Source organism: Bacillus sp. IT-79MI2 (assembly GCF_949768135.1).
Classification (GTDB): domain Bacteria; phylum Bacillota; class Bacilli; order Bacillales; family Bacillaceae_G; genus Bacillus_A; species Bacillus_A pseudomycoides.
Map to the genome: position 1 here is coordinate 570,161 of NZ_CATKPV010000051.1, position 86,100 is coordinate 656,260.

General features: G+C 34.7%; 92 protein-coding genes and 4 pseudogenes (1 of these 96 running past the window's edge). 64 read left to right on the plus strand and 32 right to left on the minus strand.

Annotated elements, in window-relative coordinates:
* The 6 genes from miaB to ACM6HU_RS09775 all read left to right on the plus strand — a co-directional run.
* Positions 1-478: the end of a tRNA (N6-isopentenyl adenosine(37)-C2)-methylthiotransferase MiaB gene (gene miaB, locus ACM6HU_RS09750; protein WP_098116730.1), read on the plus strand. 1,052 nt of this gene lie to the left of the window's left edge; 478 of the gene's 1,530 nt are visible here — the last part of the coding sequence; its start codon lies off the left edge, out of view; the stop codon is at positions 476-478.
* A gap of 3 nt (positions 479-481) precedes the next feature.
* Positions 482-913, plus strand: coding sequence for a RicAFT regulatory complex protein RicA family protein (locus ACM6HU_RS09755; RefSeq protein ID WP_016115911.1), 432 nt, complete (start codon positions 482-484; stop codon positions 911-913).
* Between the two features lie 129 nt (positions 914-1,042).
* A complete protein-coding gene (gene cotE / locus ACM6HU_RS09760; RefSeq protein WP_016115910.1) occupies positions 1,043-1,585 on the plus strand; it encodes an outer spore coat protein CotE in 543 nt (180 codons plus the stop codon).
* Between the two features lie 178 nt (positions 1,586-1,763).
* Positions 1,764-4,436 carry a DNA mismatch repair protein MutS gene (gene mutS, locus ACM6HU_RS09765; protein ID WP_016115909.1) on the plus strand — a complete coding sequence of 891 codons (2,673 nt, stop codon included), beginning with the start codon at positions 1,764-1,766 and terminating at the stop codon, positions 4,434-4,436.
* Between the two features lie 8 nt (positions 4,437-4,444).
* On the plus strand, positions 4,445-6,376 hold the full coding sequence (mutL, locus tag ACM6HU_RS09770) for a DNA mismatch repair endonuclease MutL (RefSeq protein ID WP_016115908.1): 1,932 nt from the start codon (positions 4,445-4,447) through the stop codon (positions 6,374-6,376).
* Positions 6,377-7,696: 1,320 nt separating this feature from the next.
* Entirely contained in the window at positions 7,697-8,215 is a 519-nt protein-coding gene (locus ACM6HU_RS09775; protein WP_016115907.1) for a GNAT family N-acetyltransferase, read from the plus strand.
* 135 nt (positions 8,216-8,350) lie between these two features.
* Here ACM6HU_RS09775 and ACM6HU_RS09780 read toward each other — a convergent pair.
* From ACM6HU_RS09780 to ACM6HU_RS09795, 4 genes are all read right to left on the minus strand, one after another.
* Positions 8,351-9,684 (minus strand): IS3 family transposase gene (locus ACM6HU_RS09780; protein ID WP_154214600.1). Its coding sequence is split into 2 segments (ribosomal slippage): positions 8,351-9,300 and positions 9,300-9,684, totalling 1,335 coding nucleotides; the frame shifts between segments, so codons are not numbered across the junction.
* Positions 9,685-9,818: 134 nt separating this feature from the next.
* Positions 9,819-12,047, minus strand: coding sequence for a DUF3488 and DUF4129 domain-containing transglutaminase family protein (locus ACM6HU_RS09785; RefSeq protein WP_016115884.1), 2,229 nt, complete (start codon positions 12,045-12,047; stop codon positions 9,819-9,821).
* Positions 12,044-13,258, minus strand: a complete 1,215-nt coding sequence (locus ACM6HU_RS09790; RefSeq protein WP_275857866.1) for a DUF58 domain-containing protein — start codon at positions 13,256-13,258, stop codon at positions 12,044-12,046. The genes ACM6HU_RS09785 and ACM6HU_RS09790 overlap by 4 nt, the downstream gene beginning before the upstream one ends.
* A complete protein-coding gene (locus ACM6HU_RS09795) occupies positions 13,258-14,220 on the minus strand; it encodes an AAA family ATPase (protein WP_016115882.1) in 963 nt (320 codons plus the stop codon). Before ACM6HU_RS09795 ends, ACM6HU_RS09790 begins: the two co-directional genes overlap by 1 nt.
* 460 nt (positions 14,221-14,680) lie before the next feature.
* Between ACM6HU_RS09795 and ACM6HU_RS09800 the strand changes: the two genes are divergently transcribed.
* Positions 14,681-14,845: a hypothetical protein gene (locus tag ACM6HU_RS09800; RefSeq protein WP_229161835.1), complete on the plus strand. Its 165-nt coding sequence runs from the start codon at positions 14,681-14,683 to the stop codon at positions 14,843-14,845.
* Positions 14,846-15,346: 501 nt separating this feature from the next.
* Here the strand turns inward: ACM6HU_RS09800 and ACM6HU_RS09805 are convergent.
* The gene (locus tag ACM6HU_RS09805) at positions 15,347-16,120 is read right to left on the minus strand and encodes a Cof-type HAD-IIB family hydrolase (RefSeq protein WP_016115880.1); all 774 of its coding nucleotides are present in this window, start codon (positions 16,118-16,120) and stop codon (positions 15,347-15,349) included.
* Between the two features lie 199 nt (positions 16,121-16,319).
* Between ACM6HU_RS09805 and ACM6HU_RS09810 the strand changes: the two genes are divergently transcribed.
* The 11 genes from ACM6HU_RS09810 to ACM6HU_RS09860 all read left to right on the plus strand — a co-directional run bounded on the left by ACM6HU_RS09810 (position 16,320) and on the right by ACM6HU_RS09860 (position 28,835).
* Positions 16,320-16,496, plus strand: coding sequence for a hypothetical protein (locus ACM6HU_RS09810; protein WP_016115879.1), 177 nt, complete (start codon positions 16,320-16,322; stop codon positions 16,494-16,496).
* 527 nt (positions 16,497-17,023) lie between these two features.
* A complete protein-coding gene (locus ACM6HU_RS09815; protein ID WP_016115878.1) occupies positions 17,024-17,224 on the plus strand; it encodes a hypothetical protein in 201 nt (66 codons plus the stop codon).
* A 358-nt stretch (positions 17,225-17,582) separates the two neighbouring features.
* The gene (locus ACM6HU_RS09820) at positions 17,583-18,215 is read left to right on the plus strand and encodes a type 1 glutamine amidotransferase family protein (RefSeq protein ID WP_016115877.1); all 633 of its coding nucleotides are present in this window, start codon (positions 17,583-17,585) and stop codon (positions 18,213-18,215) included.
* Positions 18,216-19,110: 895 nt separating this feature from the next.
* The gene (locus tag ACM6HU_RS09825) at positions 19,111-21,894 is read left to right on the plus strand and encodes a dynamin family protein (RefSeq protein WP_016115876.1); all 2,784 of its coding nucleotides are present in this window, start codon (positions 19,111-19,113) and stop codon (positions 21,892-21,894) included.
* A 263-nt stretch (positions 21,895-22,157) separates the two neighbouring features.
* A complete protein-coding gene (locus tag ACM6HU_RS09830) occupies positions 22,158-22,991 on the plus strand; it encodes a GNAT family N-acetyltransferase (RefSeq protein WP_414848121.1) in 834 nt (277 codons plus the stop codon).
* A gap of 302 nt (positions 22,992-23,293) precedes the next feature.
* On the plus strand, positions 23,294-24,205 hold the full coding sequence (locus ACM6HU_RS09835; RefSeq protein WP_016133212.1) for an ATP-binding cassette domain-containing protein: 912 nt from the start codon (positions 23,294-23,296) through the stop codon (positions 24,203-24,205).
* A complete protein-coding gene (locus ACM6HU_RS09840) occupies positions 24,202-24,936 on the plus strand; it encodes an ABC transporter permease (RefSeq protein ID WP_016115873.1) in 735 nt (244 codons plus the stop codon). The genes ACM6HU_RS09835 and ACM6HU_RS09840 overlap by 4 nt, the downstream gene beginning before the upstream one ends.
* Before the next feature lie 269 nt (positions 24,937-25,205).
* Entirely contained in the window at positions 25,206-25,814 is a 609-nt protein-coding gene (locus ACM6HU_RS09845) for a TetR/AcrR family transcriptional regulator (protein ID WP_016115872.1), read from the plus strand.
* A 12-nt stretch (positions 25,815-25,826) separates the two neighbouring features.
* The gene (locus tag ACM6HU_RS09850; RefSeq protein ID WP_016115871.1) at positions 25,827-27,113 is read left to right on the plus strand and encodes an MFS transporter; all 1,287 of its coding nucleotides are present in this window, start codon (positions 25,827-25,829) and stop codon (positions 27,111-27,113) included.
* A 196-nt stretch (positions 27,114-27,309) separates the two neighbouring features.
* Positions 27,310-27,729 (plus strand): VOC family protein, encoded by a 420-nt coding sequence (locus ACM6HU_RS09855; RefSeq protein WP_016115870.1) that lies wholly within the window; start codon positions 27,310-27,312, stop codon positions 27,727-27,729.
* A 281-nt stretch (positions 27,730-28,010) separates the two neighbouring features.
* Complete coding sequence (locus ACM6HU_RS09860; RefSeq protein ID WP_016115869.1) at positions 28,011-28,835, plus strand: VanW family protein; 825 nt, start codon at positions 28,011-28,013, stop codon at positions 28,833-28,835.
* Between the two features lie 160 nt (positions 28,836-28,995).
* Here ACM6HU_RS09860 and ACM6HU_RS09865 read toward each other — a convergent pair whose 3' ends face one another.
* A complete protein-coding gene (locus ACM6HU_RS09865) occupies positions 28,996-29,853 on the minus strand; it encodes a hypothetical protein (protein WP_016115868.1) in 858 nt (285 codons plus the stop codon).
* Positions 29,854-29,998: 145 nt separating this feature from the next.
* On the opposite strand from ACM6HU_RS09865, the gene ACM6HU_RS09870 reads away from it, so the two are divergent.
* Both ACM6HU_RS09870 and ACM6HU_RS09875 read left to right on the plus strand, forming a co-directional pair.
* Positions 29,999-30,280, plus strand: a complete 282-nt coding sequence (locus ACM6HU_RS09870) for a hypothetical protein (protein WP_016115867.1) — start codon at positions 29,999-30,001, stop codon at positions 30,278-30,280.
* Positions 30,277-30,687, plus strand: coding sequence for a hypothetical protein (locus ACM6HU_RS09875; protein ID WP_088094492.1), 411 nt, complete (start codon positions 30,277-30,279; stop codon positions 30,685-30,687). Before ACM6HU_RS09870 ends, ACM6HU_RS09875 begins: the two co-directional genes overlap by 4 nt.
* Before the next feature lie 243 nt (positions 30,688-30,930).
* On the opposite strand, the gene ACM6HU_RS09880 is transcribed toward ACM6HU_RS09875, so the two are convergent.
* The 6 genes from ACM6HU_RS09880 to ACM6HU_RS09905 all read right to left on the minus strand — a co-directional run bounded on the left by ACM6HU_RS09880 (position 30,931) and on the right by ACM6HU_RS09905 (position 34,734).
* Complete coding sequence (locus tag ACM6HU_RS09880; protein WP_016115865.1) at positions 30,931-31,413, minus strand: CcdC family protein; 483 nt, start codon at positions 31,411-31,413, stop codon at positions 30,931-30,933.
* Between the two features lie 13 nt (positions 31,414-31,426).
* Positions 31,427-31,825 carry a DUF2871 domain-containing protein gene (locus ACM6HU_RS09885; RefSeq protein ID WP_016115864.1) on the minus strand — a complete coding sequence of 133 codons (399 nt, stop codon included), beginning with the start codon at positions 31,823-31,825 and terminating at the stop codon, positions 31,427-31,429.
* A gap of 57 nt (positions 31,826-31,882) precedes the next feature.
* On the minus strand, positions 31,883-32,254 hold the full coding sequence (locus tag ACM6HU_RS09890) for an HsmA family protein (RefSeq protein ID WP_016115863.1): 372 nt from the start codon (positions 32,252-32,254) through the stop codon (positions 31,883-31,885).
* Positions 32,255-32,477: 223 nt separating this feature from the next.
* A complete protein-coding gene (locus ACM6HU_RS09895) occupies positions 32,478-33,191 on the minus strand; it encodes an ABC transporter ATP-binding protein (RefSeq protein ID WP_016115862.1) in 714 nt (237 codons plus the stop codon).
* A complete protein-coding gene (locus ACM6HU_RS09900) occupies positions 33,191-34,255 on the minus strand; it encodes an ABC transporter permease (protein WP_414848122.1) in 1,065 nt (354 codons plus the stop codon). Before ACM6HU_RS09900 ends, ACM6HU_RS09895 begins: the two co-directional genes overlap by 1 nt.
* 239 nt (positions 34,256-34,494) lie before the next feature.
* Positions 34,495-34,734: an ATP-binding protein gene (locus ACM6HU_RS09905; RefSeq protein WP_016115860.1), complete on the minus strand. Its 240-nt coding sequence runs from the start codon at positions 34,732-34,734 to the stop codon at positions 34,495-34,497.
* A gap of 62 nt (positions 34,735-34,796) precedes the next feature.
* Between ACM6HU_RS09905 and ACM6HU_RS09910 the strand changes: the two genes are divergently transcribed.
* Together ACM6HU_RS09910 and ACM6HU_RS09915 are read left to right on the plus strand one after the other, a co-directional pair.
* Positions 34,797-35,168: an HAD hydrolase family protein gene (locus ACM6HU_RS09910; RefSeq protein ID WP_016133211.1), complete on the plus strand. Its 372-nt coding sequence runs from the start codon at positions 34,797-34,799 to the stop codon at positions 35,166-35,168.
* A 64-nt stretch (positions 35,169-35,232) separates the two neighbouring features.
* The gene (locus ACM6HU_RS09915) at positions 35,233-35,451 is read left to right on the plus strand and encodes a hypothetical protein (RefSeq protein ID WP_016115858.1); all 219 of its coding nucleotides are present in this window, start codon (positions 35,233-35,235) and stop codon (positions 35,449-35,451) included.
* Here ACM6HU_RS09915 and ACM6HU_RS09920 read toward each other — a convergent pair.
* Both ACM6HU_RS09920 and ACM6HU_RS09925 read right to left on the minus strand, forming a co-directional pair.
* Positions 35,445-35,879 carry a CBO0543 family protein gene (locus ACM6HU_RS09920; RefSeq protein WP_016115857.1) on the minus strand — a complete coding sequence of 145 codons (435 nt, stop codon included), beginning with the start codon at positions 35,877-35,879 and terminating at the stop codon, positions 35,445-35,447. The two genes, ACM6HU_RS09915 and ACM6HU_RS09920, sit on opposite strands and share 7 nt — an antisense overlap.
* Positions 35,818-37,029: a DUF2515 domain-containing protein gene (locus ACM6HU_RS09925; RefSeq protein WP_414848130.1), complete on the minus strand. Its 1,212-nt coding sequence runs from the start codon at positions 37,027-37,029 to the stop codon at positions 35,818-35,820. Before ACM6HU_RS09925 ends, ACM6HU_RS09920 begins: the two co-directional genes overlap by 62 nt.
* Before the next feature lie 224 nt (positions 37,030-37,253).
* Here ACM6HU_RS09925 and ACM6HU_RS09930 point away from each other — a divergent pair, with 224 nt between their 5' ends.
* A complete protein-coding gene (locus ACM6HU_RS09930) occupies positions 37,254-37,643 on the plus strand; it encodes a VOC family protein (protein ID WP_016115855.1) in 390 nt (129 codons plus the stop codon).
* A 140-nt stretch (positions 37,644-37,783) separates the two neighbouring features.
* On the opposite strand, the gene ACM6HU_RS09935 is transcribed toward ACM6HU_RS09930, so the two are convergent.
* Complete coding sequence (locus ACM6HU_RS09935) at positions 37,784-38,428, minus strand: YczE/YyaS/YitT family protein (protein ID WP_016115854.1); 645 nt, start codon at positions 38,426-38,428, stop codon at positions 37,784-37,786.
* Positions 38,429-38,569: 141 nt separating this feature from the next.
* Between ACM6HU_RS09935 and ACM6HU_RS09940 the strand changes: the two genes are divergently transcribed.
* Positions 38,570-38,743: a hypothetical protein gene (locus ACM6HU_RS09940; RefSeq protein WP_016131861.1), complete on the plus strand. Its 174-nt coding sequence runs from the start codon at positions 38,570-38,572 to the stop codon at positions 38,741-38,743.
* Here the strand turns inward: ACM6HU_RS09940 and ACM6HU_RS09945 are convergent.
* Positions 38,733-38,960: pseudogene (locus ACM6HU_RS09945) on the minus strand (PhzF family phenazine biosynthesis protein); the annotation flags it as partial. The gene ACM6HU_RS09940 and the pseudogene ACM6HU_RS09945 overlap by 11 nt on opposite strands.
* Before the next feature lie 106 nt (positions 38,961-39,066).
* On the opposite strand from ACM6HU_RS09945, the gene pepT reads away from it, so the two are divergent.
* Together pepT and ACM6HU_RS09955 are read left to right on the plus strand one after the other, a co-directional pair.
* A complete protein-coding gene (gene pepT / locus ACM6HU_RS09950) occupies positions 39,067-40,299 on the plus strand; it encodes a peptidase T (RefSeq protein ID WP_016131860.1) in 1,233 nt (410 codons plus the stop codon).
* A 212-nt stretch (positions 40,300-40,511) separates the two neighbouring features.
* Positions 40,512-40,778 (plus strand): annotated as a pseudogene (locus tag ACM6HU_RS09955) (lactonase family protein); the annotation flags it as partial.
* A gap of 78 nt (positions 40,779-40,856) precedes the next feature.
* Here the strand turns inward: ACM6HU_RS09955 and ACM6HU_RS09960 are convergent.
* Positions 40,857-41,603, minus strand: a pseudogene (locus ACM6HU_RS09960) (DNA-3-methyladenine glycosylase family protein); the annotation flags it as partial.
* Positions 41,604-41,804: 201 nt separating this feature from the next.
* Here ACM6HU_RS09960 and ACM6HU_RS09965 point away from each other — a divergent pair.
* The 7 genes from ACM6HU_RS09965 to ACM6HU_RS09995 all read left to right on the plus strand — a co-directional run bounded on the left by ACM6HU_RS09965 (position 41,805) and on the right by ACM6HU_RS09995 (position 48,068).
* Positions 41,805-42,563 carry an exodeoxyribonuclease III gene (locus ACM6HU_RS09965; protein ID WP_016131858.1) on the plus strand — a complete coding sequence of 253 codons (759 nt, stop codon included), beginning with the start codon at positions 41,805-41,807 and terminating at the stop codon, positions 42,561-42,563.
* Between the two features lie 288 nt (positions 42,564-42,851).
* Entirely contained in the window at positions 42,852-43,817 is a 966-nt protein-coding gene (locus ACM6HU_RS09970; RefSeq protein ID WP_016115848.1) for an iron-hydroxamate ABC transporter substrate-binding protein, read from the plus strand.
* A 27-nt stretch (positions 43,818-43,844) separates the two neighbouring features.
* On the plus strand, positions 43,845-44,852 hold the full coding sequence (locus ACM6HU_RS09975) for a FecCD family ABC transporter permease (protein WP_033671417.1): 1,008 nt from the start codon (positions 43,845-43,847) through the stop codon (positions 44,850-44,852).
* A complete protein-coding gene (locus tag ACM6HU_RS09980; protein WP_016131856.1) occupies positions 44,845-45,867 on the plus strand; it encodes a FecCD family ABC transporter permease in 1,023 nt (340 codons plus the stop codon). Before ACM6HU_RS09975 ends, ACM6HU_RS09980 begins: the two co-directional genes overlap by 8 nt.
* A gap of 24 nt (positions 45,868-45,891) precedes the next feature.
* Positions 45,892-46,710 carry an ABC transporter ATP-binding protein gene (locus tag ACM6HU_RS09985; RefSeq protein ID WP_016131855.1) on the plus strand — a complete coding sequence of 273 codons (819 nt, stop codon included), beginning with the start codon at positions 45,892-45,894 and terminating at the stop codon, positions 46,708-46,710.
* 24 nt (positions 46,711-46,734) lie between these two features.
* A complete protein-coding gene (locus tag ACM6HU_RS09990) occupies positions 46,735-47,556 on the plus strand; it encodes an alpha/beta hydrolase (RefSeq protein WP_016115844.1) in 822 nt (273 codons plus the stop codon).
* Positions 47,557-47,762: 206 nt separating this feature from the next.
* A complete protein-coding gene (locus tag ACM6HU_RS09995) occupies positions 47,763-48,068 on the plus strand; it encodes a metal-sensing transcriptional repressor (protein ID WP_016115843.1) in 306 nt (101 codons plus the stop codon).
* A gap of 319 nt (positions 48,069-48,387) precedes the next feature.
* On the opposite strand, the gene ACM6HU_RS10000 is transcribed toward ACM6HU_RS09995, so the two are convergent.
* The gene (locus tag ACM6HU_RS10000; RefSeq protein WP_003199316.1) at positions 48,388-48,660 is read right to left on the minus strand and encodes an HU family DNA-binding protein; all 273 of its coding nucleotides are present in this window, start codon (positions 48,658-48,660) and stop codon (positions 48,388-48,390) included.
* 101 nt (positions 48,661-48,761) lie between these two features.
* Positions 48,762-49,577: a formate/nitrite transporter family protein gene (locus ACM6HU_RS10005; protein WP_016115842.1), complete on the minus strand. Its 816-nt coding sequence runs from the start codon at positions 49,575-49,577 to the stop codon at positions 48,762-48,764.
* A gap of 442 nt (positions 49,578-50,019) precedes the next feature.
* On the opposite strand from ACM6HU_RS10005, the gene ACM6HU_RS10010 reads away from it, so the two are divergent.
* The 10 genes from ACM6HU_RS10010 (at position 50,020) to ACM6HU_RS10055 (ending at position 60,234) form a co-directional block, all read left to right on the plus strand.
* Positions 50,020-50,202 (plus strand): hypothetical protein, encoded by a 183-nt coding sequence (locus ACM6HU_RS10010; protein ID WP_088094649.1) that lies wholly within the window; start codon positions 50,020-50,022, stop codon positions 50,200-50,202.
* Between the two features lie 485 nt (positions 50,203-50,687).
* The gene (locus ACM6HU_RS10015) at positions 50,688-51,332 is read left to right on the plus strand and encodes a CsxC family protein (protein WP_229161852.1); all 645 of its coding nucleotides are present in this window, start codon (positions 50,688-50,690) and stop codon (positions 51,330-51,332) included.
* A 140-nt stretch (positions 51,333-51,472) separates the two neighbouring features.
* The gene (locus ACM6HU_RS10020; protein ID WP_016131851.1) at positions 51,473-52,471 is read left to right on the plus strand and encodes a BC_2427 family protein; all 999 of its coding nucleotides are present in this window, start codon (positions 51,473-51,475) and stop codon (positions 52,469-52,471) included.
* An 88-nt stretch (positions 52,472-52,559) separates the two neighbouring features.
* Entirely contained in the window at positions 52,560-52,871 is a 312-nt protein-coding gene (locus ACM6HU_RS10025) for a hypothetical protein (RefSeq protein WP_016115838.1), read from the plus strand.
* A gap of 320 nt (positions 52,872-53,191) precedes the next feature.
* On the plus strand, positions 53,192-53,734 hold the full coding sequence (locus ACM6HU_RS10030) for a DUF420 domain-containing protein (RefSeq protein ID WP_033671477.1): 543 nt from the start codon (positions 53,192-53,194) through the stop codon (positions 53,732-53,734).
* Between the two features lie 236 nt (positions 53,735-53,970).
* Positions 53,971-55,134 (plus strand): iron-containing alcohol dehydrogenase, encoded by a 1,164-nt coding sequence (locus ACM6HU_RS10035; RefSeq protein WP_077295783.1) that lies wholly within the window; start codon positions 53,971-53,973, stop codon positions 55,132-55,134.
* Positions 55,135-55,293: 159 nt separating this feature from the next.
* Complete coding sequence (locus tag ACM6HU_RS10040; RefSeq protein WP_016115835.1) at positions 55,294-56,046, plus strand: DeoR/GlpR family DNA-binding transcription regulator; 753 nt, start codon at positions 55,294-55,296, stop codon at positions 56,044-56,046.
* Complete coding sequence (gene pfkB, locus ACM6HU_RS10045) at positions 56,043-56,954, plus strand: 1-phosphofructokinase (RefSeq protein WP_016131849.1); 912 nt, start codon at positions 56,043-56,045, stop codon at positions 56,952-56,954. The genes ACM6HU_RS10040 and pfkB overlap by 4 nt, the downstream gene beginning before the upstream one ends.
* A gap of 12 nt (positions 56,955-56,966) precedes the next feature.
* Positions 56,967-58,820 (plus strand): fructose-specific PTS transporter subunit EIIC, encoded by a 1,854-nt coding sequence (locus tag ACM6HU_RS10050; RefSeq protein WP_016115833.1) that lies wholly within the window; start codon positions 56,967-56,969, stop codon positions 58,818-58,820.
* Between the two features lie 529 nt (positions 58,821-59,349).
* Positions 59,350-60,234, plus strand: coding sequence for a cell wall-binding protein EntA (locus tag ACM6HU_RS10055; RefSeq protein WP_353778885.1), 885 nt, complete (start codon positions 59,350-59,352; stop codon positions 60,232-60,234).
* 93 nt (positions 60,235-60,327) lie between these two features.
* Here ACM6HU_RS10055 and ACM6HU_RS10060 read toward each other — a convergent pair whose 3' ends face one another.
* Complete coding sequence (locus ACM6HU_RS10060) at positions 60,328-60,564, minus strand: hypothetical protein (RefSeq protein WP_170927990.1); 237 nt, start codon at positions 60,562-60,564, stop codon at positions 60,328-60,330.
* Positions 60,565-60,889: 325 nt separating this feature from the next.
* Between ACM6HU_RS10060 and miaA the strand changes: the two genes are divergently transcribed.
* Together miaA and hfq are read left to right on the plus strand one after the other, a co-directional pair.
* On the plus strand, positions 60,890-61,840 hold the full coding sequence (gene miaA / locus ACM6HU_RS10065; RefSeq protein WP_016115830.1) for a tRNA (adenosine(37)-N6)-dimethylallyltransferase MiaA: 951 nt from the start codon (positions 60,890-60,892) through the stop codon (positions 61,838-61,840).
* A 25-nt stretch (positions 61,841-61,865) separates the two neighbouring features.
* The gene (gene hfq, locus ACM6HU_RS10070; RefSeq protein ID WP_000813896.1) at positions 61,866-62,090 is read left to right on the plus strand and encodes an RNA chaperone Hfq; all 225 of its coding nucleotides are present in this window, start codon (positions 61,866-61,868) and stop codon (positions 62,088-62,090) included.
* Positions 62,091-62,160: 70 nt separating this feature from the next.
* Here hfq and ACM6HU_RS10075 read toward each other — a convergent pair whose 3' ends face one another.
* Positions 62,161-64,431 (minus strand): Gly-Xaa-Xaa repeat protein, encoded by a 2,271-nt coding sequence (locus ACM6HU_RS10075; RefSeq protein WP_414848123.1) that lies wholly within the window; start codon positions 64,429-64,431, stop codon positions 62,161-62,163.
* Between the two features lie 115 nt (positions 64,432-64,546).
* On the minus strand, positions 64,547-65,509 hold the full coding sequence (locus ACM6HU_RS10080) for a tyrosine-type recombinase/integrase (protein ID WP_016115826.1): 963 nt from the start codon (positions 65,507-65,509) through the stop codon (positions 64,547-64,549).
* 119 nt (positions 65,510-65,628) lie between these two features.
* Between ACM6HU_RS10080 and spoVK the strand changes: the two genes are divergently transcribed.
* A complete protein-coding gene (spoVK, locus tag ACM6HU_RS10085; RefSeq protein ID WP_016115825.1) occupies positions 65,629-66,585 on the plus strand; it encodes a stage V sporulation protein K in 957 nt (318 codons plus the stop codon).
* A gap of 47 nt (positions 66,586-66,632) precedes the next feature.
* Here spoVK and ACM6HU_RS10090 read toward each other — a convergent pair whose 3' ends face one another.
* Both ACM6HU_RS10090 and ACM6HU_RS10095 read right to left on the minus strand, forming a co-directional pair.
* A complete protein-coding gene (locus ACM6HU_RS10090; RefSeq protein WP_001051869.1) occupies positions 66,633-66,767 on the minus strand; it encodes a hypothetical protein in 135 nt (44 codons plus the stop codon).
* Positions 66,768-67,015: 248 nt separating this feature from the next.
* Entirely contained in the window at positions 67,016-67,639 is a 624-nt protein-coding gene (locus ACM6HU_RS10095; protein WP_016115823.1) for a trimeric intracellular cation channel family protein, read from the minus strand.
* A 92-nt stretch (positions 67,640-67,731) separates the two neighbouring features.
* Here ACM6HU_RS10095 and hflX point away from each other — a divergent pair, with 92 nt between their 5' ends.
* From hflX to glnA, 4 genes are all read left to right on the plus strand, one after another.
* Positions 67,732-69,009, plus strand: coding sequence for a GTPase HflX (hflX, locus tag ACM6HU_RS10100; protein WP_016115822.1), 1,278 nt, complete (start codon positions 67,732-67,734; stop codon positions 69,007-69,009).
* Positions 69,002-70,273, plus strand: a complete 1,272-nt coding sequence (locus ACM6HU_RS10105; RefSeq protein WP_414848124.1) for an aminotransferase class I/II-fold pyridoxal phosphate-dependent enzyme — start codon at positions 69,002-69,004, stop codon at positions 70,271-70,273. Before hflX ends, ACM6HU_RS10105 begins: the two co-directional genes overlap by 8 nt.
* A 174-nt stretch (positions 70,274-70,447) precedes the next feature.
* Complete coding sequence (gene glnR, locus ACM6HU_RS10110; protein ID WP_002014475.1) at positions 70,448-70,837, plus strand: transcriptional repressor GlnR; 390 nt, start codon at positions 70,448-70,450, stop codon at positions 70,835-70,837.
* A gap of 48 nt (positions 70,838-70,885) precedes the next feature.
* Positions 70,886-72,220 carry a type I glutamate--ammonia ligase gene (glnA, locus tag ACM6HU_RS10115; RefSeq protein ID WP_016115819.1) on the plus strand — a complete coding sequence of 445 codons (1,335 nt, stop codon included), beginning with the start codon at positions 70,886-70,888 and terminating at the stop codon, positions 72,218-72,220.
* 131 nt (positions 72,221-72,351) lie between these two features.
* On the opposite strand, the gene ACM6HU_RS10120 is transcribed toward glnA, so the two are convergent.
* Together ACM6HU_RS10120 and ACM6HU_RS10125 are read right to left on the minus strand one after the other, a co-directional pair.
* Positions 72,352-73,506 carry a tyrosine-type recombinase/integrase gene (locus ACM6HU_RS10120; RefSeq protein WP_016115818.1) on the minus strand — a complete coding sequence of 385 codons (1,155 nt, stop codon included), beginning with the start codon at positions 73,504-73,506 and terminating at the stop codon, positions 72,352-72,354.
* 192 nt (positions 73,507-73,698) lie between these two features.
* Positions 73,699-74,091, minus strand: coding sequence for an ImmA/IrrE family metallo-endopeptidase (locus ACM6HU_RS10125; protein ID WP_044880869.1), 393 nt, complete (start codon positions 74,089-74,091; stop codon positions 73,699-73,701).
* Between ACM6HU_RS10125 and ACM6HU_RS10130 the strand changes: the two genes are divergently transcribed.
* Both ACM6HU_RS10130 and ACM6HU_RS10135 read left to right on the plus strand, forming a co-directional pair.
* Positions 74,086-74,235, plus strand: a complete 150-nt coding sequence (locus ACM6HU_RS10130; protein WP_414848125.1) for a hypothetical protein — start codon at positions 74,086-74,088, stop codon at positions 74,233-74,235. The two genes, ACM6HU_RS10125 and ACM6HU_RS10130, sit on opposite strands and share 6 nt — an antisense overlap.
* 202 nt (positions 74,236-74,437) lie before the next feature.
* Positions 74,438-74,650 carry a hypothetical protein gene (locus ACM6HU_RS10135; protein WP_033671414.1) on the plus strand — a complete coding sequence of 71 codons (213 nt, stop codon included), beginning with the start codon at positions 74,438-74,440 and terminating at the stop codon, positions 74,648-74,650.
* 62 nt (positions 74,651-74,712) lie between these two features.
* On the opposite strand, the gene ACM6HU_RS10140 is transcribed toward ACM6HU_RS10135, so the two are convergent.
* A complete protein-coding gene (locus tag ACM6HU_RS10140) occupies positions 74,713-74,964 on the minus strand; it encodes a hypothetical protein (RefSeq protein WP_016115816.1) in 252 nt (83 codons plus the stop codon).
* Positions 74,965-75,747: 783 nt separating this feature from the next.
* On the opposite strand from ACM6HU_RS10140, the gene ltrA reads away from it, so the two are divergent.
* From ltrA to ACM6HU_RS10160, 4 genes are read left to right on the plus strand one after another with little or no spacing between them, the layout of a single operon-like run.
* Positions 75,748-77,547 carry a group II intron reverse transcriptase/maturase gene (gene ltrA, locus ACM6HU_RS10145; RefSeq protein WP_016115815.1) on the plus strand — a complete coding sequence of 600 codons (1,800 nt, stop codon included), beginning with the start codon at positions 75,748-75,750 and terminating at the stop codon, positions 77,545-77,547.
* 26 nt (positions 77,548-77,573) lie between these two features.
* Positions 77,574-77,696, plus strand: coding sequence for a hypothetical protein (locus ACM6HU_RS10150; RefSeq protein ID WP_016115814.1), 123 nt, complete (start codon positions 77,574-77,576; stop codon positions 77,694-77,696).
* Positions 77,668-77,862 carry a hypothetical protein gene (locus ACM6HU_RS10155; RefSeq protein WP_016133205.1) on the plus strand — a complete coding sequence of 65 codons (195 nt, stop codon included), beginning with the start codon at positions 77,668-77,670 and terminating at the stop codon, positions 77,860-77,862. The genes ACM6HU_RS10150 and ACM6HU_RS10155 overlap by 29 nt, the downstream gene beginning before the upstream one ends.
* Positions 77,863-77,864: 2 nt before the next feature.
* Positions 77,865-78,026: a DUF3797 domain-containing protein gene (locus ACM6HU_RS10160; RefSeq protein WP_016115812.1), complete on the plus strand. Its 162-nt coding sequence runs from the start codon at positions 77,865-77,867 to the stop codon at positions 78,024-78,026.
* A gap of 106 nt (positions 78,027-78,132) precedes the next feature.
* Here ACM6HU_RS10160 and ACM6HU_RS10165 read toward each other — a convergent pair whose 3' ends face one another.
* The gene (locus tag ACM6HU_RS10165) at positions 78,133-78,570 is read right to left on the minus strand and encodes a hypothetical protein (RefSeq protein ID WP_414848126.1); all 438 of its coding nucleotides are present in this window, start codon (positions 78,568-78,570) and stop codon (positions 78,133-78,135) included.
* A 188-nt stretch (positions 78,571-78,758) separates the two neighbouring features.
* Here ACM6HU_RS10165 and ACM6HU_RS10170 point away from each other — a divergent pair, with 188 nt between their 5' ends.
* The gene (locus tag ACM6HU_RS10170; protein WP_016115810.1) at positions 78,759-78,953 is read left to right on the plus strand and encodes a hypothetical protein; all 195 of its coding nucleotides are present in this window, start codon (positions 78,759-78,761) and stop codon (positions 78,951-78,953) included.
* Positions 78,954-79,069: 116 nt separating this feature from the next.
* Here ACM6HU_RS10170 and ACM6HU_RS10175 read toward each other — a convergent pair whose 3' ends face one another.
* Positions 79,070-79,366, minus strand: coding sequence for a hypothetical protein (locus tag ACM6HU_RS10175; RefSeq protein ID WP_016131846.1), 297 nt, complete (start codon positions 79,364-79,366; stop codon positions 79,070-79,072).
* A 130-nt stretch (positions 79,367-79,496) separates the two neighbouring features.
* Here ACM6HU_RS10175 and ACM6HU_RS10180 point away from each other — a divergent pair, with 130 nt between their 5' ends.
* The 5 genes from ACM6HU_RS10180 (at position 79,497) to ACM6HU_RS10200 (ending at position 81,817) form a co-directional block, all read left to right on the plus strand.
* Positions 79,497-79,619: a DUF3983 domain-containing protein gene (locus ACM6HU_RS10180; RefSeq protein ID WP_016115808.1), complete on the plus strand. Its 123-nt coding sequence runs from the start codon at positions 79,497-79,499 to the stop codon at positions 79,617-79,619.
* 117 nt (positions 79,620-79,736) lie between these two features.
* A complete protein-coding gene (locus ACM6HU_RS10185; protein WP_016115807.1) occupies positions 79,737-79,907 on the plus strand; it encodes a hypothetical protein in 171 nt (56 codons plus the stop codon).
* 26 nt (positions 79,908-79,933) lie between these two features.
* Positions 79,934-80,416 carry an ArpU family phage packaging/lysis transcriptional regulator gene (locus tag ACM6HU_RS10190; protein WP_016115806.1) on the plus strand — a complete coding sequence of 161 codons (483 nt, stop codon included), beginning with the start codon at positions 79,934-79,936 and terminating at the stop codon, positions 80,414-80,416.
* Positions 80,416-80,958 (plus strand): site-specific integrase, encoded by a 543-nt coding sequence (locus tag ACM6HU_RS10195; RefSeq protein ID WP_016115805.1) that lies wholly within the window; start codon positions 80,416-80,418, stop codon positions 80,956-80,958. Before ACM6HU_RS10190 ends, ACM6HU_RS10195 begins: the two co-directional genes overlap by 1 nt.
* A 364-nt stretch (positions 80,959-81,322) precedes the next feature.
* Positions 81,323-81,817, plus strand: a complete 495-nt coding sequence (locus ACM6HU_RS10200; RefSeq protein WP_016115804.1) for a hypothetical protein — start codon at positions 81,323-81,325, stop codon at positions 81,815-81,817.
* A 288-nt stretch (positions 81,818-82,105) separates the two neighbouring features.
* Here the strand turns inward: ACM6HU_RS10200 and ACM6HU_RS10205 are convergent, their stop codons facing one another.
* Positions 82,106-82,408 carry a WGxxGxxG family protein gene (locus ACM6HU_RS10205; RefSeq protein ID WP_016115803.1) on the minus strand — a complete coding sequence of 101 codons (303 nt, stop codon included), beginning with the start codon at positions 82,406-82,408 and terminating at the stop codon, positions 82,106-82,108.
* 338 nt (positions 82,409-82,746) lie between these two features.
* Between ACM6HU_RS10205 and ACM6HU_RS10210 the strand changes: the two genes are divergently transcribed.
* A complete protein-coding gene (locus ACM6HU_RS10210) occupies positions 82,747-83,262 on the plus strand; it encodes a DUF3231 family protein (protein WP_033671413.1) in 516 nt (171 codons plus the stop codon).
* A gap of 607 nt (positions 83,263-83,869) precedes the next feature.
* Here ACM6HU_RS10210 and ACM6HU_RS10215 read toward each other — a convergent pair.
* Positions 83,870-84,475 (minus strand): annotated as a pseudogene (locus tag ACM6HU_RS10215) (transposase); the annotation flags it as partial.
* A gap of 2 nt (positions 84,476-84,477) precedes the next feature.
* Here ACM6HU_RS10215 and ACM6HU_RS10220 point away from each other — a divergent pair.
* Positions 84,478-85,509: an N-acetylmuramoyl-L-alanine amidase gene (locus ACM6HU_RS10220; RefSeq protein WP_414848127.1), complete on the plus strand. Its 1,032-nt coding sequence runs from the start codon at positions 84,478-84,480 to the stop codon at positions 85,507-85,509.
* A gap of 68 nt (positions 85,510-85,577) precedes the next feature.
* Here the strand turns inward: ACM6HU_RS10220 and ACM6HU_RS10225 are convergent, their stop codons facing one another.
* On the minus strand, positions 85,578-86,045 hold the full coding sequence (locus tag ACM6HU_RS10225) for a DUF2691 family protein (RefSeq protein ID WP_016115799.1): 468 nt from the start codon (positions 86,043-86,045) through the stop codon (positions 85,578-85,580).
* Positions 86,046-86,100 lie beyond the last annotated feature (55 nt).

An 86,100-nucleotide genomic window follows, 5' to 3' on the forward strand; every position in this document is an offset into this window, starting at 1 on the left:
TGTACGTAAAATTAAAGAAGCGATTCCGAATGCAGTATTAACAACTGATATTATCGTTGGTTTCCCAAATGAAACAGACGAGCAGTTTGAAGAAACGATGTCGTTATATCACGAAGTAGGGTTTGATAGTGCATTTACATTTATTTATTCTCCACGTGAAGGTACACCTGCTGCAAAAATGAAGGATAATGTACCGATGGAAGTGAAAAAAGAGCGTTTACAACGTTTAAATGCATTGGTTAATGAATATTCTATGGAAAAGAATAAACGATATAAAGGCCAAATCGTTGAAGTACTAGTTGATGGAGAAAGTAAGAATAATTCCGATGTGCTTGCAGGCTATACGCGTACCAATAAACTTGTAAACTTCGTAGCTCCAAAATCTGCAATCGGTCAGCTTGTAAAAGTAAAAGTAACGGAAGCAAAAACTTGGTCTCTAAACGGGGAATTGGTTGAGGAGCCAATCGAGGTGAAATAATAGATGAAAGTTTATACAAAAGATGAAATTGTTGAGCAAGCGAAAGAATTAGCGAAAATGATTTCTGAAACAGAAGAAGTGGATTTCTTTAAACGTGCGGAAGCGCAAATTCATAAAAATGAAAATGTAAAACGTGCAATTGATGAAATTAAAACGCTGCAAAAACAAGCCGTAAACTTACAGCATTATGGAAAATGGGAAGCATTGAAAAAAGTAGAAGCGGAAATAGATGCTCTGCAAGATAAACTTGATAGCATTCCGGTTGTACAGGAATTTAAATCTTCACAAACATATGTAAATGATTTACTGCAGCTTGTAGCAAGTACCATTTCTAATAACGTAACGGATGAAATTTTAATTTCGACTGGTGGCAATGTGTTGAAAGGTGAAACGGGTGCTGAAGTAGAGAGTAAAAAAGGGAATTGTGATTGTTAAGGGAGATGTCTTATGGACATCTCTTTTTTGTTTTTATTTTGCTCTATAGTCTTTTGTCAAAAAAAGAATGACACATTCCGCTATTGTCACGCATATGATTAAGTGAATATTGATTGAGGAGGGTTCCGAATGTCCGAATTTAGAGAGATTATTACAAAGGCAGTAGTGGGCAAAGGACGTAAGTATACAAAGTCAACGCATACATGTGAATCAAATCATGAGCCGACAAGTATTCTCGGATGTTGGGTAATTAATCACACATATGAAGCAAGAAAGAGTGGGAAGGCTGTAGAAATTGAAGGATACTACGATGTGAATACGTGGTACTCATTTGATGAAAACACAAAAACAGAAGTTGTAACAGAACGTGTTAGTTACACGGATGAAATCAATATTGGATATCGTGACAAAAATTTTTCAGGTGAAGATTTAGAAATTATTGCCCGCGTTATTCAACATCCAAATTGTTTAGAAGCAATTGTTTCACCAAATGATAACAAAATTGTTGTAACGGTAGAGCGTGAATTTGTAACAGAAGTTGTCGGTGAAACAAAAATTTGTGTAAATGTAAATCCAGATGGATGTCCAGAGGATGAGGATAACTTTGAAGTAGATGATGATGAATTTGAAGAGTTAGATCCAAACTTTATTGTAGATGCAGAAGAAGAATAATAGAAAGCTAGGGAGAATTTCTTCCTAGCTTTTTACATAGTATTAGTGATACTGGATGGAACTATTTTGTATTGAAAATGTGCTATAATGAAGAGAGACTCCTATAAGTGGAGAGAAAATTGTCCGTGAAGTGCGGCATATAAATATAGCACATTTTTATGAAGTATGGAGGAAACAAATGGCACAGTACACCCCGATGATACAACAATATTTAAAGGTCAAGGCAGATTATCAAGATGCCTTTTTATTTTTCCGTTTAGGAGATTTTTATGAAATGTTCTTTGAGGATGCTATAAAGGCAGCACATGAGCTTGAAATTACATTGACAAGCCGAGATGGTGGGAGTAGTGATCGCATACCGATGTGTGGTGTCCCATATCATGCAGCAAAAAACTATATTGAACAGCTCGTTGAAAAAGGATATAAGGTTGCGGTTTGTGAACAAGTAGAAGATCCAAAAACAGCAAAAGGTGTTGTAAGACGTGAAGTTGTTCAATTGATTACGCCAGGAACGATGATGGAAGGGCGCACAATTGATGAGAAAGAAAACAACTTCTTAGCGGCGTTAACTCATTTTGAAGATGGTTCTTATGCACTGGCTTGTAATGATTTAACAACAGGACAAAGTACAGTGACACTATTAACGGGTACGGTAGAAGATGTTTTATTAGAGGTGTATGCAACAGGTTCAAAAGAAATTGTTGTAGATTCTACATTTTCAAAAGATGAGCTAAACAAGCTAACAGAAACATTGAAAATGACAATTTCATATGAAGATGAAACGAAGATTCCTGAAGGGTTGGAACATCTTGTTAAAAATGTGACGCAAACGAAATTAGTTACAGCAGTAGGACGCTTATTGAATTATGTATTAAGAACGCAAAAACGTTCATTGGATCACTTGCAGCCGGTGGATATTTATTATACAAATCAATTTATGAAAATTGATGTACATTCAAAGCGTAATTTAGAGTTAACAGAAACACTTAGAACAAAAGAGAAAACAGGCTCTTTATTATGGCTATTAGATAAAACAAAAACAGCTATGGGCGGCCGTATGTTAAAACAGTGGATGGAACGTCCACTTATACAAAAAGACAACATTGAAGAACGTTTAGAAATGGTTGAAACGTTTGTGAATGACTATTTCTTACGTGAAGATTTAAAAGAAAAACTAAAAGAAGTGTATGATTTAGAGCGTTTAGCAGGAAAAGTCGCATATGGTAACGTAAATGCGCGTGATTTACTGCAATTAAGACGTTCACTTCTGCAAGTGCCAGCTATTTTAGAGGCCATTAGTTTATTAGACAATTCTTATGCAGCAAGGTTAATTCAAGGCGCTGATCCATGTGAAAGTTTAACAGAGTTACTAGGAAGAAGTATTCAAGAAAACCCACCGCTTTCTATAAAAGATGGGGATATTATAAAAGATGGCTATAATGACAAATTAGATCAATATCGCTATGTTAGTAAGAACGGAAAAACGTGGATTGCAGAGCTTGAAAAACGTGAGCGTGATATTACAGGGATTAAATCATTAAAGATTGGTTACAACCGTATTTTTGGCTACTATATTGAAGTGACAAAGGCAAATCTTTCTGCTCTTCCAGAGGGGCGCTATGAGCGTAAGCAGACACTTGCAAACGCAGAACGTTTCATCACAGATGAATTAAAAGAAAAAGAAACATTGATTTTAGAGGCAGAAGAAAAAATTGTACAGCTAGAATATGATTTATTCACTGCACTTCGTGAAGAAGTAAAGGTGTTTATTCCTAAATTACAGCATTTAGCGAAAGTTATTAGTGAACTAGATGTACTGCAAAGCTTTGCAACAGTAAGTGAAGAAGAGCAATTTGTAAAACCAGTTTTAACAGATAAACGTGAAATCTTTATAAAAGATGGTCGCCATCCTGTTGTAGAAAAAGTATTGAACGGCAAATTGTATGTTCCAAATGACTGCATGATGCCTGAAAATATGGATGTCTTTTTAATTACGGGTCCAAACATGTCTGGTAAGAGTACGTATATGCGTCAATTAGCACTTGTTACTGTTATGTCGCAAATCGGTTGTTTTGTACCAGCAACAGAAGCGGTGTTACCTGTCTTTGACCAAATCTTTACGAGAATCGGTGCAGCAGATGATTTAATTTCAGGTCAAAGTACATTTATGGTCGAAATGTTAGAAGCGAAAAATGCAATTGCGAATGCATCGGAAAGAAGTCTAATTCTATTTGATGAAATTGGACGCGGTACATCTACGTATGACGGTATGGCACTCGCACAAGCAATCATAGAACATATTCATGATCAAATTGGAGCGAAAACATTATTCTCAACACATTATCACGAACTAACTGTATTAGAAGAAAGCTTAGAGCAACTGAAAAATGTACACGTTTCAGCTATTGAAGAAAACGGAAAAGTTGTTTTCTTGCATAAGATTCAAGATGGTGCAGCGGATAAAAGTTATGGTATTCACGTTGCCCAGCTTGCTGAACTGCCAGATAGCTTAATTGCTCGTGCGAAAGAAGTGTTAGCACAGCTAGAAGGACAAGAGGAAATCATCATTCCAAAACGAGTGGAAGTGAAAGTACAAGAAGAAATTGTCCAAGAACCAGTCGTTGAAAAAGAAAAATCAGAACCGCAGCTAGAAGAGAAAGAAGAATCTGCAGAATCACAGCTATCTTTCTTTACTACAGAACAGCCTGTGAAAAAAGAAGACAAGCCTATGTTTGATCAAAAAGAAACAGCTGTATTAACACAAATTAAAAAAATCGATTTACTTGATATGACTCCTCTAGAAGCTTTAAATGAATTGTATCGTTTGCAGAAAAAGTTAAAGAAAGGATGAGTAAGTAGATGGGGAAAATTCGCAAACTCGATGATCAACTCTCTAACTTAATTGCCGCAGGGGAAGTAGTCGAACGACCTGCTTCAGTTGTAAAAGAACTTGTCGAAAATTCCATCGATGCGAATAGTACATCTATTGAAATCCACTTAGAAGAAGCTGGATTATCAAAAATTCGCATCATTGATAATGGAGATGGCATTGCTGAAGAAGATTGTATTGTTGCTTTTGAGCGACATGCAACAAGTAAAATTAAAGATGAAAATGATTTATTTCGCATCCGCACGCTCGGTTTCCGTGGTGAGGCATTGCCAAGTATCGCATCTGTTAGTGAATTAGAGTTAGTCACAAGTACAGGAGATGCACCAGGTACACATCTTATTATTAAGGGCGGAGACATTATAATGCAGGAAAAAACAGCGAGCCGTAAAGGGACAGATATTACGGTTCAAAATCTGTTTTTTAACACGCCAGCACGCCTTAAATATATGAAAACAATTCATACAGAGCTTGGGAATATTACAGACATTGTATATCGCATTGCTATGTCCCATCCAGAAGTATCTTTGAAATTGTTTCATAATGAGAAAAAAATGCTACACACTTCAGGGAATGGTGATGTGAGGCAAGTACTTGCCGCAATTTACAGCATTCAAGTTGCGAAAAAACTCATTCCGATTGAAGCGGAATCATTGGACTTTACCATTCGTGGATATGTGACGTTACCTGAAGTAACGAGAGCATCTCGTAATTACATATCTACGATTGTAAATGGCCGTTACGTTCGAAACTATGTCTTAATGAAAGCAATTCAGCAAGGGTACCACACATTACTTCCAGTGGGACGTTATCCAATCGGTTTTTTATCAATCGAGATGGATCCAATGTTAGTTGACGTGAACGTTCATCCAGCGAAATTAGAAGTGCGTTTTAGTAAAGAGCAGGAATTACTGCAATTGATTGAAAAAACATTGCAGGACGCGTTTAAAAAAATACAGCTCATTCCAGATGCTGGTGTTACAACAAAGAAAAAAGAAAAAGATGAAAGTGTACAAGAGCAATTTCATTTTGAACATACAAAACCGAAAGAAGCACCACTGCCAAACATCGTCTTACCGACTGGAATGGATGAGAAACAAGAAGAAATCCAAGCCAAACCACAAAACAAAAATTTACTTTGGCAACCACCAAAGCAGGAATGGCAGCCGCCAGAATCTTTAGTAAAAGAAGAAAATAGTTGGCAACTTTCTAAATCAATGATTGGAGAATCTGTCCAAGACGGGAATGAATGGGATAACAGCGAGGAAGATTTTGAATTAGAAGAAGTAGCAGAAATCCAAGAAATCGAAATGAATGGAAACGACTTACCACCGCTTTATCCAATTGGGCAAATGCATGGAACCTATATTTTTGCCCAAAATGATAAAGGTTTATATATGATTGACCAGCATGCAGCGCAAGAGCGAATCAATTATGAATATTTCCGTGATAAAGTAGGACAAGTAACGAAAGAAGTACAAGAATTGCTCGTACCATATCGTATTGATTTATCTCTCACTGAATTCTTACGTGTCGAAGAGCAATTAGAGGAATTGAAAAAGGTAGGGTTATTCTTAGAACAATTTGGTCATCAATCCTTTATCGTTCGTTCGCATCCAACGTGGTTCCCAAAAGGACAGGAAATAGAAATCATCGATGAAATGATGCAGCAAGTTGTCAAACTAAAAAAAGTCGATATAAAAAAACTGCGTGAAGAAGCAGCCATTATGATGAGCTGTAAAGCATCGATCAAAGCAAATCAATATTTAACGAACGATCAAATATTTGCTTTGCTAGAAGAACTACGTACAACGACAAATCCTTACACATGTCCGCATGGTAGACCTATACTTGTGCATCATTCGACGTATGAACTGGAGAAGATGTTTAAGCGGGTGATGTAGGAGAGTTGTCCAAAGAGAAAGAAGTCCGCTACTGCGTATAAAAAAACGTCTTTATATTCTTATATTAAAAAAATAATGGTGTTAGAGAGTAACTCATTGTTAGAAATAAGGCTATATAGTGCATTGAAGTGAGGTAGCTAATTGTCGATTTAAAACAAAGTTGTACCGTTTATAAAAAAGTCATACCGTTTTGAAGAAAGTTTAACCGTTTATAAAAAAGATGTACCAAAATTAACTACACTCTGTTATTTCACTAAAGGTGCAGGATAGTTGTGCGAAATAAATGGAGAATGGTCACATTACTCTGGTAAAGGCTAGACCGTTTCATCTTGATGAAACGGAAGGATTATATCGAAGAGTCGAATGATAGGGTAACGCCTTGAAAGGCTCTTTCTGCGTCGAATAGCCACGACATTGAGTAAGAAGTTTCGTGTTATAAGCTCGGCAAATAGGCGTGAGAATTTACCGTAACAGTATCGGCTGACGAAAACCTTACCCGAGGGGGCGGTGTAAATCCTGATGCTTGAGTTGAACAAATATGGTGAGAATGCAATGCATCTTACAATAAGAAATGGGGTTGCTGACGAACTTTCGAATGTACGGGTCTAGACCTGCAATACATAGAAATGTGTATCTCACCTTGTGTGAAGTTAGTAGTGGATGAGTAAAACTAGCTAATATGAAAATCCATGATACGTTACAGGCGTATGAAGATTAACAGGCTCACAGGAAATACCTACGTTTGTTCTATAATAGATATAATTCAACGTTGTAAGCTGATAACGTGGAGGGCTTACTCCCTTTGAAGCGTTGAGTTGGAAAGTATTTGTGAGATTAGCGAATGTATAACTTCTCTTTATATCAGTGAAAGTGGTAGCACAGTATCGATGAAATGTCTAATCCACATGGAGGGATAGCCACTAGACTAATGAAGGATTATTTGTTCATGCAAGGCAAATCTTTATCAATTAATAAGGTTTTTGTGAGACTAATAGAGGTTCACCTTTTGCGAAAGGCACCGACTTATTAATACGGAAGAATTGAGGCTCTGAAGATACACAGTATCAGAAGTGTCAATGAGCAAATAAATTTGGATTAGTTGGGGCGCCGTATGCGATGAAAGTTGCACGTACGGTGCTAACGAGGGGAAAAGGGAGCGATAACTTCAAACCCTTACCTATTCGTATGAATAAAAAAATAATATTGAAAATTGGTTATAGGGAGGAGAAATATCCGAATGGTTATTTTATGAAATTAGATAGGCAACACAGATACACCTGATTTTTATTAAGCTGCTAATTTAAAATAGAGGTGATTGTCTTGGATATTGATGTAAAAATTGAACAATTATTTTTAATTGAAGAACATCTTAATGAGCTTTCAGAACTTTTAATAAAGGTCGTAGAAGATGGGGCTTCGATTGGATTTTTACCACCAATGGGAAAAGTAGATGCAGAGAAGTACTGGGAAACCGTTCTTAGCCCCGAAGTGATTTTATTTGTTGCTAAATCAAACAATCAAATTGTTGGAAGTGTACAGTTACAATTATCGACGAAGCAGAATGGAAGCCATAGAGCTGAAATCGCAAAATTAATGACACACCCCAATTATCGACGTAACGGTATTGGTCGTTTACTTATGCAAAGGGCTGAAGAAATAGCAAAACAGAAGGATAGGTCATTATTAGTTCTTGATACAAGAGAAGGAGACCCTTCCAATAAACTATATACTTCATTAGGCTATATTCAAGCTGGGCGGATTCCTAACTATGCGAAATCTGAGAATGGTGAATTAGCTGCTACCATCTTCTACTATAAAAATAACAATCAATCTTCTTGAACTAACAGGTGCTTTCGTATTATAGAGTTCAGCCAGATATTACTGGTTGAACTTTTTTATAAAAAACAGCTCTTAAAAATAAAAGTAAGCTATCGTTTTAATCTGTACCCTTTGTAAAGGACATTTTAAAAAAAGTTAGGCAACATCAAGAAGATGATTTCTGTATTCAACAGGAGTCATCTTTTTTAAATTCCATTGATATCTATAGTGATTATAGTACGTCATATATTTCTTAATCTCTTGTTTCAACTCAGTAAAAGACTCGCGAGTTTCTATATGTGCCTCATCTTTCAGATGACCAAAAAACGATTCTTGTGGGGCGTTATCCCAACAGTTTCCTCTTCTTGACATGGATTGTCCGAGCTTTAGCTTTTTGACTAATTTTTGATAGGTAGGGCTTGTATAGTGGGCTCCTTGATCTGAATGAATATATGCACCTTCAGTCAATCGAATCCTCTTATTCCTTTTTAGTTTATGAAGAGTTGTCGTTACGAGGTCTAATGTCATCTGTTCTGAAACATGGTAAGCTAAAATCTCATTGGTTGAGCCATCTAAAATTGTAGACAAATAAGCCCTTTTATTCTTACCGTAAACTAAATAAGTGATATCTGTAAGAAGCGTTTTTCCTGGGATATTTTGTTTAAATTCTCGATTTAATCGATTTGGTACTACTCGATGTTCTTTTGTCTTTTTCAGCATTCTTTTATAAGGGTTCGCTTTACGAATCGGACAGACAATCTCATATTTCTTCATGATTCTACGGATACGCTTTAAATTGTAGACAACTTGAAAATGACCCGCCAATGTCATCTTTATTTGACGAGCCCCTTTCTTTCGATTTCTAAATCGAAGTGCTTTCAGTATGATTTCTTTCACGATTTCATCTTGATCACTCTTTTGTTTCCGCTGTTCTTGAGATGAAACGGAAAAATAATTATAGTATCCCGAACGGGATACACCAGTTACTTTACACAAGTGACTCACCATATTTCTTAAGTTGTATTTTATGATGACAGAACGAATCAAGATATATTTCTGACTAGGTGGTAACGTTATTTCTTTCCCATCCTCCCTTCCATAAGTTTGATCTTTTTTAACAGCTCATTTTCGGCCTTTAGTAAGTTTCGTTCAGCTTCCAAGCGTGCATACTTTTCTTCTAATGTAAGTTCTCTTTCTAACTTTCTTCCAGAGTTTTCTTTACGTGTATCCCTTAAACCAAATACGCCATTTTCTTTATACGAGGCACGCCATCTATTTCCTGATGACACAACACGCTGTATTCCAATTACATCTATATCAAACCCACATTCTTCAAAAATAACTCGGGGTAGTTTTCCTTTTTCATTTTCCTCAATAAAAATACGTTTAAATTCATCTGTATAGGTGAGCCCTTTCTCACTTACAGATTTCACATATGGGTTACTTGATAGAACTTGCATTTCTTTTTCTGTAAATAACTTTTTTGTCATTTTGAATTTTCTCCGATTCTATTTTTTTCTTATTATACAAGAAATACCCTATGGAATAGACTTTTTTTAAGTGTCTATTCCATAGGGTACATTTTAGTCTTTGAGGTATTTTCTTTAAACTCACATTATCAAAATTAAATCACTGCATCGAAGTCATTTGATTTAGGCAGAGAAGCTGCTTTTTTCATAAGCACTTCCCATAAGTGTACGGATTTCTTCCATTCGGCTGCGGCCTGTCCCTTTTGATACATAGCGTTCTCATAACTGAAAGTAAGTTGTTGCATATCAGTCGAGTTGTAAAGTGTATCGATGCGGAGAGCGTATTCTCGGAATGTTTGACTTTCACCTCGTGGTATGCCGATTCTCGCAAATTGTTTTAGAAGTGCACCGTAAGCTTTTAGATAAACAGCATCATCTTTTCGGTATTTATAGAAAAGAATAATAAAAAATGTAATCCATTTCATTCTAGTGGTGAAGAGAATGTATCCCATGATACTAATCGGTATCGTAGAGAGGAATACGTACCACCAAGAAAACCCATTTTTAGAATTTGTGATCTTTTTAGTAGAGGCTTCTTCTGTATTTTCTATTAAACTTTTGAGCTTTGCTTCATTGTTCCGTTGGTGTATTTGCTCGTTTTTAGAATTATTTTCTTCGCTATTTTGTGAAGTAGAAGCAGGAGTATTATTTATAAAATTATAGGGATTGGTAAATCCTTTTGTTGGTTCGAATGGAATCCATCCGTATCCTGGAAAATATACTTCGACCCAAGAGTGTGCGTTATTGTTCGCGATTTTATAAACATTCTCACCTTCTGTACCAGCAAATGTATTCTCAAGAGTTCCTTCTGTATAGCCTTTTACCCAGCGAGCGGGAATCCCGACAGAACGAAGTAACACGATCATAGACGCCGAAAAATTATTACAGTAGCCGCTTTTTGTATCAAAAAGGAATTGATCTACATAATCTTGGTTTTTGGCAGGAATCCTGACATTCATTGTTTCGTATACAAAAGAATTGTCTGTGAAGTAATTTTCAATAGCTAATACTTTATCATATCGGTTGTCTTTATCATTTGTAAGATTGACAGCCAAGTCTTTTACTCGCTGCGGTAATGATTCGGGAAGTTGTGTGTACTTTGTCATGAAATAAGAACTTGTTTCATGACCTTCATTCGTTTTTACAGCTTTCAAATTTTCTATGGAAAACCTCGGGATCTCATATGTCACTTTATACGAATTTAAAGTAGTAGAAGAGTCTCCGTGCATCGTATAGATTTTTTCTGAAAATGGGTCAACACTGTATGATACATCAGAAGAAGCCTCAACTGATACTAATCCTGCTGGATAGGTAAGGTGAGGATAACTTTTTTGCATGGTGATTGTTGCTTCGGTTGTCTCCGTTTTTGTATTTTGTTCGTACCACCTCACGACGTCGTTTTTATTTTTAAAAGAAACCTTTTTCGGCTTTTCAGAAACCTCCCAGCCTTTTCCTGTATAAAAATCTTTTGTTTCTACTCTCCAATATTGTTTGTTTTGCGTTTGTGCTGTAAAAACAATTGTATTATCCGCCTTAAAAGGACCGCCTAATTGCGAGTCATCTAAACCATACCCAATTTTAGAAACTTCTTGTTTTTTACTTGCTTCGGATGTGTTGAATTTTAAAAAATCCATTGGGTTTGGCCATTGAGGGCCAAATTTTGGAGCAAAGTATGCGATGGTTGCTGACAATACAATAAATATTGTAAGAGGCCTAAGTAATTTTGAGATTTCTCTAGCATAATTTTGTAAGTTTTCAATCTCTTTTATTCGTTCTATTTGAAGAAGACTAAGCATAAAAAAGCCGATGACAACAGTACGAATAATAGCGTAGTTTGCATTGTATAAATGTAAGTTATGAAAAGTTGTGATATAAATAATAGTCAATACAAGAAATAACAATCCACGTTTTTTATGAATCATCCAAAAAGAGATGAAAGAACTCAAAAACCAAAATGATAGAAAAAATAAAAATGTCGGAAAAACTGGAGAAATATCTAGCAAATTCCCCTGGAAAAACAGGGAGGAATTTCGAGAAATATCAGAAAAAAACGTTGTTAGCCAAGATGGATTTATAAAAGCATTTTTATAATACAGGGAATGAATGATGAATAAGATCGTGACGATCTTTATTGCAATCTGCCACCTTGTTTGAAAAAAAGAGAGAGTGAAGCAAATTCCTATAAATATTACAAAAATATCTAAGCTACCTACGTTTGTAATACCTATAAGGGGTCTTAGCCATTCTAGTAAAAGAAGAAGTCCACATACATGCATGAAGAATCTGCTCATATCCCATTGGTTTTTTGTTTGTAATGTTATCATTTGCTCACCTCAAAAAACACGTTTGTATACCGGTTTTCATAAACCGCTTTTACAAATATTTTTCGTTTTTGTAGAGTTTCTAGTATACTTAGTTCTCGATGTGAGAGTTGGTTCGCTTTTTCTTTCACGACAAACACCATTAATTTTCTATTTTTTATAGCAGCACAATCAGCTGCCTTTTGAATATCGGGAGAAAGATCGCTTGTCACGAGTATAATCGTTGCGGACTGATAAATTTTTCTTAATTCCATTTCTACACTTCGAGAGAGCGGGAATACACTGTCTGCTTGTACTTTCGCTAAATGACAAAAGACTTGTTGCAACTGAGTATCTCCATTGTCTAAAGGGAAAATAGTTCGTTCTTTTCCGACAGACACGAATGACGCTGGTGAATTTTGCTTCAAGACAGCCCTCACAATAGAGGCAGTAAACGTTACGACTGATTCGAATAGAGGGGATTGGGTTCTGTCCATGAATATCATGATATTATGGCTGCGCTGTTGTTCAAACTCTTTCGTCATAATATTGTTTGTTCGTGCAGTTGCTTTCCAATCAATCCATGAAAAGCGGTCACCAGGTTTATATTCTCTGACACCGACAGAGACCGTAGAGTCTTTTGCTAAATTTATATTTGCTGAAAGCGCTCCTTGTTCGAAATGATTTTCCAATTGTCGATACGTTATATCTACATACTGGGGATAGACTAAAAATGTATCTGGAACTGAAAAAGTTACTTCTTTCTCCATCATACCGAATAGATCGCCAGTTTTGACACGTACGCTTGAAAAAGTGTGCTCTCCTCTAGGGGTTGTGTCAATAACATATTGAAACGAAATATTTCGTTTTAATCCTGGAAAGAGTATTACCTTATTCGTCTTTGTTTGTCTACAACTTGTAAATTGTGGTGGCAGTTCATCTTCTACAACTAAATAAAGTAAGGGAAAAGGAAATTTTCTTTTTATTGTAATAGTGCTTAAAAATTGTTCTCCTGCTACATATTCGTTTTGGTTTGTTATTCGTTTTACTTCAGCATCAAGTAAAACGTAGAAGGGGAGTAGTAGTGAATAAAGGCCAATAGGAATCGTACTGTAAAACAAAAACCAACTTACAAATCCTCCTTGAAGCATAGCGTACATAAATGTTAAGACTAGGCATAAAGGGATTAGCAATAACTTGGTAACGTGATATAGTGCTCGTAGTAGTCGTTTCATCAAAGGTTCATCGTCCTTTGAGTCGGCACGGTAGTTCGTGCAACGATTTTGGCGATAACTTTTTCTCCTGTTATTCCTTCAAATTTTGCTTCCATTTTTAGAATAAGTCTGTGAGCTAAAACGTAAGGAGCTAAAAATTTAACATCGTCTGGAATAACATAATTTCTGCCATGGATGAATGCATAAGCCTGTGAAGCTTTCATTAAAGCAATTGAGCCGCGTGGACTTGCACCTAGCTGTATAGAACTATAAGAACGAGTCTGATTAACAAGCTTTACAATGTAATGCTTGATTGCTTTGTCCATGCTTACTTCCCGGACGCTTTGTTGTAAATAAAGTAATTCTTCTATTGTAGTAATAGCTTGTAAACGGGAGAGTGGATTTATTTTTTCCATCCGGTTTAAAATTTCAAATTCTTCTTCTGGTGTAGGATATCCCATTTTTAGCTTCAACAAGAAACGATCGAGCTGAGCTTCTGGTAAAGGGTATGTTCCCTCATATTCGACCGGATTTTGAGTAGCCATTACAAAGAACGGTTTTGGTAACGGTCTTGTAATGCCATCTATTGTGATATTGCCTTCTTCCATACTTTCAAGTAAGGCAGATTGTGTCTTTGGAGATGTACGATTAATTTCATCAGCAAGTACAAAATTCCCCATAATTGGTCCAGGCTTGAACTCAAATTGGAGCTCTTTTGGATTATAAATAGAAACACCTGTTACATCTGACGGCAGTAAATCAGGTGTGAATTGAATTCGCTTGTAATCGGCATCAATTGATTTAGAAAGAGCACGTACTAGCATTGTTTTCCCGACACCGGGAACATCTTCTAATAGTACATGACCTTCAGCTAAGAGGACTGTCAAGGCTAAGATCGTTTCTTTTCGTTTTCCGACCATTAATTTTTCAATATTGTTGATTATTTTTTCTACAATGGGATGTAATGAATCAAGCTGGGTCATCGTAATCCTCCTAATTTTATTATCGTTTTCTAATTCATTTAGTGGAAAATAGAACTTATGTTAAAGAAAAGGAGTTCCTTCATTTTATTGCAGTATGATAGTAATCTAAGAGGTAATTAGTAATGGTATTATATAAGTTCATATTGAGAACTTATATAAATAGGAAGAAACTTACATGTTAAAAAATCATGGTGATATACTTTATAATTTCTATGTCCTCAAAGGAAATCCTACTCTTAATTTCAAAAATATTCAGATTATAAATTCGGATTACATCTAGTATAATTGTTGCCGTAACCAAGGGCAAAACAGTAAATAATGATTTCTAGTTTTATGTATAATAGTATCGTTGAAGAAAAATAAATTCCTTACATACAATAAAACAATAGGATAATCCGTGTCGGAAGGTGACGAATATATAATGCTTGATCTGTCATGTATTCTATTGGAAGGGACTATTTTGTCTGTCGTTATGCTTGTTACGTTGTATTACAATCCACGAATCTGGCTTCATGATTATCCAAAAGATATTCAGCACATTGCAAAAGGTAGAACAAAAAAGGAAACTAGACAATTTTACTACATTACAATATTTATTAAGGAAGAGATAAAAATTTTCGAGTAAAGCGTTCGTTTTAAACAAAAGGCTGTAAAGTGACGGAACACCATACAGCCTTAATGGGGTTCTCGCCACATCGCCACATCGCCATCAAGCTAAGAAAAGCGAATACCCCGAAACAAGAAAATTGGCATCTCCAGGTGAAAATGTACAATTTTTTGTTTTGGGGGCGTTATAAAATTCTTAAGTTGATGGGCATGGGGTTCGACCGAGATACATGTAATTTTGGGTCATAGCCTGTATTTTATTTCCAATACCATATTTTGTTGTAACAAAAAGGTTTGAATTCAATTATGTTACGAATTATTTTTGATACAGTATTTTGTTACAGCTAATTCAATAACTAAGACATCTCATATTTTCAGATGTTCCATTAAAAAAATGTTTTAGGCTATAGAAAAAAGTATTAGACTGTTAAAAAATAGTTGTAGACTGAAAAAGTGTTTTCTGTACATGAAAGCACCTTTTTAGTATGATCACCTAGAAATTAGGAAACTAACTAGATTCTTAAATAATCCCACATTTTCTCAGTGCATAGTCGATTCCGTCTTCACTGGACTTTTTCGTGACGAAATCTGCAACTGCTTTTAATTGTTCATTGCCATTTCCCATAGCAATCCCTAGTCCTACTAATTCCAACATGTCTATATCATTTCCACCATCTCCAAACGCAATAGCTTCTGATTTATCAATTTCAAAATACTGTAAGACTTTTTTTATTGCTAAAGATTTGGATACTTCTTCTTGTAATACATTTAAAATAAAAGGGTGCCATCTGCTAAATGTTAAATGTGGGAACTTGTGAATGTATTTCTTCACCGTTTCATCGGTAGCATACAAACACATCAAATAAACCTCTTGATTATAAATATGTTTATTTATAGTTGGATAATCATTTAATGACAACGTTTCACTCAATGCTGCTAGTATTTTTTTATCTTTTATACCATTCATACTAAAATCTTCTGTAAAGAACGATAGCCCGTTATTTTCAACATATGCAAATTCAACCACTTCACGAATAATGCTTTTATCCATTGGTACTTTATGAAGAACTTCTTGAGTATGCTTCACATAAGCTCCATTCGCTGTGATAAACGTATCTACTCCTAATTTTCTTATTTCATTGCACATGGATAACGGTCTTCCTGTTGCTGCAACTACCCTTAACCCTTTATTTTTCAGTGCTTTTATAGCTTCTTTAGTATTATCTGAAATACGACCATTCTCATGGTGTGTAAGGGTTCCATCAACATCAAAAAATACAATTCTATAATCCATAAGATAGCTCCTTTAATAATTAATAAATAAGTTAGAAGGTAAGTGCCTGAAATTAAAAATAATCAGAAAATTATACATTCTAATAATATAATAAGTATAAATATGTTAATAAGCAACATTTCTAACGAGAGTATAGTTTAATAAATAATTACGCTATACTTATGCTTAAATAAATATATATTATTGGAGATGTTGAAGGATGGGAATTATTAATAAACATATCACTCTCGATGAAATAGAGATAATAAGAAACTCATTAGATAAATTGCATGAATACCATAACAGTAAATCAAAATTTTTTTCTGGTGATTATCCAAGAATTACATTTGAGGAACGTATTGAAGAATATAAAAAAAATTCAAATAATCACCTATAATATGTATCACCCTTTTACTTCTTGTTCAACAATTGCGCCCGGTTGTTGGATAACAAATCTATGTTAAAGTTTAGATGAGATTGTGAAGGATTCTCTTAAACTAACGTGTAGTTTAGTTTAAGAAGGAGTAATACATAGAAGGGGCATTTTGTTACTACAAACGAATTATTTATACATATGCTATACAGTAAAGGAAATGTAGGGAGTGTCTTTATGCCATTAGTAAAAATTTATTTTAAAAAAAGAAATGGAATAGATAAAAAATTGATTGCTTTTACTGTAAGAGAGATACTTAAGGATGTTTTTTAATGAACATATTGATAAGGACAAGCATATATTGTAATAGGACGAGTTCTTCGTGTCCTATTCAATGCTCAGGGTAAACCCCTAATCACATTGAGAGCATCCAATAGCGAGGATGCTCTCTTTTTGTTGGATAAAATTAACATTCAAATTAAAGGATATTTATAAAAATAGGTAGAATCTAATTATATGGTTTATATTTTAATCCAAGGGGTACAAATTCGATGCGACGTGAAAAGGATTTGTTGAAACAATGGAAGGCGGATTTGCAAGCTGTTCAAGAAGAGAAAAGGCTGAAGAAGAAGGCTAAGAAAAAGAATAAGAAATATAGCATTCCTGGTAATACAGCTGGCTTCATGAATGGCAAGAACACCTATCGTAAAGAGAATGGGGTATGGAAGCAATCTAATAGGAAAGGTGTCTAGTAATGGATTTAACACTTAAAAATTTAATGGATGGTTTATTTTAGGTTCTATTATAGGAATGGTTACTCTTAGTCTTCTGTACCTATGGATATCTCCATATTACAATGCAACGGTATCTCGTTTTTACTTAAATTTAGTGAATAGAAACCATACTGTGGGAGAAAAAACAGTTATCTAGAAGAGGTAATATTAGCTTCTTATGAATTGTTCTATATGGGGTGCCGTCAGGAAAATGCGGATTTACAACGGTAAGCCCATTTTCAAGGCAATTCCCCCGTTAATATAACTTCCCTGACGTTAGCTGTCAGGGAAGTTATATTATAATAGGCTATATCAATTGTGATTGGAGTGTTATTGTATGCAAACAAAAAAAGTGTATCTTTATGTATTTAATACAATGTCAGACTGGGAATATGGATATTTAATTGCTGAACTAAACTCGGGAAGATATTTCAAAAAAGATTTAGCACCTTTAAAAGTAGTTACAGTAGGAGCTAATAAAGAAATGATTACTACGATGGGAGGACTGAGCATAAAACCAGATATTTCCCTTGATGAATGTACTCTTGAGAGTAAAGATCTTTTAGTTTTACCTGGAGGGAATACTTGGAGAGAAGATATTCATCAACCTATCTTGAAAAAAATTGGCGAAGCTTTAAATCTTGGCACTATTGTTGCTGCAATTTGTGGTGCAACTGAGGCCCTCGCAAATATGGGATGCCTAGATTCTAGAAAGCATACAAGCAATAACTTAGAGTATATTAAAATGGTCTGCCCTAATTATAAAGGGGAAAAATTTTATGAGATGGGACCTGCGGTATCTTGTGAGAATTTGGTTACTGCATCAGGAGTAGCTCCTCTGGAATTTGCGATGGAAGTACTGAAAAAATTAGATGTATTTGCACCAGATACATTACATTCATGGTATAACCTAAATAAGACTCATAAACCTGAATACTTCTTCCAGTTAATGAATTCAATAAATAGATGAGCTAAAAAAATCAACTTAGCAGTTTTATATTAGTTTAAATAATTACCATGCTTTAGACGATATCAAAGCATGTTTTTTGTATATAACTTAAAAATGTCTATGGGGGGGGACCGCCACATCACAATCAAGCTAAGAAAAGCAAATACCCCAAAACGAGAAATTTGGCATCTCCAGGTGAAAATGTACAATTTTTTGTTTTGGGAGCGTTATAAAATTCTTAAGTTGATAGGCATGAGAGGTAAAGTATCGCAACTTTTTATGAACATCGTGACTTTATTTCAAATCCACAGTAATATCTTTAACATGGAGTTATTTTGCCAAAATACAGGATTATATACAAGTAAAGTAAACTATTATAGTGAGAGAGGAATAATTCAGTTTTCCTTTTTAACGGGTACGCATAAGTTATTCATATTCTAGTTTTTTAAATGACTTTATTGTTACTGATTATGAGTAAAATGAGTACAGGTCTTAAAAGAATAAACAACTATTTTGAACACCGTTCGAATTATTTGGACGGTGTTATCAGTGTTTATAAGGGCAAAAGTAAACAACTTTATTATGATAAAATACGAAAAACGATTATTGGTAAATAATGTATCGTCGTGACCTAGTTTTACACGTATCTCGGCTGAACCCCTACATGGAATGTTACAACTTAATATGGAATATTATATTCGTATTAAGTTATTAGGAACATCTAATGTTGTTTCACAACTGAAAGGAAATTGAAAAAAAACTGAAACTTTTCTCATTAAAATTCAATCTTACTTAAAAAATGAAAGGAAATTGAAATTTACCAAAAGAAATTCTTTGTTAAAATAAAAAGCATAAATACAAAAAAGTATTGACAAATGGAGAAAAATGTATTTTTCGAGATATAGTGGGGGAAAAAATGAGATTAGAAAAACAATTAATAAAAAAGATATATTATGAAACATTCCTAATGGAGAATGAAACACATCCACCTCTTCAAGTACTTGGAGGAGCTTATTTAAACGAACAAAAAAATGAGATTTCCGATGGATCTTATATTCGTTTTGCACAAGGTGAATTTTATTATCACCATCAAGATTTTGAAACAGCTATTTTTAAATGGGAGAAAGTCAGTAATGAATTAGCACCATGGGCACAAAAAAATATTGCGGATGCTTACTTCGAACTTAACCAATTATCAGTTGCTGAAAATGTTTATACCTCCATTACTACTGATAACAAAATACTTATGACCGAAATTGTACTGCAATTACTGTCTCTTTACATCGAGCAAAATAATCTTGATTCAGCTTTCGCTGTTATTAAAGAAGCGGTTTCTTTAAATCCCGATTATCCAAACGTCACAACAATTGCACGTTCCTTTTATGAAGAACAGCAAGATTTTGACAGTGCAGTAGAGCTTGCTGTGAATGAGTTAATTCGAACAGAATCTTTTCCATGGTTTGAGGTTCTAAAAGAATATATCGATAAAGGATTTACTAAAAATATTTCACCAGACTATTTTTATAAAGTATTAGTTACATTAAATAATGTAGATCAAGTACAATTTACGCAAATTGTTTCATCACTTTGGCACAGCTATAAAAATGAACAAAATTACTTATTATGGCTTAAAACAATAAATGAATTTTTCTTACATATCGAAATACATTCGTCCGATATATGGGACAAAATTTCTTCTCTTTACGAAGAAACGTACTTTGAATTAATTCAAGGTCAATATATGCTAAGACAATTACACGATATCATTCCAAACTTTTTAGCAAATTGGTTAAAGGTAGCCAATCCGTCTCATGCTGTATTTCCATCTGCAGCAGTATTGGCATGGGATGAGATTTTCCCTTCCAAAATAGATTCAGCAAATATAAAACATGCGGAAAACCTACTGTCATATTCTATTAATCATGTGAATGGCTTAGAGTATAGTTTACATCTTTTTGAATCTATTACACAGTGGGCACAAAAAAATAATTTAGAAATTGGTCATCGATTTAGATGGTTAGTTGGCGAGCTTGCAGATTTAAGAACAAATCGCCTTTTAGTAACTGGAACTTCAGGAAACGGAAAAGCTTCATTTATTAACTCTATACTAGGAGAAAATATATTAGAAAACTCAATCTCAAATGTAGTTGTCTTTAAAAATGATGCTCATACAGAAATTAACGATATAACAGATTCAGCAATTACAACAACTGAGAATTTCTCTGATTTCCATAACATGATGTCTCTACACCGCCAAACATATAGAGATAGAGCATGTGTTGAATTTAAATTACCATGCAGATTTTTAAGTAAAAATAAACTTGCATTCGTTGTTACACCTAGCTTTAATAGGAACAACGACACTAGAGATGAGACATTCGAATATTTAAATTCTGTAGACGAATTATTATTCGTATTGAATGCGGATTCACCTTTTACTGACAAAGAACGTGACATTCTATTAAGTATTCAAGAACATACACCAAATCTACAAATTCATTTCTTATTAAATAAAATCGATAACATTTACAGTGAAGCAGAAGCAAAAAGAGTTATACATGATACGCAAGCGAGAATAAACGCATATTTCCCGCATGCGAGAATTTTCCCTTACTCTTCGTTATATACAAATAGTCAACAACTAAACGATTTAACTGAGTTTATTCATTTTAACTTTAACCATAAAAATATCGATGCAGAACGTACTGAAAAGCTATTGTTTTTCATTCGAAAAACAATTACATATCTTTTGGATAAACGCGTCGAGATGGAAAACAACCTAGTGGATTCTATTAATTGGAATGAAGATATGTTAGTTAAACTAAATGGTTTTATTAATAACCTTACAGCTTTTGAGAAGGAAAAAATTCATTTAATTACAGAATCATATCGTACAATGAAAAACGAAATTACCAATGATCTTACAGAGCATATTCCGAAACTATTGCAGAGTTGTTCTGATTTAATTAGTGAAGAAAGCGATTTTGGACACATTGATATTGAACTAAATACAGCGATGAACGAAAGAGTTCAAAAATATCTAGAACAAACTGTGTTACCTAATCTTGCTCGCTCTATGCAAAATTGGATTGCAACTTCTAATAACGAGTTCCTTCAAAGTCAATCGTACTTAGAAGAAATCAGTGAAGGACTTAATTCTTTATGTGGAGAAAATCGAATACGGTTAGAATGTGACTTTAAAGTGCTTGATGACTGGCGCAGAGATACTGATAGAATGACAACTAGAATACAAATGGAAGAAGTAAATATCTTACGCCGATTTACACCAGCACAATTTTTACTGAAAAGTGCCGGTAAATTATTTGGAGTTCTTCCTAAAAATAAAGCTATGCTATATAACAAATACAAACAGTATTTAGAAAATGAAGATTATACCGATGTAACGGCTTCTATTATGAACAAATTTTTCTTGCAATTTGAGCTATTTGAAAACGCACTAGAGCGGGATATTCATATGTTCTTTAGAAATCCATTTGGCGCGTTGAAACAAGCTGTAGCAAACACTCATTTAGAAATACAAGAAAAACAAGATACACTGCATAAAATGAAATCAAATCCTGAAGTTTATCATGATTCTATAACGCTCTTTGAATTGAGATTACGTCAATGTGAAGTAATCTTAAATATAGGTGAGGATAATTCCTATACAGATTTAACTTTAGAAACAAACATAGAGTAAACAAAAAATAACTCCAAAATCAACTTTTAATATATATTTTGGAGTTACTTTACGTTTACGTAGAGAAAATGCACAAAAAAATCATCAGACGTTGACCTGATGATTTTTTTCTTATGAAGCGGCCTCCACCTTGTTAAGGTTTGTTTGTGTTAGAACGGATGTTCTGAGTGCATTTTCATGTCTTTTGTAGGAAATTAAAGTATTCTAGAGAATACTTTAATGTTGGGGAGTAAGACGAAATTTCAATTTGAGGAGAATTTTATATGATAAGGGAATGTAAGTTTGAAGATTTAGAGCAGCTTATAAAAATGAGTAGTATGGAAGTAATAGATCATGATTTGAATAATATGATGAAAATTTTTAGGGACTCTAAAAATTTTTTAGTGTGGGATGAATTAGGAGTAAAAGGCTTTGCTTATGTGATTATAAGAAATGAAGAGAAAAGAGAGTGGGATATTCAAGTTTATGTAGATCCAAGAGAAAGAAGAAAAGGAATCGGTACGTTACTTCATCAAGAAATTTATAAGATTGTAGAAAGTGAAAATCCGAGTATTTTAGTAACCGGAGTGAGGGTAGATAAAGAAAATCCAGCTGCTTTTTACGAAAGGTACGGGTATAAAAAGTGGTTTGGATCACCAAGTATGTGTTATACGGGAGGAGTTCAACCAGAGGTAGATATTGAATTCATTCCCTATGAAGATAAGTTTTACGAACAATATGCCGAGTGTAGGACAGAATGTTTTTATGAAATAGCTGTGAAAAATGATTTTAAGCCCTATGTAATCCCGCTAAATGAAAAAGACAAAAAGACGTTATCTAACAAGCCGATATATGTAACGTTACATAATGACCAACTTATAGGAGCAGTTACTGTTGAAGATGGATATTTAGATCATATTATGGTTTCACCGGCATATCAGGGGAAGGGATATGGCAAAAAAATTACGCAGTTTGGGATAAATAAAGCATTAAGTAAAGGGGCTACTTCTATTCAACTTTGTTATATAGAAGGGAATAGTAAGGCAGAGAATCTGTATAAATTGTTAGGGTTTGAAACTTTTCAAATTATGCATGTGTATAGGGAATTCATGGATTAATAATGTTTTAGATAGCAAATGTCTACCAAATAGAAAAATGAAGTGCACCCCAATAGTTAGAGTGAGTTTAACAATTGAGATGCACTTCATTTTGCATAGGTGGGGGTTATTTGGCTTATCTTGATAGTCAATGGCAGTAAGTCCTAACACTTTCCTTGCGACGGTTAAACATAGATATGCATTTATTTGTAGTCTACTTGACCTTAATTTTTTTGTCTAGTTCAGTGTAGCCTATCTATTTGTTTTGTATTTATTTGGTAAATTAGTGTTGTATACTTAATTAAAAAAAGTGGGGCGTGTATATGGAATATGTATTAGAAACATCTCATCTTACAAAAATTTATGATTCCAAAACAGTAGTCGACAACATATCATTACATATTAAAAAAGGTGAAATATATGGTCTGTTAGGAGAAAATGGTGCAGGGAAAACCACAACGATAAGGATGATAATGGGGTTATTAAAACCAACTAAAGGTAATATATACCTTTTTGGAAAAGAATTCGATTTCAATAATCGGGAGGTTCTTAAAAAAATTGGTGTTATTATAGAATATCCAGGTTTTTATGGTAATTTAAATGCAATTGATAACTTGCGTATTAGTAGTAATTATATGGATATACATGAATCGAAAGCAATTGAACGAGTTTTAGATATTGTTAATTTACAACATGCTAGAGATAAAAAAGTAAAAAACTATTCTTTAGGTATGAAGCAACGTTTGGGTATTGCTCGTTCTTTACTACATAATCCTGACTTATTATTATTGGATGAACCAACAAATGGATTAGACCCAGCTGGAATTAGAGAAATACGCAAATTACTTATTCATTTGGCTGCAGAACATCAAAAGACAATATTAATATCTAGCCATATTCTTAGTGAAGTACAGCAGTTAGCAAATAGAATTGGAATCATTCATGAAGGTAAATTACTAAAGGAAAGTAGTATGCGAGAATTAGAGGGGAATTTCAAAAAACATTTGAGTCTAAAGGTTGATAAGATCGATGAAAGTATTAATATTCTTAAAGGTATGATAAATAAATTAGATTATCAACTAACTCCTGAACGCATTTTGATAAATAACCACGTAGAAAATACAGCACACTTAAATACAGCATTAGTCAATTCTGGGATTGGTGTTTTTGAAATTGTAACACTAAAACAATCACTGGAAGATTATTATATGAATATAACAGGTGGTGAAAAATGATGCAAGCTGTACTAAAATCAGAACTGATTAAACTCAAAGGTTCCAAACTATTATATTTGACTACTTCACTACAATTGATCACCGTATTACTTGTATTTTTTATATACGCTTCAAACCCTAAATATTCTATAGCTCAAACTGGGTGGGATGAATATTATCAAACAATCTATATATTCTTTAACCTTATGACTGGTACTGCTACTTTCTATATTGTAACTGGATATATATTTTCTAGAGAATACCAAGAAGGCACCAATCTCATTTTATTTACAAGTCCTATTTCTAAGTTGAAATTTTATTTTGGTAAATTATTAATTATATTTAGTTTTATTGTATTTACAATGCTTATAATACTTGTTCTACCTTTCTGTTTAGGTATGTTAATTACAGATTTACCTTTTACATTTAAATTATTCATGAGGCAACTTAAAGTAGTATCATTAATGGCAATCATGCATTTTTGTTTAATACCAATAGCTTCTTTGATCGCTATAAAATGGAAGAGTTTTCTTTATGTAGTAACATTGATGTGTTTAGTTTTATTTTTCAACATTATGTTAGTAAATTCACCCGGAAATTTTTTGTATCCTTGGATAGTACCACTTATATTTAGCCCTCATGAAGGTATGGGACGAACATTCATTAGCTATCCAATTGGAACTTGCAGTATTCTCTTTATTTTGATATTAGGTCTCACTTTGTCAATCTATGAATATAGAAAAATTAGATAATAAGCCTCTGATACAAGAACTTCATGCTGAAAGAAGACTTGATATTTATGTTAATATCGATTATTGAACTACCCCCACCTACCTCTACAAGAGCTTTGAGGTGGGGGATTCTCGGTTAAAATGATAAATAAATTTATTCGTTTACGAAGTTCGAATATAACTAAATGTAAAAATATGAAAATAAATTCCTTCATTATATTGACAATGGAAACAAATTACAATAAAATTTGATTGATTAATCAATCATTTATTATGAAAGGAGTATCTGAATGGAACCTAGACTTACTAATGATGAAAAAAAGAAAAGAAAAAGATCTACTATCCTAAACGCCGCAATTAAATTATATAGTGAGAATGGTTTTGCAGAGACAAAAGTTGCCGAAATAGCAAAAGAAGCAGGAGTTAGCTTTGGTACCGTATTTACGTATTTTGATTCAAAAGAAGCACTATATGAATCAGCGATTTTGGAGCCATTGGAGGAAATCAAACCATATTTTATTGAGATAGAAGAACACTTTAAAGGTGAGCCTCTTGAAGTTGTGAAGGAAATGATAGATTGCCATGTACAACTCTTTTCAATGAAAAGTGAATACCTACGCCTAATTCAGCAGGTTCTTGCGAGACCTGATCGATTTCCAAAGCTTTTTAAAGAACTAAACGATTTCGTAAATGTATTTATAGACTGTATTCATCCGGTTATTGAAGCAGGGCAAAGGCTGGGTTACTTTTATGAAGAATCACCTTCATTAGTTGCTGGGTCGTACTTATCCATCTTAAACGGAATGCGTTTAACGTTTATTGATGAATATACAAACTTGATGTGGAAGGATATAACGATACAAGCCCTGAGATTATTTGGACCTATCTCTAATAAATAAGGAGTGATTTATATGAAATTGAGAGATATACATCCCAACATCAAACTTCGCCTGGCCATGCAATTTCTAGGCAGCCTTATTTCCATGGCTGTTATACCTTTTCTGGCAATCTATTTTGCTCAGAAAATCGGAGCTACTGAAACGGGTATTATTCTTATAATAATTGTGATTAGTGGGATCATTGGAGGTTTTATCGGGGGGCATGTCTCAGACAAAATAGGTCGGAGAAAAATAATGATTTATTCTGAGCTTGGTATATTGCTTTCGTATCTGTTTATAGCACTTTGTAATTCCCCTTGGTTTAACCTTCCTTATATTTCCGCAGCATTCTTTATCATCAATATGTTTTGTGGAGGAATGTTTCAGCCAGCAGCACAAGCTATGATCATTGATGTTACTAATTCTGAATCGAGAAAGCTCGTATTTACAATTAGCTACTGGTTGGGTAATTTATCAACTGCTATTGGAGGAATCATTGGAGCATTTCTTTTTAAAAACCACTTGTTCGAGTTATTTATTGGGATTTCACTAATCTCTTTGTTATCTGTATTCATGACCGTATTCTTCATCACAGAAACCTATACACCTGAACCTTCATCTACGTCTTCTAATTATAAGAAAAAATTTTCATCAATAGAGATGTTTCAAACCTATTCGACCGTTTTAAAAGATAAGCTGTTTATGTTTTATATTTTCGGAGCGATCTTGATCTTTTCCTTGGAACAGTCTTTAACAAACTATATTGGGATTCGTCTTGAAAAAGATATACCCCATCATTCAGCTTCATTGTTTGGAATAGATTTCATGCTTGATGGCACAAAGATGCTGGGTTTTCTCCGAACGGAGAATACAATTCTTGTAGTTCTCCTATCAAGTGTTGTATTATTCTTATTTAAAAAGTGGAGTGATCGCTGGACTCTAGTTACAGGGATGTTGATCTTTTCTATATGCTTTAGTGTTTTTGCTTTTACAAATAGCGTGTTGTTTCTTTTTATTGCCATGTTTATTGGAACCATTGGTGAACTGATGTATGTTCCTATTAAACAGGCGATGATAGGGGAACTCGCACCACCTAACGCTCGTAGCACCTATATGGCTTTTAATAGCTTGACTTTCTACGGAGCAATGATTGTATCTTCGTTGTTGATCATCGTTGGAGAGTGGATTCGTCCCATATATATGGGGGGATTGCTTCTTATTCTAGGATTAACTGGTACATTTTTGTACTACATAATAACAAAAACGCTAGACTCTAAAGTTAGTGAAAAGAATGAAAGAAAAGTACCTGTTTCTTATTAAAGGGTTGTTTTTCCACTAATGCATGAAAAGAAACTAACTGGAAAACGATCTTCCTCAATCGGAGCATTTAATGGAGCATGTTTGTTGAACTAACGAAACATCATAAGGAAAATTATAGAATTTACAAAGGCAATAGGTACATAAAAAGAGAACATATTTATTAATGTTATTTAAGTTACTGAAAGGAGAAAATAGAATGAAAGATAAATTATTGAGGGTTGGAACTATTTATATTCCTGTTACCAATGTAGAACCTTCTTCAAAATGGTATGTAAACAAACTAGGTGCAGAGTTAAGCTATAAAGACGAAGACAAGGCTATTCTTAACTTTGCAAACCAAAGTTTTTTCCTGGTTAAATCCCAAGAAAATCAAAGCTTAAATTTTCACGATTTTTGCGGTGAAGAGCGCTTCTCTTTAACATTTGAAGTTAATGGTTTAAATGCACTTGAATCAATCCATAGTGATTTTATTAAAAAAGAAATAAAAGTTGGAGAGATTGAAAACAGAGGACATACTGGAAAGAATTTTGTTTTTTATGATTTAGATGGTAATAAATTTGATGTTTGGAGTGAATTAAGTTCCATCTTCAGAGAAAAATACCTAACATTGCAATAAGAGATTTTAATTATTCAATAAACAGTAGATTTACAGAATCAGTCTGGCCAAAATTAAAAAGAGTTCATCCACCAAGTGTTTGAACTTATAGCATAAAATACGATCTCGCTAGAAATATATGCGCTATATTCTCTTTTAGTTTATCCTTGCACCAGAACCTTTATATGTACTATAAGGTAATACAGTAAGAAATACATATCAATTTGCTTAGTGATGATGAATAAGGTGTAAATTTGAATACAATATATAGATGAATAATATATAAAGGAGCTCAACTCTCAATGGCAAGAAAATTATTAACACAAAGGTTTCCTCTTTTAATTCCTATTAGAATCAGACAACGTAGGCTGTTTAAAAAAATAAGCGATCGTCTTGAAGGTCATAAATTTTCAAAAACATTTGAGCAAAATCCATTACCTTACAGAATTTATAAACATAAATCTTTGCTTATTAGAAAGTTAGGTGATACGGATATACAGCTACAATATAACAAAATCACCAATCTAAAGCTAGCCGTCTGCAAAATAAACCAGGTTGTAATTAAACCGGGAGAAACATTTTCATTTTGGCATCTTGTTGGTAATTCCAGTGAAAAGGCTGGATATAAAGAAGGAATTATTCTAATGAATGGCGAAGCGATAAAGGGAATAGGCGGTGGTCTCTGTCAGTTAGGGAATCTTCTCTACTGGATGTTTCTTCATTCAGAGTTGGAAACAGTAGAAAGATATCGTCATAGTTTCGATCCATTCCCTGACTATGGACGTGTGATTCCATTTGGAACAGGCGCCACTTTGATGAATGGTATTATTGATCTCAAATTGAGAAACAATTCAAATATTTCCTATCAAGTCAATCTACATCTTGACGAAGAATACATCTATGGTGAAATTAGGGCATCCCAGTATCCTCCATATACGTATTCTATCGTTGAAGAAGATCATCGTTTTGCAAAAAAAGTAGATGGTCAAGTATACAGACAAAATAAAGTTTATAAAAAAATAGTTGATCGTGTCACAGGTAACTTAGTTGACAAAGAACTAGTCATGGAAAATGATTGCTTAGTAAAATATGAAGTAGATGATGAGAAAATTGTGGGTTCTTTATAGACAAGGATCTTCACTCATCTAAAGATATTTGAAAAAACTGCGTAGATAATTTTAAAATAAAATCTTTCAAGGCAAAAAAATATGGTTGAAGTGGATTTTTTTGATTTATTATAAAATGCTGGATTGTGGGTTTTAATCAAGCCTTATTTCAAAGTAACATTTAAGAATGTACGGATGGGGATAGACTCTTTGTTTTATTTTCAACATACATATCATAATTGACAATAAAGCAATCGTATGTTCTATATAGTAAATTATGTTCCTCACTGTATTTACATAGTTCTGTAATAAATTCTTTTTTATCTCTAGATGCTTTAATCGATGTTAACATACCTGAAAACAGTTTCTTGGTTGCTGCTGGTTTTACCGGGATTTTAGTATACAAATATAAGAAATCACTCAGATCCTTTAAAGTTCCGAATTCTTCAAAACTCTGTTGGAAAATTGGTTTTTCGTTAAAATCAAATAATCGTGTTAGATATACATATGTCTTCTCTGGTTTATCAGGAAAATTCTCCAGGTGTAGTCCTAATTCTTTTGCTGCTTCAAATAATGTAACACGTTCCGGAACGTGTTTGTATACCGTAACAGTTGCGTAGACAGGGGAATTAATAACTTTAGCAAATAGGACCCTATTATTTCCATTTATTACATAAAAATGACCTTTATACTCTGTTAAAAAGATGCTATCTCGCTCGTACCCACTGCGCCCCTTTAATTTAGCACGTATAGCTGGAGGACTTTGTAGGTATTTTTTGTAATACTCAGGGTTCTTTAGGTATTCTTTCCATTCATCAAAATGTTTCGTTTTTTCAAACGCATCTAATACGCTAAAGTCTTCATAACTACCGTGAAATATACTTGTAATTTTTGTGCAGTCTACTACTTTTTCTTCAGTATTTTCTTCACAACAGAATGTATGAAGGGTAGGAAAGATATTCATCTTATGATTTATACGTTCTGGGGGATTTTTTCTATCAATTCCAAGTTTATTATAAAAGTCTTCTAGATTTACCATTATTATTTCTCACTCCCAATAGAAATTTATAATAAATATATCCATTATATGGTAGTACACTTTGTATCTTAACCTTAACTGTTTTCTTATTAAGAAGACGAGATAGAGAGATGTTAGCACTTCTTGTTTTCATTGTATTGTACTCATGGTTTCTTTATTTCCTTTTATATGGGTACTAAATAGGGACGAACAGCAACTATTAGAAAAAGGAAAACCAGTTGAAATTGTAGTTGTAAGTAAAAAAGAACTGCCTGCAAGAGGAGGTACCGATTATACGGTAGAGTATGACTTAGATAATAAACTATACAGTATTCACGTAAATAAACCTTTCTATGATGGCGTAAAGAAAGGTGACACATTCGAAGCGATTCAGTACAAAGGTAGAATTAAGATTGACCCAAAATACCATATAGGAGTATACGAATGAGCAAAAAGAAACAGATAAACTTAGGAAAAGAGTCAGATGATTTTGAAGAGTTAGATAAGAAACCCGAATCAGAAAAGAAAAAGAAGACTTGGATTTACATTAGTCTTTTCGTTTTACTCTTTGTTGTACTTTCTGTAATTGAGGGGTTTCAAGATAGAGAACTAATTCGTAATGGTAAGCCTATGGAGGTGACTGTTATAGACAGACAAATCGAAAAAGAGCATATCATATTTAAACACCCTACATTGACATTATACGTAGATAATGAACTTCAAAAGGTATGGGTAAAGCAAGAAACATATGATAAGGCATTATTAGGCAATAAGATTCATGTAATTAAGTATAAAGGTGAGGTTAAACTAGACCCTAGATATGATTATGAGGATTTAGTAATAGAACGCTATTAACCAAGTAAGTTAAACAATTTAGGAGTAAGAATTAACGTATGGAACATGATATTAAAAGTATTGTTGATTATACCTATTACAGTTGCCTTTACTTTGTATCCTTTCATGACTGAACATACTGTATCAGCAAACAATGGTGATTATAAGACTTGGAAACAGTATGAAGGTAAACGTCAAGTAACTTCAAAATATACAATAAAGATTGATTTTAGAGTTGCTTGACGTTTACTTCACTTTTTTCGATTAAAGACTTTTGCCTACAAACTGCATTTCCCGCTGCAATTTCATAAACGAACGGTACATGCCAATTCTCCAAGAGACGATCATCGCAAAAGCAAGTAAGAAGAACATACCGCTTAATTGTCCTAAATCAATTGATTGACTTAAATATTCTTTCATACCGAGGCGGACAGCTAGTAAACCGACTAAAATAAAGATGAATGCTTTAGAAGGTATTAAAAAGATGTCTTTTCCACGTATTTCAAATTTTGACGTTTTAATAAGAAAAATAGAGAAAAATAAACCAACGATAACTGCTTCGAGAATTTCAGATGATGTTAAGCGAAATTCTGGTAAGAAGTACATGCATGCTCCCGTACTCATAAAAATTGGCGGGAGTATAATTTTTTTAAGTGTTACAGGTTTCTTTGCTGATTTTAAGCGAAGAAACATCATTCCAACAGCCATACAAAGAGCAATAATACTTGATAAAACAGCTAAGCTCATGTTTGACCTCCTTTTATCCTTTGAATGATTTTTTTAATAGAATCATAAACCAAACGAGAGCGATACCAATGATCGTATGAGACATTCCTGTAATATGACTTAATCCTTTAAAATCAGCTCCATTGATTTGCAGAAGTCCGCGCGCTGCCAATGAAGATACTGTTAAAACTAATCCTACATTATAGACGATGAACCACATGTTAAAACTTTTTGCCTCATGGAATGCAAATGATTTTGATAGGGCTAAGGCAATTAAGAAGAATAAAAATCCAAGAACTAACACATGTGTGTGTAATAGGTTTAGTAAAGTCGTACCTTGAATTCCTTGCGCTTTTGCATATTCTCTCGCGAATATACCTGATAATAAACCGATAATTAAATAAGTGAATGCTGCATTATATAACTTTTTCATCATATACCTCCTAGGTAGCATTAGCAATGTTTATTTTTGGATAGTAGGCTGCGATTATTAGTGGTTTGTCATTCCGTATATAAGGCCAGAAATATATGGGATCAGCCAAATGAACCAGACGATAATACTTAGCTTGTGGAATGTTGTCATCATTTTTGTATCTTTTTTGATTAACACAATTGTTGCCCAAACAGCATGGAATAACATCAGTAAAATGGCGGCTAAGCCTGTGATTCCGTGGAAACTGAATAGGGATCCTGCTCCTGCCATCTTTTCCATTAATGTAGTTCCGAGTGTATCACATACGAGTCCGAGCCAAAAAATAACGACATGCCAAGGTTTTAATGTCTTTTGGAATTTTTCACTCCATACGCCAATTGTATAAAAAATGAGTGCAGCTGTAATACATGTAATAGCAGATGCCAACACGTTCATCATTCCTTTCTAACAGTCATGTTCCTTATATAAATCATGTTACATGAGAATTATGAATAGAATATGAACGCAATATTACATATGAAATTGGCGTAATTATTATATTTAAATTGTATTATGTTGTAAACAAAAAATGAAGAGGTACTTGTGAATAAAGAAAAAACTTTCTTATTCCCTATGGAAATAGGTATAAGAAAGTTTTTTTATTTATTGTGATTTACACTTCGTTTTCTCGTAATAATTTTCCATCGCGAAGTGTTAAAATTCGATCGCATACATCAAGCATTTTTTCATCGTGTGTAATCATAATCGCTGATTTTTTATTTTTCTTCACTTCTTGCTTCATTAATTCAACGACTTCTCTTGCACGTTTTGAATCAAGACTAGCAGTCGGTTCGTCAGCTAAAATTAAGTCTGGGTCATTCATGAACGCACGAGCAATCGCTACACGTTGTTTTTCACCGCCTGAAAGTTGATTTGGATGATGATTCATGCGATGTCCTAATCCAAATGTTTTCAGTAATTGTTCTGCAAACTTACCAGCTTCTTTTTTATCTTCTCCTTTTAACTTAGCGATATACAGAAGTTGTTCTTTTACCGTTAAGAAAGGTACGAGGTTTGCGAATTGGAATATAAATCCGATTTTTCTTAAGCGAATATCGGTCATTTCCTTTTCTGATAAGCTTGTTATATTTTGACCAGAAACATAAATGTTCCCTTTTGAAGGAGAGAGCAGTGCACCTGCAATGGAAAGTAATGTACTTTTCCCAGAGCCAGATGGACCAACAATACCGATAAATTCGCCTTCTTTTACATCTAACGTAATTGGGTGCAAGGCAGTTACCTCTGTTTCACCTTGGCCGTATACTTTGCTTACTTGATCAAGCTTTAATAATGACGCTGGGTTATCCCATTTTACTTCAGTTACCATTACATGCCACCTCCGATTGCTTCTAATGCATCTACTTTTAATACTTGATATAGAGAAATTAATGTACCCAGTATACTAATTAAGATAAAGGCACCTGTATATTGCAAGATTGTTGTTGTTGTTAATAAGAACGGCATACTAGCTGGTAGAACAGTTTCTACAGCAAAGATTAAGCCAATGCCGATGATAAGAGCAACGCCAGTTAAGACTATAGATTGTACAACTAAAGTATTTGCTAAATATGAGTTTTTTGTTCCGATTGCCTTTAATACACCTAATTGATGTGTTTTTTGTAATGTAATGACATAGAAGAAAACGCCAATTAACAATGCTGAAATTACAAGTAAGAACGCAATAATCATTGTTAATGTTCCTTGTTCTTCTTTATAACCTGGAATACTTTGCAGTACTTCTTTTTTATCAACAACTGTTGCATTATCGATTTTTTTATCAGTATTTAGGGCGATTACACTGTAATTTTTTTGATGTGGCAGTGCAATGCTGTCCCATTCATTTTCATTCATGTGAACAACAGGTGAATGACTAAACATTTGATTTTGTGTAAATCCGACAACTTTGAAAGCCTTTTTAGAAATAGGATCTACTAGCTTATCTCCAAGCTTGATTCCTTTTTCCTTAATAGATTCATCAGCAACGATTTCATTGTTTTCTAACGTACCGTTTTTTCCTTCAATCACTTTTGGAGCAATGAATGAATCTTGTTTACTTGAGAAAATAGCAACATCAACTTTATTGGAACTTCCTTCTTTTTCAAATGTTGATACTTTAATATGCATTGGAATTGCATCTTTTGCATCAACCTGTGCCAATACTTTATCTACATCTTCTTTCTTAATTTGAGAGCGTAACAATTTACCATCTGCATCATCTGATAAAATAAATTTTTCTGCTTTCATTTCGATAAAAGAAGAGGCATTAGCATGAGATAATCCATTTGCTAGACCTGATATGATAAGTACAAGAAATGATAATAACATCATGATTGTACCGATTAATCCGTAACGTAATTTCGATTGTTTTAATTCTTTAAGTGCTAAAAACATTAGATTCGTTCCTCCTTGTTTCGTTCTATGCTCTTATCATAAAGAGGAAATATGAACGGAATATGAACAAAAGGTTACAAAAGACGGGTCTACAGTTTATATATAAATATGTTGCAGAAAAAGAAGATAACTTCCTATTGTATAAAGGGAGTTATCTTCTTTTTGATCGCTGTATATTAATAAAAATTTTGTTCCTTGTTCAAAGTAGGTATTTTTTCAGTAGGCTCAGTGAATGCAGGTTATTTTTTATTTTGCATATGAATAGTCCCTTCTTGTTGTTTCGGAAGGTAAATAGAAAAAATCGTTCCTTTTCCAAGTTCACTATCCATTGTTATTGCTCCGCTATGAAGGTCAATGACTTTTTTTACAATAGAAAGGCCTAATCCGCTTCCGTTTACATTTCTGTTTCGGGCAGCATCGACTTTATGAAAACGATTAAATATTTTTTGGATTTCATTTTCAGGTATACCAATACCCATATCCGTAATCGAAATGCGCCAATCAGTTAGCTACTAATGTATCGATTGACTGCATTGATGAAATGGTGAAAGTTGTGTTGTTCCCTAATGGTAATGAAGAAAGGTTAGTGCAAGTGTTGAAGGCGCTACCTGTGCAAATATATGAACATCACCAAGAGGACATTATTGATATAAGCCCGTTAGGTATTGATAAATGGAAAGGGCTACAAAAGCTGGGGGTAGAAGAAGGAACATTCATTGCATTCGGCAACGATGCAAATGATGTACCGATGTTTGTACATGCGAAAGAGGACATTTGTATTGGCGAGCATGAAATGTTGAGATCCGCTGCATCTATGAGTCTACATAGTAATGAACAATGTATTATTCAAAAAATTATTGAGTTATCAGACTTGGAATCTAGAAAATCATGGAACTTAACAGGGGGTTTTTAAAGCAAATTAGAAGTTAATTTCTAATTTGCTTTTTCTTTATATAAAATATAAATGAGGTGATGAGATGAAACGGAAATTACCATTTTATATAATCATCATTTTAATTTTGGTTGCGTGTAATGGCTGTTCAAAAGAAAAAGAAACAAACCAACATAGCAATATGAAATTAGAGGGTATAAATTTTAATGCAACTATTGAAAGCACTGCTAATAGGGAGCTATTGCCTAATACAACTAGTGGAGGGGTTCATTTAGGATTATCTAACAGTGTTTCACATTATTGAAGCCAGCGATAAATCTTCCATATTAAGAACATGAAAATCATATATCCAAAGAGAGAATAATAATGATGCCAGTTTTCGTTGTGAGTGAATAATCCGAAGCTTTCAGCAAATTGTTCGGATATACTTGCACAAATGCCGATCAGCATAATAAATAGAATTCTTGAGAATGTAGATAAAGCTTTGGCAATATGTAAAAAGAAAGCAGTAAAGGTTGGCAATATAAATAATGTAAAAGCGATATTGACCGAAAACATATTTGGAAATGGTCTGACTGGAAAAGCATACATTTGTTTACTCACAAATAGATAGTCTAAATATGTTCCAATGAAACAGGAGAAAATGATGGCGACTATAAATGCTAGGTGATTACTCTTCTGTTTCTTCTTCTCTGAGAAGGATATTTTTTTTCGTAAGAATTGCAAGCTCAATTTTTTCCATCGTTTTACAATAGTCATCCTCAATCTTTCCATTTGTATTTTCTCCTTTATCAATGAAATAGTCTACGATACGCCAGTCTTCAAACCAGTCTCCTTTTTCTGCCTTTTCATGTTTCAAATCTTTCCATGCGTATATTAATTGAGGGCTGTATAAACGATTTGCATCTTTTCTGAGGTGACATTTTTTTATTCTACGTTTATAAAATTCACGAGAAAATGACTCATTTACATCAGAAAACAAATGAGGCCAGTAGTCTTTCCGTGAAGCAGTATGCGAATGATCGTGAGCCCAATTTATAACTTTGGATAATATATGTTCGTTGCGAAACAATAAAGAGTATAATCGTTTGCCTAGTAGAATTCGTTCATGTAAGGAGGTAAAGTGTTTCATTGTATCACCAAATAACAATATTTTTTGTTTGGTCTCATCTTCATAGTATGGAAAAAGGATATGATTAAAACGGAAGAAGTCAAAGAGCTTAAATCCAATACTATTTAGTACGGTCTTTTTAAAGTGATCATTTTGAATGACTCTTTTTTCTAAATAGCTTTGTTCATTAATAATCGTTGCTATAGCTAATGTATAGTGATTGCCCGTTTTCCAAAAATGGTTCCACATCGTTTCCATAAACGTTGAGACATTGAGATGGGGTAGGAGGTAAAAGAGAGTTTTAGATCTTTTAAGGCTTTGTTCATATAGTAAAAATTGTGGATACACATCTTGGAAGATTAACCAGTTTCCCCGTTCTAAAAAAGAGTAGTAGGTAAGTTGGTCTTTTTCTGATAACAATCTTGTATATAAATCCCCTTTTAAATCTGTCATATTCCAACCGCCATTACGTGATACCATATGTCCAAGTAGAGCCCAGTGTATTTCAGGATGCTGAAGGTAAAACTGATAATAAGCACGTGTTCTTGTCACGTTATTTTTGTTCAGTTGTTTTGTTTGTTCTGTAATGTTATAAATAAGCATTTTTTCTTCTATTGTTAATGCAGCCTTTTTAAAGGAAGCGGTACTGCTTTTGCTTTTTTTCTTTAGTTCATTTTTTACATCTAAAAGAGAAAGCGGGATCGCTTTGGAAGACCCGTTCCATTTTCTTTTTCGATTGTTTTCATACATTTTATTTCCTCCTGTTAACATGAATTTCAACAAATAGTTTAATAGAACGGTTACCATCATTTTATTACACATATTCTGAATAAATGTGGACTGTTTTTTGGGGACATAAACAGTGTAATATTTTTTACTATAAGCACGATAAGTCTTTTGTACTATTTCATCTTCATACGAATGAGGGATTCAATAAACGTGGAACTCGATTATATTAACAGGTAGGAGCATAAAAAATATAAGGAGAGAAAAGCATGAAGAATTGGGTTCAAATTAGAATTGCACGCCCGACAGATAAATTTGAAGAAGTTATCACATTTTATGAAGAAGGATTATGCTTAAAACGGATAGGTGAGTTCCATAATCATGAAGGTTATGATGGAGTTATGTTTGGATTACCTGATGCAGAATATCATTTAGAGTTTACAAGACATATAAACGGCAGCCCATGTCCAGCTCCAACAAAAGATAATTTACTTGTATTTTATATGACTAATAAAGCTGAGATTGAAAAAGTAACTAGCAGGTTACATGCAATGGGTTATGATGAAATTGAACCAGAAAATCCATACTGGAAAGAAAAAGGTATTACAATAGAAGATCCAGATGGATGGAGAATTGTACTCATGCATATAGAGAAATAAAAGTAGTATTGTCATAAAGTACGAAAGTTGTTTATTTCAATTGTTCGGTGGATAATAATCTAAATATAATAAGAGTCTATTTTGATGATAGTGTCTTCAAAATAGACTCCAATATTTTTTGTAAACGAAGATTTATATATTTATAAATTAGCACTAACGTGTTCTTTATTTTTCCTCTCTAAATTATTTAAAAACATTTGAAATGCTTTAAATGATTGCTGGAATATTGGACTTTGGATAAAAGTGTATAGGAATGTCACGATAAAAACGGGACCCCCTAGTACATATCCAATTACTAACACAATACTTTCTACAATGACTCTAGCACGACTTACAGATAATCCAGTTTTATCCGAAATGGCAAGCATAAATCCATCCCGTGGTCCTGCACCAATTCCCGCAGCAACATACATGCCGCCCCCAATCCCTGTAATTATGATTCCAGCAAGTAAAATAAGAAGATTTATCCACAAATAATGAGTGGCCTGAGGAAGAATGTTTAGTCGTAAGAAAAAGTCCATAATAGGACCAATTAGCAGTGCGTTTAAGAATGTCCCTACGTTTATGTATTTTGGATCTACTACTAAAGAAACAAGAACGAGAAATAAGCCACATATTACACTCCATGTACCAATTGTCCATCCGAATCGCTGAAATAATGCCATATTCAGAACTTCCCATGGATGCAAGCCAAGAAATGTAACCTTTACCGCAATGGCGTTTCCGAGTCCAAAGAAAGTTAACCCTAAGAAAAAAAGAAAATACAGAAAGAGTGTGAGTCCCATCTTTAATCCCCCTAATATTATATATAATTACGTATATTACATGTGGAAATTTAGTTATACAAATATTTTGTACTCTTGTATGAAAATGAAAAAAATTATCTTTTATATATTTTTTGTAATCTTAGTTTAGGGATGATACTAATGAATAGTGAAGAAACGAAAATAATTGATAATATATTTATGATTGGTATGATTAATAGTAAAAAATTTAAAGGGGCATTGTATATGTCTGTTTTTCAATACAAAGTATTCATAGAAGTAGTAGAAAGTGGTAGTTTTCCTAGTGTTTCAGCGAGGTTACTTCCTAAATTGTAACAACAGCTGCACCTGCAACTTTTATTGCAGGCTCATCAGTACTTGGTTCTGTAGTTACATAAAGAGTTTCAGGTCTTCCTATTGCATGTCCTTGAGCAATTGTAAGATGTGTAATTTCCTTTTGGGGAATAAGGCCTTCTAAATAAAGGAACCCAGCTAATGCACCATTTGAAGCTCCTGTTACAGGATCTTCTGGTATACCAATACCAGGTGCGAAATACTAAATGTAATGAAAAAACGACATGGTTACAGTCAAAAACTTTAAAAAGTTTCGCCATGAGGATTATAATAAAGAGAGATTCATGAAAAAGGAGTGAAATAATTTGAAACAAGAGCTTATAGAAAGATTCACAAGATATGTGAAAATAGATACACAATCGAATGAAGAAAGTCATACGGTGCCATCAACACCAGGACAAATCGAGTTTGGAAAATTACTAGTTGAAGAATTAAAGCAAATTGGTTTGACAGAAGTAACGATGGATGAAAATGGATATGTCATGGCAACACTTCCTGCCAATACGGAAAAGGATGTTCCTGTAATTGGTTTTTTAGCTCATTTAGATACAGCAACTGATTTTACAGGAAAGAATGTGAAACCGCAAATTCATGAGAATTTTGATGGGAAGGCAATTACATTAAATCAGGAATTGAATGTTGTTTTAACACCAGAGCAGTTTCCAGAACTGCCATCATATAAAGGGCATACCCTGATTACGACGGATGGAACAACACTTCTTGGTGCAGATGATAAAGCAGGCCTTACAGAAATTATGACGGCTATGAATTATTTATTACATAACCCACAAATTAAACATGGAAAGATTAGAGTAGCATTTACGCCTGATGAAGAAATCGGCCGTGGACCATCTCACTTTGATGTGAAAGCTTTTGGAGCATCTTTCGCTTATACAATGGATGGAGGTCCGCTTGGAGGATTGGAGTATGAGAGCTTCAATGCTGCAAGTGCAAAACTTACTTTTAAAGGCAATAATACGCATCCTGGAACAGCAAAAAATAAAATGCTCAATGCAAGTAAGTTAGCGATGGAGTTTCATGCGCAGTTACCAGTAGAAGAGGCGCCAGAATATACAGAGGGATATGAAGGTTTCTATCATCTTATTTCTGTGAATGGTGAAGTTGAGCAAAGTAAATCTCATTACATTATTCGAGATTTTGAACGTGAAAATTTTGAGGCTCGTAAAGAAAAAATTACGAATATTACGAAGCAGATGCAAGAGAAGTATGGTGAGGAAAATATTATTCTTGAGATGAATGATCAGTATTATAATATGCTTGAGAAAATTGAGCCGGTTAGGGAAATTGTTGATATTGCGTATGAAGCGATGAAAACTCTAGATATTGAACCAAGTATTCAACCAATTCGCGGGGGGACCGATGGCTCTCAATTATCATATATGGGCTTGCCGACGCCAAACATTTTTACTGGTGGGGAAAACTATCACGGTAAATTTGAATACGTTTCTGTTGATAATATGGAAAAAGCTGTTCAGGTTATTATAGAAATAGCACGATTATTTGAAGAGCAGGCATAAAAAAAGAGATCCGGGTAATAATAGCTACCCGGATTTCTTCTGCTGCCATTTCTTAATTGTGAGTTTTTAGTTTACTTGTCTATAAGTGAACGTAAGGTGTAATAGAATCCATAAGGAGGTATGTTATGAGTGAAAATGAACTTCTTGGATATATAGGCACGTATACAAGAGGTGATAGTAAAGGGATTTACAGATTTATACTCGATACAAAAGCAGCAAACAGAGGACATAATAGTATTGCTATCTTTCGTGTGAATTAGGACTTAGGGAAGCTTACTTTTATTGAAACTGTATCGACAAAAGGGGATTGGCCACGAGATTTTGTTTTGGATCCTGCTGAAAAGTTTATGGTTGTTTCTAATGAGAAATCTAGTAGCCTTGTGTTATTTTCTAGAAATGAGACTACAGGACAATTAATATTTTTACAGTCAGATGTGATAGTGCCAGACCCAGTATGCGTGAAGTTTTTACACGATTGATTACAGTTGATTTATGATATGAACAATAGATAGGTTTTACTTATTGAAATGAACCTATCAATTGTTGTGTTAAAGAATTTAATACAGAACTCGCCATAAATAAAAGGTCGCATAGGATTCCCAATTCTTCCATGCTGAAGCATACTCTCTTATTTCTTTTTTTGTTGGTTTTTGATCTGATCCTGTTAAAAGCTTAATTACATTTTGTAGGCCTACATCATCAATTGGAAAAGCAGACGGGAATCTTAGACAACGCATTAAAACATAATTTGCTGTCCATGGTCCAATACCACGTATGTCGGTTAATGTTTTCTCAGCATCTTTTAGGCCGCTTTTTATGAACGATTCTTTACTTAGGTTGCCTTGTGTAATGAGTTTTGCGACACCAATAAGATATTCACATTTCCTCGTAGTCATTTTTAATTCTGTTAGATCTTTTACTGTTAGATTTGCGATGACCTCTGGTGATGGGAATATCCAATATTTCTGTCCATTCCATTCGATATGTTCGCCGAAGGATTCAACAAATCGTCTTTTTAACGTATATGCAAATGTGAGATTAATTTGTTGACCAAGAATACCCCAACATAGTGCCTCAAATAAATTAGGGATTCCCATATTACGGAGTCCGTAATATTCGTTGATTGGTGTAGACAGAAGTACATCGTCTTTTGCTAAATCGTAAAATGGAGTTAGATCCGTATCTAAATCAAACCATTCTCTTACATATCTCGCTACTGTAGCGCGAACCCATTTCTCAGGTGGTGTCTCATCACCTAAAAAGCGAACATGGATGTTTCCCTCATCATTTACACTTGTTTCTAATTGTAATCTTTCATTTGGCATAGGATCACCTCCAAAATTAGTATGCCCTGAAAAAAGTACACATGTACGCATTTACGAATGTAAGAGCAAGATTACAAAGGTGAAAAAATGATAGTCTCTTTATTTTGTGTTAGCATGTAAGCAGAAAATAAAAATATGAGGCGAGTATTAATGCTATGACATCAAGAGGGGGAACAAAAAGTGAAATTTATTTCGTGGAATGTAAATGGTTTACGAGCAGTTATTGCAAAAGGTGGTTTTATAGAATACTTAGAGGAAGCGGATGCGGATATTTTTTGTTTACAAGAAATTAAATTGCAGAGTGGACAAATCGATCTAAATCCTGAAGGGTACTATGTATACTGGAATTATGCTGTGAAAAAAGGTTATTCAGGAACTGCTATTTTTACAAAAAAAGAACCGCTTTCTGTTACATATGGCTTAGGGATTGAAGAGCATGATCAGGAAGGAAGATTAATTACATTAGAATTTGAGGGTTTTTATCTGTTAACGCTCTATACACCGAATGCCAAAAGAGGGTTAGAACGTTTAGATTACCGAATGGAATGGGAGGATGCCTTTTTATCTTATATTAAGCAATTAGATAAAAAGAAGCCTGTTATTCTTTGTGGTGATCTGAATGTGGCACATAAAGAAATCGATTTAAAAAATCCAAAAACAAATCGGAAAAATCCAGGATTTTCAGATCGAGAAAGAGAAAAATTTACTCGGATTGTGGATGAAGGATTTATCGATACATATCGTTATTTATACCCTGATCAAGAAGGGGCTTATTCATGGTGGTCTTACCGTATGAATGCAAGAGCGAAAAACATTGGTTGGCGTTTAGATTACTTCGTCGTCTCTGAAAGATTAAAAAATCAAATTGTTGATGCGAAAATCAATAGTGAAGTAATGGGGTCAGATCATTGTCCTGTTGAATTACATATGGAATTTTAGAAAAAATAAAAAAGCAGTATCTATCTTGGATGAAGGATAGATACTGCTTTTTTATTTGTTTTGTTAAAATTTTTCAAATCATTCTTGAAATAATTCATTTATAACTATATAATTAGTAACGATAATCATTATCATTTAATAAGAGTAGAAGATAATTTATTATTAGGGGAAGTGAAATAAATGATTTGCAGTTTTAAATAGATGTATTGTAAGGGGATACATGGAAAGAATATTTCACTAAAATACTATATTTAAAGATTACAAATTTGGAGAGGAGTATTTATAAACATGAATAAGAAATTATTTACACTAGGGATGGTTACAGTATTAAGCGTAGGTCTTGCAGCATGTAACAGCACGGAAAAAAGCTCAGGCGAACAAAAACAAGAATCGAAAGCAACTGAAACGAAAAAAGATGAGACACGAAAGATTACATACTTAGGAAAAGAATATACAGTACCCGCGAAAGTAACGAACATTGTAACTGCTAGTTTAGAATCAATGGAGGATGCGGCGGTACTTGGTATTAAACCAGTAGGAGCAATTACTGTAAGTGGAAAGTTACCAGCGAACGTTGCGAAAAATTTAGAAGGTGCAAAATCTATCGGGGAGAAAATGCAACCGAATTTTGAAACATTACTTCAATTAAAACCAGATGTAATTACATCTAGTTCAAAATTCCCACCAGAGGCTGGTGAAAAGTTTACGAAGATAGCTCCAACGATTCCAATATCACATGTTTCAACAGATTGGGAAGATAATTTAAAGCTGATGGGGGAACTTTCTGGTAAAAAAGATAAGGCAGAAAAAATTATTAAAGATTATAAAGCTGATGCCGCAAAAGCAAAAGAAAAGATTGGAGATAAATTAAAAGATAAAAAGGTGCTTGTAATAAGACTAAGAGCGAATAGCTTATACCTTTATCCAGAAGGAGTATACTTCAATCCTGTAATTTATAAAGATCTAGGATTAACTGTTCCAGAACAAATTAAATCTGTAAAAGCACAAGAAAAAATTTCTCTAGAAAAACTGGCTGAAATCAATCCGGATTATGTATTCTTGCAATATGAGGCAAGCGAAAATGATAAACCAAAAGTATTAGAAGAATTAGAAAGTAATCCAATTTGGCAAAGTATGAATGCTGTAAAAGATAAAAAAGTATTTGTAAATACTGTTGATCCAATCGCGCAAGGTGGTACTGCTTGGAGTAAAACAGCATTTTTAAAAGAAGCAGTGAAAAATTTATCTAAATAATTAAATAGGTAAGGTGCGTTGAATGATATGCGGAAAATAAATGCAGTACCAATGATAATTTTATGCTTAGCGCCCATATTTATTTTACTTACAGTTATGCTATCTATTTTATATGGGGCAAAAAATATCGATTTTGAAACAGCTTGGAATGCATTGTTTCATTTTGATTCAGGAAATGTAAATCATAATATTATTATTACTTCTCGTTTACCAAGGGTAGTTGCAGCTCTTTTAGTCGGAGCATTTCTAGCCATATCAGGAGCACTTATGCAGGGGATGACAAGGAACTATCTTGCATCCCCTTCTATTATGGGTGTGACGGATGGCTCAGCTTTTGTGATTACAATGTGTATGGTATTTCTTCCTGGAATGTCTTCAGTTGGTATGATTTTATGTTCTATGCTTGGCTCGGCATTAGGGGCAGGAATTGTTTTTGGTTTTGGTTCACTGCTTCGAAACGGATTATCACCAGTTCGATTGGCGATTATAGGAACTGTTATAGGGACATTTTTAAGTAGTATTTCTGCAGCGATTGCTTCCTATTTTCAAGTTTCTCAAAATATTAGTTTTTGGTATAACACAAGATTAGATCAAGTGGATCCGAATGTACTTAAGTTAACAATTCCTTTCGGTATAGTTGGCATTATTTTAGCCCTTCTAATTTCAAAATCTATTACGATTCTTTCGTTAGGAGAAGAGGTTTCTATTAATTTAGGACAGCGTACAAAGCTTGTAAAAGCTACTGCAATTCTATCTGTTGTATTTTTAACAGGTACTGCGGTTGCTTTAGTTGGAAAAATAGGTTTTGTAGGATTAATTATCCCTCATATTACTCGCTTTTTAATCGGGGTAGATTATAAATGGATCGTGCCTTGTGCTGGGGTAATTGGTGGGGTTTTTCTAGCTTTATGTGATGTATTAAGTAGATTTGTAAATTATCCATTTGAAACACCGATAGGAGTCGTTACGTCTTTAATTGGAATTCCTTTCTTCCTTTATTTAATTCGAACAAGAGGAGGAGAGAAGCATGCTTAAAGGTTCAAGTCAGCGTTTTGTAATGACAATGGGGATTATTATATTTTTAATTTTGAGTGCCATTTATATTAGTTTAACGAATGGTACGTTTGACATTACGATTACAGACGTATTTCGAACAATATTTCGGATTGACCCTGTACCTGAACATGATTTAGTTATATTTGATTTTAGGCTTCCGAGAATCGTAATCGCAGGATTAGTAGGATTAGGTCTTGGGATTGCAGGTGCTGTTATTCAAGGGGTTACAAGAAATGGTTTAGCTGATCCTGGTATTTTAGGGATTAATGCGGGAGCGGGTACTGCAATTGTGATCTTTATGTTTTTCTTCCAAGGACAAATGAAAAGCACAGATTGGATTTCTATTATGATGATGCCATTGTTTGGTCTAGTCGGCGGGCTAGGTGCTGCTATATTAATTTATATGTTTTCTTGGCGAAGTGGAAAATTAGATTCACAGCGTCTTTTGCTAACAGGGATTGCGATAGGTTCAGGCTTCGGAGCATTTTCTATGTATGTATCATTGAAGATGAAAGCAACTGACTTTGAAATGGCTGCTGTGTGGGTTTCGGGAAGTATATATAATGCAAACTGGAAGTATATTATTGCTATGTTGCCATGGCTCATTATCTTAATTCCAATTATCAAAAGAAAAGCGTATTTACTCGACTTATTTCAATTGGAAGAGACGAGTATAACAAGTTTAGGAGTTTCAGTAGAAAGAGAAAAATCGATTTTATTATTAAGTAGTATTGGGTTAGTGAGTGCATGTGTTTCTATTTCAGGAAGCATTGGATTTATTGGTCTAATGGCACCACATATTGCGAAACGTCTGGTCGGCATTCATCATAATCATGTAATTCCTGTATGCGGTGCAATTGGAATGTTACTCGTGATTACTTCGGACTTTATTGCAAAAACTGTTTTTGCACCAGCTGAATTACCAGTTGGGATTGTAATTTCGATTGTTGGTGTACCATATTTCCTATATTTGTTATACAAAGCAAAGGCGTAAGAGGAGTAAGAGGAGTGATAGAAAGTGAAGGTTCTAAGCGCTGAGAATTTAGAAACGAGCTATGAAAAATTCACGGTGTTTCGTGATTTGAATGTAGAAATACAAAAAGGAAAAGTCACCACAATTATTGGTCCAAATGGTTGTGGAAAGTCAACATTATTAAAAACAATGGGCCGAATTTTAAAACAAAAAAGTGGAAAAGTGTATTTACAAGGACAAGATTTAACTACAATTCCTACAAAACAAATTGCGAAGCAGCTAGCATTACTTCCGCAAAACCCAATTGCTCCGGGAGAGCTTAAGGTAGAAGAATTGATTTCTTATGGACGCTATCCACATCGAAACAATGTAAATAAATTATCATCCAAAGATAAAGAAATTATTGAATGGACGATGGATATTACAAAAACGACTGCTTTTCGCAAACGCCAAATTGCAAATTTATCCGGTGGACAAAGGCAAAAAGTATGGTTAGCGATGGCATTAGCACAAGAAACGGAAGTTCTATTATTAGATGAACCGACTACATATCTTGATATGTCTCATCAATTAGAAGTATTGCAAATTATTGAACGGTTAAACAGAGACCATAAATGCACAGTTGTTATGGTTTTACATGACATTAATCATGCAGCGCGATTCTCAGATGAGATTATTGCAATGAAAGAAGGGAAAATCGTGACAACTGGAAGCCCGGTAAATATTATTACAAATGAAGTGTTAAAAAATGTATTTCATATTGACGCACGCGTCATGATAGACCCATATAATGGTGCTCCTGTATGTTTCGGTTATGATAGTCTGTTCCAAGAAGAAAATACTGAAATATATGTAACTAGCTAAAATGATAAAAGGAGGGGGAATCACATGAATACTAGTATTGAAAAAAAGGATGTTACTATTTCGAATACAGAGCAGTGGAAGATGGATTCGAAACTAGGAAATCGTGAATATCAAATTTATATTTCGAAGCCAAAGCAACCCGCTCCAGAATCTGGATATCCCGTGATTTATGTATTAGATGGAAATGCATTTTTTCAAACGTTCCAAGAAGCTATGAAGATTCAATCGGTAAGAGCAGAAAAAACAGGAGTGGCACCAGCGATTATTGTTGGTGTTGGTTATCCAATCGAAGGAGTTTTTGCGGCTTCTGAAAGGTGCTACGATTTTACCCCTTCTTCACCTTCGGTGGATGCACCGCCGAAACCTGATGGGAAACCGTGGCCTAAGTCAGGAGGAGCGAATGAGTTTTTAGAATTTATTCAAGATGAATTGAAGCCACAAATTGAAAAGGATTTTGAGATTGATAAAGAAAGACAAACAATATTTGGACATTCACTTGGTGGATTATTTGCTTTACATGTATTATTTACAAATATAAATGCTTTTCAAAATTATTTCATCAGTAGCCCATCGATTTGGTGGAATAACAAGTCTATTCTTGAAAAGGAAGCAGCGTTTATAAATGAACTGAGTAGAGCGAGTTCTGAAGTCGGAGTCTTTCTGACAGTGGGAGCATTAGAAAGAGATCATATGGTTCAAGATGCAAATGCATTATCTGAGCGTTTAATGAACTTGCAACATAATAAGTTTCGATTTGCATTTTATGAAGCTGAGGGAGAGAATCATGCATCAGTAGTGCCAACTGCTTTAAGTAAGGCACTGCGCTTTGTAAGCAATTTATTCTAATCGTTGTTTTTTAGTAGAAGTGAACTTGTGTGGGAATTGCTTTCGTAGTTGAGTTCTGTCATATAAGTAACGAATAAATAGAGGATATAGGTTGTTATTTGATTCTTATATAGGGTATCACCATATGTAAGTTTAATGCTATAATTGGTATACTCATGGGGGCATTGTTCCTTATGGATGAGGATAAACTTTAAGAAGGTGATAAAATGGATCATAATGAAAAAGCAGAGGTTACTACCCATAGATCGGATAAAGAAAAAGAACAAATCATGAATAGGTTAAAGAGAATTGAAGGGCAAGTACGTGGTATCCAGAATATGATTGAAAATGATCGCTATTGTGTTGATATTTTAGTGCAGATTTCAGCTATTAATGCTGCAATGAAGAAGGTTGGTATGGGGATACTTAAAAATCATACAAATCATTGTGTTTCGAATGCTATTAAAGATGGTAATGGAGACGAAGCAATTGAAGAGTTAATGACAGTGTTTGAACGATTCTCAAAAGCGTGATAGAACAAGCTAGTATTGGATCTAGCTTGTTTTTTATTTTTTCATGGAAAAGTTTTTTATCTGTGTTGATACTTTTATACACAGTGTTATTTTAAAATTTAATTTTAGTAAATGTACCTGGAAATGTTGTTTATCCATGGGTAGTTCCAATGTTATTTAGCTCACATGAAGGGCTTTTATTAATTATCCAATTAGGATTATAAGTTTGACGAGTCTTTTTATAATGGAGTTAATTTCATTAATTAGAGAGCATAAACGAAGAATATAACATTTTAAACATAAAAAATAGCCTTCTCATAAGCGAGAAGGCTATTTTTTATTATTTTACTGCTTCTTTTAGTTCTTTACCAGCTTTAAATGCAGGTACTTTTGAAGCTGCGATTTGCATTTCTTCACCTGTTTGTGGGTTACGGCCTGTACGAGCAGCTCTTTCACGAACTTCAAATGTACCAAATCCGATAAGTTGTACTTTTTCACCAGCAGCTAAAGTATTTGTGATTGATTCTACTACAGATTGCACAACTACAGTAGCTTCTTTTTGAGAAATTTCAGCTGTTTGTGCTACATTTTTAATTAATTCTGTTTTATTCATATCTTCACCTCATATGTAAATAATGCTATTTAAGTTGTTATTATAACGTATAAAAGAGAAGAGAACAAGTGTACTATAGGTTTTCTCTTAAATTCTTTTTGCTAAGCAGTTACAGATTTTTTCTTTAATTCCGTTGTTTTGCTTTTTGATTGCTCTCGTTTGTTATAAGCCAAGAAGTAAGGGAGCGCTACAAATAGCATACCGCCGACTAAGTTCCCAAAGAAGACGACAATGAAATTTGGTAAGTATTCCATCCAAGTTAGATGCCCTGCAAAGATAGCGGCTGGTATAACGAACATATTGGCAACAACGTGTTGGAAGCCAATTGCAACGAAAGTCATAACGGGAAACCAGATACCAATCACTTTTCCTGCGAATTCTTTGCTACCCATACTGAGCCAAACTGCTAGGCAAACAAGCCAGTTACATCCAATAGCAGAGACAAATGCCTGTAACGGTGTATCATGTAGTTTTGCTTGAGCGATAGATAAAGTTTTTGCTAAAAATTGTCCCTCTGTTAATCCAACGATGTGGCCAAAAAAATAAGCTACAAATACAGCACCCAAAAAATTACTAATTGTAACAATTAGTAAATTTTTTAATACTTTAGAGAAAGGAATTTTTTTTGAAAACCAAGCGATAGGTACGGTCATCATATTACCGGTCACTAGTTCACCACCGGCAAGAATAACTAGAATTAGGCCGATAGGGAAAACAGCGGCTCCTAGAAAACTAGTAAAGGAACCCCAAGATTTTGGCATTGTTCCAATGACGTGAATATCAAGTAAATAACCTAACGCGATGAAAGCGCCGCCAAAAAAACCTAAAATCAACATAGGTAGTAGCGGTAAAAGTGCTTTTTTTTGACCCGAATTCGCGGCCAATTCAGTAATCTCTTGTGGTGCATAGACAGACATAAATAACCCCTCCATATTTTGATACATTACTCCATTTCCATTAATGAGTTTTTCTGTCTCATTAATGGTTAAATTGATAAATCCGGGGGAACGAGAAAAATCCCTCGATTAAGCATTTTCTGTTCTCAGAACATGAAGACGAGGCTTTTTCGGAATGAACACAAAAAATACCAAAAATGATACTCATCTTGGTAAGTAAAAGTAAAAATTACTTAGAGTAGTTCTGTAGAATCTTTTATCAACAATAAAATATGAATAAAAAGTACATGCATTGCATATCATGTCGATAAATTTATGTTATATAATTTGAATAATTTTGTCAATTAGTGGTAAAAACAAATGGATAGAAGTTAGGATATTCTATGAAAAATGATAGACATATGGAAACAATGATAAAAGTGAGATACGGGAAATGAGTAAAATTATTTTTAATAAAATATAAATGAAACAACTAAAGGAGATGGGGATTAGACAGTCTATGTCACGTAGAGGAAGCTGTCTAGATAATGCCCCAATGAAATCCTTTTTCGGTCATATGAAAGATGAATTAGATTATAAGTGTTATAAAACATATATAATGTTGAAAAACATATGTTTTTCAATTCATCAGTTAGGAAGTGATTGATGATGAATAAACCGTGGATCGCTAATAAACCATGGATCGGTAATAAACCAATAGATAAAATTTTTTCTAAGCATAAAATAAGCACTGAGCTGAAGGTGGAAAAAAATGCCCCCTCATGGATTGGAATAGAAGAAAATTCATTTTCAGAGAGTGGAATGGAAAAAAACCCCTACTCATGGATTGGAATAGAAGAAAATTCATTTTCAGAGAGTGGAATGGAAAAAAACCCCTACTCATGGATTGGAATAGAAGAAAATTCATTTTCAGAGAGTGAAGTGGAAAAAAACGACTCTTTATGGATTGGAATAGAAGAAAATTCATTTTCAGAGAGTGAAGTGGAAAAAAATGCCCCCTCATGGATTGGAATAGAAGAAAATTCATTTTCAGAGAGTGAAGTGGAAAAAAACGACTCTTTATGGATTGGAATAGAAGAAAATTCATTTTCAGAGAGTGGAGTGGAAAAAAATGCCCCCTCATGGATTGGAATAGAAGAAGATCCATTTTCAGAGAGTGAAGTGGAAGAAAGTTCAGCGACAACATCAATTGTAAAAATCCCGGTTGTATTAGCAGAGAGAACAATTCAAGTTGTTGTAGAAGCAAATATTTCATTGGATCCTTTGGCAATCGAAATTAAACGTGTGTTGAAAAATGTATTTTTAACACACTGTAAGTTAGTTCCTGTAGCGTTTACGTCGGTACTAGGTACCAATTATCGCCGAGTCACAAGAGCAAAATTATTTGTAGAGGGCTATATTCGAAATAGCATTGAATATGTTGCTGATCAGTGTAATGGATTATTGTATAGTCGGATTGTTAATATTTCGTTTTCTAGATTCCTAGATTTGACAGCAGGTGATTTTATAATACAGCCTTTATTGGTAGCTTTTTTAGATACTACATCCCACTTGATTAATCCTAAGGGTGGCTATTTACCCCAGTTAGATACAAATTCTTTTGGAAATCCAGTTTTTTATAATAAACAACCGTATTGTGAATTAGTCAGAGCTAATTTTTATGAGTTTGATTTTTCACCATGTTTAACAAATTTGAACGAGTCATGTAGCAAACTTTGTAAAATCGTACTAGATCTTACTTTGAACATCTTACAGGTACAGCAAGTACAAGTTTGAAAGATAGACAGACATCGTCTTTTTTTATAATAAAAGTTGATGTCTTTTTTTTTATTATAAAACATATATAATGTTGAAACGATTATGGGTTTAAAAAAATACGTAAGTCTTTCAATTCATCAGTTAGGAAGTGATTGACGATGAATAAGCCATGGATTAGTAATAAAATGATAGATAAAATTTTTTCTGAGCATAAAATCATCTCGGAGCTGGAAGTGGAAGAAAGTTCACCTTCAGAGATCGGGATGGAAGGAAATCTATTTTCAGAGAGTGAAGTGGAAGAAAGTTTACCTTCAGGGATCGGGATGGAAGAAAATCTATTTTCAGAGAGTGAAGTGGAAGAAAGTTCACCTTCAGGGATCGGGATGGAAGAAAATCTATTCTCAGAGATCGAGAAGGAAGATAATTCACCTCCTGAATTAAAAGAAGGAAGATTAGCATGTCTCATGACAGTGGAAATACCATTTTCCACCATTGCTGAAGTGACTGATTTTTTAATCTCACCTATTGTGAGTAGTACGAATGAAGAAGTATTTGCATTTCAAAACGAAGAGAATGAAACATTTCGTGAGTTAGATACAAAGTTGTTAGCTACGGTACATCATTATAACGAACAGCCATATTGTCGTTTAATTTCTTCAAAGCTTTTTGAAAAGAGGATTTTTCTAGAATTTTCGAGTGAGAATTATATAAAACATAGCGGGGAAAATCAGTTAGAGCAATCTTTATGGGTTCCTATACACAATTTGAATTTAAAGCAGAGAAACGAGAAAAAAAGCAGTAATTATGTAACGACGAAACTGCCAGTTGAAATAGGGAAGTATAAAACGGAAATTAGTTTAGAAGAAAGAGTGATGTTTCAAGAAGAAGTAGAAATTAAAGAAGTTTTACAAGAAATTGTTTTGACAGATAGTAAATTTTTTTCTCAAAAAGTTCTAAAATCAAAAGAGAATTCAGTAACAATTGAAAAAGGGAAGTTGTTGGTAGAAGGCTATGTTGTGCAGCGAATTGAATATACAATGGGGTGTTCTAATGAGCAAAGTAATGGATTAGTTAGGTATCAGTTACTGCAAAAAATAGTGCTTGAGTTAATCGTTCAAATATTACAAGAACAAGAAGTGCAAGTGGAAATTATGTAATCACTATTGCCACAGTGTATATAAAACATTTTTCTTGACTTTTTATATGCGGACGAGGAAAATGGTAAAAAAGGAAGGAGGGGTGATAATGGAAGAGTACGTATTGGATCTTTATAATGTATTGTATACAACAGATTGGCAAGATATTGTTTCATTTCTTGGAATTTTATTTTGTTTGAAAATTGTTATTGTGTACATGGAAGAGCAAGGTATGTTCTATTCCTTCTCATCTCCGTCCGATTTAGAGCGGGAACCGTTGCTCAACTATGCCAATATAAAACAGACGGAACTTCCTTTTATCACATTCTTTATGATTCGGTTTATAACAGCCATTGTGAAGAAAAAAGAAGCCGAAGAAGGAGATTGCTATCCGACTTGTAATACAGCGTATTGTTTATAAGCTAAATACAAGGAGGAGAATAATATGTGGTTTCGATTTCTTATGATTGGTTTCTTTTCATTAACAGCAATTTCTTTAATGGGATATCAAGTATCAGAGATTTTTCAAGCATATAGTGACATGTTTTTTAACAAAAACTAAACGAATTGCTATTTCAATAATAAAGCGATAAAATCCTTCTTAAGAAGTATGATTAAGAAGGATTTTTTCTTTGTTTGATTTCAGTGTGTCAAAGTATTGTCACATTTGCACTATGAATAATATGTTAAAATAGTGTAGTTAACTGTACATATGTAGAAGAGGAAGAGGGAGTGAACAATTTGATAGATCAATCAACGAATCAGAAAAGCTATGCTCCTATTGTGATAACGCTTTCTGTAGTTGTCAATGCGATTATTTTATTTTTGTTTTTTGGACCTGTTGGCTACAAAGGGAAGGTACATTTTGATGTAACAATCTTGCCGATGTTAAATGCAATTTTTAATAGCTTTACATTTGTATTTTTATTGGCAGCATTGTTTTCTATTATTAAAAAGAATGTAAAGATGCACCGAGGTTTTATTCTTGCGGCATTTACAACAACATTGCTATTTTGTGTTTCATATTTATCGTATCATTATTTAGCACCAGCAACGCATTTTGGTGGGCAAGGTATCATTAAATATGTGTACTTCTTTATTTTAATTACGCATATTTTCCTTGCGGCAATTATTGTACCGCTTGCATTATTCTCGCTTGTATATGGTTTTACAAACCAATTGACTCGTCATCGTAAGATTGTACGTTGGACGATGCCAATTTGGTTATACGTAAGTCTTTCTGGTGTTATTGTTTACTTAATGATTTCACCGTATTATCAATAAAAAATCTCAGCCTTTGGGCTGGGATTTTTTTATTCCACTATTCATAGGTAGTAATATCCCACAACTCAAGATTTAAAGAGAGGTGAAGAAGGTAGGGGGAGGGGAAATCTGATTGGTGAGGGCTAACTTTCACTGAGGAAAGATTCACTTTATGAAGCAAATATTTTTGTGAAATGAACAAAATATGTTATACAAAAGTATAGTAACTTTTATATTGGAAGGATGGGTAGGGAATTATGCAAAATTTTATATTTCGTAATCCGACAAAGCTTATTTTTGGGCAAGGGCAATTAGAACAATTAAAAACAGAGATTCCTCAGTATGGTAAAAAGGTTCTTCTCGTATATGGCGGGGGAAGTATTAAACGAAATGGCGTATATGATAATGTAATCTCTATATTAAACGAAATTGATGCGGAAATTTTTGAATTAACAGGCGTTGAGCCGAACCCACGTTTATCTACTGTAAATAAAGGAATTCAAATCTGTAAAGAAAATGATATTGAATTTATTTTAGCTGTCGGTGGTGGAAGTGTCATCGATTGTACGAAAGCAATTGCTGCAGGTAGTAAATATGATGGTGATGTATGGGATATTGTGACAAAGAAAGCATTTGCAAATGAAGCTTTACCATTTGGTACAGTACTAACTCTTGCAGCGACAGGTTCTGAGATGAACGCAGGGTCTGTTATTACAAATTGGGAAACGAATGAAAAGTATGGGTGGGGTAGTCCTGTTACGTTCCCACAGTTTTCTATTTTAGATCCAGCGCATACAGCTTCTGTACCAAGAAATCAAACTATTTATGGTATGGTTGATATTATGTCTCATGTATTAGAACAATACTTTCATCAAGGTTCAAATACAGAATTACAAGACCGCTATTGTGAATCTATTTTAAAAACAGTCATTGAAACAGCCCCGAAACTTTTAAACGATTTAGAAAACTATGAGCATCGAGAAACAATTTTATATTGTGGAACGATGGCGCTAAATGGCATTTTAGCAATGGGTGTCCGCGGTGATTGGGCAACGCATAATATTGAGCATGCCGTTTCAGCTGTGTATGATATTCCACATGGCGGTGGTTTAGCGATTTTATTCCCAAATTGGATGAAGCATGTTTTAGATGGAAATGTAGATCGGTTTAAACAATTTGCGATGCGTGTGTTTCATATAGAGATGGAAGGGAAAACGGATAAGGAAATTGCGGTGGAAGGTATCGAAGCGTTGCGAAGCTTCTGGACATCTATTGAAGCACCGTCTCGTTTAGCTGACTATGAAATTGGAGAAGAGAAAATTGATGTAATGGCTGAAAAAGCGATGGTTTATGGTGAATTTGGTCATTTTAAAAAATTAAATAAAAAAGATGTAGTAGAGATTTATAGAGCTTCATTATAAAGGATAAAGATAATTCAAAGAACCTTCTTGATACGTATCAAGAAGGTTCTTTGAATGTTATTGAACGGTTTAGTGGCTTTATTTGAATGAATTTGAATGTTTTTGATTGATTTTTGAATCCGATTTCATTATACTGTAATTAAAGAAGAGGTGAGTGATATGTTAACTCCTGAACGTCATCAGCTAATTTTACAGCTTGTGAAAGAGAAAAAAGTAGTGAAATTACAACAGTTGGTGGAAGAAACAAAAAGTTCAGAATCAACAATCCGTCGTGATTTAGCGCAATTAGAGAAAGAGCGTTTATTAAAAAGAGTCCATGGCGGGGCTGCTGTATTAACTGGAAAAGGTGAAGAGCCTACGATGGTTGAAAAATCAGCCAAAAACATTCAAGTGAAAAAACAAATCGCTAAGCATGCTGCGTCTTTTGTAGCAAAAGGTGATTGTATTTATTTAGATGCGGGAAGTACAACGTTTGAAATGATTCCGTATTTAATAGAGAAAGAAGTTACAGTTGTAACAAATGGACTTATGCATATTGAAGCGCTAGTTGAAAATAATATTCGTGCTTACTTGCTTGGTGGGATGATGAAGAGTCGAACAAAGGCTTTAATTGGTGCGATGGCACAGGAAAGTATGCAGCAGTATCGATTTGATAAGTGTTTCTTAGGGGCGAATGGTGTACATGAACAGCTTGGATATACAACACCTGATCCTGAAGAAGCATTGCTGAAAAAAAGGGCGTTAACATTAGCGAATGAAGGTTATTTTTTAATAGATGAAAGTAAATTTGCCGAAGTTGCATTTGCGAAAATTGCAAGTATTGAAGAAGCGACAATTATTACAAATGCATTAGAAGAAGAGCAAGAAGAATATAAACGAAAAACAAATGTAATTGAGGTTGATAAACGATGATTTATACAGTTACTTTAAATCCATCGATTGATTATGTTGTTCAAGCAGAGTATTTCACACTGGGAACTGTCAATCGAGCGGAAAACGATATGAAATTTCCTGGTGGGAAAGGGATTAATGTATCCCGTGTGCTTCATCGGATGGGAATAGATAATACAGCGCTTGGTTTTATAGGCGGATTCACAGGTCAATTTATTGAAGATGTTTTGAAAAGTGAAGGTGTTAGGACGAATTTTGTTCATGTAGATGGAGATTCGCGTATTAATGTGAAAATAAAGGGACAGGAAGAAACAGAACTGAACGGGCAAGGGCCTGTTATTACGGATGAGCAGCTCGGGCAGTTGATGAACAAAATTGAAGATATGCAGGCTGGTGATTATCTTGTGTTAGCTGGTAGTATTCCGGCATCGATTCCAAAAACATTTTATGAAACGATTGCTGCTTTTGGGGCAAGACGTCACATTAACGTCATTGTTGATGCGAGCGGAAGTGCGCTTCAGTATGTGATTCAAAATAAGCCATTTTTAATCAAGCCGAATCATTATGAGCTTGGAGAATTATTTGGAGAAAAGCTTTCAACAGTAGAAGAAATTATTCCATATGGAAAAAAGTTAATTGAACAAGGTGTACAGAATGTAATTGTTTCTATGGCAGGAGATGGAGCTTTATTATTTACAAGTAAAGGAATATATGAGGCAACCGTACCAAAAGGAACAGTTATCAATTCTGTCGGAGCGGGAGACTCTCTTGTTGCAGGTTTTGTGGGGATATATGAAAAAACGAAAGATGTTGAAGAAGCAATTCGTTATGGTGTAGCAACAGGAAGTGCAACAGCTTTTTCAGCTGATTTATGTACGAAAGATAAAGTAGAGGAATTATTATCGCAAGTAATGATTACAAAGCGGTAGGGGGAACAGAATATGAAAATTACAGAACTTTTAAAAAGGGATACCGTTATCATGGATTTGACAGCTTCAGCAAAAGAAGCTGTCATCGATGAATTAGTAGAGAAACTAGAAAAGGCAGGAAGATTGAATAGCCAAGAGGAATTTAAAGAGGCTATTTTACAGCGTGAAATGCAGAGTACAACTGGAATTGGTGAAGGGATTGCTATTCCACATGCCAAAACAAAAGCAGTCAAACAACCAGCTATTTGCTTTGGACGAAGTGTAAGCGGTGTCAACTATGAGTCGCTTGATGGACAACCAGCTCATTTATTCTTTATGATTGCGGCTAGTGAAGGAGCAAACAATACACATTTAGAAACACTATCTCGTCTATCTACGTTATTAATGGATGAAGGGTTTCGCAAACAACTGTTAGAAGCAAAAAGTGAAGAGGAGCTTCTTCATTTGTTCGATGAAAAAGAAAATGAACAAGAAGATGAGCAAAGTGAAGTAACAAAACCGGAAGGAAATGAACCATATGTGTTAGCAATAACAGCTTGTCCGACTGGTATCGCTCACACATATATGGCTGCGGACAGTCTAAAGGCAAAGGCAGCAGAATTAGGAATTGCGATTAAGGTCGAAACAAATGGTTCTACTGGTGTGAAAAATGGATTAACGAAAGAGGATATTGAGCGTGCAACAGCTATTATCGTTGCGGCGGATAAACAAGTAGAAATGAATCGCTTCGCTGGAAAGCATGTTATTCAAGTACCGGTTGCAGATGGTATTCGGAAATCAGATCAGCTAATTAATCGAGCTGTGAATCAAGAAGCCCCGATTTTTAAAGGAATAAAAGAAAATAGAAAAGTAGAGGGGCCAGAGAAGGAAAAAGGATTTGGTATATATAAGCATTTAATGAATGGTGTTAGTAACATGTTACCTTTCGTTGTTGGTGGTGGTATTTTAATTGCACTAGCCTTTTTCTTTGGTGGTATCGATACGAAAGGGCCGATTGCAGAAACATTGATGTCAATTGGTGGTAAAGGGGCATTCCAATTCCTTGTTCCGATATTAGCTGGATTTATTGCGAGTTCTATTGCGGATCGCCCAGGGTTTATGCCTGGTATTGTCGGTGGATTTTTAGCAGCGCAAGCAAATGCAGGATTTTTAGGTGGATTAATTGCTGGTTTCTTAGCTGGATATATTGTACTTGGTTTAAAGAAAGTATTAGCAGGTTTACCAGCACAATTAGAAGGAATTAAACCTGTTTTATTATATCCGGTACTTGGTTTGTTACTTACAGGGGTATTAATGTTGAAAGTTGTAAATCCTCCTGTTGTTGCTTTAAATGAGGCGTTAACGAGTTGGTTAAATGGTTTAGGTGGTGCGAATGCTATACTATTAGGGCTTATTTTAGGTGGAATGATGGCTGTTGATATGGGTGGTCCTATTAATAAAGCAGCATTTACATTTGGGATTGCTGCAATTGAGGCTGGAAACTTTGGTGTGCATTCAGCTGTTATGGCTGGTGGAATGGTACCTCCGCTTGCGATTGCACTTGCAACTACACTTTTTAAAGCGAAATTTACAGAAGCAGAACGTAAATCGGGTTTTACAAACTATATTATGGGGACATCATTTATTACAGAAGGGGCAATACCATTTGCGGCTGCTGATCCAATCCGTGTAATTGTCAGTTGTGTTGTTGGCTCAAGTCTTGCTGGTGCATTATCGATGTTATTTGGAATTACATTGCCAGCGCCACACGGTGGAATATTTGTTATATTATTAGTGAATAAACCAGTTCTATATATTCTTTCTATATTAATAGGTTCTATTGTATCTGCCTTTATGTTAGGGATATGGAAAAAGAAAATTTCATAAAAAGTTGAAAAGGACAGCGGCCATATTACGAAGGCACTGAAAAAGTGTTTGCTTTGAAAAAACAACATGCATTTTTATCAATATGTTGAAAGGAAAAAGGAGTTCATCGCCTGTATATAGTAGGTGGTGGACTCCTTTTTCTTATGAAGTGGACTTTTTCAGTGGCCTCCATATTAGGTAGCTGTCCTTTTCGGTTTATAGTGTATGTTATATATATGAATGTCAAAATGTATATGATTTATTACATAAAAAGACATAGCGCAACTAAGAATTGTAATGTTTCGGTGTTTTTTTGTAACAAGATGGTAATACTATTACTTTTATTGCAAAAAAAACATATGAGTTTGAAAGAAAAAAATGATTAAAACTCTTAAAAATACGTATAGAACACTATTTTCTATTATTCTACTTTATATTACAAAGCATTAATGATTGATTACGAATCGTTTGTAATTGTGTGATATCCTAAATCACCTAAAAAACTGTTGCTATAATGAGGACACGAAAACAAAGCGAATGGAGGCTATTCATGAAAAAATTAATTGGTATAGCAGCAGCAGCGGTTTTTGGTCTTGGGATTTTCACTACTTCTGCAAAAGCAGAAACTGTTGTAACAACAGAGGTATTAAATGTACGCGAGAACCCAACTACTGAATCACAAGTTGTAGGTAAAGTATTAAATGGTCATAAATTAGATGTTACAAATACAGAAAACGGATGGTCACAAATCAAATTAAATGGTAAAGACGCATTCGTAAACGCAGAATTTACAAAAAGCATCTATTACGTAACAGCAAACGTATTAAACGTACGTGCTGAAGCAAACACAAACTCAGAAATTCTTGGTACGCTTAAGAAAGACGATATGATCGAAACAACGAACCAAGTACAAAATGAGTGGTTACAATTCGAATATAATGGGAAAACAGCTTACGTTCATGTTCCTTTCTTAACAGGTACAGCACCTGTTATTGAAAAACAAGAAACGCCTGCTCCTGCTCAAGCTGCAGCACCTGCTAAAGCAGAGGCAAAAGCACCAGCAGCACAAGAAAAACCAGCTACTAAACCTGCTGTCAAAGCAGCAGAAACAAACACTCCTTCTGGTGGTCGTGAACTAACAGTTGAAGCTACAGCATATACAGCTCATCCGAGTGAAAATGGCGGCACATATGGTGGTCGTGTATTAACTGCAATGGGTCATGACCTAACAGCGAATCCAAACATGAAAATGATTGCTGTTGACCCGAAAGTGATTCCACTTGGATCAAAAGTATGGGTAGAAGGTTACGGAGAAGCAATCGCTGGTGACACTGGCGGCGCAATTAAAGGTAACCGTATCGACGTTCTAGTTGGCTCTGATTCAGCTGCTAACAAATGGGGACGTAAATCTGTTAAAGTGAAAATTTTAAAATAATGCTATTGTTGTTAAAAAAATAAATCCAGCACTTAAATATTGAGTGCTGGTCTTTCAGGCTGTTGGGAATTTCCTAACAGCCCTTTTGTGAGTTTAAAATGGATATACAGTGCGGCCTGTGATGATTTTATATGCACTGCAAAATTGGGTTTGTGCATATTGTTTAGTCGGTTCGTCTAAAGTTTGATTGTCCAATAATGTATGAAAGGAACGTAGTAAACAGCTTAAAGCGAAATATAATTCTTCTTGTGAGCAGTTCTTTTCTTTTAAGGATGTTGCTAAAATGAGTTCCTCCGTTAATGTTGAAAAATTATGCGTAGCTTGTCCGATTTTCATTATATCCTCTCCGATCCTATTTTTTATCATGTATATGTACCATTGGACAAACTATGTCAAATTTATCTCGCCATTTAGGTAGTAAGGTCCTCATCTCAAGATTTAGAGGGAGGCGAGAAACTTTATAAAAGCCTGTTTGGTTAGGGGGATAATCGGTGAGGGAAGAAGGTGATCTTACTTGGTTAAGGGTTCACTGTATCATTCTTATTTTTTGAATTTCATTTACAGTATTGAAAGAACTTGCATTATGACTATTAAAATTGGTAAGATTGGATATAATGATCAGATGGATAAGATTACATAAAGAGAGTTGAAGTATATGGGAGAACTGCAATGTGAAAAAGTTGCTGTCATCATCGGACCGACTGCGGTGGGAAAGACAAAATTAAGCATTGATCTCGCAAAAGCGTTAAATGGTGAAATCATTAGTGGGGACTCGATGCAAATTTATCGTACGATGGATATCGGGACAGCTAAGGTAACAATGGAAGAAATGGAAGGAATTCCGCATTACATGATCGATATTAAAAATCCAGAAGATTCATTTTCTGTAGCGGAATTTCAAGAGCTTGTTCGAGGCCATATTCGAGAAATTACAGAACGCGGGAAACTACCAATTATTGTTGGTGGTACCGGCCTTTATATACAATCAGTTTTATATGACTATCAGTTTACAGATGAAGCTGGAGATCCTGTATATCGAGAGGGACTGGAAAAATTAGCGACAAAACATGGTGTAGAATATGTACATGAAAAGCTGCGAGAGGTAGATCCAGAAAGTGCAAGTCGCATTCATGCGAATAATGTAAGGCGTGTCATTCGTGCGCTAGAAATTTTCCATACAACAGGGCGGAAGATGAGTGATCAACTTGAAAAGCAAGAAAATGAGTTGTTATATGATGTTTCGCTAATCGGCTTGACTATGGATCGCGAAATGTTATATGATCGCATCAACTTGCGTGTTGATCTTATGGTCAAACAAGGATTGCTGCAAGAAGTGAATGCTTTATACGAAAATGGAGTCAGGGACTGTCAATCTATTCAAGCGATTGGTTACAAAGAATTATATAATTATTTCGAAGGGCATGTTTCGCTAGAAGAAGCGATAATGCAATTAAAAACAAATTCGCGTCGCTATGCAAAGCGTCAACTAACATGGTTCCGTAACAAGATGGATGTTACATGGTTTGATGTGACTGATGGTGAAAAAACAGCAGAAATTTTGCGGTACATAGAAGGAAAGCTACAATTAAAGTCGAATAATAAGTAAGTAGAGAAAAAGAGGAGGATTCGACATGAAGCAATCAATCAATATTCAAGATCAGTTTTTAAATCAACTCCGTAAAGAAAATACGTTTGTGACGCTGTACTTATTAAATGGTTTCCAGCTTCGTGGATTAATTAAAGGTTTTGATAACTTTACAGTTTTATTGGAAACAGAAGGAAAGCAACAGCTTATTTATAAACATGCTATTTCTACATTTGTTCCACAAAAAAACGTTTCAATTGAATTAGAGTAGTAAAGAATTGTACATAGCAAAAAAGAGCGAGTGATTCGCTCTTTTTTTATTTATATATTTTAGAGATTCTTTAATGAATGCGGAAAATAGAGAGTCTAACAGTGGTATCACCTGTCTCGGGAATAGTGATTGTATTAGTGGTAGATTGAATAGTAATCGTAGTTCTGGCTTTTAAAGTTTCAATTGTTGAAAATGTAATTGAACTTCCAATTGTGTTTGCTGAAAAGTTATCTGAAGGTATGTTGCCATTAATGGAAATTCCAAAGCCGAAGGGAGCTGACCCTGAAAATATTGTTGAAGCTGAAAAGTCAATGACATATACACCATCTTCAAGGATTGTGATTGTATCTGTTGCATCGAAATGTATGTTATTTATGTTTGAGATAAGATTGAACTGGATGTTTTGATTAGGTTTTATAGTTTGTGGAAGTGTATTTTTAAGTACGGCTGTAGTTACTGGAAAACTAAACCCTTGAGGTCCTCGCTCCCCTTGAAGCCCTTGTTCGCCTTGAAGTCCATGCTCGCCCTGAGGCCCTTGTTCGCCCTGAGGCCCTTGTTCGCCCTGAAGCCCTTGTTCGCCCTGAGGCCCTTGTTCGCCCTGAAGCCCTTGTTCGCCCTGAGGCCCTTGTTCGCCCTGAGGCCCTTGTTCGCCCTGAGGCCCTAGTTCGCCTTGAGGCCCTAGTTCGCCCTGAGGCCCTTGTTCGCCTTGAGGTCCTTGTTCGCCTTGAATACCTTGTTCGCCTTGAGGTCCTTGTTCGCCCTGAAGCCCTAGTTCGCCTTGAGGTCCTTGTTCGCCTTGAGGCCCTAGTTCGCCTTGAGGCCCTAGTTCGCCTTGAATACCTTGCTCGCCTTGAGGCCCTTGCTCGCCCTGAGGCCCTAGTTCGCCTTGAGGCCCTTGCTCGCCCTGAGGCCCTTGCTCGCCCTGAGGCCCTTGCTCGCCCTGAGGCCCTTGCTCGCCCTGAGGCCCTTGCTCGCCTTGAATACCTTGTTCACCTTGAGGTCCTTGTTCGCCTTGAGGTCCTAGCTCCCCTTGAGGTCCTTGTTCGCCTTGAAGTCCTAGCTCGCCTTGAGGCCCTTGTTCACCTTGAGGTCCTTGTTCGCCTTGAGGTCCTTGTTCGCCTTGAGGTCCTTGTTCGCCTTGAAGTCCTTGTTCGCCTTGAGACCCCTGTTCGCCCTGAGGTCCCTGTTCGCCCTGAGGTCCCTGTTCGCCCTGAGGTCCCTGTTCGCCTTGAGGTCCCTGTTCGCCTTGAGGTCCCTGTTCGCCTTGAGGTCCTTGTTCGCCTTGAAGTCCTAGCTCGCCTTGAGGCCCTTGTTCACCTTGAGGTCCTTGTTCGCCTTGAATACCTTGTTCGCCTTGAGGCCCTTGCTCGCCTTGAAGTCCTTGTTCGCCCTGAGGTCCTTGTTCGCCTTGAAGTCCTTGTTCGCCCTGAGGTCCTTGTTCGCCTTGAGACCCTTGTTCACCTTGAGGTCCTTGTTCACCTTGAGGCCCCTGTTCGCCCTGAGGCCCCTGTTCGCCCTGAGGTCCCTGTTCGCCTTGAGGCCCTAGTTCGCCTTGAATACCTTGTTCGCCTTGAATACCTTGTTCGCCTTGAGGCCCTTGCTCGCCTTGAAGTCCTTGTTCGCCCTGAGGTCCTTGTTCGCCTTGAGACCCTTGTTCACCTTGAGGTCCTTGTTCACCTTGAGGTCCTTGTTCACCTTGAGGCCCCTGTTCGCCCTGAGGCCCCTGTTCGCCCTGAGGTCCCTGTTCGCCCTGAGGTCCCTGTTCGCCCTGAAGCCCTTGTTCACCCTGAGGTCCCTGTTCGCCCTGAGGTCCCTGTTCGCCCTGAAGCCCTTGTTCACCTTGAGATCCTTGTTCGCCTTGAGGTCCAGTCATTTCAATTGACGCAATTTGTAGTAAAGTAACTTGTAAATTTTCTATTTGCACGATGATTTTTTTGAACACAAGATGATTGATTCTAAATAATTTAGTGATATACAGTGAAAAGTTGAGTAGGTTTTGTAATTCAATATATGTTGCATTTGCTACAAAAGGTTGATTATCCAAAATAGTAATTAAATTTTCGACAATTGCAATGCCAGCTTCTCGCTGTGTAAGCGTTAAGTTTAAACGTTCCAGGAACCCTTTTATTATTTCTAATAAGTTTATAAGTTCTTTTATGTTAGATTCTGTTGGATTGGAAAATACAGCTGGAATAATATTAGTTAGGTCACTTAAAGTATCGGAAAAAAGATTCGCGTATAATTTAGGAATAGGGGTATAATGAACTGTCGGAATACGACGAGGTTGTGTTGGAAAATACGGTTTTGAAATCTTTTTTTGGTTATCATTAAAATGAGACATTAAAATGCTCCTTTCTAATTGAGATGGTGAAAAACCTATCATAGTAGATGCAAGTTAAAGATAAAAAGGAATAGGGAAACGGGCAGTTTATGTGAAAAATAGTAAAAACGCCCATTTATAAGGCGTTTTCTTTTTGTTTTGCATATTGATAATACCTTTTTAAAGAAATTTTTGATTTGAAACCAACGCGTTTCATGATTTCTTGCTCTGGAGTGTTTTGTTCGATTAACCGTAAAATAAAGGTGTTTCGAAAGTGTTGACCGGAAATCCCTTTACGTAAATTTGCACGGGCTACTTCAAGGCGAATCATTTTTTGGACCGCTATTTCTGTTAGTGCTTTTGGAGCATCATTTTCGTACACCCATCGATATGTGTTACGGTTGAAATCGAATGCCACAAATAGCGGGTCATCACTATGGTATTTGGGACGAACTGGTTCAGGGATTTTTTTGTAATAGTTATATAGTTGTTTTTTGTCGTCGTGAGTTAAATTAATGGTTCTTTCAATACCTGCTACTGCTGGAATGGAAATTGTATTCGTTTCAAAATGAACGTGATGCATATTTAATGATACAAGTTCTTGTAGGGATAAGCCGTAGTCAATGAGTAAATTTACAATAGAAATATTACGATCCATTAGTAATGGACGGACAGGGCGTTGTTTCTCTGATAATCCTTCTAATGAAGTCAAGGTATGTTTTAAGCGTTTTTCGTCCTCTTTTGAAATGAAATCTTCATCACGTAACGCACGATTAGGTTGGATGACGAGTTCCATGTCCTTTAATGGGTTTGGGAGGTTTAAAAACTGATATAGTCTATTTAAGACAATAAATACACGGTGCATTGTTTTTTCAGAGTAATGCCGTTTCTTTTTTAAGTCGGAAAAATAATCTTCATAGTCTTTTGTACAAAGTGTAGCCCATATATTACTAGAGGAAAGTTTTTTATTTTTTTCTAACCAATGCCCAAAATCTTCAATATCATAGACGTAACGTTTAATGGTTGAAGGTTTTCGTCCTTTATTTAATAAAAAGGAAGAAAAAGCTTGTACTGTATCATGAATTTCCTTTGTTTCCATATTCCCACCACCCTGTTTTTTTCTTATATTATAACAAATTTTTCTGAAAACAGTTATTTGTATGGGGAGTGGAAAAATTAATAATATTTTTTGGTGAGTCGATAAAAAGAGGTGATTGTATGGAACAATCGATGCGAAAGAAAAATAATAATCAAATTAATATCGTGTTAAATCACCGGAAAAAAATTTCAGTACCTGCTCCAGAAAAGAAATCCGTAATTTCAAGTGAAACGTCTACGAAGCATGAGATGCTGCAGCGGATTGAAGAAGAAATGGGTAAACTTGTTGGAATGGAAGATATAAAAAAAATCATAAAAGAAATTTATGCATGGATTTATGTAAATAAGAAAAGGCAAGAAATTGGCTTAAAGTCAGAAAAGCAAGTGCTTCATATGTTATTTAAAGGAAATCCGGGAACGGGGAAAACAACTGTTGCAAGAATGATTGGAAAATTATTATTTGAGATGAACATTTTATCAAAAGGGCATTTGGTCGAAGCGGAACGCGCGGATCTTGTGGGAGAATATATTGGGCATACAGCACAAAAAACAAGAGATTTAATTAAAAAAGCCATGGGTGGAATATTGTTCATTGATGAAGCATATTCGCTAGCGCGTGGTGGAGAGAAAGATTTTGGAAAAGAAGCGATTGATACGCTTGTCAAACATATGGAAGATAAGCAACATGGATTTGTTTTGATTTTAGCGGGATATTCAAGAGAGATGAATCATTTTCTTTCTTTAAATCCAGGTTTGCAATCGCGTTTTCCATTTATTATTGAATTTGCGGATTATACAGTGAATCAGTTGCTTGAAATTGGTAAGAGAATGTATGATGAACGAGAATATCAATTATCAAAAGAGGCGGAATGGAAATTCCGTGATCATTTACATGCGGTGAAATATTCATCACAAATTACATCATTTAGTAATGGACGCTATGTCCGGAATATTGTTGAGAAATCCATTCGTACACAGGCGATGCGCTTATTGCAAGCGGATGCATACGATAAGTATGATTTAATTGGGATATCAAGTAGTGATTTAACGCTTGAAGAAGAGACGCACAGTTCATGAACTGTGCGTTTACTTTATTATGGAAGAGAAACGTAATGCATCGTATTCTATTTTGTATTTTTTGTTTTTGCTCGTTGTTCTAATTTGCTTTTTGGACTTGTATCAGCTACATCTGATGCAAGTCCTTGTGGATTAACGCTACTACTTTGTCCGCGATTGCGGTTGTTGTTTCCTTTTGCCATTCTTTATCACCTCTATTCTTCTTTAGCTTTTTGTTGATATGCCCTATGATATCGCTCCATCTTTTTGCTTTTTTCATAGGCGGATTTTGGGTCGAAGCTAATTTGGTTGACTGAGCTTTTTTGAGCACCTTTGTTTACGTGGTTTGTCATTATGTTCACCTCGCTTTAAAGTTTAGTATGGACACTCTGAACAGAAAAAAACGTTGGAAAAGAAAAACCTCTTTACGTCATGTAAAGAGGTGAAGTTACTATTTATGCAAAGAACGCTCTTTATTCTCTAAGCGTCTGTGCGGTAAATGCCATTTGAAATGAATGGAAATCATGCGGAAGCAAACAATAAAAATAAATAAGGTGTATAGAGCCCAGTCACTGACGATAATCTTGGCGCCAATTAAAAATCCTGCTAAAATCGTCCAAAATGCATATACTTCTGCGCGAAGGACGAGAGGTTTGCGGCGTGCTAATAAATCACGAATGATACCACCGCCAATCCCTGTTAAAACAGCTGCAACAATTGTAGCGCTAATAGGTAAATTTAGTTTTTGTGCATAAAGTGCTCCTTGTACAGCGAATGCTGATAAGCCAATAGCATCTGTAATGTTCTCCCATCTTTTCCAATGTTTAATTAATTTATTTGGAAATAGAAAGATAATCGTCATTGATAAAAGTGCAATTTGAAATAACATGTCTTGTTGCCAAAAAGCGCCGATTGGATAACCGATTAATAAATTACGAAGGGCACCTCCTCCAAAGGCAGTTGCCATCCCTAAAATATATACCCCGAAAATATCGTAATCTTCTTCCATTGCGACAATAGCTCCGCTGAGTGCGAAGGCAATTGTACCGATGATGCTAAAAATCTCCCATGCCATGAATTTTCTCCCTCGCTAACTAGATGAAATGTGCTTCCTCTGCTATTATATTAGAAGGTTTAAATTTCGAAAAGGATGAGTGAACATATTTGATGGAAGAAAAAGAAAAAGTCATATTAGTTGGCTGTCAATTGCCGCAAGATGATGATGAACGGTTTATGCATTCCATGAAAGAACTCGCATCGCTAGCAAATACGGCACGTGCAGAAGTTTTGGTATCTACAACGCAAAAACGTCCGAAATTTCATCCCGCTACTTATATAGGTAAGGGAAAATTAGAAGAACTTGCAGCGCTGACAGAAGAACTAGAACCGGCTGTTATTATATTTAATAATGAATTAACACCAAGCCAAATCCGTAATTTATCAGCTATGTTAGATGCGAGAGTAATCGATCGAACGCAACTAATATTGGATATCTTTGCTCAGCGTGCGAAATCAAGAGAAGGTAAGCTTCAAGTGGAATTAGCTCAGCTACAATACACAATGCCGCGTCTTATGGGACAAGGGCTAGCGCTATCACGTCTTGGAGGCGGGATTGGTACGAGGGGTCCTGGTGAAACGAAACTAGAAACAGATCGTCGTCACATTCGCTCTCGTATTGATGAAATTAAGAAGCAGCTAGCGATTGTTGTGGAGCACCGGAAAAGATATCGTGAGCGCCGAAAGGATAATCAAGTATTTCAAGTTTCGTTAATTGGGTATACAAATGCTGGAAAATCGACGTTGTTTAACAGATTAACAGAAGCAGATACATTTGAAGAAAATTTGCTGTTTGCGACGTTAGATCCAACAACAAGAAAAATGCAATTGCCGTGTGGGTATACGGTGCTATTAACTGATACGGTAGGGTTTATTCAAGATTTACCAACGTCATTGGTTGCTGCGTTTCGCTCTACACTGGAAGAAGCGGGGGGAGCGGATGTGATTTTGCATGTCGTTGATTCTGCAGATCCAAATTATGTAGGTCATGAACAGACAGTGAAAAAATTACTACAAGACCTTGAAATTGACCACATTCCAATTATTACGGTTTACAATAAGAAGGATAGATTACATCAGAATTTTATTCCATTTCCAAAAAATGATTTTCTTATGACAAGTGCCTTTGAAGAAACAGATTTATTAATCTTGAAAGAATCGGTAGAAACGAAGATGATGGAAGAGATGGAATCGTATAAGGTCATGATTCCTCCGAGTGAAGGTAGATTACTAACGCTTTTAAAAACAGAAACGGTATTAACTGGGATGGAATTTAAAGAAGATGGATTCTTGTATGAGTGTACAGGTTATATATTTGCTCATTCACCGCTGAATGGACAGTTAAAGAGATTTTTAGTGGAAAAAGGAGAAGAGAATAAAAATGTTTGATCGTTTGAAAAATGGAGAAAGAATCGCTCCTATTGTAAAAGAAGTAGAAGAACAAATTGCCGGTGTACACAAACGTATTGATACAGTAATTGAAAGTAATCAATTCCGTGTATTAGAAAGTTTTCGTAAACATAAAATTAGTGATTCACACTTTATTCCAACAACAGGTTATGGCTATGATGACATCGGTCGTGACACATTAGAAAAGGTGTATGCTGATGTATTTGGAGCAGAAGCAGGGCTTGTTCGTCCGCAAATTATTTCAGGTACACATGCGATTTCGACAGCTTTATTTGGTATTTTGCGCCCTGGTGACGAACTATTATATATAACAGGGAAACCATATGACACGTTAGAAGAAATTGTTGGTGTGCGCGGCAAAGGTGTTGGTTCTTTTAAAGAGTATAACATTGGATATAATGCTGTACCGTTAACGGTAGAAGGGCGTGTTGACTTTAAAGCTATAGAAGCAGCTATTCATGGAAATACGAAAATGATTGGTATTCAGCGTTCGAAAGGGTATGCGACGCGTCCGTCATTTACAATCGCGGAAATTAAAGAGATGATTTCTTTTGTAAAAGAGATTAAATCAGATGTTGTTGTATTTGTAGATAACTGCTACGGAGAATTTGTTGAAGAGTTAGAACCGTGTCATGTCGGGGCAGATTTAATGGCAGGGTCTCTAATTAAAAACCCAGGTGGTGGAATTGTAAAAACAGGTGGCTACATTGTTGGGCAAGAACAATATGTAGAAGCTTGTGCATATCGTTTAACATCTCCAGGTATTGGAGCAGAAGCAGGGGCATCTTTATATAGCTTACAAGAAATGTATCAAGGTTTCTTCTTAGCTCCTCATGTTGCTGGTCAAGCGTTAAAAGGGGCGGTCTTTACAGCGGCATTTTTAGAAAAGTTAGGAATGAATACATCACCAACTTGGAATGCTGCAAGAACAGATTTAATTCAGTCTGTTCAATTTGATGACAAAGAGCGTATGATTGCATTTTGCCAAGCGATCCAATACGCATCTCCAATTAATTCTCACTTTACACCGTATCCAAGCTATATGCCAGGTTATGAAGATGATGTCATTATGGCTGCAGGTACGTTTATTCAAGGTGCAAGTATTGAGCTATCAGCAGATGGTCCAATTCGTCCTCCATATGTTGCCTATGTGCAAGGTGGATTAACTTATTCTCACGTGAAGATTGCGATTTGTTCTGCGATCGATGCGTTAATTGAAAAAAATCTATTAACAATTTCGTAAGGGAAAGCTGCCGATTTCGGTAGCTTTTTTGTATAGAAGAAGGTATTTATGCCATTTTAAAAAAGAGTGAAAAAACTTATAAAAAAATCATGTCATAAAAGCTAACATCTGTTGACATCAAACATAACATGATATAAAATGAGAAACAGTTAAAGCGAAGGAGGAACTGAAACAATGAAAGAAGATAGACGTTCTGCCCCGCTGTTTCCTATTGGTATTGTAATGGATTTAACACAATTATCTGCTCGTCAAATTCGCTACTATGAAGAGCACAATTTAATTTTCCCAACCCGTACAAAGGGAAATCGTAGATTGTTTTCATTTAATGATGTAGATAAGTTGTTAGAAATTAAAGATTTGTTAGATCAAGGCTTAAATATGGCTGGTATTAAACAAGTGTTACAAATGAAAGAAAATCAAACAGAAGCAGTGAAAGTAAAAGAGGAAACGAAAGAAATTTCAAAATCCGAGCTTCGTAAAATTCTTCGAGATGAATTGCAACATACAGGTAGATTCAATCGAACTTCATTACGGCAAGGTGATATTTCAAGGTTTTTTCACTAAAGATTACTGATTCTGAAGGTGTTTAGAGGGACTAAGGAGGAATATATAATGGCAAAGTACACAAAAGAAGATATTTTTCGTTTAGCGAAAGAAGAGAATGTAAAATATATCCGTCTACAATTTACGGATCTTTTAGGGATTATTAAAAACGTAGAGATTCCGGTTAGTCAGTTAACAAAAGCTCTAGATAACAAAATGATGTTTGATGGATCTTCAATTGAAGGATTTGTTCGTATTGAAGAGTCTGACATGTACTTATATCCAGACTTAGATACTTGGGTAGTATTCCCTTGGACTGCTGAAAAAGGTAAAGTAGCTCGTTTAATCTGCGATATCTACAATGCTGATGGCACTCCATTTGAAGGTGACCCACGTAACAATTTAAAACGTATGTTAAAAGAAATGGAAGCACTAGGATTTACAGAATTCAACCTTGGACCGGAACCGGAGTTCTTCTTATTCAAAGTTGATGAAAAAGGAAATCCAACATTAGAACTAAACGATAACGGTGGATACTTCGACCTTGCGCCGATGGATCTAGGGGAAAACTGTCGTCGTGATATCGTTCTTGAACTTGAAGAAATGGGTTTTGAAATTGAAGCATCTCACCATGAAGTTGCACCAGGACAGCACGAAATTGATTTTAAATATGCGAATGCACTTCGTTCATGTGATGACATTCAAACATTCAAACTTGTTGTAAAAACAATCGCTCGTAAACACGGTTTACACGCAACATTTATGCCGAAACCATTATTCGGAGTGAACGGTTCTGGTATGCACTGTAACTTATCTCTATTCAAAAATGGAGAAAACGTATTCTACGATCAAAATGGTGAATTACAATTAAGTGATGATGCGCGTCACTTTATCGCAGGTATTTTAAAACATGCCCCAGCATTTACAGCGGTAGCTAACCCAACTGTAAACTCTTACAAACGTTTAGTACCTGGATATGAAGCGCCTTGTTACGTAGCATGGTCTGCACAAAACCGTAGTCCATTAGTGCGTATTCCAGCATCTCGTGGTATAAGTACACGTGTAGAAGTTCGTAGTGTTGACCCAGCTGCAAACCCATATTTAGTAATGGCAACATTATTAGCAGCAGGTCTTGACGGAATTAAAAATAAATTAACTCCGCCAGCTGCAGTGGATCGTAACATCTATGTAATGACTAAAGAAGAACGTGAAGAAGCAGGTATCGTTGACTTACCAGCAACATTAGCACAAGCGTTAGTTACACTACAATCTAACGAAGTTGTATGTGGTGCATTAGGTGAACATTTACTTGAGCACTTCATCGAAGCGAAAGAAATTGAGTGGGATATGTTTCGCACGCAAGTACACCAATGGGAACGCGATCAATATATGTCTCTTTACTAAGAGTCTCAAACCCTTGACACATAACGTGTTGAGGGTTTTTTGTATGCATGGATAAAGGGAGAAGTATCAATTGTTTTTAGCTTATGACCATATTTTGACCATATTTATTTCATGACCATACCATGACCTTTTTAAAGTAGGTTGCGTTTCGCAAACGCTTCGTATTTATTAAGACTCTTTTTGTTCATCTCTTTTGAAATGTGGGCATATATGTCAGAAGTAATTTGAATTGAATCATGCCCTAATCTTTCTTGCACTTCTTTCATTGAATATCCGGCGTCTAACAAAAGAACGGCATGTGTATGACGTAAACCATGAATCGTGATATTTGTTACATTAGCTTTTTTTAAAATGCGAGTCATCGCTCTTTGTAAAGTAGACTTTGGATAAGGAAGTCCATTTTCACGTGCGAATACTAATGAAAGATCATGGTATAACCCTCCTAATTTCAGTTTACATTTATTCTGTTCAAGTTTATGATTTTTTAAGATTTGGATTAAAAAATCTGCTAAGATTATCGTGCGGTAAGATGCTTTTGTTTTGGGTTTAGCGAATAGATTATCTAGGTTTTTATAATCATAAGTGAAGGTGTGACGGATACTTATTGTTCCTTCTTCTAAATCAATATCATCCCATCGTAAAGCCAGTGCCTCACCCTTGCGTATTCCTGTGTGAAGTAGTGTAAAGAACAACGAGAAATAATGAGGTTCTGTATCTTTTAATTTTTGAACAAATGTATTCACTTCTTGTCCTTCTAAATGCTTAATTTTTTTGTCTTCAGTATCACTTTTAGCAATGACAATTCCGCGGAAAGGTGTTTGTTGAATAAGCTGCAAATCAACAGCTTTGAGCAAAGCTCCTTTTAAAGGTGCAGTGTAATTCTTAACACTATTTTCACTATACCCTTCTTCTAAGAGGTGATTCACGAATTTTTGACAGAGTGAAGGTGTAATATCGAATACCTTATACGATCCGAAAAACGGAACGATATGCTTGTTTATTGCTGTTTTGTGAAGATTGTATGTATGATTTCTAACCTTTCCTTTTTTGTAGGTTATAAGCCAATCATTCAAAAATGTAGAAATCATCACATTTTTATCTTCTATAAAAGTCCCGTTACTTAATTCTGTTTCAGCCTTCGCAGCATGAAGTTGAGCTTCTTTCTTTGTTTTAAAACCACGTTTTGTTGTTTGTTTTTTCTTTCCTGTTTTCGGATCAATAGTGGTGTAAATTTTGTAGAGCCATTTAGCTCCATCTTTTGTTTGGTATTTTCGGAAAGACGCCATGATTTTCCCTCCTTTATTTTTCTTTTAACTAAGAAACAGGTGTGTCTATATATCCTTCTATTTCGTATTTAATTTCTCCATCTTCTTCGTAAACTCGCGTAACGATAGGCAATTTTACAAGTTAATTTTCTTTTTGTTTCTGTCTTTTTTCTCTTTCAATCGCTAAATCAATAATCAAAACAACTTCCTCTTTTAATAAATTTTATAAAACTTTAAGAGTTCTATAGGAATGTTATTTTTATAGGTGATACATTTTTTTGTATCACCTGGAATAATGGTATTTTTGTCTATTAATAAAAATGCAGCAAAGGTATTGGCTTCTATTTCTAATCTATCAACAGATAAAAAAGTATTTTTTCGTAAGAATAGAGTATTTACTTCTTCGTGAAGGACAGCATGTCCCAATTCGTGAGCACAAACTGTCCTTTGCATAGTTTCTGATAAATTATTATTGATAGCGATAAACTTATTTCCTTCTTCACATTTGTAAAAACCATTAATCTCTTCATGTAAATCATGAAAAGTGTGGATACTAAGTTTACTGAAAAGATAAAATAATTGATTTGTAGCTGATTCAAGATGAATAAAAAAGGAATTGATTTATCCGAACTATTTAAAATGCAAAAGGCGTTGGATCAAGACATTAAAGCGCAGTATCCGCAAAATTACAATGATCGTGTAGTTGTACTTGAGGAAAAGATGAAGCAGAAGCGACTTATAGAAATATAGTTTCGGTCATGGGTGACATGATTGAAGAACCAACGCAATTTACGTTGGAATGGATCAATGAGTTGGAAGAGTTTTTAAAGAAACACTGCAGATTGTAAAACAAGACAAAATCCTTATTTTGGAGAAAGATGATTATCTGAGATGAGTTTCAGCTAATCCCTAATCAATAAAATAAATGAAGATGTATATGCAAGCGTAGAAAATACCTAAAATTATTAAACCAACAAAAGCGAATATTTTGGCTGTACCTTTCGGAGCAAAAATAGCTAAAACAATTGAGATGGGTATTAAAATTAAAAAAGGACCGGCTATACACAGACCGAAAAATAAGATTGAAGTTAAAAACATTGAAATGAAACCAAAGTATTCTCTCATTGCTTTATCCTTTCTTGAAAAAATGAATTATACAGATTAAACCATAGTCAAAGTGAATTGAAGTGAAATTTTAACAAAATCGTTATTTGGAAAAAAAGGGGATTAGTTTAATTTTGATTCTGCCAATCCCCAACCAATGATAAAAAGTAGGCCGAATATGAGAGCGTAAATAATACATGAAATTACTAAACTAGCTACAGCGACTTTTTTCGATGTACCTTTTGGAGCAAAAATAGCTAAAATAATTGAGATAGGTATTAAAAAAAGTATATAACCGTTTGTACGCATAGATAATAGACCGAAAAATACGATTAAAGTTAATAAAAATGAAGTGATCCCAAAGTATGCTCTCATTACTTTGTCCTTTCTTGAAAAATGAATTATACAGATTATACCATAAACAAAGTGAATCAAAGTGAGTTTTCAATAAAAACGCTATTTGTGCGACACGTTTCCTTATAAGTGTGTAAACACGAAATAGGAGGGTTATCAATTTGATGACAACAACGGATTGACTGAGAGTAGGAATGAAAGCCGTCAGGTTGAGCTGAAACTACTTATCTGATACTCCTACATGCGAGGCGTGATAGTAGTCGCAAATTGTATGAAGCTAGGTGAAGTCGGCTGAACAAAACCTAAGTGAGAAATCATATGGTAATGGATAGGTCGGGATGCTACAAAATATCTATGGTGAGAATGTCTGAATGGACTGGCGAACTTGCGAATGTACGGGTCTAAACGCTTAATGCATTAGAAATGTGTATGTCGTCAATGACGACGTTATCTACCGAAAAGTAAGAGTAAATAATATGAAATTCGGAACATCTAACGATGAGGATGTAAAGATAACAGGCTTAAAGCAAGCACCTAAGGATATATGTATAGCTAGGTCAATCGGAACGTGGTAAACAAGAAACTGTCAACAACGCCTACTAGCGGACAGATGCATATAAGGTTCTAACGAACCGAAATTGCTTCATTCTTGTGAAGGTGGGGACACAGTACCGACGAAGCATGTAACGAATGTGGAGGGATAGTCCCTAGTCTTGTTCTTTGAAAACTAAATTAACTAGATGTAACTCACAGGATCGAGTAAGATGATGGGACTTTTCGTAAGAAAGGGGAATTAATACATCGGTGAGTACAACATTACGACATGCAGAATATTACGACATGCAAAAAGTGTTTGATGATTTATATCAACGTAGCGAAAACAATGCTACTAAAGGTGTGAATTTATATAAGCACATAGTATCAAAAGAAAATATTCTACTAGCATATAGAAATATAAAGACTAACACCGGTTCTAAAACCGAAGGAACAGATGGTATTACAATCGACCACTATAAAATGAAAGATGTAGATTCTTTTGTTGATAACATAAGAAAAGCTCTTGTAGACTACAAACCTAACACGGTACGTAGGGTAGAAATACCTAAACCAAATGGAAAGAAACGCCCATTAGGAATACCTACTATGAGAGATAGATTGATACAACAAATGTTCAAACAGGTTCTAGAACCAATATGTGAGGCAAAATTCTACAAGCATTCATATGGATTTAGACCTAACAGGTCAACACACCATGCAATGGCTAGGTGTCAATTTTTGATAAATAGAGGGGGATATAGTCACGTAGTAGATATTGATATACAAGGTTTCTTTGATAACGTAAACCATTCCAAATTATTAAAACAACTATACAACATAGGTATAACTGATAAAAGGGTACTGACAATCATCTCGAAAATGTTAAAAGCACCAATCAAAGGAGAAGGTATTCCCACAAAAGGAACTCCGCAAGGAGGAATCCTAAGTCCATTACTTAGTAATGTTGTACTAAACGATTTAGATTGGTGGATATCTAGTCAGTGGGAGAATATCAAAACAAGAAAACCACATACAGTACAAACTAAAAACTACCGTTTATCAAAAGCAAAACTGAAAAGAATGTATATAGTTAGGTATGCAGATGATTTCAAGATATTTACCAACAACCATCAATCTGCAACAAAAATATTCCATGCAGTGGAAGGGTATCTCAAAAATCAATTAAACCTTGATGTATCTAAGGAAAAATCAACTATAACTAATCTGAAAAGAAAATCTTCGGATTTTCTGGGATTCTCTATCAAAGCTGTTAAAAAGCGCAAAAGATATGTGGCAAACACACATGTAAGCGAGAAAAAGAAAAAGGACATCCTTGAAAAAGCAAAAACAAGGATTAAAGCAATTCAAAAGAGTCCATCAGGAAAAACGGTACAGGATTATAATTCTTACGTGCTTGGTATAAAAAACTACTACAGAATTGCAACACAGGTGAATATAGACTTTGCTGAAATAGCCTTTCGTCTCTCGAAAATATTGTTTAATCGTCTAAAATCAATAGGAAAATATAAAATTCCTACCAATGCTAATACATTATACAAAAAATTACACAAGAACAATTTTAGAACCTTTGAAATAGCAGGTAATCATGTATATCCACTAGCAGACATACAAACACGATTCCCTCAAAGTTTTAGTCAAGATATATGTAATTACACTAGAAAAGGAAGACAGAAACTCATCAAAAGTTTAAAAGGCAACATTGCCAATGAAATGCAAAAAATGTTGTTATCCTCCACCATAGGGAAAAGCATGGAGTATACAGATAACAGAATGTCGAGATATTCCATGCAAAATGGAAAATGTGCTGTCATAGGAATCTTTTTGCTAGCTGATGAAGCACACTGTCATCACAAAGTACCGAAAGGTATGGGAGGAACTGACGAGTTCAATAACCTAATTATTGTATATGAATTTGTCCACAGACTGATTCATGCTACAAATGAAGAGACGATTAGAACGTATATGAGAATACTTCAATTGAACGATAAACAATTGAAGAAAATAAACAAACTCCGTAAAGCTTGTAATCTAGTTACTTTAGTATAAAAGAATAAGATGGGACGCTGTATGCGATGAAAGTCGCACGTACAGTGTTAAGCGGGGGAAAAGATAGAGATAACTTCAAAGTCTTACCTATCGCAACTAGTAGAAATGGGGAGTTGAAAAGTGAACCAAAAGGAGTACGTCGTTTATAAAGGTGAGTCATTGATATGTATCGGGACCATAAAGGAATGCGCTCAGCATATGGGCGTACTTCCTAAAACAGTTCACTTTTACATGACACCAGCTTATCAAAGCAGATTGGCAAAGAAGAAGAAAGCAAGAAATTACTTAACTGTTACGGAACTTGAGGAGGATTAATAATGAATGTTGTAAGTACACTTAAATTAACTAGAAAATATGCGAAATGTCCTGAATGCGGTAACGATAAGGTCGGAAATGGTGAAGGCACTTTAGAAATAAATGATGATACATTCAAGCGAACTTGTAAATATGGATGGAGTATTGAAATAAAGGAAAACTAAACAAAAACGCTATTTTATAGAATAAGAGAATTATTGGGGGATTAGAAAAGAGAAACCCCTTGACGGCTTCGTCAAAGGATTTCTTTTTTAGAGAAGTGTATGACTATCAAGGTGTGGTAAATGTGATAGTTCCTGATGAATCAGAGGAACGTATAGAGTCCACTTTTTTTACATACAGCATATAAGTTCCTACAGGAGCTGGCTTATTAGTTGTAAAAGTAAATGAACCAGTACCTTTAAATGTACCAGAACCGAAGATAGTCGAAGAACCATCTGGTTCCATTTTTAAGAAGGCGTACGTTATTCTTTTACCATCAACTGTTTTTTGATCAACATTAAAAGTGATATGTCCTGCATTATTCACATAGATGTAACCGAATTGTCTAGGATCAGATAAACTTGAGAAACTATAAGAATATTGTTCTGAGAGTAATGACGTTTGTACTAGTGGTTTAATTTCTAAGGGGTTATGCACTTGTTGAGGCGACGTGGCATGTGCGAAGTTTCCAGGCAATAAAATTCCGATAGCTAATTTTTTTAACATACATACATCTCCTATTCTATATTGGTATTATCTAGTATATCAATCAAGTGTTATAACCTAATTGATATACTAGATAATACCAATTAAGAAATAGAAATAGTGTCATATTTTGTAAGTTGATGAAAATTTTTCGGAAATATGACGAAAATACGAACAAAAATTTCATTTTGTAGAAAAGGGGAATGGATATGGATCCAAATACAAAAGTGCGTTTCACATTAAGTATTGGTTATGCTGGTGCAAAGCATGATGAAACATTCACATTAAATGAATTAGGGTATTATCCAGAAACAGATAAAGATGTAGAAGATTTCCTAGAGCAAAAGTGGAAAGAATGGTCAGCAAATTATATTGATGGCGGCTGGAGCTTTGAAGAAGATTAACGAAAGAGCAGCTAGCAAAAGCTAACTGCTCGGGTTGTGGAATAGGTTAAGAAATGGGTTGTCTACAGTATTGACGGAATATTGAGTTTTATTCAGTCTTGTCTTTAAATTGCGTTTTAGCTTAACGCATATCCTACAATCAAAGTAAGTGTTAGAAATACAGATAATGAAAATGTTAGTAGGACTGTTACTATGCTTCTAAGCATCGCTACCCAATTATTTATCTTAGAGAAGTCAATCATGCCAGCAAAAAAAGTTCCTATTGTTAAAACTAGTAAAATGAATAAAGGGTGAATGTGTAGTGAATCCGTAAAAAATTTGAATATTTCAGATGGGATTTCAAAATATAAACGGAATAAACCAATACAAATCAAGGAACAAATAAAGGACCATAGATTGATGTTATGTTTCATAGCTTTCTCCTATGTTATCAAAATGTTTTTATTTAATTTTAATGGAAAATAAAAGAAAAAGATAGCGGTTATAAATTGGAATAAAGTTCTTAACAAAATAATCCTTTTAATAGAAAGTGAGGTTAGAGGAATGACAAGTTTAAAGAAGAGAAAAATAAAGAAAGCTATTGCTCGTCGTGCAAAAGTGGTGGATAAATATCAAGTTGATAATGCTTGGAGAAATATTTTTGTACAAGCTAGTATTTTAAAGTGAATGAAAAAAGAATATAGTCCGGCTAGAAAACTAGAGGACACCAATTCATAAAAACGGCAATTATAGCTGTTTTGAGAATATGGTGTCCTTTTTATTTTGAAAAGGGAGATGGGGAGAATGAAAGCACTAAGAGATCAATTACGTGAATGGAAAAAGCAATCAAAACAAGGGAAAAAGAAAAATAAGAAAAAACAAAAAGAAAAGTTAAGCACACGTGATATTGAGGATTTAATGGGGATTCGTGGACCACGATATGAGCGTAGACGTGGAGCATTAAGACAAAAGTAATTAATAAATAAAAGGAGTGGTCTTACATGACTAAACAATTATCTTTCTTACCAAAAATCGATAGAACAGCAACACAAGAGAAATTAGAAGGTGTTCTTGAAAGTGTACGTATATATAGGCAGTTTGGAATGATTCGTAAAGAAATGAAAGTCACTCCTTCTTATGAAGTTAGATATCATGGACCTACACACGATGTTGGAAAACCGTTAGAAGATGTTGCGATAGCAAATGTACAGCAAAGTGAAAGAGAAGAATGGCTTGAAAAGATGTCATTTCGTATTGATCAAGCATTAAACCGCTTTGGAAATGGATTAGCCGGAAGGAATCAAAGAGACATCATTATTAAGCGCTATTTAGAAGATGAAGATATCTGTGATTATATGGTGTATAACGAACTGGGGATGAGTGAACGAACTTATCGACGTGTTAAAGCTAGAGCATTTTATAAGCTTGCTTTTGCTCTTAGACTCGAAGTTTACGAGAAAGAAGAAGCAGGAGGAAATGAATAATGAATTTTGTTCAGCCAATACGTGATCCAGAGCAAATACAACAATTAAAAGATTACTTTAAGGAAAAGAGCGAGCGCAATTATATTCTGTTCATTATGGGCATTAATACAGGATTAAGAATTAGTGACATACTAAAGTTAAAGGTTGGTGATGTAAAAGGAAGTCATATATCTATGCGTGAAAAGAAAACAGGCAAACAAAAGAGAATACAAATTACATCATCACTAAAAAGAGAACTAAAATGGTTCAATGAAGAAAGAGAAGATGATGAATATCTATTACGAAACAGGCAAGGGAAGAACTGTCCAATCGGTCGCAGCATGGCATATAAGATATTAAGCGGAGCGGCAGCGGAATTTGGATTAGATGAGATTGGTACACATACTTTAAGAAAGACATATGGCTATCATATGTACATGCAAACAAAGAACATCGCATTACTTATGGAGATATTCAATCACTCATCTGAGAAGGTCACGCTACGTTATATAGGTGTAAACCAAGATGCAATGGACAAAGCAATGACTAGGTTTAAAATCTAATCATTGTTTTTTCTTTTGTTTTTATATAGTTGCCCATAAATTTCGTACTGTGTAACTCAAAAAAGAAAGTCTTATAAATTCATTGGTATCAAGGGATTTGGCGATTGGCTCAGTTACACACAATATAAGATATGGGTAAGTCATAAGGCAAAACAAAAAATGCTAAGACATTTTTTTATAAATTAATATCTTCTTATTGAAGTGAATCTAGTCGGTGCTTTTAATAAGAGTATTTCCTATATTTTTATGGGTGTCTCTCAAAGTGTATAATTTTGGTTATTTATTATGAAATTCAGTATACAATTATATTTTTATATAGTATGATTTAACGATATTAAATTTATTAGGGAGGAAATAGATTATTATGAAAAAATTTGTAAAAGCAATGATATTATGTTTTGTTATTTTTGTTATTTATCCTACTACAAATGCTTTTGCAGCTAATACATATGTAGCTGGAACTGATGGAGAATGGAAGGAACTAGAAACAGTAGGGACGTGCCCTTCTAAAATATGGGTTTTTAACTTATATGCCGATAATGGAAACTCAATATATAATGGTTGGGTGAAATCTGAACAAGATTGGTATTATATTTCTAGACGTATTATGGTTGATCCAGGCAATAAATGCATTAATTCTACTACAAATGGATGGATAGTGATAGACCGTGGTTCTGCAGGAGCAAGATGGTATTTATTTGCTCCAGGAGGAAAATTAGTTCAAAAGTCAGGTTGGGAACAAAACGCACAAGGAAAATGGATGTATTTTATTCCAGGAGATTATGGACTTGCAACAAATGAATCATTAGTAATTAACGGGACAAAATACTATTTTGATAGCAACGGTTATATGAAATAATAGTGAAAAAGAAGAATACTTGAAGGAGTATTCTTCTTTTTTATTTTCGACAATGTCAGATATGGGTAAGAGAAGCGACGGTATAAAAAAGAAGCGTTGTTCGTTAAATGGACGTACCGCTCTATTACCATCAAGTTAAGAAATTCATTGAATAGTATCCGTTTTTATATAATTATTATTGATTTTGAAAAAATAAAAAATCGCCTGATTAAAGGCGATTCATAGTTTATTCATTTTGCATTTTTTTGATGAATAAGTATCTTTTTAAGTTAAATGCAATGTTCTACATTAACGTCTTTCTGGTTCTTTTTCTTTTCTTCTAAGACCGAATAAACCTACTAGTCCTAATAAACCAAGCCATGCCCAATTATTATTTTTACGATTATTATTCAAATCATTTGTTGTATTCACATTTCGAGTTCTAGTATCATAATTAACTCTATTCATGTTATTGTCATTAACTCGAGTTGTAATATTATTATTGTTAACTCTATCCGTATTATATCCATCGTATTCAGCATGGATGCTTGTACCAAAAAGCATAATAGTTAGTAATAGGGCACCTAAAATAGATGACAATTTTTTCTTCATGGTTTTCCCTCCTTTCATATTTAGTAATGTCTCCAGTTCCTTTAGACAATATTCGGTTGAAAATATATAAAACCATTTGAATTGAAATTATGATAAACATCTTTAACTTTTATTATTAAAAGTACTGATAATAATGGGTCAAGTTAATTGCTATATATTTATAAGAATAAATTTTTTATAACAGTATATCCTATGAGAGGTAATTACTATATTTGGGTAAGGTGTTCCTTATGAGTTATAAGAACTTATTTTCTTTAATCCAGAAAATGGTTGGGAAAATTTTTTCTATAGTAAGCATTGTTGGTAAGAGTTTAATTTCTTTAAGGAGGAATATTTTAATGGGTGTTTTAAGTGGAAATCCACAAAATGAACCAATGCACTACGGAGAAGTCTTTGGGATTTGGAGTTATCTTGCAGCGGCACAAGGTGCAATTGCTGGATATCAAGTTCTTATTAACCACACAGGAGACGAGGATTTGAAGAAATTTTTAGAAAATCTTGTGGAAAATGATATCCAATCAGAAGTTGAAGAATTAAAAAATTTATTAAAATTAAATGGTGTTGCATTACCACCAGCACCTCCAGAAAGACCTGTTGCATCTATTGAAACGATTCCTCCTGGTGCTCGTATTAATGATGCAGAAATTGCAGCAACGGTTTCTGCAGGTCTTGCTGCTGGGTTAGTAGCATGTAGCCAAGCTATGGGACAATCACTCCGAGAAGATGTAGGAATGATGTTTGGTCAATTCCATATGAAAAAAGCACAAGCTGGAGCTATATTACTTCGCTTGAATAAGAAAAAAGGTTGGATTATTCCGCCACCATTACATGTTCAACAATCAGAACAAGCATAATACCTTAATCGAAATCCAATTTATTCTTTATGGTTGTTGCAATGAGCTTGTCTAGGGAAATAAGGATTATTGGCAAATTAAAATAAGTGGCAGAGTCGTGACCGCTTTTTGGCAGTAAATGTGCCGGTTGTTTTGGAATTAGCGTGTTATATTTGTATTGTGAGTAGTAGCGGAAAACATTGCTCGCAAGATTCCTGATAATTGAAAATGGATCGTCATGACCGATGGCGATGGTTGCAGATTGGATGAATAGTTGTTTCTTGATTTCACATTCAATTGCAATTTACGTTGTGTAAACGGAGAAGGGCTTTTGCTCTTCTTCCAGTTACTTAACAATGTTATAGAAGATTAGCGCGGCAGCATTAGGTGATTGGAAGAAGAATAAAACTTCATTTACCGTAATTGAAGTTACAAATTAATAATTGATAACAAAGCATCCATTCGGGTGCTTTTTCTTACGATTAGTCAACCTGTATTTATAGATTTTTGATGGATTGAGTATCAAAAATCTATATCACACATGTATCCACGTATAACGCATACTAAATACCCCTAATATGGATTCGTTTTTTTACTAGGGGGAGATATGATGAATGAAACTATGATGTTAGGCCGTTAACCGATAATCATAGTGTATATCGTGTGTAATAAGATGAAAGAGAAGCTTCAGTAACTTATTTACACACGCAATGGACGCAACTTTATGACATTTGTTATATGGTTGCGTTTTTAATTTATCGTAGTACTCTATAATGTGATTTCGCCCGTAACGTCGTTGTTTAATCATGTTTTGGATAATCAGGAAAAGTAGTTTTCGTAAATGTTTATTTCCACGTTTATTAATTTTATCTTTATAAAAAGTTTTACCTGATTGAAAGCGACGTATATCAATACCGGCATACGCATTCAATTGCTTGTTATTCGCAAAACGAGTAATATCTCCTATTTCAGCCATTAAGCGTACAGCCGTATTTGGCCCAATTCCAGGAAAGCTCAAAATGATACTATATTCTGCACGTTGTTCGGCTAGATGTACCATATTGTTAATGCAACGTTCCTTTTGATGAAGAAGTTCTTGATAACGTCTTGCGTATACTTTGAGTTGGTCACACAGGACATCATTTTGAGAAACGGCTGGATAGGAATTTTTCGCTATTTCAAGTATTTGAATTGCCTTTTTCTCTGCCATAATAGTTGATATTTTTTTATTGGTAAATGAAACTATGTACTTCTGTTTTTGCAACGCTACTTATTTTATTTTCGTTTGTTACGGGTGCATTTGCTGATAGGGTTTTACTTATTCCAGATTTACCGAAACAACCATATCGCTATGGTGTAGGTGCTTATGAAGGCGTTGTTGCGCACAGTACAGCAACTCCAGCTATTAATATTCAAAAGTATGAGTCTCGTACTTGGCGTTCGGCTTTCGTACATTATGCAGTAGATTGGAATGAAACAATTCAAATTGCTGATACAAAGTATATCGCTTATGGGGCTGGTTCAGGTGCTAATAAGCGTTTTGTACATGTTGAACTTTGCGAAACTGCAGACTATGGAAAATTTAAACGCTCATATGAAAAGTACGTTAAATTATTAGCTGAAATCTTAAAAGATAACAATCTATCTGTAGAAAAAGGATTGTGGACACACTATGATGTTACAAAGTATCTTGGCGGTACAGATCATGAAGATCCACTTGATTATTTACGCAGTCACGGTGTATTAGAAGCGCAATTCCGTGCGGATGTTCAACGTGCGTATAATAACGGTGACGTTTCTGTTCCGAAACAACCATCTAAACCAGGCGAACCAGTAGCGAATATGGAAGGCATTGCATATATTGAAGGTTACAATGTAAATCTTCGCAAGGGACCAGGTGCAAGTTACTCTGTTATTCGTCAGTTAAATAAACCAGAATCCTATAAAGTATGGGGTGAAAAAGATGGATGGCTAAATCTTGGGGGAAATCAGTGGGTATATAACAATCCTTCTTACATCAAGTTTGAGAAGAAAGAGCCAGTTAATCCGATTGCAGGAAAGCGTATTGTGTCTAAAGTAGACAATCTGCGATTCTATGATTCTGCTTCTTGGCAAAATAAAGATGTTGCTGGTACTTTAGATGCAGGATTAGGATTTACTATCCTAGATAAAGTATCTGTGAATGGTTTACCACAATATAAGGCGAAAAACAGTAGAGGTAATATATTCTATATCACAGCAAGTTCAACTTATGTATATGTGAAGTAATGAGTAATGGAAAAGAAGAATTTGATAGATTTATCGAATCCTTCTTTTTTTAGCTGATTTAGACTTAGTTAAAACGTTCCAGCAGTACGTTCTGTTAAATACTTGGTATCTAAATAACCAAGGTCTTGAACATGTTGATGCAAGTTCTGAAGTAAACACTCATCTTTACATAAAATACTGATATCAAAACCATCAACTATACTTAATAAAAATTCGCAATCAGTATTAATAAAGTTTGATGCTGTTCTTATCCATGTTGGACTGTGCTTTTTCATATCAGGAAAAGCACACATTGTTAAGAAAATTAAATAATAACCTTTGTTTAGCAGTGTTTCTTCCAACTCTTGTCCAGTGATAAAACGTTCATTATCAAACAACATCTTATTTGTAAAGTTACCGCGTTTATCTTTAATGTATATTTCAGCATCATCTATTTGCCACATGAAATTGTTAGAATTAAAAGGTTCTAGTAATTTCAATATGGACAAATTGAAATTGTTATTTTCTGGGACATGGAAATGTATGCCTATATTCATTGTATGCTAGTCTCCCCTTATTTTTATTATCTAAAGAAAGTGCCGGCTCTTAATT

Bases quoted from the DNA above. Each gene is read 5' to 3' on its own strand.
- ACM6HU_RS09755 (WP_016115911.1), top strand. From the start codon at position 482: ATGAAAGTTTATACAAAAGATGAAATTGTTGAGCAAGCGAAAGAATTA.
- cotE (WP_016115910.1), top strand. From the start codon at position 1,043: ATGTCCGAATTTAGAGAGATTATTACAAAGGCAGTAGTGGGCAAAGGA.
- mutS (WP_016115909.1), top strand. From the start codon at position 1,764: ATGGCACAGTACACCCCGATGATACAACAATATTTAAAGGTCAAGGCA.
- mutL (WP_016115908.1), top strand. From the start codon at position 4,445: ATGGGGAAAATTCGCAAACTCGATGATCAACTCTCTAACTTAATTGCC.
- ACM6HU_RS09785 (WP_016115884.1), bottom strand. From the start codon at position 12,047: ATGATAACATTACAAACAAAAAACCAATGGGATATGAGCAGATTCTTC.
- ACM6HU_RS09790 (WP_275857866.1), bottom strand. From the start codon at position 13,258: ATGAAACGACTACTACGAGCACTATATCACGTTACCAAGTTATTGCTA.
- ACM6HU_RS09795 (WP_016115882.1), bottom strand. From the start codon at position 14,220: ATGACCCAGCTTGATTCATTACATCCCATTGTAGAAAAAATAATCAAC.
- ACM6HU_RS09805 (WP_016115880.1), bottom strand. From the start codon at position 16,120: ATGGATTATAGAATTGTATTTTTTGATGTTGATGGAACCCTTACACAC.
- ACM6HU_RS09810 (WP_016115879.1), top strand. From the start codon at position 16,320: ATGGGAATTATTAATAAACATATCACTCTCGATGAAATAGAGATAATA.
- ACM6HU_RS09815 (WP_016115878.1), top strand. From the start codon at position 17,024: ATGCGACGTGAAAAGGATTTGTTGAAACAATGGAAGGCGGATTTGCAA.
- ACM6HU_RS09820 (WP_016115877.1), top strand. From the start codon at position 17,583: ATGCAAACAAAAAAAGTGTATCTTTATGTATTTAATACAATGTCAGAC.
- ACM6HU_RS09825 (WP_016115876.1), top strand. From the start codon at position 19,111: ATGAGATTAGAAAAACAATTAATAAAAAAGATATATTATGAAACATTC.
- ACM6HU_RS09830 (WP_414848121.1), top strand. From the start codon at position 22,158: ATGATAAGGGAATGTAAGTTTGAAGATTTAGAGCAGCTTATAAAAATG.
- ACM6HU_RS09835 (WP_016133212.1), top strand. From the start codon at position 23,294: ATGGAATATGTATTAGAAACATCTCATCTTACAAAAATTTATGATTCC.
- ACM6HU_RS09840 (WP_016115873.1), top strand. From the start codon at position 24,202: ATGATGCAAGCTGTACTAAAATCAGAACTGATTAAACTCAAAGGTTCC.
- ACM6HU_RS09845 (WP_016115872.1), top strand. From the start codon at position 25,206: ATGGAACCTAGACTTACTAATGATGAAAAAAAGAAAAGAAAAAGATCT.
- ACM6HU_RS09850 (WP_016115871.1), top strand. From the start codon at position 25,827: ATGAAATTGAGAGATATACATCCCAACATCAAACTTCGCCTGGCCATG.
- ACM6HU_RS09855 (WP_016115870.1), top strand. From the start codon at position 27,310: ATGAAAGATAAATTATTGAGGGTTGGAACTATTTATATTCCTGTTACC.
- ACM6HU_RS09860 (WP_016115869.1), top strand. From the start codon at position 28,011: ATGGCAAGAAAATTATTAACACAAAGGTTTCCTCTTTTAATTCCTATT.
- ACM6HU_RS09865 (WP_016115868.1), bottom strand. From the start codon at position 29,853: ATGGTAAATCTAGAAGACTTTTATAATAAACTTGGAATTGATAGAAAA.
- ACM6HU_RS09870 (WP_016115867.1), top strand. From the start codon at position 29,999: ATGGTTTCTTTATTTCCTTTTATATGGGTACTAAATAGGGACGAACAG.
- ACM6HU_RS09875 (WP_088094492.1), top strand. From the start codon at position 30,277: ATGAGCAAAAAGAAACAGATAAACTTAGGAAAAGAGTCAGATGATTTT.
- ACM6HU_RS09880 (WP_016115865.1), bottom strand. From the start codon at position 31,413: ATGAGCTTAGCTGTTTTATCAAGTATTATTGCTCTTTGTATGGCTGTT.
- ACM6HU_RS09885 (WP_016115864.1), bottom strand. From the start codon at position 31,825: ATGAAAAAGTTATATAATGCAGCATTCACTTATTTAATTATCGGTTTA.
- ACM6HU_RS09895 (WP_016115862.1), bottom strand. From the start codon at position 33,191: ATGGTAACTGAAGTAAAATGGGATAACCCAGCGTCATTATTAAAGCTT.
- ACM6HU_RS09900 (WP_414848122.1), bottom strand. From the start codon at position 34,255: ATGTTTTTAGCACTTAAAGAATTAAAACAATCGAAATTACGTTACGGA.
- ACM6HU_RS09905 (WP_016115860.1), bottom strand. From the start codon at position 34,734: ATGGGTATTGGTATACCTGAAAATGAAATCCAAAAAATATTTAATCGT.
- ACM6HU_RS09910 (WP_016133211.1), top strand. From the start codon at position 34,797: ATGGTGAAAGTTGTGTTGTTCCCTAATGGTAATGAAGAAAGGTTAGTG.
- ACM6HU_RS09915 (WP_016115858.1), top strand. From the start codon at position 35,233: ATGAAACGGAAATTACCATTTTATATAATCATCATTTTAATTTTGGTT.
- ACM6HU_RS09925 (WP_414848130.1), bottom strand. From the start codon at position 37,029: ATGTTAACAGGAGGAAATAAAATGTATGAAAACAATCGAAAAAGAAAA.
- ACM6HU_RS09930 (WP_016115855.1), top strand. From the start codon at position 37,254: ATGAAGAATTGGGTTCAAATTAGAATTGCACGCCCGACAGATAAATTT.
- ACM6HU_RS09935 (WP_016115854.1), bottom strand. From the start codon at position 38,428: ATGGGACTCACACTCTTTCTGTATTTTCTTTTTTTCTTAGGGTTAACT.
- ACM6HU_RS09940 (WP_016131861.1), top strand. From the start codon at position 38,570: ATGAATAGTGAAGAAACGAAAATAATTGATAATATATTTATGATTGGT.
- ACM6HU_RS09970 (WP_016115848.1), top strand. From the start codon at position 42,852: ATGAATAAGAAATTATTTACACTAGGGATGGTTACAGTATTAAGCGTA.
- ACM6HU_RS09975 (WP_033671417.1), top strand. From the start codon at position 43,845: ATGCGGAAAATAAATGCAGTACCAATGATAATTTTATGCTTAGCGCCC.
- ACM6HU_RS09980 (WP_016131856.1), top strand. From the start codon at position 44,845: ATGCTTAAAGGTTCAAGTCAGCGTTTTGTAATGACAATGGGGATTATT.
- ACM6HU_RS09990 (WP_016115844.1), top strand. From the start codon at position 46,735: ATGAATACTAGTATTGAAAAAAAGGATGTTACTATTTCGAATACAGAG.
- ACM6HU_RS09995 (WP_016115843.1), top strand. From the start codon at position 47,763: ATGGATCATAATGAAAAAGCAGAGGTTACTACCCATAGATCGGATAAA.
- ACM6HU_RS10000 (WP_003199316.1), bottom strand. From the start codon at position 48,660: ATGAATAAAACAGAATTAATTAAAAATGTAGCACAAACAGCTGAAATT.
- ACM6HU_RS10005 (WP_016115842.1), bottom strand. From the start codon at position 49,577: ATGTCTGTCTATGCACCACAAGAGATTACTGAATTGGCCGCGAATTCG.
- ACM6HU_RS10010 (WP_088094649.1), top strand. From the start codon at position 50,020: ATGAAACAACTAAAGGAGATGGGGATTAGACAGTCTATGTCACGTAGA.
- ACM6HU_RS10020 (WP_016131851.1), top strand. From the start codon at position 51,473: ATGAATAAGCCATGGATTAGTAATAAAATGATAGATAAAATTTTTTCT.
- ACM6HU_RS10025 (WP_016115838.1), top strand. From the start codon at position 52,560: ATGGAAGAGTACGTATTGGATCTTTATAATGTATTGTATACAACAGAT.
- ACM6HU_RS10035 (WP_077295783.1), top strand. From the start codon at position 53,971: ATGCAAAATTTTATATTTCGTAATCCGACAAAGCTTATTTTTGGGCAA.
- ACM6HU_RS10040 (WP_016115835.1), top strand. From the start codon at position 55,294: ATGTTAACTCCTGAACGTCATCAGCTAATTTTACAGCTTGTGAAAGAG.
- pfkB (WP_016131849.1), top strand. From the start codon at position 56,043: ATGATTTATACAGTTACTTTAAATCCATCGATTGATTATGTTGTTCAA.
- ACM6HU_RS10050 (WP_016115833.1), top strand. From the start codon at position 56,967: ATGAAAATTACAGAACTTTTAAAAAGGGATACCGTTATCATGGATTTG.
- ACM6HU_RS10055 (WP_353778885.1), top strand. From the start codon at position 59,350: ATGAAAAAATTAATTGGTATAGCAGCAGCAGCGGTTTTTGGTCTTGGG.
- miaA (WP_016115830.1), top strand. From the start codon at position 60,890: ATGGGAGAACTGCAATGTGAAAAAGTTGCTGTCATCATCGGACCGACT.
- hfq (WP_000813896.1), top strand. From the start codon at position 61,866: ATGAAGCAATCAATCAATATTCAAGATCAGTTTTTAAATCAACTCCGT.
- ACM6HU_RS10075 (WP_414848123.1), bottom strand. From the start codon at position 64,431: ATGTCTCATTTTAATGATAACCAAAAAAAGATTTCAAAACCGTATTTT.
- ACM6HU_RS10080 (WP_016115826.1), bottom strand. From the start codon at position 65,509: ATGGAAACAAAGGAAATTCATGATACAGTACAAGCTTTTTCTTCCTTT.
- spoVK (WP_016115825.1), top strand. From the start codon at position 65,629: ATGGAACAATCGATGCGAAAGAAAAATAATAATCAAATTAATATCGTG.
- ACM6HU_RS10090 (WP_001051869.1), bottom strand. From the start codon at position 66,767: ATGGCAAAAGGAAACAACAACCGCAATCGCGGACAAAGTAGTAGCGTT.
- ACM6HU_RS10095 (WP_016115823.1), bottom strand. From the start codon at position 67,639: ATGGCATGGGAGATTTTTAGCATCATCGGTACAATTGCCTTCGCACTC.
- hflX (WP_016115822.1), top strand. From the start codon at position 67,732: ATGGAAGAAAAAGAAAAAGTCATATTAGTTGGCTGTCAATTGCCGCAA.
- ACM6HU_RS10105 (WP_414848124.1), top strand. From the start codon at position 69,002: ATGTTTGATCGTTTGAAAAATGGAGAAAGAATCGCTCCTATTGTAAAA.
- glnR (WP_002014475.1), top strand. From the start codon at position 70,448: ATGAAAGAAGATAGACGTTCTGCCCCGCTGTTTCCTATTGGTATTGTA.
- glnA (WP_016115819.1), top strand. From the start codon at position 70,886: ATGGCAAAGTACACAAAAGAAGATATTTTTCGTTTAGCGAAAGAAGAG.
- ACM6HU_RS10120 (WP_016115818.1), bottom strand. From the start codon at position 73,506: ATGGCGTCTTTCCGAAAATACCAAACAAAAGATGGAGCTAAATGGCTC.
- ACM6HU_RS10130 (WP_414848125.1), top strand. From the start codon at position 74,086: ATGAATAAAAAAGGAATTGATTTATCCGAACTATTTAAAATGCAAAAG.
- ACM6HU_RS10140 (WP_016115816.1), bottom strand. From the start codon at position 74,964: ATGAGAGCATACTTTGGGATCACTTCATTTTTATTAACTTTAATCGTA.
- ACM6HU_RS10150 (WP_016115814.1), top strand. From the start codon at position 77,574: ATGAAAGTCGCACGTACAGTGTTAAGCGGGGGAAAAGATAGAGATAAC.
- ACM6HU_RS10160 (WP_016115812.1), top strand. From the start codon at position 77,865: ATGAATGTTGTAAGTACACTTAAATTAACTAGAAAATATGCGAAATGT.
- ACM6HU_RS10165 (WP_414848126.1), bottom strand. From the start codon at position 78,570: ATGTTAAAAAAATTAGCTATCGGAATTTTATTGCCTGGAAACTTCGCA.
- ACM6HU_RS10170 (WP_016115810.1), top strand. From the start codon at position 78,759: ATGGATCCAAATACAAAAGTGCGTTTCACATTAAGTATTGGTTATGCT.
- ACM6HU_RS10175 (WP_016131846.1), bottom strand. From the start codon at position 79,366: ATGAAACATAACATCAATCTATGGTCCTTTATTTGTTCCTTGATTTGT.
- ACM6HU_RS10180 (WP_016115808.1), top strand. From the start codon at position 79,497: ATGACAAGTTTAAAGAAGAGAAAAATAAAGAAAGCTATTGCTCGTCGT.
- ACM6HU_RS10185 (WP_016115807.1), top strand. From the start codon at position 79,737: ATGAAAGCACTAAGAGATCAATTACGTGAATGGAAAAAGCAATCAAAA.
- ACM6HU_RS10190 (WP_016115806.1), top strand. From the start codon at position 79,934: ATGACTAAACAATTATCTTTCTTACCAAAAATCGATAGAACAGCAACA.
- ACM6HU_RS10195 (WP_016115805.1), top strand. From the start codon at position 80,416: ATGAATTTTGTTCAGCCAATACGTGATCCAGAGCAAATACAACAATTA.
- ACM6HU_RS10200 (WP_016115804.1), top strand. From the start codon at position 81,323: ATGAAAAAATTTGTAAAAGCAATGATATTATGTTTTGTTATTTTTGTT.
- ACM6HU_RS10205 (WP_016115803.1), bottom strand. From the start codon at position 82,408: ATGAAGAAAAAATTGTCATCTATTTTAGGTGCCCTATTACTAACTATT.
- ACM6HU_RS10210 (WP_033671413.1), top strand. From the start codon at position 82,747: ATGGGTGTTTTAAGTGGAAATCCACAAAATGAACCAATGCACTACGGA.
- ACM6HU_RS10220 (WP_414848127.1), top strand. From the start codon at position 84,478: ATGAAACTATGTACTTCTGTTTTTGCAACGCTACTTATTTTATTTTCG.
- ACM6HU_RS10225 (WP_016115799.1), bottom strand. From the start codon at position 86,045: ATGAATATAGGCATACATTTCCATGTCCCAGAAAATAACAATTTCAAT.